The organism is Paramagnetospirillum sp. (assembly GCF_058402745.1).
Map to the genome: position 1 here is coordinate 557647 of NZ_JBZVFI010000018.1, position 109721 is coordinate 667367.

At 64.3% G+C, this 109721-nt stretch carries 108 protein-coding genes and 4 tRNA genes (2 of these 112 only partly in view); 53 read left to right on the plus strand and 59 right to left on the minus strand.

The window, feature by feature from the left end; genetic code table 11:
- Both ACV4UZ_RS18625 and typA read left to right on the plus strand, forming a co-directional pair.
- Positions 1-590, plus strand: partial view of an adenosine kinase gene (locus tag ACV4UZ_RS18625; protein WP_491602276.1) — the 3' portion only. The gene continues 427 nt to the left of window position 1, outside the view; 590 of the gene's 1017 nt are visible here — the last part of the coding sequence; its start codon lies beyond the left edge, outside the window; its stop codon occupies positions 588-590.
- Positions 591-601: 11 nt separating this feature from the next.
- The gene (gene typA / locus ACV4UZ_RS18630; protein WP_491602277.1) at positions 602-2422 is read left to right on the plus strand and encodes a translational GTPase TypA; all 1821 of its coding nucleotides are present in this window, start codon (positions 602-604) and stop codon (positions 2420-2422) included.
- A 312-nt stretch (positions 2423-2734) separates the two neighbouring features.
- On the opposite strand, the gene dnaJ is transcribed toward typA, so the two are convergent.
- From dnaJ to ACV4UZ_RS18650, 4 genes are all read right to left on the minus strand, one after another.
- Complete coding sequence (gene dnaJ / locus ACV4UZ_RS18635; protein ID WP_491602278.1) at positions 2735-3889, minus strand: molecular chaperone DnaJ; 1155 nt, start codon at positions 3887-3889, stop codon at positions 2735-2737.
- A 71-nt stretch (positions 3890-3960) separates the two neighbouring features.
- Positions 3961-5895 (minus strand): molecular chaperone DnaK, encoded by a 1935-nt coding sequence (gene dnaK, locus ACV4UZ_RS18640; protein ID WP_491602279.1) that lies wholly within the window; start codon positions 5893-5895, stop codon positions 3961-3963.
- Positions 5896-6081: 186 nt separating this feature from the next.
- Positions 6082-7005 carry an FkbM family methyltransferase gene (locus ACV4UZ_RS18645; protein ID WP_491602280.1) on the minus strand — a complete coding sequence of 308 codons (924 nt, stop codon included), beginning with the start codon at positions 7003-7005 and terminating at the stop codon, positions 6082-6084.
- Positions 6989-7822 (minus strand): uracil-DNA glycosylase, encoded by an 834-nt coding sequence (locus ACV4UZ_RS18650; protein WP_491602281.1) that lies wholly within the window; start codon positions 7820-7822, stop codon positions 6989-6991. Before ACV4UZ_RS18650 ends, ACV4UZ_RS18645 begins: the two co-directional genes overlap by 17 nt.
- A 173-nt stretch (positions 7823-7995) precedes the next feature.
- On the opposite strand from ACV4UZ_RS18650, the gene ACV4UZ_RS18655 reads away from it, so the two are divergent.
- The 5 genes from ACV4UZ_RS18655 to ACV4UZ_RS18675 all read left to right on the plus strand — a co-directional run bounded on the left by ACV4UZ_RS18655 (position 7996) and on the right by ACV4UZ_RS18675 (position 14189).
- Complete coding sequence (locus tag ACV4UZ_RS18655) at positions 7996-9618, plus strand: electron transfer flavoprotein-ubiquinone oxidoreductase (protein WP_491602282.1); 1623 nt, start codon at positions 7996-7998, stop codon at positions 9616-9618.
- 85 nt (positions 9619-9703) lie between these two features.
- A complete protein-coding gene (locus ACV4UZ_RS18660) occupies positions 9704-11383 on the plus strand; it encodes a tetratricopeptide repeat protein (RefSeq protein ID WP_491602283.1) in 1680 nt (559 codons plus the stop codon).
- A gap of 14 nt (positions 11384-11397) precedes the next feature.
- A complete protein-coding gene (locus tag ACV4UZ_RS18665; RefSeq protein ID WP_491602284.1) occupies positions 11398-12258 on the plus strand; it encodes a 4-(cytidine 5'-diphospho)-2-C-methyl-D-erythritol kinase in 861 nt (286 codons plus the stop codon).
- A gap of 40 nt (positions 12259-12298) precedes the next feature.
- A tRNA-Gln gene (locus ACV4UZ_RS18670) sits at positions 12299-12373 on the plus strand.
- Positions 12374-12473: 100 nt separating this feature from the next.
- A complete protein-coding gene (locus ACV4UZ_RS18675; RefSeq protein WP_491602285.1) occupies positions 12474-14189 on the plus strand; it encodes a DUF6538 domain-containing protein in 1716 nt (571 codons plus the stop codon).
- 17 nt (positions 14190-14206) lie between these two features.
- Here ACV4UZ_RS18675 and ACV4UZ_RS18680 read toward each other — a convergent pair whose 3' ends face one another.
- The 4 genes from ACV4UZ_RS18680 to ACV4UZ_RS18695 form a co-directional block, all read right to left on the minus strand.
- On the minus strand, positions 14207-14482 hold the full coding sequence (locus ACV4UZ_RS18680) for a hypothetical protein (protein WP_491602286.1): 276 nt from the start codon (positions 14480-14482) through the stop codon (positions 14207-14209).
- An 87-nt stretch (positions 14483-14569) separates the two neighbouring features.
- Entirely contained in the window at positions 14570-15019 is a 450-nt protein-coding gene (locus tag ACV4UZ_RS18685; RefSeq protein ID WP_491602287.1) for a helix-turn-helix domain-containing protein, read from the minus strand.
- 157 nt (positions 15020-15176) lie between these two features.
- Positions 15177-16007 (minus strand): MobA/MobL family protein, encoded by an 831-nt coding sequence (locus ACV4UZ_RS18690; protein ID WP_491602288.1) that lies wholly within the window; start codon positions 16005-16007, stop codon positions 15177-15179.
- A gap of 268 nt (positions 16008-16275) precedes the next feature.
- Positions 16276-16689: a hypothetical protein gene (locus tag ACV4UZ_RS18695; RefSeq protein WP_491602289.1), complete on the minus strand. Its 414-nt coding sequence runs from the start codon at positions 16687-16689 to the stop codon at positions 16276-16278.
- A gap of 207 nt (positions 16690-16896) precedes the next feature.
- On the opposite strand from ACV4UZ_RS18695, the gene ACV4UZ_RS18700 reads away from it, so the two are divergent.
- The 7 genes from ACV4UZ_RS18700 to ACV4UZ_RS18730 all read left to right on the plus strand — a co-directional run bounded on the left by ACV4UZ_RS18700 (position 16897) and on the right by ACV4UZ_RS18730 (position 22508).
- Positions 16897-17247 carry a hypothetical protein gene (locus ACV4UZ_RS18700; RefSeq protein ID WP_491602290.1) on the plus strand — a complete coding sequence of 117 codons (351 nt, stop codon included), beginning with the start codon at positions 16897-16899 and terminating at the stop codon, positions 17245-17247.
- Positions 17248-17885: 638 nt separating this feature from the next.
- Positions 17886-18215: a TniQ family protein gene (locus tag ACV4UZ_RS18705; RefSeq protein ID WP_491602291.1), complete on the plus strand. Its 330-nt coding sequence runs from the start codon at positions 17886-17888 to the stop codon at positions 18213-18215.
- A gap of 1202 nt (positions 18216-19417) precedes the next feature.
- Complete coding sequence (locus tag ACV4UZ_RS18710; RefSeq protein WP_491602292.1) at positions 19418-20527, plus strand: hypothetical protein; 1110 nt, start codon at positions 19418-19420, stop codon at positions 20525-20527.
- Between the two features lie 55 nt (positions 20528-20582).
- On the plus strand, positions 20583-21245 hold the full coding sequence (locus tag ACV4UZ_RS18715; protein ID WP_491602293.1) for a GIY-YIG nuclease family protein: 663 nt from the start codon (positions 20583-20585) through the stop codon (positions 21243-21245).
- A gap of 238 nt (positions 21246-21483) precedes the next feature.
- A complete protein-coding gene (locus ACV4UZ_RS18720) occupies positions 21484-21777 on the plus strand; it encodes a type II toxin-antitoxin system RelE/ParE family toxin (RefSeq protein WP_491602294.1) in 294 nt (97 codons plus the stop codon).
- A gap of 2 nt (positions 21778-21779) precedes the next feature.
- Positions 21780-22073: an addiction module antidote protein gene (locus ACV4UZ_RS18725; protein WP_491602295.1), complete on the plus strand. Its 294-nt coding sequence runs from the start codon at positions 21780-21782 to the stop codon at positions 22071-22073.
- 3 nt (positions 22074-22076) lie between these two features.
- Entirely contained in the window at positions 22077-22508 is a 432-nt protein-coding gene (locus ACV4UZ_RS18730) for a type II toxin-antitoxin system HicB family antitoxin (protein WP_491602296.1), read from the plus strand.
- On the opposite strand, the gene dcd is transcribed toward ACV4UZ_RS18730, so the two are convergent.
- The 5 genes from dcd to ACV4UZ_RS18755 all read right to left on the minus strand — a co-directional run bounded on the left by dcd (position 22509) and on the right by ACV4UZ_RS18755 (position 27103).
- Entirely contained in the window at positions 22509-23921 is a 1413-nt protein-coding gene (dcd, locus tag ACV4UZ_RS18735) for a dCTP deaminase (RefSeq protein ID WP_491602297.1), read from the minus strand.
- The gene (locus ACV4UZ_RS18740; protein WP_491602298.1) at positions 23921-24436 is read right to left on the minus strand and encodes a GNAT family N-acetyltransferase; all 516 of its coding nucleotides are present in this window, start codon (positions 24434-24436) and stop codon (positions 23921-23923) included. The genes dcd and ACV4UZ_RS18740 overlap by 1 nt, the downstream gene beginning before the upstream one ends.
- A gap of 151 nt (positions 24437-24587) precedes the next feature.
- A protein-coding gene (locus ACV4UZ_RS18745; RefSeq protein ID WP_491602299.1) for an IS630 family transposase occupies positions 24588-25648 on the minus strand; the annotation gives its coding sequence in 2 pieces (ribosomal slippage) (positions 24588-25156 and positions 25156-25648; 1062 coding nt in all).
- A gap of 255 nt (positions 25649-25903) precedes the next feature.
- Positions 25904-26905 (minus strand): tyrosine-type recombinase/integrase, encoded by a 1002-nt coding sequence (locus tag ACV4UZ_RS18750; protein ID WP_491602300.1) that lies wholly within the window; start codon positions 26903-26905, stop codon positions 25904-25906.
- Between the two features lie 121 nt (positions 26906-27026).
- A tRNA-Arg gene (locus ACV4UZ_RS18755) sits at positions 27027-27103 on the minus strand.
- 232 nt (positions 27104-27335) lie between these two features.
- On the opposite strand from ACV4UZ_RS18755, the gene trxA reads away from it, so the two are divergent.
- Both trxA and ACV4UZ_RS18765 read left to right on the plus strand, forming a co-directional pair.
- Complete coding sequence (trxA, locus tag ACV4UZ_RS18760) at positions 27336-27650, plus strand: thioredoxin TrxA (RefSeq protein WP_068429439.1); 315 nt, start codon at positions 27336-27338, stop codon at positions 27648-27650.
- Between the two features lie 77 nt (positions 27651-27727).
- On the plus strand, positions 27728-27958 hold the full coding sequence (locus ACV4UZ_RS18765; RefSeq protein WP_491602301.1) for a hypothetical protein: 231 nt from the start codon (positions 27728-27730) through the stop codon (positions 27956-27958).
- A 5-nt stretch (positions 27959-27963) separates the two neighbouring features.
- Here ACV4UZ_RS18765 and ACV4UZ_RS18770 read toward each other — a convergent pair whose 3' ends face one another.
- Positions 27964-28173 carry a dodecin gene (locus tag ACV4UZ_RS18770; RefSeq protein WP_491602302.1) on the minus strand — a complete coding sequence of 70 codons (210 nt, stop codon included), beginning with the start codon at positions 28171-28173 and terminating at the stop codon, positions 27964-27966.
- 167 nt (positions 28174-28340) lie between these two features.
- On the opposite strand from ACV4UZ_RS18770, the gene ACV4UZ_RS18775 reads away from it, so the two are divergent.
- The 3 genes from ACV4UZ_RS18775 to ACV4UZ_RS18785 all read left to right on the plus strand — a co-directional run bounded on the left by ACV4UZ_RS18775 (position 28341) and on the right by ACV4UZ_RS18785 (position 31129).
- Positions 28341-28841, plus strand: a complete 501-nt coding sequence (locus ACV4UZ_RS18775) for a ferritin-like domain-containing protein (protein ID WP_491602303.1) — start codon at positions 28341-28343, stop codon at positions 28839-28841.
- Positions 28842-29015: 174 nt separating this feature from the next.
- Positions 29016-29219, plus strand: a complete 204-nt coding sequence (locus ACV4UZ_RS18780) for a rubredoxin (protein ID WP_491602304.1) — start codon at positions 29016-29018, stop codon at positions 29217-29219.
- 14 nt (positions 29220-29233) lie between these two features.
- Positions 29234-31129 carry a PhoX family protein gene (locus ACV4UZ_RS18785; RefSeq protein ID WP_491602305.1) on the plus strand — a complete coding sequence of 632 codons (1896 nt, stop codon included), beginning with the start codon at positions 29234-29236 and terminating at the stop codon, positions 31127-31129.
- Between the two features lie 87 nt (positions 31130-31216).
- Here the strand turns inward: ACV4UZ_RS18785 and ACV4UZ_RS18790 are convergent, their stop codons facing one another.
- The 10 genes from ACV4UZ_RS18790 to ACV4UZ_RS18835 form a co-directional block, all read right to left on the minus strand.
- Positions 31217-31516 carry a hypothetical protein gene (locus ACV4UZ_RS18790; protein WP_491602306.1) on the minus strand — a complete coding sequence of 100 codons (300 nt, stop codon included), beginning with the start codon at positions 31514-31516 and terminating at the stop codon, positions 31217-31219.
- A gap of 60 nt (positions 31517-31576) precedes the next feature.
- Complete coding sequence (locus tag ACV4UZ_RS18795; RefSeq protein ID WP_491602307.1) at positions 31577-33142, minus strand: hypothetical protein; 1566 nt, start codon at positions 33140-33142, stop codon at positions 31577-31579.
- A protein-coding gene (locus tag ACV4UZ_RS18800) for an IS630 family transposase (RefSeq protein WP_491599710.1) occupies positions 33129-34086 on the minus strand; the annotation gives its coding sequence in 2 pieces (ribosomal slippage) (positions 33129-33756 and positions 33755-34086; 960 coding nt in all). The genes ACV4UZ_RS18795 and ACV4UZ_RS18800 overlap by 14 nt, the downstream gene beginning before the upstream one ends.
- Positions 34087-34268: 182 nt before the next feature.
- Positions 34269-35753 (minus strand): phage terminase large subunit, encoded by a 1485-nt coding sequence (terL, locus tag ACV4UZ_RS18805; RefSeq protein WP_491602308.1) that lies wholly within the window; start codon positions 35751-35753, stop codon positions 34269-34271.
- A gap of 209 nt (positions 35754-35962) precedes the next feature.
- A complete protein-coding gene (locus ACV4UZ_RS18810) occupies positions 35963-37456 on the minus strand; it encodes a hypothetical protein (protein WP_491602309.1) in 1494 nt (497 codons plus the stop codon).
- Between the two features lie 70 nt (positions 37457-37526).
- Complete coding sequence (locus tag ACV4UZ_RS18815) at positions 37527-37826, minus strand: hypothetical protein (protein WP_491602310.1); 300 nt, start codon at positions 37824-37826, stop codon at positions 37527-37529.
- A gap of 84 nt (positions 37827-37910) precedes the next feature.
- Entirely contained in the window at positions 37911-40073 is a 2163-nt protein-coding gene (locus ACV4UZ_RS18820) for a phage tail protein (RefSeq protein ID WP_491602311.1), read from the minus strand.
- The gene (locus ACV4UZ_RS18825; protein WP_491602312.1) at positions 40070-40639 is read right to left on the minus strand and encodes a phage connector family protein; all 570 of its coding nucleotides are present in this window, start codon (positions 40637-40639) and stop codon (positions 40070-40072) included. Before ACV4UZ_RS18825 ends, ACV4UZ_RS18820 begins: the two co-directional genes overlap by 4 nt.
- Before the next feature lie 196 nt (positions 40640-40835).
- Positions 40836-41105: a hypothetical protein gene (locus ACV4UZ_RS18830; protein WP_491602313.1), complete on the minus strand. Its 270-nt coding sequence runs from the start codon at positions 41103-41105 to the stop codon at positions 40836-40838.
- A gap of 13 nt (positions 41106-41118) precedes the next feature.
- Positions 41119-41937, minus strand: coding sequence for a phage capsid protein (locus ACV4UZ_RS18835; protein WP_491602314.1), 819 nt, complete (start codon positions 41935-41937; stop codon positions 41119-41121).
- A gap of 335 nt (positions 41938-42272) precedes the next feature.
- Here ACV4UZ_RS18835 and ACV4UZ_RS18840 point away from each other — a divergent pair, with 335 nt between their 5' ends.
- Together ACV4UZ_RS18840 and ACV4UZ_RS18845 are read left to right on the plus strand one after the other, a co-directional pair.
- Positions 42273-42707: a bacteriohemerythrin gene (locus tag ACV4UZ_RS18840; RefSeq protein WP_491602315.1), complete on the plus strand. Its 435-nt coding sequence runs from the start codon at positions 42273-42275 to the stop codon at positions 42705-42707.
- Positions 42708-43183: 476 nt separating this feature from the next.
- Positions 43184-43555 (plus strand): hypothetical protein, encoded by a 372-nt coding sequence (locus ACV4UZ_RS18845; protein WP_491602316.1) that lies wholly within the window; start codon positions 43184-43186, stop codon positions 43553-43555.
- Positions 43556-43619: 64 nt separating this feature from the next.
- On the opposite strand, the gene ACV4UZ_RS18850 is transcribed toward ACV4UZ_RS18845, so the two are convergent.
- Both ACV4UZ_RS18850 and ACV4UZ_RS18855 read right to left on the minus strand, forming a co-directional pair.
- Positions 43620-43695: transfer RNA gene (locus ACV4UZ_RS18850), tRNA-Ala, on the minus strand.
- Positions 43696-43803: 108 nt separating this feature from the next.
- On the minus strand, positions 43804-44184 hold the full coding sequence (locus ACV4UZ_RS18855) for a TIGR02300 family protein (RefSeq protein ID WP_491602317.1): 381 nt from the start codon (positions 44182-44184) through the stop codon (positions 43804-43806).
- Positions 44185-44371: 187 nt separating this feature from the next.
- On the opposite strand from ACV4UZ_RS18855, the gene aroA reads away from it, so the two are divergent.
- The 3 genes from aroA (at position 44372) to rpsA (ending at position 48341) form a co-directional block, all read left to right on the plus strand.
- A complete protein-coding gene (aroA, locus tag ACV4UZ_RS18860) occupies positions 44372-45706 on the plus strand; it encodes a 3-phosphoshikimate 1-carboxyvinyltransferase (protein ID WP_491602318.1) in 1335 nt (444 codons plus the stop codon).
- 160 nt (positions 45707-45866) lie between these two features.
- The gene (cmk, locus tag ACV4UZ_RS18865) at positions 45867-46505 is read left to right on the plus strand and encodes a (d)CMP kinase (RefSeq protein WP_491602319.1); all 639 of its coding nucleotides are present in this window, start codon (positions 45867-45869) and stop codon (positions 46503-46505) included.
- A 72-nt stretch (positions 46506-46577) separates the two neighbouring features.
- A complete protein-coding gene (gene rpsA / locus ACV4UZ_RS18870; protein ID WP_491602320.1) occupies positions 46578-48341 on the plus strand; it encodes a 30S ribosomal protein S1 in 1764 nt (587 codons plus the stop codon).
- A gap of 79 nt (positions 48342-48420) precedes the next feature.
- Here rpsA and nth read toward each other — a convergent pair whose 3' ends face one another.
- Both nth and hisN read right to left on the minus strand, forming a co-directional pair.
- Positions 48421-49056, minus strand: coding sequence for an endonuclease III (gene nth / locus ACV4UZ_RS18875; RefSeq protein WP_491602321.1), 636 nt, complete (start codon positions 49054-49056; stop codon positions 48421-48423).
- Positions 49053-49829, minus strand: a complete 777-nt coding sequence (hisN, locus tag ACV4UZ_RS18880) for a histidinol-phosphatase (protein ID WP_491602322.1) — start codon at positions 49827-49829, stop codon at positions 49053-49055. The genes nth and hisN overlap by 4 nt, the downstream gene beginning before the upstream one ends.
- 97 nt (positions 49830-49926) lie before the next feature.
- Here hisN and ACV4UZ_RS18885 point away from each other — a divergent pair, with 97 nt between their 5' ends.
- Both ACV4UZ_RS18885 and ACV4UZ_RS18890 read left to right on the plus strand, forming a co-directional pair.
- A complete protein-coding gene (locus ACV4UZ_RS18885; RefSeq protein ID WP_491602323.1) occupies positions 49927-50667 on the plus strand; it encodes a 3-deoxy-manno-octulosonate cytidylyltransferase in 741 nt (246 codons plus the stop codon).
- 8 nt (positions 50668-50675) lie between these two features.
- Positions 50676-51545: a prephenate dehydratase gene (locus tag ACV4UZ_RS18890; protein ID WP_491602324.1), complete on the plus strand. Its 870-nt coding sequence runs from the start codon at positions 50676-50678 to the stop codon at positions 51543-51545.
- 19 nt (positions 51546-51564) lie between these two features.
- Here the strand turns inward: ACV4UZ_RS18890 and ACV4UZ_RS18895 are convergent, their stop codons facing one another.
- Entirely contained in the window at positions 51565-52125 is a 561-nt protein-coding gene (locus tag ACV4UZ_RS18895; RefSeq protein WP_491602325.1) for an HNH endonuclease, read from the minus strand.
- Positions 52126-52221: 96 nt separating this feature from the next.
- Positions 52222-52896, minus strand: coding sequence for an alpha/beta hydrolase (locus ACV4UZ_RS18900; protein ID WP_491602326.1), 675 nt, complete (start codon positions 52894-52896; stop codon positions 52222-52224).
- 78 nt (positions 52897-52974) lie between these two features.
- Here ACV4UZ_RS18900 and gluQRS point away from each other — a divergent pair, with 78 nt between their 5' ends.
- The gene (gene gluQRS, locus ACV4UZ_RS18905; RefSeq protein ID WP_491602327.1) at positions 52975-53814 is read left to right on the plus strand and encodes a tRNA glutamyl-Q(34) synthetase GluQRS; all 840 of its coding nucleotides are present in this window, start codon (positions 52975-52977) and stop codon (positions 53812-53814) included.
- A 52-nt stretch (positions 53815-53866) separates the two neighbouring features.
- Here gluQRS and ACV4UZ_RS18910 read toward each other — a convergent pair whose 3' ends face one another.
- Entirely contained in the window at positions 53867-54619 is a 753-nt protein-coding gene (locus ACV4UZ_RS18910) for a J domain-containing protein (RefSeq protein ID WP_491602328.1), read from the minus strand.
- A gap of 153 nt (positions 54620-54772) precedes the next feature.
- Positions 54773-57265 (minus strand): sensor domain-containing protein, encoded by a 2493-nt coding sequence (locus ACV4UZ_RS18915; RefSeq protein WP_491602329.1) that lies wholly within the window; start codon positions 57263-57265, stop codon positions 54773-54775.
- Positions 57266-57560: 295 nt separating this feature from the next.
- Here ACV4UZ_RS18915 and ACV4UZ_RS18920 point away from each other — a divergent pair, with 295 nt between their 5' ends.
- The 5 genes from ACV4UZ_RS18920 (at position 57561) to ACV4UZ_RS18940 (ending at position 61290) form a co-directional block, all read left to right on the plus strand.
- Positions 57561-58331 (plus strand): TerC family protein, encoded by a 771-nt coding sequence (locus ACV4UZ_RS18920; RefSeq protein WP_491602330.1) that lies wholly within the window; start codon positions 57561-57563, stop codon positions 58329-58331.
- A gap of 124 nt (positions 58332-58455) precedes the next feature.
- The gene (gene fdxA, locus ACV4UZ_RS18925; protein ID WP_491602331.1) at positions 58456-58785 is read left to right on the plus strand and encodes a ferredoxin FdxA; all 330 of its coding nucleotides are present in this window, start codon (positions 58456-58458) and stop codon (positions 58783-58785) included.
- A 333-nt stretch (positions 58786-59118) separates the two neighbouring features.
- Positions 59119-59613 (plus strand): CarD family transcriptional regulator, encoded by a 495-nt coding sequence (locus ACV4UZ_RS18930; protein ID WP_068429376.1) that lies wholly within the window; start codon positions 59119-59121, stop codon positions 59611-59613.
- A 55-nt stretch (positions 59614-59668) separates the two neighbouring features.
- Entirely contained in the window at positions 59669-60502 is an 834-nt protein-coding gene (locus ACV4UZ_RS18935) for a hypothetical protein (protein WP_491602332.1), read from the plus strand.
- Between the two features lie 2 nt (positions 60503-60504).
- Entirely contained in the window at positions 60505-61290 is a 786-nt protein-coding gene (locus ACV4UZ_RS18940; RefSeq protein ID WP_491602333.1) for a DUF4197 domain-containing protein, read from the plus strand.
- A gap of 1 nt (position 61291) precedes the next feature.
- Here ACV4UZ_RS18940 and ACV4UZ_RS18945 read toward each other — a convergent pair whose 3' ends face one another.
- Complete coding sequence (locus ACV4UZ_RS18945; RefSeq protein WP_491602334.1) at positions 61292-61882, minus strand: malonic semialdehyde reductase; 591 nt, start codon at positions 61880-61882, stop codon at positions 61292-61294.
- A gap of 88 nt (positions 61883-61970) precedes the next feature.
- Here ACV4UZ_RS18945 and ACV4UZ_RS18950 point away from each other — a divergent pair, with 88 nt between their 5' ends.
- Positions 61971-62993, plus strand: coding sequence for a polysaccharide deacetylase family protein (locus ACV4UZ_RS18950; RefSeq protein WP_491602335.1), 1023 nt, complete (start codon positions 61971-61973; stop codon positions 62991-62993).
- Positions 62994-63077: 84 nt separating this feature from the next.
- On the opposite strand, the gene ACV4UZ_RS18955 is transcribed toward ACV4UZ_RS18950, so the two are convergent.
- Together ACV4UZ_RS18955 and ACV4UZ_RS18960 are read right to left on the minus strand one after the other, a co-directional pair.
- Positions 63078-64784, minus strand: a complete 1707-nt coding sequence (locus tag ACV4UZ_RS18955; protein ID WP_491602336.1) for a cytochrome D1 domain-containing protein — start codon at positions 64782-64784, stop codon at positions 63078-63080.
- Between the two features lie 278 nt (positions 64785-65062).
- On the minus strand, positions 65063-65839 hold the full coding sequence (locus ACV4UZ_RS18960; protein ID WP_491602337.1) for a helix-turn-helix domain-containing protein: 777 nt from the start codon (positions 65837-65839) through the stop codon (positions 65063-65065).
- A gap of 155 nt (positions 65840-65994) precedes the next feature.
- Between ACV4UZ_RS18960 and ACV4UZ_RS18965 the strand changes: the two genes are divergently transcribed.
- The gene (locus ACV4UZ_RS18965; RefSeq protein WP_491602338.1) at positions 65995-66879 is read left to right on the plus strand and encodes a DMT family transporter; all 885 of its coding nucleotides are present in this window, start codon (positions 65995-65997) and stop codon (positions 66877-66879) included.
- On the opposite strand, the gene ACV4UZ_RS18970 is transcribed toward ACV4UZ_RS18965, so the two are convergent.
- The 4 genes from ACV4UZ_RS18970 to ACV4UZ_RS18985 all read right to left on the minus strand — a co-directional run bounded on the left by ACV4UZ_RS18970 (position 66854) and on the right by ACV4UZ_RS18985 (position 73972).
- A complete protein-coding gene (locus tag ACV4UZ_RS18970; protein WP_491602339.1) occupies positions 66854-68536 on the minus strand; it encodes a methyl-accepting chemotaxis protein in 1683 nt (560 codons plus the stop codon). The genes ACV4UZ_RS18965 and ACV4UZ_RS18970 overlap by 26 nt on opposite strands.
- A 193-nt stretch (positions 68537-68729) precedes the next feature.
- Positions 68730-69338: a TetR/AcrR family transcriptional regulator gene (locus ACV4UZ_RS18975; RefSeq protein WP_491602340.1), complete on the minus strand. Its 609-nt coding sequence runs from the start codon at positions 69336-69338 to the stop codon at positions 68730-68732.
- Between the two features lie 62 nt (positions 69339-69400).
- Positions 69401-72868 carry a double-strand break repair helicase AddA gene (gene addA / locus ACV4UZ_RS18980; protein WP_491602341.1) on the minus strand — a complete coding sequence of 1156 codons (3468 nt, stop codon included), beginning with the start codon at positions 72866-72868 and terminating at the stop codon, positions 69401-69403.
- Between the two features lie 111 nt (positions 72869-72979).
- Positions 72980-73972, minus strand: coding sequence for an AAA family ATPase (locus tag ACV4UZ_RS18985; protein WP_491602342.1), 993 nt, complete (start codon positions 73970-73972; stop codon positions 72980-72982).
- A 43-nt stretch (positions 73973-74015) separates the two neighbouring features.
- Here ACV4UZ_RS18985 and ACV4UZ_RS18990 point away from each other — a divergent pair, with 43 nt between their 5' ends.
- The 3 genes from ACV4UZ_RS18990 (at position 74016) to ACV4UZ_RS19000 (ending at position 76634) form a co-directional block, all read left to right on the plus strand.
- Complete coding sequence (locus tag ACV4UZ_RS18990; RefSeq protein ID WP_491602343.1) at positions 74016-74561, plus strand: DUF1285 domain-containing protein; 546 nt, start codon at positions 74016-74018, stop codon at positions 74559-74561.
- The gene (locus ACV4UZ_RS18995; RefSeq protein WP_491602344.1) at positions 74510-75205 is read left to right on the plus strand and encodes an NUDIX hydrolase; all 696 of its coding nucleotides are present in this window, start codon (positions 74510-74512) and stop codon (positions 75203-75205) included. The genes ACV4UZ_RS18990 and ACV4UZ_RS18995 overlap by 52 nt, the downstream gene beginning before the upstream one ends.
- Positions 75206-75326: 121 nt before the next feature.
- Positions 75327-76634, plus strand: coding sequence for a CCA tRNA nucleotidyltransferase (locus ACV4UZ_RS19000; RefSeq protein ID WP_491602345.1), 1308 nt, complete (start codon positions 75327-75329; stop codon positions 76632-76634).
- Here the strand turns inward: ACV4UZ_RS19000 and ACV4UZ_RS19005 are convergent.
- The gene (locus tag ACV4UZ_RS19005) at positions 76629-76874 is read right to left on the minus strand and encodes a hypothetical protein (protein ID WP_491602346.1); all 246 of its coding nucleotides are present in this window, start codon (positions 76872-76874) and stop codon (positions 76629-76631) included. The genes ACV4UZ_RS19000 and ACV4UZ_RS19005 overlap by 6 nt on opposite strands.
- Before the next feature lie 188 nt (positions 76875-77062).
- Positions 77063-78496 carry a metalloprotease TldD gene (gene tldD / locus ACV4UZ_RS19010; protein WP_491602347.1) on the minus strand — a complete coding sequence of 478 codons (1434 nt, stop codon included), beginning with the start codon at positions 78494-78496 and terminating at the stop codon, positions 77063-77065.
- 76 nt (positions 78497-78572) lie between these two features.
- Between tldD and ACV4UZ_RS19015 the strand changes: the two genes are divergently transcribed.
- On the plus strand, positions 78573-79853 hold the full coding sequence (locus tag ACV4UZ_RS19015; protein WP_491602348.1) for a DUF3422 family protein: 1281 nt from the start codon (positions 78573-78575) through the stop codon (positions 79851-79853).
- Between the two features lie 128 nt (positions 79854-79981).
- Here ACV4UZ_RS19015 and ACV4UZ_RS19020 read toward each other — a convergent pair whose 3' ends face one another.
- From ACV4UZ_RS19020 to ACV4UZ_RS19030, 3 genes are read right to left on the minus strand one after another with little or no spacing between them, the layout of a single operon-like run.
- On the minus strand, positions 79982-82483 hold the full coding sequence (locus ACV4UZ_RS19020) for a sensor domain-containing protein (protein ID WP_491602349.1): 2502 nt from the start codon (positions 82481-82483) through the stop codon (positions 79982-79984).
- Entirely contained in the window at positions 82484-83104 is a 621-nt protein-coding gene (locus tag ACV4UZ_RS19025) for a chemotaxis protein CheC (protein ID WP_491602350.1), read from the minus strand.
- Positions 83101-83472: a response regulator gene (locus ACV4UZ_RS19030; RefSeq protein WP_491602351.1), complete on the minus strand. Its 372-nt coding sequence runs from the start codon at positions 83470-83472 to the stop codon at positions 83101-83103. The genes ACV4UZ_RS19025 and ACV4UZ_RS19030 overlap by 4 nt, the downstream gene beginning before the upstream one ends.
- Positions 83473-83569: 97 nt before the next feature.
- Here ACV4UZ_RS19030 and ACV4UZ_RS19035 point away from each other — a divergent pair, with 97 nt between their 5' ends.
- Together ACV4UZ_RS19035 and ACV4UZ_RS19040 are read left to right on the plus strand one after the other, a co-directional pair.
- Positions 83570-83989, plus strand: a complete 420-nt coding sequence (locus tag ACV4UZ_RS19035) for a tellurite resistance TerB family protein (RefSeq protein WP_491602352.1) — start codon at positions 83570-83572, stop codon at positions 83987-83989.
- Between the two features lie 97 nt (positions 83990-84086).
- A tRNA-Thr gene (locus ACV4UZ_RS19040) sits at positions 84087-84162 on the plus strand.
- Between the two features lie 132 nt (positions 84163-84294).
- On the opposite strand, the gene ACV4UZ_RS19045 is transcribed toward ACV4UZ_RS19040, so the two are convergent.
- Entirely contained in the window at positions 84295-84948 is a 654-nt protein-coding gene (locus ACV4UZ_RS19045) for an NYN domain-containing protein (protein ID WP_491602353.1), read from the minus strand.
- Positions 84949-85191: 243 nt separating this feature from the next.
- Here ACV4UZ_RS19045 and ACV4UZ_RS19050 point away from each other — a divergent pair, with 243 nt between their 5' ends.
- From ACV4UZ_RS19050 to ACV4UZ_RS19060, 3 genes are all read left to right on the plus strand, one after another.
- Entirely contained in the window at positions 85192-85404 is a 213-nt protein-coding gene (locus ACV4UZ_RS19050; RefSeq protein WP_491602354.1) for a BRO-N domain-containing protein, read from the plus strand.
- Between the two features lie 466 nt (positions 85405-85870).
- Positions 85871-86131 carry a hypothetical protein gene (locus tag ACV4UZ_RS19055; RefSeq protein ID WP_491602355.1) on the plus strand — a complete coding sequence of 87 codons (261 nt, stop codon included), beginning with the start codon at positions 85871-85873 and terminating at the stop codon, positions 86129-86131.
- A 105-nt stretch (positions 86132-86236) separates the two neighbouring features.
- Entirely contained in the window at positions 86237-86935 is a 699-nt protein-coding gene (locus tag ACV4UZ_RS19060) for a recombinase family protein (protein WP_491602356.1), read from the plus strand.
- Between the two features lies 1 nt (position 86936).
- Here ACV4UZ_RS19060 and ACV4UZ_RS19065 read toward each other — a convergent pair whose 3' ends face one another.
- The 7 genes from ACV4UZ_RS19065 to ACV4UZ_RS19095 all read right to left on the minus strand — a co-directional run bounded on the left by ACV4UZ_RS19065 (position 86937) and on the right by ACV4UZ_RS19095 (position 94810).
- Entirely contained in the window at positions 86937-87491 is a 555-nt protein-coding gene (locus ACV4UZ_RS19065) for a terminase small subunit (protein ID WP_491602357.1), read from the minus strand.
- A 74-nt stretch (positions 87492-87565) separates the two neighbouring features.
- Positions 87566-87766 (minus strand): hypothetical protein, encoded by a 201-nt coding sequence (locus ACV4UZ_RS19070; protein WP_491602358.1) that lies wholly within the window; start codon positions 87764-87766, stop codon positions 87566-87568.
- Positions 87757-91596, minus strand: a complete 3840-nt coding sequence (locus ACV4UZ_RS19075) for a hypothetical protein (protein ID WP_491602359.1) — start codon at positions 91594-91596, stop codon at positions 87757-87759. Before ACV4UZ_RS19075 ends, ACV4UZ_RS19070 begins: the two co-directional genes overlap by 10 nt.
- 59 nt (positions 91597-91655) lie before the next feature.
- On the minus strand, positions 91656-92093 hold the full coding sequence (locus ACV4UZ_RS19080) for a hypothetical protein (protein WP_491602360.1): 438 nt from the start codon (positions 92091-92093) through the stop codon (positions 91656-91658).
- A 123-nt stretch (positions 92094-92216) separates the two neighbouring features.
- On the minus strand, positions 92217-93041 hold the full coding sequence (locus ACV4UZ_RS19085) for a hypothetical protein (RefSeq protein WP_491602361.1): 825 nt from the start codon (positions 93039-93041) through the stop codon (positions 92217-92219).
- Positions 93041-93277, minus strand: a complete 237-nt coding sequence (locus ACV4UZ_RS19090) for a helix-turn-helix transcriptional regulator (RefSeq protein WP_491602362.1) — start codon at positions 93275-93277, stop codon at positions 93041-93043. Before ACV4UZ_RS19090 ends, ACV4UZ_RS19085 begins: the two co-directional genes overlap by 1 nt.
- Before the next feature lie 240 nt (positions 93278-93517).
- A complete protein-coding gene (locus ACV4UZ_RS19095) occupies positions 93518-94810 on the minus strand; it encodes a tyrosine-type recombinase/integrase (protein ID WP_491602363.1) in 1293 nt (430 codons plus the stop codon).
- Between the two features lie 337 nt (positions 94811-95147).
- Between ACV4UZ_RS19095 and ACV4UZ_RS19100 the strand changes: the two genes are divergently transcribed.
- The 3 genes from ACV4UZ_RS19100 (at position 95148) to ACV4UZ_RS19110 (ending at position 97357) form a co-directional block, all read left to right on the plus strand.
- Positions 95148-96464 carry a tyrosine-type recombinase/integrase gene (locus ACV4UZ_RS19100; RefSeq protein WP_491602364.1) on the plus strand — a complete coding sequence of 439 codons (1317 nt, stop codon included), beginning with the start codon at positions 95148-95150 and terminating at the stop codon, positions 96462-96464.
- Between the two features lie 95 nt (positions 96465-96559).
- Positions 96560-96769: a hypothetical protein gene (locus tag ACV4UZ_RS19105; protein ID WP_491598489.1), complete on the plus strand. Its 210-nt coding sequence runs from the start codon at positions 96560-96562 to the stop codon at positions 96767-96769.
- Positions 96770-96886: 117 nt separating this feature from the next.
- Complete coding sequence (locus ACV4UZ_RS19110) at positions 96887-97357, plus strand: bacteriohemerythrin (protein ID WP_491598490.1); 471 nt, start codon at positions 96887-96889, stop codon at positions 97355-97357.
- A 193-nt stretch (positions 97358-97550) separates the two neighbouring features.
- On the opposite strand, the gene ACV4UZ_RS19115 is transcribed toward ACV4UZ_RS19110, so the two are convergent.
- Complete coding sequence (locus ACV4UZ_RS19115) at positions 97551-97991, minus strand: DUF6641 family protein (RefSeq protein WP_491602365.1); 441 nt, start codon at positions 97989-97991, stop codon at positions 97551-97553.
- A 719-nt stretch (positions 97992-98710) separates the two neighbouring features.
- Here ACV4UZ_RS19115 and ACV4UZ_RS19120 point away from each other — a divergent pair.
- The 3 genes from ACV4UZ_RS19120 to ACV4UZ_RS19130 all read left to right on the plus strand — a co-directional run bounded on the left by ACV4UZ_RS19120 (position 98711) and on the right by ACV4UZ_RS19130 (position 100884).
- Positions 98711-99526, plus strand: coding sequence for a hypothetical protein (locus tag ACV4UZ_RS19120; RefSeq protein WP_491602366.1), 816 nt, complete (start codon positions 98711-98713; stop codon positions 99524-99526).
- Between the two features lie 77 nt (positions 99527-99603).
- On the plus strand, positions 99604-100422 hold the full coding sequence (locus tag ACV4UZ_RS19125; protein ID WP_491602367.1) for an AAA family ATPase: 819 nt from the start codon (positions 99604-99606) through the stop codon (positions 100420-100422).
- 129 nt (positions 100423-100551) lie between these two features.
- Positions 100552-100884, plus strand: coding sequence for a hypothetical protein (locus ACV4UZ_RS19130; protein ID WP_491602368.1), 333 nt, complete (start codon positions 100552-100554; stop codon positions 100882-100884).
- A 17-nt stretch (positions 100885-100901) separates the two neighbouring features.
- On the opposite strand, the gene ACV4UZ_RS19135 is transcribed toward ACV4UZ_RS19130, so the two are convergent.
- The gene (locus ACV4UZ_RS19135) at positions 100902-101105 is read right to left on the minus strand and encodes a hypothetical protein (RefSeq protein WP_491602369.1); all 204 of its coding nucleotides are present in this window, start codon (positions 101103-101105) and stop codon (positions 100902-100904) included.
- 219 nt (positions 101106-101324) lie between these two features.
- Between ACV4UZ_RS19135 and ACV4UZ_RS19140 the strand changes: the two genes are divergently transcribed.
- Entirely contained in the window at positions 101325-101588 is a 264-nt protein-coding gene (locus tag ACV4UZ_RS19140; RefSeq protein WP_491602370.1) for a hypothetical protein, read from the plus strand.
- Between the two features lie 164 nt (positions 101589-101752).
- Here the strand turns inward: ACV4UZ_RS19140 and ACV4UZ_RS19145 are convergent, their stop codons facing one another.
- The gene (locus tag ACV4UZ_RS19145) at positions 101753-102166 is read right to left on the minus strand and encodes a bacteriohemerythrin (RefSeq protein WP_491602371.1); all 414 of its coding nucleotides are present in this window, start codon (positions 102164-102166) and stop codon (positions 101753-101755) included.
- 317 nt (positions 102167-102483) lie between these two features.
- Between ACV4UZ_RS19145 and ACV4UZ_RS19150 the strand changes: the two genes are divergently transcribed.
- The 3 genes from ACV4UZ_RS19150 to ACV4UZ_RS19160 all read left to right on the plus strand — a co-directional run bounded on the left by ACV4UZ_RS19150 (position 102484) and on the right by ACV4UZ_RS19160 (position 106533).
- A complete protein-coding gene (locus ACV4UZ_RS19150; protein ID WP_491599533.1) occupies positions 102484-103728 on the plus strand; it encodes an ISL3 family transposase in 1245 nt (414 codons plus the stop codon).
- A 332-nt stretch (positions 103729-104060) separates the two neighbouring features.
- The gene (locus ACV4UZ_RS19155) at positions 104061-105455 is read left to right on the plus strand and encodes a hypothetical protein (RefSeq protein ID WP_491602372.1); all 1395 of its coding nucleotides are present in this window, start codon (positions 104061-104063) and stop codon (positions 105453-105455) included.
- A 550-nt stretch (positions 105456-106005) separates the two neighbouring features.
- Positions 106006-106533, plus strand: a complete 528-nt coding sequence (locus ACV4UZ_RS19160; RefSeq protein WP_491602373.1) for a BLUF domain-containing protein — start codon at positions 106006-106008, stop codon at positions 106531-106533.
- Between the two features lie 406 nt (positions 106534-106939).
- Here ACV4UZ_RS19160 and ACV4UZ_RS19165 read toward each other — a convergent pair whose 3' ends face one another.
- The 4 genes from ACV4UZ_RS19165 to ACV4UZ_RS19180 all read right to left on the minus strand — a co-directional run.
- The gene (locus tag ACV4UZ_RS19165; RefSeq protein WP_491602374.1) at positions 106940-107476 is read right to left on the minus strand and encodes a hypothetical protein; all 537 of its coding nucleotides are present in this window, start codon (positions 107474-107476) and stop codon (positions 106940-106942) included.
- A gap of 459 nt (positions 107477-107935) precedes the next feature.
- Positions 107936-108727, minus strand: a complete 792-nt coding sequence (locus tag ACV4UZ_RS19170) for a site-specific integrase (RefSeq protein ID WP_491602375.1) — start codon at positions 108725-108727, stop codon at positions 107936-107938.
- Positions 108724-109416, minus strand: a complete 693-nt coding sequence (locus ACV4UZ_RS19175) for a hypothetical protein (protein WP_491602376.1) — start codon at positions 109414-109416, stop codon at positions 108724-108726. Before ACV4UZ_RS19175 ends, ACV4UZ_RS19170 begins: the two co-directional genes overlap by 4 nt.
- Before the next feature lie 265 nt (positions 109417-109681).
- A protein-coding gene (locus ACV4UZ_RS19180; RefSeq protein ID WP_491602377.1) for a type II toxin-antitoxin system RatA family toxin crosses the window boundary here: on the minus strand, positions 109682-109721 show its 3' end. 401 nt of this gene lie beyond the right edge of the window; the window shows 40 of its 441 coding nt (coding positions 402-441); its start codon lies beyond the right edge, outside the window — the gene reads right to left on this strand; its stop codon occupies positions 109682-109684.

The following is a 109721-nucleotide window of genomic DNA, read 5'->3' on the forward strand; positions in this document are numbered from 1 at the left end:
ACGTGGACACCGGGCTGATCGCCGGGGCCGAGGTCACCTATCTCGAGGGCTATCTCTACGATCCGCCCGAGGCCAAGCGCGCCTTCCTCAAGGCCGCCACCACCGCCCACGGCGCCGGCCGCCTGGTGTCGCTGTCCCTGTCCGACCCCTTCTGCGTCGATCGCCACCGTGATGCCTTCCTGGATCTGGTGTCGGGCCACGTGGACATCCTGTTCGCCAACGAGGCCGAGCTGTGCTCGCTCTACCAGACCACGTCCTTCGACGACGCCGTGCGCGCCGTGCGCGGCCATTGCCGCGTCGCCGCCGTGACGCGGGGCGAGAAAGGCTCGGTGGTGGTGACCGCCGACGACGTCCACGTGGTGGCCGCCGACGACATCGACCAGCTGGTGGACACCACCGGCGCCGGCGACCTTTATGCCGCCGGCTTCCTGTTCGGCTTCACCCAGGGGCGTGACCTCGCCACCTGCGCCATGCTGGGCGGCATCGCCGCCGGCGAGATCATCTCCCATTACGGCGCAAGGCCCGAGCGTTCGCTCAAGGACCTGGCCCGCGCCAAGCTGGGTCCCCACATCTTCGAAAATCTCCGGTAAGAACGAGTCCCATGGAACTGCGCAACATCGCCATCATCGCCCACGTCGACCACGGCAAGACCACCCTGGTGGACGCCATGCTGCGGCAATCGGGAACCTTCCGCGAAAACCAGCAGGTGGCTGAGCGCGTGATGGATTCCAACGACCTGGAAAAGGAACGCGGCATCACCATCCTGGCCAAGTGCACCTCGGTCGAGTGGAAGGGCGTGCGCATCAACATCGTCGACACCCCCGGCCACGCCGATTTCGGCGGCGAGGTGGAGCGCATCCTGTCCATGGTGGACGGCGTGGTGGTGCTGGTGGACGCGGCCGAAGGCCCCATGCCCCAGACCAAGTTCGTCACCGGCAAGGCGCTGGGCCTGGGCCTGCGCCCCATCGTGGTGATCAACAAGGTGGATCGCGGCGACGCCCGCCCCCACGAGGTGCACGACGAGTGCTTCGACCTGTTCGCCGCCCTGGACGCCGACGACGACCAGCTGGACTTCCCCACCATGTTCGCGGTGGGCCGCGACGGCTGGGCCGATGATTCCCTGGAAGGCCCGCGCCAGGACCTGTCGGCGCTGTTCGACCTGATCGTCAAGCACGTGCCCGCGCCCAAGCGCGACCTGGACGCGCCGTTCTCCATGCTGGCCACCACGCTGGAAGCCGACCCCTATCTCGGCCGCGTGCTGACGGGCCGCATCTACTCCGGCACCGCCAAGCTGAACATGCAGGTGAAGGGCCTGTCCCACGACGGCAAGGTGCTCGAGCAGTTCCGCCTGACCAAGCTGCTGGCCTTCCGCGGCATCGAGCGTATTCCGGTGGACATGGCCGAGGCGGGCGACATCATCGCCATCGCCGGCATGACCAAGCCCACCGTGGCCGACACCATCTGCGCCCCCGAGGTCACCGAGCCGCTGAAGGCCAATCCCATCGACCCGCCGACGCTGGCCATGACCTTCTCGGTCAACGACAGCCCGCTGGCCGGCCAGGAAGGCGACAAGGTCACGTCCCGCATGATCGGCGCCCGTCTGGCCCGCGAGGCCGAGTCCAACGTCGCCATCCACATCAAGGAAACCGAGACCAAGGACGCCTTCGAGGTGTCCGGCCGGGGCGAGCTGCAGCTGGGCGTGCTGATCGAGCAGATGCGCCGCGAAGGCTTCGAACTGTCCATCTCGCGCCCCCGCGTGCTGTTCAAGACCGACGAGGACGGCAAGCGCCTGGAACCCATCGAGGAAGTGTTCATCGACGTGGACGAGGAATATTCCGGCGTCGTGGTCGAGAAGATGAGCCTGCGCAAGGCCGAGCTGACCGGCATGCGTCCCTCGGGTGGCGGCAAGACCCGCGTCACCTTCCTGGCCCCGGCGCGCGGCCTGATCGGCTATCACGGCGAGTTCCTCACCGACACGCGGGGCACCGGCCTGATGAACCGCATGTTCCACGGCTACGCCCCCTACAAGGGCGCCATCGAGGGCCGGCGCAACGGCGTGCTGATCTCCAACGGCCAGGGCGAGGCGGTGACCTACGCGCTGTGGAACCTGGAAGATCGCGGCGCCATGTTCATCACCGGCGGCGTCAAGATCTACGAGGGCATGATCATCGGCGAGCACAATCGCCCCAACGACCTCGAGGTCAACGCGCTGAAGGCCAAGCAGCTGACCAACATCCGCGCCGCCGGCAAGGACGAGGCGGTGAAGCTCACTCCGCCGCGCAAGATGAGCCTGGAACAGGCCATCGCCTATATCGAGGACGACGAGCTGGTGGAGGTGACCCCCAAGTCCATCCGTCTGCGCAAGCGCCTGCTCGACCCCAACGAGCGCAAGAAGGCCGAGCGCGCCGCCAAGAACGACTAGGACCGGCCGTCATTTGAAGCGACGTGTCATCCCGACGACCGCCGGGAGGACGGATCTTTCTTCCGCCGCCATGGCGTGAAAGATCCGTCGCCAGGCCTCGGGATGACATGGCGTGGCGGTTCCACGGGCGGACGGCGTGATTTGGGTTGAAGCTTCTTCGCCCGTCGTCCCGGGCCAGACCCGGGACTCAGGAGTCACTGACGACGAGGTTTGAACCCGCCCGCCCCGGCGCCCGGCTCGAGGCCAGGGTCCTGGGGGCCGGCGACGGTTCAGCCAAACTCGAACAAACTCTCGGCATGAGGAAGGAGGGCCTCAGCCCTCCTTCAAGTCTTCCCAGAGCTCCTTGACCTTGGCGAAGAAGCCCTGACTCTCGGGGGAGTTCTTGGCCTTTTCCCCTTCGCCGGCGGCGTCGAATTCCTGAAGGAGTTCCTTCTGGCGCTTGGTCAGGTTGACGGGGGTTTCCACCACGGCATGGATGAACATGTCGCCCCTGGCCGGGCTTCTCAGCACGCTCATGCCCTTGCCCTTGAGGCGGAACTGGTTGCCGGTCTGGGTGCCTTCCGGAATGGTGACCTTGGCCTTGGAGCCGTCGATGGTCGGAACCTCGATGGTTCCGCCCAGGGTGGCGGTGGTCATGGGGATGGGCACGCGGCAGAAGATGTTGGCGCCGTCCCGCTGGAAGATGCGGTGCGCCGCGATGGACAGGAAGATATAGAGGTCGCCCGAGGGCGCGCCCCGCATGCCGGCCTCGCCCTCGCCGGCCAGACGGATGCGGGTGCCGTCCTCGACACCGGCCGGGATGTTGACCGACAGGGTCTTTTCCTTGCGGGTGCGGCCCGATCCGCCGCAGGTGCGGCAGGGGTCCTTGATGATCTTGCCCATGCCCTGGCAGGTGGGGCAGGTGCGTTCGATGGTGAAGAAGCCCTGCTGCTGGCGGATCTTGCCGTGGCCGTTGCAGGCGGTGCAGGTGACCGGCTGGGCGCCATCCTTGCCGCCGGTCCCCTTGCAATCCTCGCACGGGGCGGAAGACGGCACCTTGATGGTGGCTGACTTGCCGGCGAAGGCGTCTTCCAGGCTGATGTCCATGTTGTAGCGCAGATCGGCGCCACGGCCCGAGGCCTGGCCGCGCCGGCCGCCACCCATGAACTCGCCGAACATCTCGTCGAAGATGTCGGAGAAGCCGCCGCCGCCGAAGCCGCCGAAGCCGCCGCCACCGAAGCCGCCGGGGCCGCCGCCGCCCTGTTCGAAGGCGGCATGGCCGAAGCGGTCGTAGGCGGCGCGCTTCTGCTCGTCCTTCAAGACGTCGTAGGCTTCGTTGATTTCCTTGAACTTCTGCTCGGCGTCGGCGTTGCCGGGATTGCGGTCCGGGTGGAACTGCATGGCCAGCTTGCGGTAGGCCTTCTTGATGTCGTCCCCGGAGGCGCCCTTCTCGACGCCCAGAAGTTCGTAATAGTCCTGCTTGCTCATGCGTCTAGCATCCCACACGAGGCCGGCGGCGGCTCATGCGCCGCCGGTCCCTGGATAACAAACAGGGGCTGTTACTTGCCCTTCTTGTCGCCGTCGACTTCCTCGAAGTCGGCGTCGACCACCTTGTCGTCGCCCGAGGCGGAGCCGCCCTGGGCGCCGTGACCGCCGGCGGCACCGCCCGCCTCGGCGCCACCGGCCGCTTCCTGGGCCTTGTACATGGCTTCGCCCAGCTTCATGGAGGTTTGCATCAGGGTCTCGGTCTTGGCCTTGATGGCCTCGACGTCGTCGCCTTCCATGACCGACTTCAGCGCGGCGATGTCCTTCTCGATGGCGCCGGTGAGCTCGGAACCGGCCTTGTCGCCGAATTCCTTCAGGCTCTTCTCGGTGGTGTGGATCAGGCCGTCGGCGTGATTGCGCGCCTCGATCAGTTCCTTGCGCTTCTTGTCCTCGGCGGCATGGGCCTCGGCTTCCTTGACCATCTTCTCGATGTCGGAATCCGACAGGCCGCCCGAGGCCTGGATGCGGATCTGCTGTTCCTTGCCGGTGGCCTTGTCCTTGGCCGAGACGTTGACCAGGCCGTTGGCGTCGATGTCGAAGGTCACCTCCACCTGGGGCACGCCGCGCGGCGCCGGCGGGATGCCCACCAGATCGAACTGGCCGAGGATCTTGTTGTCGGCGGCCATTTCGCGCTCGCCCTGGAAGACCCGGATGGTCACGGCGGTCTGGTTGTCCTCGGCGGTGGAGAACACCTGGGACTTGCGGGTGGGGATGGTGGTGTTGCGGTCGATCAGGCGGGTGAACACGCCGCCCAGGGTCTCGATGCCGAGCGACAGGGGCGTGACGTCGAGCAGCAGGACGTCCTTGACCTCGCCCTTCAGCACGCCGCCCTGGATGGCGGCGCCGATGGCGACCACTTCATCGGGGTTGACGCCCTTGTGGGGCTCGCGGCCGAAGAATTCCTTCACCACTTCCTGGATCTTGGGCATGCGGGTCATGCCGCCCACCAGGATGACCTCGTCGATCTCGCTGGCCTTGACGCCGGCGTCCTTCAAGGCCGCCTTGCAGGGCTCGACGGTGCGGGCCACCAGATCTTCCACCAGGGCTTCCAGCTTGGCGCGGGTCAGCTTGATGTTGAGGTGCTTGGGGCCCGAGGCGTCGGCGGTGATGAACGGCAGGTTCACCTCGGTCTGCATGGACGACGACAGCTCGATCTTGGCCTTCTCGGCGGCTTCCTTCAGGCGCTGCAGGGCCAGACGGTCCTTGCGCAGGTCGATGCCCTGCTCCTTTTTGAACTCGTCGGCGAGGTAGTCGATGATGCGGGCGTCGAAGTCCTCGCCGCCCAGGAAGGTGTCGCCGTTGGTGGACTTCACCTCGAACACGCCGTCGCCGATTTCCAGCACCGACACGTCGAAGGTGCCGCCGCCCAGGTCATACACGGCGATGGTGCCGGCGCCCTTCTTCTCCAGGCCATAGGCCAGGGCGGCCGCGGTCGGCTCGTTGATGATGCGCAGCACCTCCAGGCCGGCGATGCGGCCGGCATCCTTGGTGGCCTGGCGCTGGGCGTCGTTGAAATAGGCCGGGACGGTGATCACCGCCTGGGTAACCTTCTCGCCCAGGTAACCCTCGGCGGTTTCCTTCATCTTCTGCAGGATGAAGGCCGACACCTGGCTGGGGCTGTACTTGGCGTCGCGGGATTCCACCCAGGCGTCGCCGTTGTCGCCCGCCACGATGTGGTAGGGGACCAGGTTCATGTCCTTCTTGGTGATCGGGTCGTCGAAGCGACGGCCGATCAGGCGCTTGATGGCGAACAGGGTGTTGGTGGGATTGGTCACCGCCTGGCGCTTGGCCGGCTGTCCGACCAGACGCTCGCCCGATTCGGTGAACGCGGTCATGGACGGGGTGGTCCGCATGCCCTCGGCGTTCTCGATGACCTTGGCGGTCTTGCCTTCCATCACGGCGACGCACGAATTCGTGGTGCCCAGGTCGATGCCGATTACCTTGCTCATGACTGTCCTCTTTCCTGCTCGGCAGATCCCGGCGGCCCCAAACCTCTTCGGCAGCCGCCCCGGAATCCCCATCCGGGTTGAAATCCATCAATTGCCGGGCCGTGCTCACTCGGCCCACCGGCGTTATATAGGGCGGTATGGGAAGCGTGCAACTTCGGAAAATCATGGCGACAAGGCGACATGATGTCAGTGTCTCGGAATTTCGGCTGGACGCTGGCCCGTCATCAACTGAAGGAGGCGCCGTCCATAGGACGAGCCGGTTTGCCGCTCGTGTTCCAGGAGGAGACGGACGGTCAGATCGAACGAGCCATAGCAATCGTGAGTGATGGCGGCCAGCTTCAGCAACTGAAGAGGCGACATGCTGGACATTTTGCTGATATCCCGGAAATAGACGGCATCCGCCCAGATCACCTGATTGCCGCTGGCATAGACGTCATCGTTGAACATCAGCGGGCGGAACATGCGTCCGGCGAGTGGATGGAATTTATGCAAGGCAAATCCATTCGCGCGCATGAAACGGTCTATATCCGGGAACAGGGGCTGGTTCACATACATCGGCAGAAATTCGACTTCCGTCTGGATCGCCACGGCGCCGGCAAGCCGGTTGGTGGCGTTCGACAGCGCCATCAACTCCCCACCCTGGATATCGATCTTGATGTAATCGACGCCCTCGGTTTCAGGAACGTCGTCAAGGCGGACCGTGCTCACCTGTTCCTTGCGGATCACAGATCCCCAATCGGCAAACAAGTGGAACATTTCAAGGATTTCGAGGTTTGGCTCCAAAAGGGATGTCATGCCCGGTGCCTGACAGATGTGCAGTGTGTGTTCGCGACCATCTGCGACGGCATGAGGCAAATAGACGTCGTCCTTCCCCTTCATCGCCAGCAACTTTTCCAATGCCTGAGGGTTTGGTTCGAAACCGACAAGCCGTGCGTGGTTGGAGTTCAGCAGCGTCTTGTAAGGAGGATCTCCATCAATGGGATTGGCGCCGATGTCGACGACAAGAATCTTCTCGTTGATGCGAAGAGTTCTGAACAGAGGTGGGGCGGCAACCATAGCAAGCTCATAACCAGTTGGATGGACGATTAAGACCTCAATGCCGGGCGGCATCCATCCGGCGCTTGACCATCAGCAGGTCGCGCCAGGCGTCGCGCTTGGCTTCCGGCGTGCGCAGCAGGTAGGCCGGATGGAAGGTGGCCAGCGCCGGAACGGGGCGGGGCAGGCCGGGCGAGTTGAACTCGAACCAGCGGCCGCGCAGGCGGTTGATGCCGTCGGCCTTGGCCAGCACCGCCGAGGCCGAGGCGCCGCCCAGCAGGATCAGCACCTGGGGGTCCACCAGCTCGATGTGGCGGGTGAGGAAGGGCAGGCACACCGCCACCTCGTCGGGGGTAGGCTTGCGGTTGGCCGGCGGGCGCCAGGGCACCACGTTGGTGATGTAGCAGGTGGTGCGGTCCAGGCCGATGGAGGCCAGCATGCGGTCGAGCAGCTTGCCGCTGGCGCCGACGAAGGGCAGGCCGCGCCGGTCCTCTTCCTGGCCCGGCGCCTCGCCGATGCACATCACGGCGGCCTCGGGATTGCCGTCGCCGAACACGGTGGAACTGGCCGCCTGCTTGAGCGGCAGCCCCTCGAATCCCTCCATGGCATGGCGCAGCGCCTGCAGGTCGCGGCATTCGGCGGCCAGATGGGCGGCGGTGCCGGGCAGGGCCGGGGCGGAGGACGGGCCGGCGGGACGGGGCCGGGCGGATTCCGCCTGGGGCTGGGGGGATTGCCGCGGCTGCGGCTCGGGCGCGGCGGCGCGGCTTTCCGCCGCCCGGCGGGTGGCGGCGTAGCGGTCCACCGGCGTCTCGCCCATGGTCTCGTCCACGCCGGCCTCCAGGTACCAGCGCAGGATGTCGTAAGGGTGGAGATCGGCGGAAAATGTGGTCATGGCGGCGATTTTAGCAGCCCCGGCGCAACGCGGGGAAATATTTGAGACACATTCTTTCCTTAAATACCCCCATAAGGAATCGAATCGATCCCACTCGCTGTGCTATAGAGGCCTCAAGTCCGTGTCGAGCGTCGACCGGTGGAACGGGTGGCGCAAGGGGAGTTGTGAGCGTTATGGAACGTGAATCCATGGAATTCGACGTCGTGGTGGTGGGCGGCGGGCCTTCGGGCCTGAGTGCGGCCATCCGGCTGAAGCAGATCAATGCCGACCTCAACGTCTGCGTGCTGGAAAAGGGCTCCGAGATCGGCGCCCACATCCTGTCGGGCGCGGTGATCGAGACCCGCGCGCTGGCCGAGCTGTTCCCGGACTGGAAGGAGCGCGACGCCCCGCTGCTGACCCCGGCCACCGACGACCGCTTCATGTTCCTGACGGAGTCCAAGGCCATCCGCCTGATGACGCCGCCGCAGATGAACAATCACGGCAATTACATCGTGTCCTTGGGCAACTTCACCCGCTGGCTGGGCCAGCAGGCCGAGGCGCTGGGCGTGGAGATCTTCGCCGGCTTCGCCGCCGCCGAGGTCCTTTACAACGAGGACGGCTCGGTCAAGGGCGTCGCCACCGGCGACATGGGAATCGGCAAGGACGGCCAGCCCACCCACAACCATACGCCCGGCGTGGAGCTGTGGGCGCGCCAGACCATCTTCGCCGAGGGCTGCCGCGGCTCGCTGACCAAGACGCTGTTCGACAAGTTCGACCTGCGCAAGGAGTGCGAGGACCAGACCTACGGCATCGGCATCAAGGAGCTGTGGGAGATCGACCCGGCCAAGCACAAGGCCGGCACCATCCTCCACACCGTGGGCTGGCCGCTGGATACCCAGACCTATGGCGGCTCGTTCCTCTATCACCTGGAGAACAACCAGGTGGCGGTGGGCTTCGTGGTGGGACTGGACTACGCCAACCCGCACCTGTCGCCCTTCGACGAGTTCCAGCGCTTCAAGACCCATCCGGCCATCCGTCCCATCTTCGAGGGTGGCCGGCGGGTGTCCTATGGCGCCCGCGCCCTGTCGGAAGGCGGCTTCCAGTCCATCCCCAAGCTCAGTTTCCCCGGCGGCGTGCTGGTGGGCGATACGGCGGGCTTCCTCAACGTGCCGAAGATCAAGGGCACCCACACCGCCATGAAGTCGGCCATGGTGGCCGCCGAGGCAGTGGCCGAAGCCCTGGCCCACGAAGGCTCCTCCCACGAGGTGACGGCCTATCCCGAGCATCTGAAGAAGTCCTGGCTGTGGCAGGAATTGCACGAGGTCCGCAACATCCGTCCCAGCTTCCACTGGGGCCTGTGGGGCGGCATCGCCTATTCGGCGTTGGAAACCTATGTGTTCAAGGGCAAGATGCCCTGGACGCTGCATCACCAGCCCGACCACCTGGCGCTGAAGAAGGCGTCGGAATGCCCGAAGATCAACTATCCCAAGCCCGACGGGGTGGTCAGCTTCGACAAGCTCAGCTCGGTGTTCATCTCGTCCACCAACCACGAGGAAAACCAGCCGGCGCACCTCAAGCTACGTGATCCGGCGGTGCCCATCGCCATCAATCTCGAGCATTACGACGCCCCCGAGCAGCGCTACTGCCCGGCCGGCGTCTACGAGATCGTCCGCAACGACGACGGCTCCAACCCCCGCCTGCAGATCAACGCCCAGAACTGCCTGCACTGCAAGACCTGCGACATCAAGGACCCCACCCAGAACATCAATTGGGTGGTCCCCGAAGGTGGCGGTGGACCGAACTATCCCAACATGTAAGAGTGTCCGGGGCACCCTATGTGATGGGGTGCCCCGGTTTCCTTATTCCAAGGTGTTGGGCGTGAAGCGGTTCGGGATTGTGGTGATGGCGGCGGTGCTCGGGGCCGGTCTGGCGGCCTGTGCCCCGCGGCCCGATGCCTCCGGCAACGGCAAGGCGAGTGTCAGTGGCAACGAGACGGGTCTGGGGGCCTATCTCGCCGGACGCTACGCCCACGCGCGCGGCGACACCCGCGCCGCCGCCGAATATTACAGCGCCGCCGCCAAGCGTGACCCCGACAACATCGACATCCAGCAGCGCAGCTTCGCCCTTCTGCTGGCCGAGGGCCGCCTGGACGAGGCGGGGGCCATCGCCCAGCGTCTGCTGGTCATCGACGACGATTCCCCCCTGCCCATCCTGGTGATGGGGGTGCAGGAGGCGCGGGCCGGGCGTTTCGACCTGGCGGAAAAGCGCTTCGCCTCCCTGCCGGCCAAGGGCATCAACGGCTTTCTCGGCCCGCTGCTCACCGCCTGGAGCCGCGCCGGCCAGGGCCGGTTCGACGACGGCCTCGCCACCCTGGCGCCCCGGGCCGACACCGCCGGCTTCGCCCCCATCTGGGAATATCATGCCGGGCTGATGGGCGACCTGGCCGGGCGTCCCGAAGTGGCCGAGGCCCATTTCAAGGCGGCGCTGCTCAACCAGACCAGCGTGCGCACCGTCGAGGCGGCGGGCACCTGGTACCAGCGGGCCGGGCGCCTCGACGAGGCCAGGGCGCTGTACGAGCGCTACCACGCCGAGCATGGCGACCGCTCCCTGCTGGACGGACGCCGCCAGCTGGCGGCGGGGGCCGATCTGCCCCGGGTGGTGGAAACCGCCGCCGACGGCCTGGCCGAGGCGCTGTTCGACACCGCCTCGCTGGTGCGCCAGGGCAATGCCCAGGAACTGTCGCTGGTGTTCTCGCGCCTCGCCCTCAGCCTGCGGTCGGATTTCCCCCTGGCGCAGCTGCTGCTGGCCGATGCCATGGGCGCCCAGGGCCGGCTGGACGAGGCCAACGCCCTTTATCGCGCCATGAACCGCTCCAGCCAGCCGGGGACCTTCGCCCGGCTCAAGCTGGCGGTCAATCTGGACGAACTGAAGCAGACGGACGCCGCCATCGGCGAGTTGAAGGCCCTGGCGGCCCAGTGGCCCGAATCCTACGAGGCGCTGGTGACGCTGGGCGACATCCTGCGCCGCCACAAGCGCTATGGCGAGGCGGCGGAGGCCTATGGCGATGCCCTGGTCCGGGCCGGCGGAGCCAAGAACCCCCGCAACTGGTCGCTGTTCTACGCCCGCGGCATCGCCTATGAACGGGCCAGGCAATGGTCGAAGGCCGAGCCCGACATGCTCGAGGCGCTGCGCCTCAGTCCCGACCAGCCCGACGTGCTGAACTACCTGGGCTATACCTGGGTGGACCAGGGCATCGACGTGGAGAAGGGCCGCAAGCTGATCGAGCGCGCCGTGGAACTGCGCCCCAATGACGGCGCCATCGTCGATTCGCTGGGCTGGGCACTCTATCGCATGGGCGAGTTCCAGGCGGCGGTGAAGCACCTGGAGCGCGCCGCCGAGCTGAAGCCCGAGGACCCCACCATCAATGAGCATCTGGGCGACGCCCTGTGGCAGGTGGGCCGCGATACCGAGGCCCGCTTCCAATGGCAGCGGGCCATGGACCTCGATCCCGAGCCCGAGCAGATCGAGCCGCTGAAGGCCAAGATATCCACCGGGCGGCTGCCCGGCACTCCGAAGAAATAGACGACAGGACGACCATGACCAGCTTCTCGGTCGAGGCCCCGGCCAAGATCAACCTGACCCTTCACGTGGTCGGCAAGCGCGACGACGGCTATCATCTGCTGGATTCACTGGTGGCTTTCGCCGGGGTGGGCGACACCCTGGATTTCGCCCCCGCCGACACGCTTGGTCTCGAGGTCGCCGGCCCCACCGCCGGCCAGATTCCCGAGGGCGAGAACATCGTCATCAAGGCCGCCCGCCTGCTGGCCGGAGCCGCAGGAATCACCAAGGGCGCCGCCATCACTCTCACCAAGCGCCTGCCGGTGGCCGCCGGCATCGGCGGCGGCTCGGCCGACGCGGCGGCCGCGCTGAAAGGCCTGATGCGGCTGTGGGAGGTCTCGTTGCCGCCGGAGGCTCTGGCCAAGGTCGCGCTGTCCATCGGGGCGGACGTTCCCGTCTGCCTGGCCGGCAAGCCCATGCGCATGATGGGGGTGGGCGAGGTGCTGGAGCCGGCTCCCGCCTTGCCGCCCGCCTGGCTGCTGCTGGTCAATCCCATGGTGCCGCTGCACACGCCGCCGGTGTTCAAGGCCCGCACCGGCCCGTTCTCCGAGGCCGATCCCCTGACCACCAGCCCCGGCGACGCGAAGGAACTGGCCGAGGCTCTGGCGGCGCGCCGCAACGACCTGACGCCGCCGGCCGTCCTCATCGAGCCGGTGGTAGGCGAGGTGCTGGCCGCCATCGCCGCCACCGCCGACTGCCTGTTGCCCCGCATGTCGGGCTCCGGCGCCACCTGCTTCGGCCTCTATGCCGGAGAAGCCCAGGCCCGTGCCGCCGCCGCCCGGGTGGCCGCCGCCCATCCCGCCTGGTGGGTGGCCCCCGCCCCCTTGCTGGGGCGTTGAAAGTCATCGCGGGTCGGGCTATGGTGCCGGCCCGCGCTGGTGGGGCGTCGCCAAGCGGTAAGGCACCGGTTTTTGGTACCGGCATTCCCAGGTTCGAATCCTGGCGCCCCAGCCAACCCTCCCTCACAAGGAAATCCGCGCCTTTCGCCACCCCCGATCCGGGCGTGTGTAGCACCCTTGTGTAGCAGTCCCGTGGAGCAACCACGGAGACCCCTATGCCGGTTGTCCAGCATACCCAGCGCCGAGGCGGCATCTACCACTTGCGCTGCCGCGTTCCCTCTGATTTGGTCCCTGTCATCGGACGGGGCGAAATCCATCGCTCACTGGCGACGGCCTGTCCGAGCGAAGCCAGAAGGCGTGCTTATCGCCTCTATGGCCGCGTTCTGGATATCTTCGAGGGGCTGAGAGGGATGGCGGACACCAAGGAGGAATGGCTCGCGCAACTAGCCGCAATGAATCCCAGCGACCGCGAAGCCGCCATCGGGGATTTGCTTGACCTCGCCGCCGCTGCCGTTCGGGAAATGGAGCAGGAACAGGGAAGACGCGAGAAGGCTGAAAAGGCTGCTCGCGAGTTGGGAAAGCAATGCGGGGTTCTGCTCGGCCAACTGTCTGAGACAGTTTCCGAAGATCGGCTTGCACAAGTTGAGCGATGGCGCGACGCCCTTTCCGACCTGCACCGGCAACGAGACGATCTTCAGCGGCAAAAGGAGGAACTGGAAGGTTCGGCAGTTGTCGGACAGGGCGAACTTATTATCGCCGCTTTAGGTCGTCGCCTTGGCCTGCCCATCCAAAGCGCCAACACGCCAACAGTATCGCAGTTCCTTACCAACACCTACGTGAAGGAACGGCGATTGGCCGATGACAGCCATCGCCACATCGTGAATTTCATCTCCCTATTCGCTCGGATTACAGGCGATAAGCGGCTGGCCGATTACAAGCGGACGGATATCGTCGATTATGTCCGCATTCTGGAAAGATTGAACCGTTCGACAGGGAAATCCCCCGAAGATCGGACCGCCACCATCGAAAGGCTGCTGGAAAAGTCGGAAGGCAAGCCGACGATGAATGCAACCACCATCGGCAAACATATTCAGCACGTCAAAAGTTTCTTCAACACGGCCAGAGTTCATCTCAAATTCACGACTAGCGAAGACATCGACGAGATGTTCGATGAAATCGATTTGAGCGATTTCGTGCCCTCAGCCGAGAAGCGTAAATCGTGGCCTATCGAGAACCTCAACCGTCTGTTCGCCTCACCGATCTGGCAGGGAACCAGCAGCAAGCAGGACGATTTCACCAAGCGGCACAATGCAGGCGACCATATCCACCGCGACGCCTATTGGTGGCTTCCCGTGGCGGCTCTCTGGACCGGCGCTCGACTGGAAGAACTGGCTCAACTGCACCACGAAGATCTTATGACTGACTCCGACGGTGTAAAGTTTATCCACATTCACGACGGAGGGGACCGCCGCGTAAAAACGGCGAACAGCATTCGGGGAGTGCCTGTTCATTCGGCGCTGATCCGCTTCGGCTTTCTCCACCTATTCGACCGCGAAAAGGTGGGGCAGCGCATCTGGCCCGAATTGAAGCCAGCGGGCCGGATGAAGAAACTGGGCGACACATACAGCAGCCATTTCACCGACTATCGGCGGCACTGCGACCTGTATATACGCCTGATGGACTTTCACAGCCTGCGTCGGACCTTTATCACTGCTATGCGGACGAAGGCCAAGATAGATCCTCTGACCGTTGCCGCTCTGGCCGGGCACGATGAAGAACTCCCAATCTTTGAGCGGGCAGCACAGACAGATGGTTATACCGACTACGGTATCGGCGCCCTTGCGGCGCAGTTGGAAGCGCTGGACTACGCCGCGTATGGCCTCGATCTGGGCCTCATAGAAAAGGGCTGCGCCTTACCGGCGCAGCCCTGATTTTGCGAAGCCTCCAATCATTCGCTTCTGCCACACCTGACAGCCATCTCGTGCAGTTGGTCAATGACGCAGTGAGCAAGCCGCAGTCCGGTGTCCAATTGGCCAATCTGATTGACCACCTCGATAGCAAGTTCGGCGGGGTCAGCGGAATTCGCGATTTCCTTGGCAACCTCACGCTGGTGGCCATTTACGAACATCCGCGCAAGGCGCTCCACTTCGTCTTCGATGTCGCGAAATGCCATCCACCCTGACGACAGGCGAATAATTGTTCTGCCGCTATCTTGCTCATCCATTAGCGTTCTCCTCTGGCCAATGCTCGGACCTGATGCCCTCGCCTCCATCAGGAATTGAGGCCATTTGCCTTGCTCTGGTCGGGGCATTCAGGTCTGGTTAAGGCCACCATTGAGGGCCTTGGCGCGGTTGCGCAGCGTCTGGATGAGCAGATCGACAGGGCCGCGCCACGCCACATCGGGAACCAAGGCCCAAGTGGTGTGCCCTTGGAACGGGACGCCTTCCTCGATTATCCCCGCCTGCCGCAACTCCTTCCACGCGGGCGAAACCTGTTGGCGGCGATAGCCGAGCCGCTCGGCGCAATCCTTCTGGCTGACATACAGCGTGTTGCCGGGGTCGGCATCGGCCAACAGCAGCAGGATGAGCCGCAATGCCAGAGGCGACAGGCTGCGGTCGGCGGCAATCTCCGCCAAACGGCCCTGATCGACAGCAAGCCATCGGTCATAGGGATGGGGCCGCCGCTTCTTTCGCTTCGCGAACAACGTCAGTTCCTCGCCGGTGTCGGCGTGTGTCGCGTAGATCCTCTCCAACTGGCCCATTTCTGGCACCGCCTGCCCCCTGCGCCTTCCCATCCTGACCTCCTCCTCGGTGGATACCTCAACCATAGGGCGGGAAATCGTCTGCAAAAGGGGAATGGAGGGTCTTATTTTCCAGATAGGAGGCCTAATAAAATCAAAATGTTATGACCTCCTCTATTTATAACTCTGGACAGGACCGCCCGCGCTGGCGTTCCGCCTGAACATCGTCCTCAATCGCGATGGTGGCGAGCATCATTGCCGCTCGGCAGGCATCGGCGCACAAGGATTGGATCGGGGCGTTCGCCAGTGCGCGACGGGCGTTTTCCGCGCCAAGAAATGTGGCGATACCCCGGCGCATCAGGTGGATTGCGGCTGGTCCAAGGTGGCGCATCGGCTTCAAGGCCGGAACACCAAGCGTTTTAGCCTTGGCGCTGTGGCTGCGGTGGTCGATGGCAGAGGCGAGACCGTGGGCTTGAAGCGTCTGGTTGCACAGAGATGCCCAGTGTTGCCGCCAAGCGCCGATGTGCTCTCGACTGGCGGGCTTCTGGTCGAGTTCGCGTGTCTTGCTGCCGAGTTCCCCCGTCGCCTCGACCTGACGGGTTGTCAAAATCAGGTGGGCGTGATGCTGCCTCTCGTCGCCATCAGGCGGCGGCGGGTGAATGGACCAATCCACCGCGATGCTGTGGCGCTTGTGCAGGAAGGTGGCGAGGGAAACCACGAGGGCGTGCCGACCGGACGGCGGAAGTTCGTGGGGTAGGGCCACCACCACCGTTCGGGCCACGACGCTGTTCCGCTTTCGCTCGGCGGCCTCGGCGGTGTTCCACAGAGCCTCACGATCTCCCTTCCAGCCGACGAGACCACTGGCGACCACAGCCTTATGCCGGTAGTCGAAGACTTCTCCGGTGCGGGCATCGCAGATCCGCTGTCCCGAGCAATACGCCGCCGCTGCGGTTGCCGCCCGGCCAGCACCTCGGCGGATCACCTTCACATCGAAATGAAAGATCGCCACCGGCACCCCCTGCGATGTTCCATCGCTAAGTGTGCGCCTGTTCCTTTTTCGTCAAGGCGGGAATTCACACTTGCCGCTTGTTGTAAGGGGCATAGATCTCATCAAACGGCAGGTGAGGTGTCCTATGGGAACCACGGCGGATGCGGCACTGGCGAAGATTGAGCGGGAGATGCGCCAATTCTCCGCTCGCCTCGAACGCCACCAGATGCGGGAGGTCGCAAAGGGACAGAAGCGGGCGAACCGTCGTCGGCTTGTGGCCGGTGCTGTCCTACTCGCGCTCCTCGACCGACGCGACATTATGCGGACGGTTGCGCTTTCCCTTCTTGATCGCGGGATCGTCGATCCTGTCGAGCGGACGCTGTTCGACCTCGACGGCTGACCGTTCCATCTGAGGCAATGGGGGGGCGGCGTCCGACCAGCGATAATAGGGGTTCCAGCCCCACCCACACAGGCGGAAGATCACCGACCGTGAGAGAAATGCAGGTTCGCGCATCCTGTCGAGAACGCCGTTTCTGTCCGGGCAACGCAGATGGTGGGAGAGAGCGGCACGGAAGCGTTCATCAAGGCAGCGGACGAAGGCTTGTGCGCTGGCGAGGTGCGCCACCGGATTGGCCTCGTGGATGAGGGCACGGGCAAGCGCCATTCGGCAGGCGTATTCGACAAGCCATTTCGTCTTTGGCATTTTTTCCTCCCGGCAGCCTATCCATTCCAGATAGTGCTGCGGGAAGGGGTGTCCATTGCCTGATTTCATACTAATCAGTCAAAGGATCATTCTTCAAATTAACGCGGCAAATTCAACGTTTCAGTATCTCAAAAATTTGACTATCATTGGATTAATCAAAAAATTCATAGTCGCATTTATGGTAAATATGAGGCAAGGGAGGAAAATTTGAATAGATGGAATATACCGAGTTGGCTTGAAGAGCATGTTAAAGACCGTGATAAAAAATGTGTCTATTGTGGATCTGACTTTTCATCAGCCATAATAAATCGCGGGCATAAACCATCGTGGGAGCATATTATAAATGACGCAAAAATAATAACAGTTGATAATATTGCAATATGTTGCACTTCTTGCAATGCTAGTAAGGGGGCAAAAGATTTAATTGAATGGCTTAATTCGACTTATTGCAAGAAAAAGGGGATAGGCTATCATTCAGTTGCGGATGTAGTTAAGAGCGCTGTGGACGCGGCAACAAATAAAAGCAAAAAGGAGATCAGTAATCACACCAAAGATTAATTATTGGATCTCTTTATATAATTGCGTAGAATGGAGCCATTGACGGGACTGTGTAGCAGCCTTGTGTAGCAACGCAGACTCGGCATCGGGGCGGTAGTGCTGCTTCCTTGTGAGTTTCCGCTGTTTGGCGTGGTGCTGGCTTCGAATCCTGGCGCCCCAGCCAACTCCTTCTTCTTCAATGATTTCAAAGTGTTACTGTCGGTTTCGGCTTTAGGCCGGATTTCGTGCCTTTTGTCCGGACGGCAGCGACTATAAGGCGGACGGATTGGCTCCCCGTTGCGCTCGTAGAAAGATGACATAAAACGATATTTCCGAAGAAGCGGTCTTTGACGGGCTCTCCGTTGAAGTGGTCGATCGCCTTTCCTCTCCGCGCGGCAACTTTCCAATCGGTCCGGCTTATAAGCATCAAGCTGCGGGGGGCTTTCTGAGATATTTCTCGGCGGCCCTCATCAAGTTGAAATGTATTCTCACCAAATTAAGATCGGTACATATGTAACGCTATATGAATTTAATCGGTGCTACCGTCAAGTAATTCTCAATATAATCCATGTTCAATTTATAGACGCTGACGTAAGTACTGCAAAAATATCCAGATTTGATATAGTGGTCAGTCTCCGCCTTGGCAGGAGGCTGGGCCGATGCGTGACGATGATCGCTGGCCGGGGCATCCCAGGCTGTTGCCCGATGAGTCCTTTTCTTCATGGTTTGCGCGCACGGCGGCCGCCAATGGGCTGAGGCCCGGCGAGCTCTCCCGCTGGGGCACCCTATGCAGCACCCATAAGAGCCGCCAACGTCGCCATGGCCACCCCCTGCAGGACGGTGTCACCAAGGCGGAACTTGCCCCCTACCGCGCCATCATCCGCCAGCGCAAGGCCAACACAACCCCAACAGCCCCTTGTGGCCCAGCATCGAGGCGCGTTGGAACGCCTTGGCGGATCGCTGCCGGGGCGTTCCCCGGCGTGGTGTAATTTTGGTGTGGCGGGGGGCAAATTCTGGCCCCGATAAGGCCCCCAAGCCCACCCCAAGACGCCCCCATATTGGGCGGCATCTCATTGAATTTCATGGAGAAAAATTGGCGTCCCGGAAGGGATTCGAACCCCTGACCTACGGTTTAGGAATGCGTCATTTCTCCTGGCATTCCATTGAAAATCAATCACATAGATAGCATCACGCGCACTATCAGAGACACTGGCGAACGTCCCAAGTGTCCCCGAATTGTCCCAAAATACCGGCCTGTTTATGAATGTGCGGCAAAGTTCAGGGCATGGTAATTTATCGAATAGCTTTAATGTTACGTAACGAAAATAGTTATCTGCATCGTTATGCACCAGAATGCGCGGCGTGATCGGATATATTTAGCAACACATCAAGATCACTACATGAATTTATGTTACGTAACGGAAATTAATTCCTATATTTCTATTGACTTATAACTACTAAGTACGTAAGGCTAGCGAAAATTACCGCACACATGTTGGTGCAACATGCTCAAGCCTTTCATGGACATAGAAGAACTCTCGGAATGGATCGGCAAGACACCCGCAACCATTCGGGTCGATCTTGGTCGGCGCCCGGAAACCCTCCCGCCGGCGATCAAGGTCCCTGGCACGAGAGGATGGCTATTCAAGCGGGCGACGGTTGAGGAATGGCTGTCGTCATTCGAGCGCCCGCGTAACCAACAGCCCGCACCTGCCGTTCGCAGGCGTGGCCGCCCGCGCAAGCAGGCGTAGTCATGAGCTTGGCTTGTTGCCGGGGGCCGCCGCATCGCTGAACGGCCAGACAGCAAAACGGAAGGGCTCTGACAGGTACCAGCCGTCAGAGCCCTCCCCGGAAACGCTCAGGCCGCCATCCCGGTTAAGTCAGGCGCCTCGATACGATCCTCGCAAATCCGAATCTAGGCGTCCCGCGTACGGAGAACAAGGGCATTCCCTCGTCTCTGAGCGCCCGAACCTTGCCCGGCGGCGGCCTCACCAAGTGAGGTCCCATGCACATTTCCGCGTTCGAAGCCGCCAACGCATACACGACGGCATCAGTGCAGCCCCGATCCCCCCACCCACTAACAGGGGGGATCGGGGATACATCCGCTTGGCGTGACCTTCCTTCCATTTCGATACCAAATCCCTCGGATTGTAGTAGCCGCGCGGCACTTCTCGCGTCCGGGCTCGACACGGTGGTTGAAGCCTTCGACATCCAGATCACGGAGGCGACGTGCGAGATGTTGGAGAGCGTGCGGCTTCGGGCCGAAGCGCTCTCGGAGGATTTGAGCGGCAGGGCCGTGCTCGACCTCGGCGGCATTCAGTTCCAAATGGTCGCGGTTCGGGGCCGAGGGCTTCGGTGGCGGCTGGAAAACGACGACATCACCATCCGCATTCGGCCCGTCAAAATGGACTTCTGCGTGAGTGTCCGTTACTCGGCGGCGGGCCTATGGGAGCACGGCTATGCTGCTCTCCGCGAGCAAGTGGAACAGGTCCTTCAGCACCTCGGAACCAGGCGCCGGGAGGATTGGGAGCGGCTGAGCGAAGTCCACTGCGCCTTTGATTTTTTCACTGAGGAATTCACCTCGGAAATGTGCCCATCCCTGATCGAACAGGTGGTGGCTCATTCCGAGGTGAAGCGTTCCGGCGTCTGTGGCCGCGACCATGAGAAGGACGAGGTCTGGGGAAAGGGAGGTCGATTAGAAACCCTCACCATCGGTAAGGGAGCGCCCCTTGAGATTCAGGTCTACGACAAGGGGCGTGAGATCGACGAAGCGAGCGGCAAGACCTGGATGCTCGATCTCTGGGAAGCCTCGGGCCATTGGGCTCGAAGCGGAGACAGCCGCCAGCAGCATTGTTGGCGGTTGGAGGTGCGCTTTCGATCCGACTTCCTGCGCAATCGGTCCATCCGCACCATGGCCGAGTTCATCGACCATGCCGAGCCGCTGCTGTCCGAGGCTTTGCTGACACGCCGCCTGTGCGAGCCGACCGGCGACAGCAATCGCGGGCGATGGCCCATGCACTGGCTGTGGGCTTCGGCACTGCACAGCGTCGGCGCCGTCCAAATTGCCCTGCCTCTGGGACGGAAGGTGACCGAGGCCCGCGAGATTCTGGCCGAGCGTCTGGTGAAGGCGCTGGCCGGAACGCTCCGTGCAGCCGTGGTCTTACGTCGCGGGGAATGGGACAGGGCCGTCGCGGGCTTTCTGTTGCCCAGGCTGATCGCTGTTGCGGAGCAGGACCCAGCACACGACGACAAAGTTGCCCTCGCACGCGAGAGATACCGCTATGTCGCCGAAGCCCACTGACACATTGCGAGGGGTTCCCCTCGCGCTCTCCCGCTCGCCGCTTGGGCAGAGGGTGATGACCATGCCCTCTGCCCGCGCCCTGCGCGTGATCGCCGCCTTTGAGCAAGCCCGCGCCGATGAATTGGGCGACAAGATCGCCCACGCCGCCGCCCTTCGGGCCGCGCCCGAATTGCGCCCCCACCAAGTCGCCCAGATGCTCAGGGAACACTTGGGCGTGGAGTGGGAAAACCCATCCACCTGGGACGCCTTGGGCCACAAGACGGCAACGCGCTGCTGCTACGCCATGGCCGATCTCGACAGCCGGAAAATCTATCTCGGCGTCACCACAGCCGACAAAATCCGCAAGCGATGGTCGGAACACAAGAGCGGCGCCCGCAACGTCCTGCGAGGACGCTCCAACGGCTCTTCCGGTGCCGAATGGATCGCCTCGGTCTGGGAGGCCGGGGGCACCGTCAGCCTGCTTCTGTTGGAAGAGGCCGAGGTGTTCATCCCCAACGTCAAACGCCACCAGCACACCTTGCGGGCGCTCAACTCATTCGGCGAACCATGCATGTCGCTGGAATACGTCTGGGCCTCGGATTTCAGATTTTTCGAAGTATGCGACAGCCATGACGCAACCTCATCACCCAATTGGCGACAAGATAGCATATTTTGCGGCGACATCAATGTTGTTGTCTATATGTGGGGTGCAGCGGCCCGCGTATGGATGCTGCCGTAGCTTCCCAATGGACGCCGGCACCCGGCGACCATCGGGAGCCGCCGGCACGTAGACGCAGGCTCAAGAGGCTTCGCGGGGAACCGCGCCGCAGGCGTGGGCGGAAGCCTCTTGAACCGGCGGCAACTCCTCACCCTTTCGCGCTCTCCTGGGTGATCTGACCAGATCACCCAGGAGATGCCACCCGGCGAGGGTCGTAAATTATAATTGACACATCGGTCGTGTATTCTATAATTTACACATGATTGAAGTCTGCCAAACCGCCGTCTTTCGCGACTGGTTCGCAGACCTGAAAGACCAGCGCGCACAAAGCCGGATCGCCAGGCGCATTGCCACGGTGCAGACCGGCTTGTTGGGCGATGTAAAATTTTTCGACGGCATCGGCGAACTTCGCATCGACTACGGCCCAGGCTATCGCGTCTATTTCGTCCGCAAGGGCGCTGTGGTGGTCATCCTGCTTTGCGGGGGCGACAAGAGCACCCAGGCGCGCGACATCCGCAAGGCTAAGGCGATGGCTGCCGAGTTGGAGGAATGACCATGGCGCTTGAGACGTTTCCCTTCGATGCTGCCGAGCATCTGACCGAGCCCGAGGACCAGGCCGGCTTGCTGAACGAAGCCCTCGCCAGCGGAGATGCGGCGGCCGTCGCCACTGCCCTTGGGATCATCGCCCGAGCGCGCGGCATGACCGAAGTTGCCCGCGAGGCCGGTGTAACCCGCGTGGCGCTGTACAAGTCCCTCAGTGAGGAAGGCGATCCGCGCCTAACAACCTTGCTCGGGGTGATGCGGGCGCTGGGGGTGAAGCTCTCCGCCGAGATCAAGCCGGCGGCTTGAGCCATGGTTTCCTTCGTCGCCTACATTCGCAAGGAAGAGGGAAGCGACTACGGGGTGGAGTTCCCCGACGTTCCCGGCTGCGTGACCGCCGGACGCACCCTGGACGAGGCCCGCGCCATGGCAGCTGAGGCGCTTGCCGGGCATCTCGCCATCCTAGAGGAGGATGGCGAAGCCGTGCCGGCTCCATCCACCACGGAGGCACTGAAAGACGATCCAAACCGGGGAGACGCGGTGCTGATCCTCATCGACCTTCAGCCCGACTTTCTGAAGCCTGAACGGGTTAACGCGATGATCCCCCGTCACCTGCTGGGGCGCATCGACGCAGCCAGCGGTGGCAATCGTTTACGGTTCTTGGTGGAGGGTGCCGAACAAAAGTCGATGGGTAGATTGGCGAGCCGCCTCGCCAGCTCGTTACTGCTTCTTAGGGTCCGCTAATTATTTCCCGAGTTGTCGCTTCACCACGCGCAGCCCAATCAATAGCGACAATATTGCAATTACAAAAATAAGCATAACATCAATTGACCGTGACTTTGCGTCAAATACAACCGTTGTTATAGCCAAACCGATTGCTGCGCATTGCAGTGCAATGTCTGCGGCTGTAATAGTTGTTTCAATGTATTTCTTTACTAGGCCGGCTCGCGTCTTCTTGTTGTTTTTTGCGTCTAGGAGCTCTCTCTCGCAAAATACGCGCGATCGAATATTCATGTTGGAGCCAACATATTTGCTAGAATTTGTCTTTCCGTATGGCTGCTCGCTATTCCCGGTCATTCTAAAGAAAACTATCTGCGCAATTCTGGTATCTGGGTAAACAGTTATCGGGAATGATGCGTTATTTTTTATTTGTAATGCAATTACATCGTCGTGTCCTGGCTGGATGATATTCTGGCTTAACTCGACAGATATTCCGACCCTAGAGTATGAGCTTCTTCCGGACAGGAGGCCTAGTATATCATTTGGAAGTCTTATCTTTTCATTGCTGCTGGCAAGGATGAATTCGCCAGGAGCAAGGACTATTGGCTCACGTGATGAGCATACCTTCTCGACAAAAACAGATGAAATTAATCGGTCATCACAGTCTGCCAGATCAAGCACCCCCCCCTCCTTCATGAGGGAGGCCTTGTTCTGGTAGTAGTATCGCGCAGAGAGCGTTACATCAATGGTGCAGCCATTAACGTAATTCTTCACGTCACCTTCGTCTATGGCTGGTCCGCTAATATGAAATCCAGTTCCGGATTTAAGGAGGTATGCGATTTCTACGTCGCATAGCGGACCGGTCGCGCCTGATTTCTTATTGAGTGGAGCCCCCCCACTCTTTACCATAATGTCTGATATTTGGAGTATTATGTCATATATATTGTCGCTGCGTATAACGTGATCAAAATTAGAAGAGTGGCTTCTTTCATGTGTGGCGTGCTCAAGTCGCTGATCCTGAGCAAAGTTATTATTGCTAAATCTGTCTTCCAGCCTGGAAAAAAATGTCTCGTCTTTTTCAAAATCCAAGAAAATAGACACAATATTATTTCTATGAGTTCTCTTTATTTTTAATGCTATGTCTGAGTATGCCTGTATCACATAATTCTTTTCACTAGAGACCAGACTATCTATTTGGCTCGGGTAGCCGTACCAATGATCGCCAAACGGCTGCGCCCAATAGCCGGTTGAGAAATTTCTGGATACCTCGCGCAGTTCCGGCTCTGAACGGTAATGGTGGTGCACTCCTTCGGATTCCGACGGGCGAGGGGGTCTGCTTGTATAGGGGACGAACGTGTGGCAATCATAGTGTTGGCAGAAATAGGATACCGAAAAAGATTTTCCGACGCACGAAGGTCCAACGAGGATGTATAGCATTATTGCCTCACAACATCAGCAACGGGGGATGCGTATATAATATCATTTCTATTTTGATATATTTTTGTGCCAATCGGCTTCATGCCGATCGCTGCGTAAAAATCGTGAACCCCCGCCGTCGGCGATGACTCGGGTGTCTGGGCGATAAAGTTAACATTGCGCGTTGCTAATCTCATAAATTTCCTGCAGATACTATAGATGAGCCCGATACCGATACCTTTTCTCCAGAATGGCTTTTCAACGGCAATTCTGTGTAGGTAGAAGAATCCTTGATTTCCATAAATGGCTCTGTAGTCAAAAAACGAAATGGCAATGCCAACTATTTTGTCTTCAAATATGGCAATGGAACTTGTATCCCACTTAAGAGAAAATACCCGATCTTTGTCCGATGATGCTAGCAGGTCATCAATACTCCATAATTGAAATGGAATTGTATTATGAAGCTTCACGATGTCGTCGCCTCGCTCCGCTGCTATTTTTTTTGTCATGGTGTGAAATGAAACTTCTTCAAGCATGTTTGTGGCGCGCCTGGCATTATCCCGATAGATGCTTTTCTATAACTTCCGTCCACCTAATGGGATCATTATGCGAATTCAGGGCGTTGCGTCTATAAGTTTTCGCGGAAAAAATGTGGCCGGCAGTGTGGCTTATACCAACCTGCATTGATTAAAACCCATGGGCCCACTGGCGCCGACCGATGGAGATGATTTTCCATGGCTGGTCGATGAGCTTGTTCCAGGCATGGCAGCACAGAGCGATGATCTGATCGTAGGATTCGAAGACACGGTTGGAGAGCCAGTTCTGGCGGATGAACTGCCAGATGTTCTCAACCGGGTTGAGTTCCGGCGAGCGGGGCGGCAAAGGTAGGATGGTGATGTTGTCCGGCACGGTCAGCTTGTCGGTGGTGTGCCATCCCGCTTGATCGAGCATGAGGACGGCGTGGGCTCCCGGCCTCACCTGGGATGCGATCTCATCCAGGTGCCACTGCATGGCCAGGGTGTCGCAGCGCGGCAGGACCAGGGCGGCACCGACGCCGCGCTCGGGGCAGATGGCGCCGAAGATGTAGGCGGACTGGGTGCGCTGGTCATGGGGAGCCGAGGGGCGTGTTCCCCGCTTGGCCCACCGCCGCGTGATCTTGTTTTTCTGCCCGACCCTGGCCTCGTCCTGCCACCAGACCTCTACGTCGGTTCCGTGAGGCAGCTTGGCCCGGATCGCCGCCAGCTCGGAGGGGAAACTTTTTTAAAATCCTCGACGGCATCGCCGTTCTGGGCATGATGGCGGGGGCGGGCCGACAGCTTGCGGAAGCCCAGGGCCTTCAGCTCCCGCCCCAGCGTCGTCTCATCCAGCGAGATGCCAAAATCCTCGAGAATCCACAGGGCCAAATCCTTGAGCCGCCAGCGGACGACGCCATCCACCGCCGGGATCGGGCCGCGCTCCACTTTGTCCACCAAGGCCTGGCGTTGGGCGGTGTTCAGTTTCGACACCGGACCAGGAGCCTTGCGGTCGATCAGGCCAACCGGGCCGTGCGTGTTGAACCGAACAACCCAATCCCGGACAATTTGCAGGCCAACCCCGCCCAGCTTGGCCGCCGATCTCCTGCTGCCACCGTCGTAGATTGACGCCAGCGCCAGAAGACGACGCGTCTGGTCAGCATCCCTCGACCGACGAGCAAGAGCCCGAAGGACGGGACCATCATAATCGAGGCGAAGGGGGATCGGCGCTGCCACGGCAAATCTCCGGCTGTTTGCCAGAGTGACTCACATTCTGCCCTTCTTGGGAATCCCCTTCGTGAGTCGCGGTCAGCGCAGGCTGGTATTATACCAGATCCCAGTGACCGCAACCGATCACCGGGATCGCCCACAATCGGCGGGCGGGCGCGAGCGCCCTTGCCTCCCGCCGCATAAGCGGCGCGGCCCTTCGGGCCTATCCAAACTGCGATGAGTCGCGGTCAGCGCAGGCTGGTATTATCTTATGAATTGGAGCTACCCCAGCCTCTCAGCCAGATCCTCCGCCCGGAGGTGGGTGTAGCGCTTGAGCATCTGGAGGGTCTTGTGGCCGGTGACGGCGGCGGCCTCCATGGGGTTGAAGCCCTTCTCGAAGAGGCGTGTCGTCGCCTCGTGGCGCAGGTCGTGAAAGCGAAGATCGTCGATCCCCGTCCGTTTGCAGGCCCGCTGGAAGGCATGGACCACCGCCATGGTTCCGATGCTGAACACCTTGCCGGATCGGCCGCCTGGGAGCGCGTTCAGCGCCTTGATGGCTTCAGAGGATAGCGGCACGTCGCGTCGCTCGCCGTTCTTGGTGTCCTGAAGCCGGGCAACCTTCCGTTCAAGGTCGATGTTCCGCCAGTCCAGGGCCAGAAGCTCCCCCTGGCGCATGGCGGTCGCCAGGGCAAGGCGCACCATTGGCCCCAACCAGTGCGGGCCATCGTCGCAGGCTGCCAGAAGCCATGTTTCCTCCGATAGGCCATCACTATCCTTTTCGCGATCAAGGCGGCGATCTCGGGCGCGGGCGGCGGCGGGCATCTTGATCTTCTCGACCGGATTGCCGAGGGCCGAGAGGCCCCATTCCTTGATGGCGGTGTTGAACAGGTGGGAAATCAGCGCCAGGTCATTGCGCACGGTGGTCGAGCTGGCCCCGGACGCAATGCGCCGGTCTCGCCATGCGGCAAGATCTGACCCGCGAAGGTTCGAGAGGGCGAACTTGGCCAGCGGGTCGCGGCGCCAGGCCCGAACGCGGAGGCTTTCCTGCTTGGCGCCCTTTTTGCGGGGCGTGACTTCGCGCTCGTAACGCTCCAGGGCCATGTCGAGAGTGGTGCTGTCGGCCTCGCGCCTGTCCACGAAGGCGCCCCGGTCCATTTCCCCCTCGATCTGACGAGACCATTTCTCCGCATCGGATTTGGTGTCGAAGGTGCGGCTGATGGGCGGATAGCCCTTGCGGCGAACCTTGGCCTGCCACGTTTCGCCCCGCCTTATGATGGTCGCCATGGAAAATACCCGCCTGAACGCTGAAGGCGCTCATTGTCCCGGATTTGTCCCAAATTGGCAATATATCGGCGGCCATCGGGTGCTGCGGCCCCGGGAAAGTGGCGGAAATGCAAGGGAAAATTGGCGTCCCGGAAGGGATTCGAACCCCTGACCTACGGTTTAGGAAACCGTTGCTCTATCCTGCTGAGCTACCGGGACGCGGGCCGTTGGCGGTCGGGCGGGTTATATCATCCTGGCGGGGCGGGGCGGAAGGGTGATTCGGATTGCCTTCTGCGCGTCGTGCAACCCGCCCCAGACCCCAGCCCTGCTTGACGGTGGCGCGGGGGCTTTCTACAGTGATCCCTCCCGTGCGACGGAACATTCCGCGCGGTGACGGGCAGGTGGTCGCGCTTCCCCTGTCCGACGTTGGATTTCGACAAGGAACCTGCCTATGAAAGTTGTGACCGATTCCTCGTTCGAGGCCGAGGTGCTCAAGGCTTCCGGCCCTGTTCTGGTGGACTTCTGGGCCGAGTGGTGCGGTCCATGCCGCCAGATCGCTCCGGCGCTCGAGGAACTCTCCAAGGACAGGGCCGACAAGATCACCGTCGCCAAGATCAACATCGACGAGAATCCGGGCACCCCGGGCAAGTACGGCGTGCGCGGCATTCCCACCCTGATGATCTTCAAGGATGGCCAGGTCGCCGCCACCAAGATCGGCGCCCTGCCCAAGAGCAAGCTCTACGAGTGGGTGGATTCCAGCCTGTAGTCACGGCCGGAATCCTCCTCCGTTCCATTGATCGAGCCCCGCTTCGGCGGGGCTCGTGGTGCTTCCTGGGGTAAGTCATGGCCGTTTTCGACGAACAGAGCCGACGGCGGCTGGTGGATTATCTCCAGCAATCCTTTGACGGCGACAACGCCGCCGACCTGGAGACATTCGCCCGGAATTTTCTCCATAACGGGGCCCTGTGGGATCGGCTGGCCGATCTGTTCCCCACCGCCTCGGCCTCGGCCATGCGCGCCGTCATGACCGAGGCCTTCGCCGAGTGGCGGAAAGGCCGCGAGCGGCCGAACTGAGGGCGTCAGTCCTCGAGCGTGAAGCCCACCTTGAGAACCACCTGCCAGTGGGCCACCTGCCCCTTGTCGATGTGGCCGCGCGTCTCGGTGACCTCGAACCAGCGCAGATTGCGGATGGTCTGTGACGCCTTGGCCACCGCGTTGCGGATGGCGTCCTCGTAGCTCTTGTCCGAACTGCCCGCCAGTTCGACGATCTTGTAGACGTGCTCTCCCATGACGGTTCCCCTTGGTCCTGATGTGGATATGGACTGGATATGGTGGGCGCCCGCCGCCGCCGCCAGACCGGCGGCGGAAATCGGTATTTCAATGCCGAATTAAGCGATTGACGCCGCCATCCGCCACCGATACCCTTGCCCAGGATCTTCCCTGACGAGAGGCGACGATGGGCTATTCCCTGGCAGAATTCCTGGCACATGCCATTGCTTTGGAGACCGAGGCGGCGGAGCGTTATGCCGAGCTGGCCGACATGATGGAGGCCCACAACAATCTGGAGACCGCCGCCGTGTTCCGCGACATGGCGCGTTTTTCCACCCTGCATGGCGACGAGATCCGGCAGCGTTCGCGCGCGCTGGAACTGCCCAAGCTGATGAGCTGGCAGTATCGTTGGAAGACCCCGCCGGAGGTGGGCGATGAGAACGACATCCACTATCTGATGACGCCCTATCACGCGCTGCGCTATGCCCGCGACAACGAGATTCGCGGCATGGAGTACTACAAGGACGCGGCGGCCAACTCCACCGACCCCGAGGTGCGGCGCCTGGGCACCGACTTCGCGGCGGAAGAGGCCGAGCACGTGGTGGCGCTCGACAAGTGGATCGAGAAGACCCCGCGCCCCTCCATCACCTGGAGCGAGGATGCCGACCCCGCCCAATCGGTGGACTGATACGGATTCAGGGGGGCGCTTCGGCTTCCCTGTCCGGTGCCCGAAGTGAGCGCGGCCGGGATGCTGGAAAGGTGCAAATCTTTCCAGCCCCCGGAGTGGCGCGCCCATCCGGTAATCGAACCTTCATGACCAACGGGCCGGCGGCGCGCATACAGTACGGGCCGAGGTTCGTCCATGACCGATTCCAGACCGGCCCCTCCCGCCCGCGACCCAGACGGCAGCCTTGCCCTGTGGGTCTGCACGCGGTGCGGCTGGACCTATGATCCGGCCCGGGGCGATCCCTTCCGTCCCGTCCCTCCGGGGGTGGCGTTCGAGGGGCTGCCGGATGACTGGCGCTGTCCCAATTGCGGCGCCGACCGGGACTACTTCTTTCCCTGAAGGAGCCGCCCGGCATGTCCGACCATCCCCGCAACCCGTCCTTCGACGCCATCGCCACCGGTCGCCGCGCCGCGCTCAAGACCCTGCTGGCCGGAACCGCCGCCGCCCTGGCACCGGTCCCCGCCATGGCCATGGCCGAGCCGAAGGACCCCTCGAGCCTGACCTTCCGCAGTCCGCCCCACGTCATCGCCGATGACCACCAATTGGCACCAGGCCATCGGGCCAAGGTGCTGATCCGCTGGGGTGACGCGGTGGAGTACGATGCTCCGGCCTTTCAAGGCCAAAGCCTGAACGCCGCCGATCAGGAAAGGCAGTTCGGTTACAACAACGACTTCGTGGCCTTCATGCCGCTGCCGGTGGGATCGTTGAATTCCGATCACGGCCTGCTCTGCGTCAATCACGAATACACCAACGCCGAACTGATGTTTCCCGGCATCACCATGAAGAACAAGGCCGAAGCCTTGACCCGCGAGCAGGCGGATGTGGAGATCGCCGCCCACGGCCATTCGGTGGTCGAGGTCAAGCGGGTGGACAATGCCTGGAATGTGGTGGCCAACAGCCCCTTCAACCGCCGGATCACGGCGCTGTCCACCGAGATCGCGATCTCGGGTCCGGCCGCCGGCCATCCCCGGCTGCGCACCAAGGCCGATCCCGCCGGGCGCAAGGTGATCGGCACCCTGAACAATTGCGGCGGCGGCGTCACTCCCTGGGGCACGGTGCTGATCGCGGAAGAGAATGTCGATACCTATTTCGGCGGCTCGGCCAAGGGCACGGCGGAGGAGCGCAACCACGAACGCATGGGCATCAAGGGCAAGTCCCGTTATGCCTGGTCGCGCTTTCACCCTCGCTTCGACGTGGCCAAGGAGCCCAACGAGCCGAACCGTTTCGGCTGGGTGGTGGAACTGGACCCCTACGACCCCACCTTCGTGCCGGTCAAGCGCACGGCGCTGGGCCGCTTCAAGCACGAGGCCGCCACCTGCGTGCTGGCGCCCGATGGCCGGGTGGTGGTCTACAGCGGCGACGACGAGGTGTTCGAATACCTCTACCGCTTCGTCTCCAAGGGCAAGGTCGATCCCCGGAACCGCCGTGCCAATCTCGGCCTGCTGGACGAAGGCACCCTGTCGGTGGCCCGCTTCGACCAGGACGGCACCGTTTCCTGGATGCCGCTGGTGTGGGGACGGGGCAGGCTGACGCCGGAAAACGGCTTCACGTCCCAGGCCGACGTGATGATCGAGGCACGGCGTGCCGCCGATCTGGTGGGGGCCACCCCCATGGACCGGCCCGAGGACGTGGAGACCAACCCGGCCAACGGCCGCGTCTACGTCATGCTGACCAACAACAGCCAGCGGAAGCCGGAACAGGTGGGCGGCCCTCACCCGCGCGCCAACAACCGGCACGGCCACATCATCGAGATGAGTCCGCCGGGCGCCGGCAAGGGGCGAATGGGAGACCATGCCGCCGATCGCTACCGATGGGAGATTCTGTTGATGGCCGGCAGGGCCGAGGACGGAGCCCGCTATCATCCCCTCAATGACCGCTTCGGGGCGTGGATGTCGGCGCCCGACAATTGTGCCTTCGACAATCGCGGCCGGCTGTGGATTTCCACGGACCAGGGCTCGAACCAGAAGGCCAATGCCATTCCCGACGGCATGTATGCCTGCGACGTGGAGGGCAGGGGCCGTGCCCTGCTGAAGCTGTTCTACGCCTGTCCGCGCGACGCCGAGATGTGCGGCCCGGCCTTCACCCCCGACAACCGCACGCTGTTCGTCGCGGTCCAGCATCCGGGCGAGGACAAGGAATCCACCTTCGACAAGCCCTCTACCCGCTGGCCGGACTTCGACCCCGGGATTCCGCCCCGGCCGGCCGTCGTCGCCATCACCCGCGCCGATGACGGCCCGCTGGGACATTGAGGCAAGGGGGGCGCGTCCGCTCCCGCCTGACCACGCCCGGCCTGGCGGGGAAGGGGGCGGGAGCGGCGCGCCCTGTTTCCGGTGCCGTCAGCGCGTGGCCGACTGGACGCCGTCCAGCTTGCCCTCGATGCGGACGAGGTGTTCGGTGAGCCGCTGCTCCACGTCCTTGAGATAGCCGGTGGTGGCATAGCTCTTGGCCACCTCCAGCTTGTAGGCGGCCAGGGCCTCGCGGGCCTGGCCCATGCCCACGTCCAGGCGGTGCTCCAGCTCGTCGATGCGATGGTCGGCCTCGTGGCGGACCCGCCAGACGGTCATGGCCATGGCGCCCAGCACGGGCAGCTCGACGGCGGTGATCCACCAGCGCAGGTCGGTGAAGAAAGTGTCCATGGGGAATCTCCAGAAAGAACGACCGGGCGGCGACGGGACGGCCGCCGCCCGGTCGGGCGGCTACTTGACCAGGAGGGCGACGCCCTTGACCTGCTGAGATTTGGCGTTGAAGGTCTTCAGGCGGTATTTGACCGTGGTGCCGGAAGGCTGGCCGGAGACGTCGGCGTCGGCCCACAGGACGTTGAAGCCGGATATGGTAAAGCCGCTGTCGGTCAAGGTGCCGGCACTCCAGTTCGAGCCGTCACGGGTCGCCTCGAAGGTGACGTCGGTGTTCAGCGTCGAGGCGTCGATGGCCTTATGCAGCACCAGTGCCTTGACCTTGGCGGGCGCGCTGGCGGGGGCCGGCGACAGGGCGTTGGAGACCAGGGTCATGGCAGAGGGGGCGACGGCGTAGGTCCAGGCGATCCCACTGATCGTATTGCTCGCGTTGTACAGGCCGCCGGTCAGACGCAGGGTCGCCGTCGAGGTTGCCGACCAGGTGTAAAGCAACGTTTCTCCCTTGCTGAAGCTGAAGGTCGAATCGATACGGCGGATATCGAAAGTGTCCCCGGTCGCCACGGCGAAGGGGCCGTAAACCGCACTGCCTCCCTTATAAAGGGTCGCCACGTTATTGTTGCTGATGCAGAAGTACCAGCTGTCGGTCATCGACGGGAGGTTGGCCCTCATCGCCCCGGCCGACCAGGTCGAATCCTCCCCCGAGGCATACATGCCGAAATAGAAATCGCTGTTGCCGATTCCTGACGAGAAGTTGAGGGTGAACGTCGCGGCGACATCAGCGCTGAAGGTCATGTTGCTGCGCACCGCGGCGTCATCGTTGCTGGACTTGCCTAACTGGCCTGCCGCGGGATAGGTGATGCTGCCGCCGCCATTCCAGTCGGCTCCTCCCGGGATCAAGGACGCGGTGCCCGGATTGCCATAGAGCTTGCCGGAGACGCTGTAGGTCTGGCCGCTACTGTTCTCACCGATGGTGTCGGCGTTGTAAGCGTCACACCAGCCGTTGAACAGCGCCTCGGCCTCGATGCCGCCATGTACCGACGAGGACAGGGCCTGGCGCAGGATGTTGCGCTCGTCGATGGCGATGTCGGCGGCGACCATGGCGATCTTGCCGTCCACATAGGTCTTTACCGCCTTCTGGCTGGCGATTCTGCCGTCGGAATTGGCCGCAAGCGTACCGTCTTCATCCAGGGCCTTGTAAGCGGCCGAACCGAGGTCGCCCGGCTGGACCGCGCTGTCGGCCTTGGCCCCTTGCGCGACGGTGGCGAAGTCCGCCGGGTTGATGTCGGTGGCGATGGCGAGATGCTCGCCCGACGAATCGCTGGTCTTGGTGACCGAGATGTGGGCGCCGGCCACCACCTTGACCTCCAGGAAGCCGGGGGCGTCGGAGCCCGACACCTGCACCTTGCCGGTGCGGCGCAGGGTGATGGCGGTGCCCGCCGAGGGGACGGTGGCGAAGCGCACGGCGCCGCCCTCCGGCGAACTGGCGCCCAGCAGGGTGAAGCCGGCGGTCTGGACGGAGCCGTTGACCAGCACCTCCAGGTCGGCGGGCTCGAAGACGGGAAAGTCGAAGCCGAAGGTGGCGCAATGGCCATCGGCGGAATAGAGCGGCGTGCGTTTAATCTGAAACATACCCGGCTTCCCTGAGGTAGTTCCAGCATTCGTCTGGGGTGTAGAGATCGCAGATATTGCCGACGGCCTTCCAGAGGTCGTCGATGGTGCGCGCGCCGATCCGTCGGAGATGAGCCTTGAGTTTGGCAAAGGCCATCTCGATTGGGTTTAGGTCTGGGCTGTATGGGGGTAGGAACAGGAACCAGGCGCCTCTCTCCTTGAGGATGGCCTTGGCCTTCTCGCTTTTATGGCTGGAGAGGTTGTCGAGGATGACGACGTCGCCCGGCTGGAGCGTCGGGGCCAGTTGGGTCTCGACGTAGACCTCGAAGGTTTGTCGGTTCATGGGGCCGTTTATGATCCAGGGTGCCGTCAGACCGTCACAGCGCAAGGCGGCGATGAAGGTTTGGGTTCCCCAGTGGCCGAATGGCGCGCGGGCCTTGAACCGTTGCCCTCGCGGTGCCCGTCCCCGCAACCGGGTCATCTTGGTGGTGGTGGCGGTCTCGTCGATGAACGCCAGCCGGTGAGGCTCCTGGCACATCCGGGGCTGGCGGTGGCTCAGCCAGGTCCGGCGCTCCGCCACCACATCATCGCGACCGGCTTCGGTGGCCAGCAGCGTTTTTTTTGACGCTGAAGCCTTGCCCGATCAGAAACCGCGAGAGTGACGCCGGGTGGGCCGTGACGCCGCATTCGGCCTTCAGCTTGGCCGCCAGTTCCGGCATCGTGATGTCGCCTTGCGCCTCCACCCAGCCGGTCAGAAGAGCGGCAAAGGCCGCCAGCTTACCACCGCCCGGCGGACGGCCTTGCCGCAAGGGCTCCAACGAACCCGTCGCCGCCATCCGTTGTGCAAGACGGACGCTGGTCGCGGCGCTCACTCCAAAATGCCGAGCCGCCGCTCGCCGCGATTCGCCGTGTTCGATCTTACCGTAAACACGGACCCGAAGATCTGATGATAGCCATTTGCCCATGATCCACCTCCAATGAGGTTGAATCACTTTTTCGCCTACAAGGGAATCCCCTGCGATTCAGATTTCAGGTCCGATGCTCTAGGTGACGCTCTGCGGAGTCATGGGTCGTCCTTTCACATGAAAAACCCGCCGGTCGAAGGGACCGGCGGGCGGAGATTCCCCGAAGTCAGGAGGGGAACGGGTCAGAAGTCGAAGTCGGTGGGCGCCACGACCGCCCGGCCGCCGGGGCGCCAGTCGGGACGCCCGGCGGTGGCCGGGATCGGCCGCGACAGGCGCACCGGCTGGGACAGGAGGCAGCCGGCGACGGCGTCCAGGCCGTCGTCGCGCCCCCGGCCCCCCGGCTGCCACTCGCGCATCTCGGCGATGAACGGGGTGTCCCAGACGCTGCGGTGGACATGGAGCGCGCCGGCGGCCAGCACCGCGTCGAAGGCATCGACGATGCGCTGGTCCTTGGCCCGCTTGCTGCTGGCTTCGAGGACGGCGCAGGCGATGCCGGCCCCGCCCAGCTCGCGGCGCAGCAGGCCGGGCAGGAAACGGCCGAGACCGTTGGTTTCCAGCTGTACCGCCGGCAGGTGCAGGTCGGCGGCGAAGCGGGCCACCTGACGGCACAGCTGGGTGGCCTCGTCGGTCTCGGTGCGGGCCGGGTCGTGCTCGAGATAGCGCACCCGGTGCAGCCAGTAGAGCCCTTCCTCGTCGGTGAACAGGGCGGCCACCACCGAGGAATCGCCCTTGCCGGGCGCCCCGTAGGCCGGGTCCCACCAGCAGGCCGCCGAGACCATGCGCTTGCCCCCGATGGTCAGCAGCGGCAGGCCGTTGCCCTCGCCATAGGACAGTTCGGCCTCGTAAAGGCGCAGGCGGTCGGGGTCGAGGCGGCCATCGGCGATGTTGACGGGGCGCAGCATCATCTGGCTGTCGAACTTGTTGGGGCCCGAACGCTTGCGGATGGCGCCGACGCGTTCGAGGGGAAAGCGCTCGGGCCAGGCGGAGCGGCCCCGGCCATCGATCAGCGGCAGTTCCAGGCGGTGAAAGCCGTCGAGGAAGGGGCGGCTTTCGCCCGCCTCCAGCCGGGGGCGGTCGGCGTAGATGGTGTAATAGGAGTGCGGCGTGCCGACGTAGAGCTGGGTGCCGCCCGGCACCATCACGTACTCGATCTCGGCCAGCCGCTCGCGCAGGTCGGCCCGCTTGGGCGCCGTGTCGCAGGTGTTGGGCACCTCGACGTCGTCGCAGATCACGATCTCGGCGCGACTGCCGGTGATGTTGGCGCCGATGCCCTTGGCCACCATGGAGGGGTCGCGCAGCTCGCCCGGCCGGTTGACGGTGAACTGGTCGGCGGCCCACTGGTCGCGGCGCTTGGGCTTCAGGCCCTGGGTGAGCGGATGACGCTCGACGATGCGCTTGACGTTTCTGACCATCTTCTTGGCCAGCGCCAGATCGGCGGCCAGCACCATGATGCGCAGGTCGGGATTACAGGCCAGCACCCAGGCGCAGAACAGGCCGACGATGGTGGACTTGCCGCTGGAGCGGAACGCCATCAGCAGCAATTCCCGCTCGCGGCCATGCCAGCGCGCCGCCAGCCAGCGGGCCATGCGCAGCTGATGCCGGGGCGTGCCCAGCCCCAGGCGCTGGTTCCAGATCCAGACGAATTCAGGGAAGTTGGCGGATTTCATTGCTCCTCCTCGTCGGACGGGTTGGTGGCGTCGAGAGCGGCCAGCCGGCCGTCCGGGCCGGATAAGTCCTCGGCCATGGTTGGTCTCCTTGGCGGTTGGTGAAAATTCGCCCCCGCTGCCCGGAAAGGGGTGGCGGGGGCGCAGAGGTCTCAGGGGCGAGGACGGTGGCTTGCGCATGGAGGCCTTGAGGCCCTCCACATGCTCATTGCCTAGAAGCTGTAGGAGCTGATCTGGAGATTGCCGCCATTGGCCTGCCCGGATGGCAAGTTCTGGTAGTAAAGCGTCTGGCTCGTGCTGATCGGCATATTGGCGAAAGGGGCCGCGCCGTTGCTGGAGTAGTACCACCGGACCTGGCCCAGGCCTTCGGCATTGGCTGCCAGGAAGGTCCAGTTCCAGGCCGTCCCCGCCGAGAACAGGTCGCCACCGCAGACCGTGGCGTTCGGGGGGACGGCGGAGGCAATCGACAGCGAGATGAAGGAGCCGGCGGCCGAAAAGGTTATGGTGACCGGGTTGAAATAGACCGTTCGACCGATCTGGCGGCCGACGCGGAACATGCCTGCGGCATCCGTGCCCCATACGCCGATGAGCGCCGAATAGGCATAGCCGGGTGGCATGTTGGGGCCGGAATAGAGGCCGCCACTGCTGGTGGTGACGTTGCAGGCCAGAACCGAGGACGTCCCGTCCGCCTTGGCGATGGCGTACAGGCAGACATAGCCGCTGGCGGGCGCCGCGCCGCTGTCCATGCCACCGGCCCCCGTGACGGCGAGGTTGACCGACTGGCTGTAGCCGGCAAGGTTGATGGCTGTACCCCCCACCGCCGTCTTGACGACTACCTCGTCGGCCGAGATCACGGCCGTGGCCGAGGCCGCCGGGACGTTGACGATGATGTTGCTCGCCGATCCCGAAATGCCTGCCGCGCCGCCCGACGGCGTCGCCCAGGTGCCGTCGCCGCGCAGGAACGACGAGGAATCGGCGGTTCCGCTTCCCAGGCGCGCAGCCGGAACCGTGCCGGAAGCCAGGGCGTCGGCATTGAGGTTGACGAGCATCGAACCGTCCACCGCCGGCAGCTTTCCCGAGGCCTCCAACATCACGACCTGCCCGGCGGCGGTGCCCACGTTCTTGGTCGCGGCGCTGCCCAGACCCAGATTGATCCGCGCCTGCGCCTTGTCGGGCAGGTCGGCCAGATTCTGGCTCTTGCGCAGCATGTCCGAGGCGTCCACCTGGGTCAGGTTGACCAGGGCATCGGCCGAGCCGTTCCAGCCCAGCACCTTGCCCGACTCGGGCTCCGGCAGGGTCAGATTCACGGCGTGGGACAGGTCGGCGGTGACCGGGCGCTTCACGGTCCGCGCCACTTCCTCGGCCAGTTCCTGAATCGCCGCGACGTTCTGGTCCACCGCGTCGTTCAACTCGTGCGGGGTGGGGGCGCGTTCGTCCAGGAAGTCGCCGGTGCGGGCATAGGTCTGCCGGCGGCGGATGGTGATGCGCTGGCCGGCGGACGGAGCGGCCGCGAACACCACCGCACCACCGTCGGAACTGCCGGTGCCGCGCACGGTGAAACCGGAGGCGACCAGGGAGTCGGCGACGAAGACCTCGAGGTCGGAGGCGGTGAAGATGGGGAACGGAAACTCGAAGGTCCTGCCGGTGCCGTCGGCCACCGTCTGAACGGTGGGCGAGACATCGGGAATGCGGATATGGGTCGTCATGAAACTATCCTTTCAGGTATGAAAAAGCCCGCCGGTCATGGAAACCGGCGGGCGGCGGGGACGGGAGGGTTCAGTCCTCCCCGTCCATGTCGTCCAGGGCGTCAAGCGCCGCCCGTGCGCCTTCCAGCAGGCGCTCCATGCCGGATTCCTCGTCGGGCTCGGCTGAACCCTCGGCCCAGCGGGCCAGCTTGACCAGCAGGTCCACATGGGCCAGCGCCGCCTTGGCCGCCGCGTGCCAGGCGGCGAAGCCCTTGGAATCGGCCGGCGGCGCGGTGGCGGTGAACTCCTCGTAGCCGGCCAAAGCCGCCGCCACGTGATCGGGCAGGCTGGCGGCCAGCCGGGCGCGCAGGCCGGGCATGTCCTCGGCCATGGTTGGTCTCCTCGTGGCTGTGGAAGGGAAAAGAAAACCCCGCCGCCCGGGGGACGGGCGGCGGGGAAAAACTCCATCATCGGGTCAGAGGAGATCGGTCCAGCCGATGGCAGCGATGCTGTGCGTGATCTGGGCCGCGTAGTAGATGTTTGAACTTTCCAGCATCATCTCGACTGCCCCGGCATAATAGTTACCGGTGCTGCCGAAGTATCCGACATTGCTCGTCGATTGGTTATTGCCACCATAGCTGCCGTTGGGCGCGAGCAGGACGACACCAGCTCCCATGCAGTTCGCCGCGATCCGCACCTGAGACGCAGTCGGCGGAAAGACATCGGAAATGGATGCTGAAACATAGCTGATCTCGGTGGAGACCGAGATCACGGTGCAGGGCAGCGGCAGGTCCTGTTCGATGCGCCACAGGGGCTGCATGACGTCGCGGGTCCAGCCGATGGCGCGGACCTTGACGTCGCCGGAAAAGGCCGGCGGACGGGTGGCGAAGCGGTCCGGCCCCCGCCGCCGGAACGGAATCGGGGTGGCGCCCCGGCCGGTGTCGATGAACAGCGCCTTGGTCTCCAGCACCCGGAAGCAGGCCTGGACCAGGCGGACGGCGCGGCCGGCGGCCATGGGCTGCCCGGCGGCGGCCTGGGGCGGCAAGGGTTCGATGCGGTGGGCATAGGGCAGCCCCGCCTCGATGGTCGAAGCGGCGGCCGGCAGCGTGATGCCGCCGTCCTCCACCACCGCCTCGGCGACGGTGGTTCCGTCCATCAGCACCCGCACGTCTTGGCCGTTCAGATGGTCAAGACCGCTCCAGGTGGAAGACGGCGTCCCGCGATGGCCGGCCAGGGCGGCGTCCAGGTTGAGGGAGTCGTCGAAGCATTCGACGAAATGGCCGCCGCCGCGTTCGACCAGCACATGGGTCTCGCCGTCCACCACCGCCACCGAGCGAAAGGCGCCCAGGGTTTCGTACACCGTCCAGGCGGTGACCTTCTCGGCGCGGTAGACGGTGAGCGTGGCCATGGTGCCGTCGGCCATCACCACATGGAACAGGCGGCGGCCCGAATCGTAATCCTGGTCCACCGGCCCGGTCATGACGTGCTTGGCGACCATGGCGAGGTCGTTGGCCTGATAGGCCTGGTCCATGTCGGCGAACAGGAACTCGCGCAGCTCGCGGCCGTTGTGCGAGACGAAGTGGGTGGCCCCGTCCACGTCCCTGGGCGGCACGCTGCGGTCCACCGGCGAGCCCACCCGGGTCTGGCGGTTGAGCTGGATCTTGGTGGGCGTCACGGGCGAGCCCACCACCATCCACTCGGCGCCCGAGGTGAACACCTGCAGGTGGCGGCCCGAGAACACCGCCCGGATGGCGTCCACCTGATTGGACAGCAGGCTGAATTCGATGGCCTCGTCGTCCAGGCCGGTGCCCAGGTCGAAGTTGAACAGGTCCATGGATTTGGACAGCCACAGGCGGTTGGGCAGATCCCGCGACCCGCCGATGGCCAGCCGCCCCTGGTGGAAACAGGCCGAGACCGGCCAGCCGCGCAGGGATGAAAAGGACTGCTCCTCCCAATCCTTGGTGGCACCCGTTCCGCTCAGGGGCTGCTTGACGTCGGCGTTGGCCTGGGTGGGCGACACCACCGAGGTGATCAGCACCTGCTTGCCGCCCACCCGAAAGCGCAGCCCGGCATGGGCCGCCTGGAACACCGGAGCGGAGGCCGACAGGGTGATGGAGCCGCTGCTGCCGCTCGGCGTCAGCGTCACCGCGTCATCGGCGAATTTATGGGTGGGGACGAAAACGACGCCGTTCTCCTCGAAATAGCTCCACTCGGCAAGGGTCCAGGAATTCACCCCGGTGCGGGTGATCTTGCGCGGCGCGACCTCGGGATGAACCACCAGCAGGGTGTCGGCGCTTTGGGTCCAGTTCAGCTGGGCGATCTGGGTCGCGTTCCACGGCGTCGCCAGTTCGGCCACCTTGGTCCCCTCGGCATAGATGTCCATCCAGCCGTCCGAAAGCGCCAGCAGATAGGTCTGCTCGGTGTTGAACTCGAAGGCGATCAGCCGGCCCGGCCCCCGGGCCGTGGCCACGTGGCGCAGGCCGGGGCGGCGGCGCACTCCGCCGATGGGGGCCACCACCACGTTGCGCAGGGATCGCGCCCCGTTGGCGTAAAGGGCGAGATCGCCGCGACCGGCCAGATCCACGTCGACCTCGCCGGCGGTGAAGCTGGTCTTGGTGAAGATGGGCAGGCCGCTCATGACCGCACCTCCACCAGGGGGAAGTCGGTGATGGCCGACGGCGTGTGGCTCTGGGCGTCGATCAGCTTGGCGCGGCGGAATTCGTCCTCGGCCAGGCGGAACAGGAACTGGGCCCGGGTGGTGCTCTCGGTGAGCGGAATGCAGAACTCGGCGGTGAGCCGCGCCATCAGCATCTGGTCGAAATAGGGCGGAAAGGCGCTTTCATCCGGGCGGTAGATGTAGGTCAGCACCACCTCCTCGGCGTCGCACAACAGGCGCGAGCCGTTGATGCGGAACACCAGTCCCGCTCCCCGCCCGCTGGGTCCCGCCGACAGCACCCGCAGGAAGTCGATGGGCAGCTGGTAGGCATGGGCGAAATCGGCCAGCGGCTCGCCGGCCAGACGGGCCAGGGTGGCCTGGCCGGTGGCGAAGCTCCACGGATGGGACGACAGGGCGCCGTCGCGCAGCGGCGGATAGAGGTTGGCGGCCACTTCCGACTCGGCCGAGCCGTCGTCGAAGCCGGCGATGGGGGCGGCGCCCACGCGGATCAGGGCGCGCGAGCACAAGGCGATGGCGGACAGGGCCATGGCGGGGTCTCCTGGAATGGGACATGGGGTAACCAAAGCCCCGCCCCCGCAGCGTGAGAGGATCGCGCGGGGGCGGGGCGGCGGCCGGCGGCTGACACGGCGGGGGAAGGGGGAAACCCGCCGGAGCGCCAGGGCCGGAGCTGTGATGATGCGAATGGGGCTCCCCCGGATCGCTCCGGGGGAGGGGATAGCCGGATCAGCGGGTGTCGGCGCCGCCGATCTGGGTCAGGTCGTTGACGTCGACCACGCCGCCGGTATTGGCGGAGACCAGGAACAGGCCGGCCTTCATGGTGCCGGCGGTGTCCACGTTGGCGACGACGATGTCGCCGACCCGCAGCATGGTCGAGGCGGCGTTGAAATAGCCGCTGGTATCGACGGTATCGGCGGCATCCGCGGTGGTGTAGTGCCACAGCGTGAAGCCGTTGGCATAGGCCAGGACCGACAGGTCCTTGGACTGATAGGCCATGATGGAAGCTCCCTTAGGATTCGAGGCAGCGCAGCGAGACGACGCCGGTGGCGTCGACCAGCGCGGCGCCCTGGCTCATGAAGTTGTTGACGAACCAGGCGGCGCGATCGCCCTGGTAGGTGATCTCCGACTTGACCTCGGCGCCGCAGGCATGGCCGACCGCCGATTTGTGGTACCAGTAGCAGTAGCGCACGCCCGACGACTTGGTCAGGCCCGAATGCGGCATCCAGGTGGTGCCCAGCCACTTCTTGGCCTGGGTGCCCTTCCAGGGCAGGTCGGCGGAACCGACATAGTCGGTGCTGGCGAATTCCTCGATGCCCATCAGCTCGGACCACTGCTTCCAGCCGACGATGGCATAGCGCTCGCCGTCATCGGGGACCTCGGCATCGCCCAGCATCTCGAAGGCTTCCAGCACCTTGTCGCGGGTCAGGCCGGTGGTGCCGTCCAGGGCGTAGTTGGCCGATTTGTCCAGCTCGGTGATGATCAGCTCGTCGGTCTTGCGGCCGAGCGCGTAGGCGCCGGCATTGACCAGCACGGCGCGCTCGTCGTGCTCGACCTTCAGCTCGTCCAGCTTGTCCAGCCAGTCGCCGGCGTAATAGTCGAACAGCTGGCATTCGACGGCGGTGTGGTCGATGTTCATCACCGGCACCTTGCCGTGACGGGCCTTGGTGCTGGCGGTGCCCTTGCCGACCTTCTGGAAGACGGCGATGGCGCCCTTGACGTTGTTGCGCACGCGCACGGTGTTGCGCAGCTTGGTGCCCATGCGCTGGTAGGCGGAATGGACCTCGTGGCCGTACTGCGTCGAGTAGGCGTTGATGATGCTCGTGGACATGTTTTGTTCCTCTGCGAGGTTGCATGGCGGTGAGCCCGCCCCCTCGGTTCTGCCCGACCGCGCGCGCCAGCGGCCGGGCGCCGTCGAGGCGGACCCGGAAAATCCGTCGGGCCGGGCCGAGCGGCCCGGTTGTCCCCGGATGAAGAAGAGGAGAAATCTGGTTCCACACCCCCGCTGCGGACGCAGTTCGGGTGTTGATGGGAATTTATATACCGGCTGATAGGAACATTGTCAACAGAAATTATCGACGGCAGAATTCGTCACCACCCGCCGCTGGACCCGCCGGCCCCTCTGCGCGAAACTCTGTGCATAGGCAACAGGGATGCGAGGCCGCCATGCTGATCTGGCGCGACGCGATGGCCATCGGCCAGCCCGACATCGATCACGCCCGCAAGCACGTGATCGGACGAATCAACGATTTCGAGCGGGCGCTGGGCACCAGCGGGTCCTACATCGCCCTGGGGCTGTTCCTCACCGGGCTTTACGAGGAAACCAGCATTGCCTTCGGCCGCGAGGAGAAGATCCAGCGCGAATGCTCGTTCCCCTTCACCGAGCCGCACCACCGCGAGCATGCCGCCATCCTGGAAAAGGTCGAGGTGATGAAGGAGCAGTACGACGAGCTGGACGCCCGCAGGGACTGCACCCTGCTGGTCCGCGAGCTGGCCATGCTGGCCAAGGAATGGATCACCGTCCACATCGTCCAGAGCGACCTGAAGCTCAGACCCTACTGGCTGAACCACAACGGCATCTATCTCAGGGGGCAGAGGTAGCTATTTCCCCAAGAGCCACCTTTTCGAGGGCCGCCAAGATGCTATGATCGGAAAAAGCGAAACCCCAGGAGGGGCATCTCTGCCTGTCCTGGGGTTCTAACTTCGTCGTGAGCGCGTGCTCGCATGAGCAGAGGGGCTTCACGGCTTCTTCTGCAAGGGTGGTCGGAAAAATGCCGTTCCGTCAAGCACAATTTGAATATCAACCTGTTGTGCTCTCCGCCCTTACAAGCACCATATCAGCTGATCGATTAAGCACATACCTAATACCAGCCGGTTTCGATCAAGAACGGGCCATCCGGCTCTATGTATGGAACTCATATGTTTCGCAGTGCTTTCACTTTCCGCTTCAGACTGCCGAAATTTCGCTAAGAAACACTGTTAATGAATACCTCTGCTCTAGATTCGGGACAAGCTGGCCACAAGACAACGGATTCCTGGAATTAGTTCCTGATCGCCGAGACCGTACTGACGATGCCGTGAAGAAGGTGATCAAAAGAGTCAAGGATGACGGCTATAAAATAACAACCGGAAGGATTGTGGCGGGGCTGCCTTTCGATTTCTGGGTTGGACTCTTCACAGGGAAATATGATCGCCCACTCTGGCAAACAACCCTTCACGGGTTATTCCCCAATCTGCCCAAAGGGACCCGGCGGCGTGACTTTTACGATCTGCTCATGTCGGTAAAGAATTTAAGGAACCGCATTGCCCACTACGAGCCCATCTTTGAACGGGACTTGTCGAAGGAGCATACCGACATCATCACGGCAATCCGTTTTCGTTGCGCCCACACGGCGGATTGGGTCAGCGCCCACAGCCGCCTGCAACTGGCATTGCGGCACAAGCCCTGAGCCTTTCCAGGCGACATCCCAAAAGCAGAAGGCCCGGTCATCGCTGACCGGGCCTTCGCTATTTTGGTGGAGCTAGACGGAATCGAACCGACGACCTCTTGAATGCCATTCAAGCGCTCTCCCAACTGAGCTATAGCCCCTGAAACTCGTTACCTGCGGGCTTGGGGCCCCGCCGGTGGAGGCGGAACATATGGTTTCCCGGGGGGGCTTGCAAGCGAAAAATTCGCCTTTTTGCCCACTTCGGAAAATCAGACTTCGTCCTCGCCCACCTCGTCCATGTGCTCCATGACCTCGGCCATGTCGTCATCGTCCTCGCCCAGGTCCGAGGCGTCCTCGATCAGGCCGCTTTCGTCGTCGTCGGCGCCATCGGCCTCGGCGTCCAGGACCTCGTCCTCGTCATCCACCACCGGCAAGTCGTCGGCGTCCATATCCGCCACCACGGGAATGGCCGCCGCCACCGGCGCCGCCTTTTCCGCCGCCGCGGCGCTGCCGCGACGCACCTTGAAGGGCATGTCGGGCTCCACCGTCGACCCGCACTTCGGGCAGACGATGGGAGTGCGCGTCAGGTCATAGAAACGGCATCCGCAGCTTTGGCAGGTGCGCTTCTGTCCCCATTCCGGCTTTGCCACTCTCGTCCTCCTTCAACGTGTCACTCGAACCCGGTAAAGGGGCCATTTGCCATGTTCCCCACCCTGTGTCAAAACGAAAAAGCGTGGGCGGTGCAGCATGGAACGCGGGTCTATGACGCCGATGCCGCCTGTGCTAGAGCTTCGCCGGGCAGCTTTTGCCCCTTGTCGCTGGTTATCAGGAGTGATCATGGCCAAGCCGCTTTCATCCCGTCGGGCCGCACCTTTGGCCGGTTCGGCGCGCGTGCCGGGTGACAAGTCCATCTCGCACCGCGCCCTGATGCTGGGCGCCCTGGCGGTGGGCGAAAGCGTGGTGACCGGCCTGCTGGAAGGCGACGATGTCTTGCGCACCGCCGCCTGTATGCGGGCGCTGGGCGCCGAGGTGGAGCGCCGCGACGACGGATCGTGGCGGCTGTTCGGTCGCGGCGTCGGCGGATTGATGGAGCCGGCGGACATCCTCGACATGGGCAATTCCGGCACCGGGGCGCGGCTGCTGATGGGCCTGGTGGCCACCCATCCCTTCACCAGCTTCTTCACCGGCGACGGATCGCTTCGCTCGCGGCCCATGCGCCGGGTGACCGAGCCCCTGTCGCGCATGGGCGCCCGCTTCGTCAGCCGCGACGGCGGCCGCCTGCCCCTGGCGGTGACCGGCACGGCCCAGCCCACCCCCATCACCTACGAGCTTCCCGTCGCCTCGGCCCAGGTGAAGTCGGCGATCATGCTGGCCGGCCTCAACACCGCCGGCGAGACCACGGTGATCGAGCGCGAGGCCACCCGCGACCACACCGAGCTGATGCTCAGGAATTTCGGCGCCACCGTGCGGGTCGAGGACGCCGAGGGTGGCGGCCGCGCCATCACCGTGGTGGGCTTTCCCGAACTGACCGGCCGTCCGGTGGTGGTGCCCGCCGATCCCTCTTCGGCCGCCTTCCCGGTGGTGGCCGCCCTGCTGGTGGAGGGGTCGGAGATCCGCCTGCCCGGAATCGGCACCAATCCCTTGCGGACCGGTCTCTACCAGAGCCTGCTGGAGATGGGCGCCGACATCCGCTTCGACAATCCCCGCGATCAGGCGGGCGAGCCGGTGGCCGACCTGGTGGTCCGCGCCTCGCGTCTCAAGGGCATCGACGTGCCGGCCGAGCGGGCGCCCTCCATGATCGACGAATACCCGATTCTGGCCGTCGCCGCCGCCTTCGCCGAGGGCACCACCCGCATGCGGGGCCTGGGCGAGCTGCGGGTCAAGGAAAGCGACCGCCTGGCCGCCATGGCCCGTGGCCTCGCCGCCTGCGGCGTGGCGGTGGAGGAGGAGAAGGACTCCCTCATCGTTCACGGCACCGGGCGCGTTCCCGACGGCGACGCCACCGTCGCCACCCATTTCGACCACCGCATCGCCATGTCCTTCCTGGTGATGGGCATGGCCTCGGCCCGGCCGGTGGCGGTGGACGATTCCGAGGCCATCGACACCAGCTTCCCCAACTTCGTCCAGCTGATGAACGGGCTGGGGGCAAAAATCGATACCGTCGGCGGCTGAAGTCGCAGAGACAGGGATTTCACCACAGAGACACAGAGACACAGAGAAGGCACAGAGAGATAAATCAGTTTTCTTTTTCTCTGCGCCTTCTCTGTGTCTCTGTGTCTCTGTGGTTCACTAACCCGATGGAACAAATCCATTGCCAGGTAAGGCTGAACCAATGACAACCACCATCATCGCCATCGACGGACCGGCCGCCGCCGGCAAGGGGACCCTGGCGCGGCGTCTGGCCGCCGAGCTGGGCTTCGACTATCTCGACACCGGCCTGATCTATCGCGCCGTCGGCATGAAGCTGGCCCGCGCCGGCCAGGACCCGGCCGACGTGGCCCTGGCCGAGCGGGCGGCCCGGGACCTGTCGCCCGCCGATCTTGCCGCCGATGACCTGCGCATCGACGAAGCCGCCCTGGCGGCGTCCAAGGTGGCCTCCATTCCGGGCGTGCGCGCCGCGCTCCTTGACTTCCAGCGCCGTTTCGCCGCCACGCCCCCCGGGGGCAAGGGCGCGGTGCTGGACGGCCGCGACATCGGCACGGTGGTCTGCCCCGAGGCGGAGGTGAAGCTGTTCGTCACGGCCAGCGTGGAAAAAAGGGCCGAGCGGCGGCTGAAAGAGTTGCAGGAAAAGGGCCTGGGGGCTATATACGGCACCGTCCTGGCCGACATGCGGGAACGTGACGAGCGCGATACCAACCGCGCGGTCGCTCCGCTGGTGCCGGCCCAGGACGCCGCCGTGCTGGACACCTCCGACCTCGACGCCGACCAGGCTTTCGCCGCCGCGCTTGAGATCATCGGCTCCAAACGGTAGCGCTCGGAACATGTTGACGCCGCCCAGGCGAGTCCGGGGCGGTGGTTTTGTTTTTTGAGAAACGTCCTTTGTTTGCAAAGACCGCCGGATTCAACCGGCAGGCCGGAAAGACACGACACGAAAGGAACTTCCCTTACAATGACCAATACCGCTACTGCGCAGGCCGTCGACGATTTCGCCGCCCTGCTGGACGAGACCCTCGGTGTGGGCGGCTCGTTCGAAGGCTCCGTGATCACCGGTACCATCGTCGAGGTCGACGGTGACTTCGCCGTGATCGACGTGGGCCTCAAGTCCGAGGGCCGCGTCCCTCTCAAGGAATTCGCCACCGCCGGCCGCGTCGCCGACATCAAGGCCGGCGACCAGGTCGACGTGTTCGTCGAGCGCTATGAAGACCGCAACGGCGAGGTCGTGCTGTCGCGCGAGAAGGCCAAGCGCGAGGAAGCCTGGACCCTGCTGGAGAAGTCGTTCGAGGCGCAGCAGCGCGTCACCGGCGTGATCTTCGGCCGCGTCAAGGGCGGTTTCACCGTCGATCTGTCGGGCGCCGTGGCGTTCCTGCCGGGCAGCCAGGTCGACATCCGCCCCGTGCGCGACATCACCCCGCTGCTGGGCACCCCCCAGCCCTTCCAGATCCTCAAGATGGACCGCTCGCGCGGCAACATCGTGGTGTCGCGTCGCGCCGTTCTCGAAGAGACCCGCGCCGAGCAGCGCTCCGAGCTGATCGAGAACCTCAAGGAAGGCCAGATCCTCGAGGGCGTGGTCAAGAACATCACCGATTACGGTGCGTTCGTGGACTTGGGCGGCGTCGACGGCCTGCTGCACGTCACCGACATCGCCTGGAAGCGCATCAACCACCCGTCCGAGGCGCTGCACATCGGCCAGACCGTCAAGGTCCAGGTCATCCGCTTCAACTCGGAAACCCAGCGCATCTCGCTCGGCATCAAGCAGCTTGACGCCGATCCGTGGGAGGGCGTCGAGGCCAAGTACCCGGTCAACGCCAAGTTCTCCGGCCGCGTCACCAACATCACCGACTACGGCGCGTTCGTCGAGCTGGAGCCCGGTGTCGAGGGTCTGGTCCACGTCTCCGAGATGAGCTGGACCAAGAAGAACGTCCACCCCGGCAAGATCGTCTCCACCTCCCAGGAGGTCGAGGTCATGGTGCTGGACGTGGATCCCCAGAAGCGCCGCATCAGCCTGGGTCTCAAGCAGACCATGAACAACCCGTGGGAAGGGTTCATGGACCGCTTCCCCCAGGGCACCATCGTCGAAGGCGAGATCAAGAACATCACCGAGTTCGGCCTGTTCATCGGCCTGCCCGGCGACATCGACGGCATGGTCCACCTGTCGGATCTGGATTGGGCGACTCCCGGCGAGCAGGCCATCCAGAACTTCAAGAAGGGCGATGTGGTCAAGGCCAAGGTTCTCGACGTCGACGTCGAGAAGGAGCGCATCAGCCTCGGCATCAAGCAGCTGGGCTCGGACCCCTATCAGGACGCCGTGGCGTCCATCAAGAAGGGCGACGTGGTCACCTGCACCGTGACCCAGGTCACCGAGAACGGCCTGGAAGTCACCGTCGAGGGCATGACCGGCTTCATCCGCAAGTCCGAGCTGTCGCGCGAGCGCTCCGAGCAGCGCCCCGAGCGCTTCGCGGTCGGCGAGAAGATCGACGCCAAGATCACCGCCTTCGAGAAGGCGGCGCGCAAGATCACCCTGTCGGTGAAGGCGCGCGAGGTCGAGGAAGAGAAGCAGGCCATGGCCGAGTACGGTTCGTCCGACTCGGGCGCCTCGCTGGGCGACATCCTGGGTGCCGCCATGCGCAAGGCTCAGGAGAAGGAGTAATCCTTCGCCTGTAGGCTCGTCCGCTGAAGGGAAGGCCCGGTACCGCGAGGTGCCGGGCCTTTTCCTTTGGTACCTGCCTCTACGCCGTCTCCTTGCCCTCGAAGGCGCACACGTCCCGCACCACGCAGGCCGGACAGTCGGGCTTTCGGGCCTTGCAGACGTAACGGCCGTGCAGGATCAGCCAGTGGTGGGCGTGCTGCAGCCATCTGGCCGGCGTCGCCTTCATCAGCCCGGCTTCCACCGCCTCGACCGTCTTGCCCGGCGCCAGCCCGGTGCGGTTGGCGACGCGGAAGCAATGGGTGTCCACCGCGATGGTGGGCTCGCCGAAGGCGATGTTGAGCACGACATTGGCGGTCTTGCGGCCCACGCCGGGCAGGGCTTCCAGCGCCTCGCGGTCGTGGGGGACCTTGCCGCCGTGCTCGGCCAGCAGGCGGCGCGACAGTTCGATGACGTTTCTGGCCTTGGTCTTGTAGAGGCCGATGGTGCGGATGGCTTGGGCCAGCCCCTCCTCGCCCAGCTCCACCATGGCCTGGGGCGTGCTGACGCGGGCGAACAGCGGCCGGGTCGCCTTGTTGACGCCCGCGTCGGTGGCCTGGGCCGAAAGGACCACCGCCACCAGCAGGGTGTAGGGATCGGAATACTCCAGGTCGCTCTTGGGCTCGGGGTTGCGCTCGGCCAAAAGGGCGTAGAAGCGGTCGGCCTGGGCGGGAGTCATTGGTTGAGAACCCCCAGCGCCTCCGCGTGCAGGCGCCTGTCGCCGGCGGCGCAGACCCTGCCGTCGGAATGGATGGTGAGCGGACGGCCCGACCAGTCGGTCATGATTCCCCCCGCTCCCTCGACCACCGGCACCAGGGCGGCGAAATCGTAGGGCTTGAGCCCCGCCTCCACCACCAGATCGCAGAAGCCGGACGACAGCAGGGCATAGGCGTAGCAGTCGCAGCCGTAGCGCGGCCGCTTGCACTTGGCCGCGATGCGGTCCCAGGCGGGACGGGTCTTCTCGCAGAACAGTTCCGGCGCCGTGGTGAAGGCGTAGGCGTGGGCCAGATCGGGACAGGCGCGGATTCTGGCCGGCTGGCCGTTCAAGGTGGTGGGACGGCCGAGCGCGCCCAGCCAGCGCTCGCTGGTGAAGGCCTGGTCGATGACGCCCAGGATCGGCGTGCCGTTGCGGACGAGGCTGATCAGGGTGCCGAAGCTGGGCTTGCCGGTGATGAAGGCGGCCGTGCCGTCGATGGGGTCCAGCACCCAGACGTATTCGGCGTCGCAATTCTCGCGCCCGTGCTCCTCGCCCAGGATGCCGTGGGAGGGGACCTCGGCGGCCAGGATGGCGCGCATGGCCGCCTCCACCTCCCGGTCGGCGATGGTCACCGGGCTGGCGTCGGCCTTGTCGTCCACCGTCACCGGCGTGCGGAAGTACTTCCTGACCACCGGGCGGGCGGCGTCGGCCAGCCTTTCGGCCAGGGCGATGAATTCGGGGGCGCAGGCGGTCATGGTCAGGTCATTCCGTGCCGTTGGGTCGCGCCCAAGTGTGGCGCGAAACGCCGGTTGTGGATAGGGTGTAGGCGCAATCTTCCTCTGGGATCCCGCCATGGCCGCATTGAACCCCGTCATCGTCATCCCCGCCCGCATGCACGCCACCCGCCTGCCGGGCAAGCCGCTGGCCGACATTCACGGCGAACCGATGATCATCCACGTCTGGCGCCGGGCGGTGCAGGCGGGTCTCGGCCCGGTGGTGGTGGCCTGTTCCGAGCAGGAGGTGTTCGACGCCGTCCACGCCCATGGCGGCAACGCGGTGATGACCGATCCCGACCATCCGTCCGGTTCGGACCGGGTGTGGGAGGCGGTCCAGGGCATGGATTCCGAGGGCGAATTCGACGCCATCGTCAACGTCCAGGGCGACCTGCCGACCCTGGACCCCCGGATCATCCGCGCCGTCTTCGCGCCCCTGGCCGAACCGGGGGTCGACGTCTCCACCCTGGTGACCGAGATCACCGACGAGGAGGAGCGGACCAATCCCAACGTGGTCAAGGCGGTGGTGGGGCTGGCGCCCGGACAAAAGGTCGGCCGCGCGCTCTATTTCAGCCGCGCCACGGTGCCGGCCAACGAGGGGCCGCACTATCACCACATCGGGCTCTACGCCTATCGCCGCGACTCCTTGCGGCGCTTCGTCAGCCTGCCCCAGGGCGTTCTGGAGCGGCGCGAGAAGCTGGAGCAGCTGCGCGCCCTGGAAAACGGCATGCGCATCGATTGCGCCTTGGTTGACACCGTTCCGCTGGGTGTCGATACTCCCGCCGACCTCGAACGGGCGCGCGCCCTGCTGAAAGCCTGACTTCCGCCATGACCGACGCTCCCCACCCCGAGTCCGCCATCGCCTTCCAGGGCGAGCCCGGCGCCTATTCGCACCTGGCCTGCCGCAACGCCTATCCCGGCATGCAGCCGCTGCCCTCGGCCACCTTCGAGGACACCTTCGCCGCCGTGCGCGAGGGCCGGGCCCGCTATGCCATGATCCCCATCGACAATTCGCTGGCGGGCCGGGTCGCCGACGTCCATCACCTGATGCCCTATGCCGGCCTGCACATCATCGCCGAGCATTTCGAGCGCATCAGCCATCACCTGCTGGCCGTTCCGGGGGCCACGCTCGCCACCGTCAAGACGGTGAAGAGCCATGTCCACGCCCTGGGCCAGTGCCGCAACATGATCCGCGACCTGGGGCTCAAGGTGATCGTCGGCACCGACACCGCCGGCGCCGCCGCCGAGATCGCCCAGAAGGGCGACCCCACCATGGCGGCCATCGCCTCGGAACTGGCCGCCGAGGCCTATGGCCTGGTGTCGCTGAAGGCGGGCATCGAGGACGCCGAGCACAACACCACCCGCTTCGTGGTGCTGGCGCGCGAGGCCCTGGAGCCCAACCCCAACCTGCCCTGCGTCACCACCTTCGTGTTCCGGGTGCGCAACGTGGCCGCGGCGCTGTACAAGGCGCTGGGCGGCTTCGCCACCAACGGCATCAACATGACCCGGCTGGAAAGCTACATGGTGGGCGGCGAGTTCGCCGCCACCCAGTTCTACGCCGACGTGGAGGGCCACCCCGCCCAGCGCCCCCTGCGGCTGGCGCTGGAGGAGCTGGACTTCTTCAGCCACGAGGTCCGCATCCTGGGCGTCTATCCCCGCCATCCCTTCCGCATGAAGCAGCAGAGCAGCGCGGAATAGGCCGTCCGGCCGCGATCGGCTAGAACGGCTCCAGCTCGCTGTCCCAATAGAGGAAGTCACGCCAGCTTTCGTGCAGGTAGTTGGGGGGAAAGGCCCGGCCGTTCTCCTGCAACTGCCAGGTGGAAGGCTGGCCGGGGCGGCTGAGCAGCGCCATGCCCACCTCGAACAGCAGGCGGTCGCCCTTCATCAGGTTGCAGGGCGCGCAGGCGGTGACCACGTTGTCCCAGGTCGTCCGCCCCCCGCGCGAGCGCGGCAGCACGTGGTCGAAGGTGAGGTCGTGGGTGGGGAACCACTCGCCGCAATACTGGCAGGAGAAGCGGTCCCTCAGGAATACGTTGAAGCGGGTGAAGGCCGGCTTGCGTGCCGCCGGTATGAACTCCTTCAGCGCGATGACGCTGGGCAGCCGCAGCGAATGCCGGGGGGAGTGGACGACACGGTCGTATTCGGACACCACCGCCACGCGATCGGACACCACCGCCTTGATCGCGTCCTGCCAGGACCACAGCGACAGGGGAAAGTAGCTGAGCGGACGGAAGTCGGCGTTCAGCACCAGGGCAGGATGGCTGTCGAATGCGACCAAACCCCTCTCCCTTTCCTCGAGAGACATTCACAAAATATAGTATTCCCTATCGGTGTTCCATACCCCTCTTCGTGATGGTTTGGTGAAGCCGCCGGCCTAGCCGGTAATGCCGAACACCTGGCCCAGGAAGCCCAGGGCCATCTCGGCCCCGGGGCCGTCGATGCCGTGGCCGAGGCCAGGGCGCAGTTCGGTCAGCACCGGCACGCCCACGGCGGCCAGGGCCTGCTCGGCGGATTGCAGGCAATTGGGATTGACCACCTCGTCGTCGGCGCCGTGAATCAGCAGGGTGCGGGGCCGGGCGGTGATTTCCTTGGGCAGGGCCTCGGGATCGACCAGGGCGCCGGAAAAACCGATGACGGCCGCCGGTGCGACGCCACGGCGCAACGCCACGTGCAGCGCCATCATGGTGCCCTGGCTGAAGCCGATCAGCGCCACGTCGGCGGGCTGCACCCCCCACAGGGCGATCTGCTCGTCGATGAAGGCGTCGAGGATGGGGGCGGTTTCCCGCACGCCGGCCGAGATGGCGGGGATGGAGCGGTCCGCCAGGCTGAACCACTGGCGGCCGAAAGGCGCCATGTCGAAGGGGAAGGGCGCGTCGGGGGCCACGAAGGCGGCGTCGGGCAGGATCGAGGCGAAGAACGGCGCCAGCTCGATCAGGTCCGAGCCGTCCACGCCCACTCCGTGCAGCAGGATCACCAGCTGGGCGGCGGGACCGCCCGAGGCGGGCTCCACCGAGGGGCCGGAGAGTTTGATGGGCGCGGGGCTGGACATGACGGCTCCTGACGAAAGAAATCGCCGGCATTATGGTATGGTTCGGCCCGACTGTCCTGCTAAAGCTGGCGACAACTTGTGATCATTACCCGTTTCGCCCCCAGCCCCACCGGGGAACTGCACCTGGGCCACGCCCATTCCGCCCTGTTCGCCTTCGCCGAGGCGCGAAGGAGCGGCGGGCGCTTCCTGCTGCGCATCGAGGACATCGACCGCACCCGCTGCCGCCCGGAATTCACGCAAGGGATCTTCGAGGATCTGGCCTGGCTGGGCCTGGACTGGGGGCGGCCGGTCCGCGTCCAGTCCGGACATTTCGACGATTACCGCGCCGCCCTGGACCGGCTCGACGCCATGGGGCTGCTCTATCCCTGTTTCTGCACCAGGAAGGACATCGCCCGCGAGGTGGAGGGCGCCGGCCATGCCCCCCACGGCCCCGACGGGCCGCTCTATCCCGGCCATTGCCGCCATCTGCCGGCCGCCGAGCGGGCCGGGCGCAAGGAATCCGGCCAGCCCTTCGCCCTGCGCCTCGACGTGGCGGAGGCGGCGCGGCGGGTCGGCTCCCTGACGTGGCGCGATCGCGAGCGCGGCGAGCAGACCGCCCGGCCCGATCTGTTCGGCGACGTGGTGCTGGCCCGCAAGGACACCCCGGCCAGCTATCACCTGGCGGTGACGGTGGACGACGCGCTGCAGGGCGTCACCCTGGTGACCCGGGGGGTGGATCTGTTCGAGGCCACCCATGTCCACCGGCTGCTCCAGGCGCTGCTGGATCTGCCGACGCCCGATTACGCTCATCACCGTCTGCTCGCCGATGCGGATGGGCGGCGCTACGCCAAGCGCGACAGGTCGCTCACCCTGCGGGCGCTGCGCGAGGCGGGCCGCACCCCGGAAGAGGTGCGGAGGCTGGCGGGGGTCTCGGCCTGAATTCCGGGGTCTGCCGTGGCAATCGCCCGCCGCCGGGCGGCGGGCCGGCCCATCAATCCCGCAGAAGTTCCATGGCCTGGTTGAGCTGGCTCATGCGGTGGTGGTTGCCGTGATTGCTGTCGGGATGATGGATGGTGGCCAGCATGCGGAACTTGGCCCGCACGGTCCGGCGGTCGGGTGAGGCGCCGGGCGGGAAGCCCAGGATGTGAAGGGCGTCGGCCCGGGTCATCACCCCGCCGGGCAGCGGTTCGAAGGACAGGACGTTGATGATTGCCTTCAGCCGCTCGATTTCCTCGCCGGCGGCGGCCATGGCGGTTGCCTGCTCGCGCACGCCGCGGCGACGCTCGACCTTGGGATAGGCTTCCTCGGCGGCGGGTGATGGCGGCGGCGGGGCGGCCGGCGGCGGCGGCGGCGGGGCGGGTTCCTCGCCCGGCCGCTCGACCCTGAGGCGAATGTCGCCCTGGGCCATGGCCAGGGCCAGGCCTAAGGCGCGGCGGATGGCCTCGACGCTGTAGCCCGGCGCCATGCGCACCTGCAGGCGCGGCTTGCGGCGCCACGGGCGGCCCTCGGCCGGGCCGGACTTGAGGATGACGGTCTCGCGATCATCGGGCTCGGGCTCGCCCGGATCGGGAAAGGCGGCGATGGTCTCGGGCGGCACCACCAGCAGCACCGAGCGGGCGATGTCGCCCACGTTGACCCGGCGGCGGAGCGCCAGCTTGTCCACCGCGTCGCGGAAGGCGCTGGCGCAGGGGATGGTGTAGGAGTGCTTCACCGGGTTGGCGGCGGCGATGGTGTGATCTTTCATGGTCCGGACGCGACGGTCGAATCGGGTGCCCTCACCCACCCAAAATGATTAGGGCGAAATGGTCGAATCCGTCAACTGCTAAGGTTGGCCGCTCATGAGGAAAATGAAGATTTCACAATGATCTGATTGAAATATATCGCTTTACCCCCGGCCTCACGCATCGACGGCCAGGAGGGGGGGAGGGGCCAGATCGAGCCGGCGGCCTTCGGCCAGCAGGGCCCGCAAACCGTCGGCGGGCAGCGGACGGCTGAAGAAATAGCCCTGGATCTGGTCGCAACCCAGGTTGCGCAGGAAGTCCAGGTGCTCCTTGTGCTCGACGCCCTCGGCCACCACCTTGAGCCGGAGCGCCTTGGCCATGGCGATGATGGCATCGACGATGGCGGCGTCGTTGGGGTCGGTGGTGACGTCCAGCACGAAGGAGCGGTCGATCTTCAGCTTGCTGATGGGGAAGCGCTTCAGCACCGACAGCGAGGAATAGCCGGTGCCGAAATCGTCGATGGAGCAGGCGATGCCCATCTCCTTCAACTGGTTGACCACGGCGATGGCGTTGTCGGCGTCGCGCATGGCCGAGCTTTCGGTCAGCTCCACCTCCAGCCAGCGGCTGTCCAACTGGTTGTCCACCAGGGCGCGCTCGCAGGCGGACAGCAGCCGCCGGGCGTACTGGAACTGGCGGCCCGACACGTTGACCGCCACCGGAATGGCCGACAGGCCCTGGTCCTGCCATTCCTTGTTCTGGCGGGTGCATTCCCACAGCATGAACTCGCAGATGCCGTCGATCAGGCCGGATTCCTCAGCCACCGGGATGAAGTCGGCGGGCGAGACCATGCCCAGGTCCGGGCTGTTCCAGCGGACCAGCCCCTCCATGCCCACCACCTGGCCGGAGACCAGATCCACCTGGGGCTGGTAATGGGCGGCCAGCTCGCCATGCTCGATGGCGCGGCGCAGCCGGGTCTGCAGCGACAGGGTCTTGGCCGCCCGGGCGCTGATTTCCTTGGTGAACACCTGCAGGCTGGCCGGCCCCTGGGCCTTGGCCAGCTGCAGGGCGGCGTCGGCGTTCTTGATCAGGGTCTCGGGATCGTCGCCGTCGCGGGGAAAGAGCGCGGCCCCCATGGCGGCCGACACGTCGAAATCCTGGCCGGCGGCGGCCACGGTGGCATGGGCCGAGGCGCGCAGGCGGTCCAGCGCCTCCATGGCTTCCCGCTTGGAGCCCAGGCCGGTGATCAGCACCAGGAAGCGGTCGCCGGAGGTCCGGGCGATGACGTCGTTGACCGACAGAGCCGCCCGCAGCAGGTCGCTGGCCGCCATCAGCACCTGGTCGCCGATGCTGTGGCCCATGGTGGCGTTGATGATGCCCAGGCGGTCGAGGCCGACGCTGACCACCGCCAGCATGGTCTGGTCGCGGGCGGCGGCCTCGCGGGCGGCGGCGAAGCGCTCCAGGAAGGCGGTGCGGTTGGGCAGCCGGGTCAGCGGATCGAAATAGGCCAGGAAGGACAGGCGCTGCTCGGCCTGCTTGCGGTCGGTGACGTCGAGCATGACGCCGTCCCACACCACGTCGCCGCCGCCGCGCAGGGTGGGCCGCGACTGGCCGCGCAGCCAGCGGCGGCGACCGTCGGCGCCGGGCACCGACATTTCCTCGTCGAAGGGCTCCATGGTCCGGGCCGAACGGCCAAGGCCGGCGAAAAAGCTCTGGCGCTCGGCCTCGGGAATCAGGGCGAGGAACAGCTGGGGATTGTCCATCAGCTGTTCCGGACCCAGGCCCAGAATGGCGCGGCAGCCCTCGCTGACATAGGAAAAGGCCAGGCTGCCGTCGGAGCGCAGCACCCGCTGGAACACCATGCCGGGAACATTGGCGGCGATGGCGCGCAGCCGTTCCTCGGATTCGCGCAGCGCCGCCTCGGTCAGCTTGCGCTCGGTGATGTCGCGGCCGATGCCGATGAACAGCCGCTGCCCCTCGAGCCGCACCTCGGTGGTGGACAGTTCCAGGGGAAAGGTCGAACCGTCCTTGCGCAGGCCCATCAGCTCGCGCGCCCCGCCGCCGACGATGCCGCCGGGCGACACCTCGGCGGATTCCAGCAGGTCGTCCAGATGCATCTCGGGCGGCAGCAAGGTGATGAAGGGCTTGCCCGCCAGTTCGGCCATGCTCCAGCCGAACAGGGCCTCGGCGGCGGCGTTGACGCTGTCGATGGTGCCGTCGGATTCCACCACGATCAGGGAATCGCCGGCATGGTCCATCAGCATTTCCAGGCGCAGCTCGGCGCGGCGCCCGTCGGTGACGTCGACCATCACCCCGTCCCAGACGATGCTGCCGTCCTCCTGGCGGCGGGGTTCGGCCGCGCCCTTCAGCCAGCGGACCTCGCCATGGGCGGTGATGGCGCGGAATTCCTCGCGGCAGGTGTCGAGTTGCCGGGCCGAGCGGCGGATCTCGGCCAGATGGGCGTCGCGGTCGGCCCAATGGACGGCGTGCAGGCAGCCCTGGGAGTTGACGCCCATGGCCTCGGGCGCGAAGCCCAGCAGAGTGCGGATACTGGGGCTGAACCAGGGGTAATGGATGGAGCCGTCGGGGGCGAGGACGCGCTGAAAGGCGAAGCCGGGGAGGTTGGCGGTCAATCCGTCCAGGCGGGCTTCCGCCTCCGTCAGCCGGGGCAAGGCTTCGCCGGGGGCGCACGGGGCGCGGCCGGGCCATCCCTGGCCGGCTGCCGTGATCGTACCGCTACCGGAACCGCTGCTGCTTGTCACCCTTGGGCCCTCTCCCGGCAAGGGGCCGGGAACGATGGAAACTCCAGCCGATACCAATGGTATCGGTGGTTCGGGTCAAGGTCAAAACCCATTTGTTTCCCGGCCGGTCCGAAATGTTACCGGGATTTAAGCGACATCGGGGTGGATTCCTCGCCCGAATCACTTAAAGTCCGGCCGGACCGACGAATGAACGCCGAGGACGAGCATGATGATGGCCTGGATCACCGACCCCGAGATATGGCTCAGCCTGGCGACCCTGTCGCTGCTCGAGATCGTGCTCGGCATCGACAACCTGGTCTATCTCGCCATCATTTCCAACCGCCTGCCCGAGCCCATGCGCCCGCTGGGGCGGCGGCTGGGGCTGGCCTTCGCGGTGCTGACCCGCCTCGGCCTGCTGGCCTCGCTCAGCTGGATCGTCGGGCTGGTCGAGCCGGTCTTCGTGGTCTGGGACCATCCGGTCAGCTGGCGCGACATCATCCTGATCGGCGGCGGCGTCTTCCTGGTGGCCAAGGCCACCCACGAGATCCACGGCAGCCTGGAGGGCGAGGAAGAGCCGGAGGCCGCCGGCACGCCCGAAGGCGGTGCCGGCCAGGTCGCCTCGGCCGGGCTGGCCTCGGTGATCGTCCAGATCGCCATCCTGGACATCGTCTTCTCGCTGGATTCGGTGATCACCGCCGTGGGCATGGCCAGTGAATTGTGGGTGATGGTCGCCGCCGTCATCCTGGCCTCCGCCGTCATGGTGGTGGCCGCCAATCCGCTGTCCGCCCTGATCGCGCGCCACCCCACCATCAAGATGCTGGCGCTGTCCTTCCTGCTGCTGATCGGCGCCACCCTGGTGGCCGAGGGCACCGGCTTCCACATGCCCAAGGGCTACATCTACTTCGCCATGGCCTTCTCGCTGGGCATCGAGATCCTCAACCTGCTGGCGCGGCGCGGCAAGCGCGCGCCGGTCAAGCTGCGCAACCCCTTGCCGTGAAAACCCCTTCCCCGCCGGGGTTGAGACGGCGGGGGGGAGTGTGGTATCGCTTCCGCCGGATTTTCTTCCGGCGGATGGCGGCCTGCCCGCCGCATCACGGTTTCATGGGATATTGGAGAACGACATGGCTTACGTCGTCACCGAGAATTGCATCAAGTGCAAGTATCAGGACTGCGTCGAGGTTTGCCCGGTGGATTGCTTCTACGAGGGTGAGAACTTCCTGGTGATCAACCCCGACGAATGCATCGATTGCGGCGTCTGCGAGCCGGAATGCCCGGCCGAAGCCATCTTCCCGGATTCCGATCCCAAGGCCGCCGCCTGGACCGACACCAACCGGCAGTACGCCGGCTCGTGGCCGAACATCACCCGCAAGGGTGACGCGCCGGCCGACGCCGACGAGTGGAAGGGCAAGCCGGACAAGGCCAGGCTGCTGTCGCCCAATCCGGGCCGCTGACCCTTTCCGCAAGATGTTGTGGCCGGCGCCGCACCATGGCCCAGAGGGTCGTGGGGCGGCGTTCGCGCATGGGGATGTGGCGGAAATGCAGGGCCTTGGGGAATTTTCCTGTTCTTCACAGAAGGCGCCTGTGCTATAAGGGCAAGTCCGTCGAACTGTGCCGACGGATCGCAAATTGGCATAGCCATCGGGGCGGGAGTTCGCCCACCAAGACAAGCTGCGAGATTTCCACCAGCCCGTCAAGGGCGCGGCTGGCGAGCATCTTTCGTCGTTTGGGGTGAGCGTATCGGGCGTTTGCCGGATCCAGACCTTCTGTCGAGGGAATTGTTGAAGATGACGATCGTTTCTTTCTCCCAGGGCGACTATGTGGTCTACCCCACTCACGGCGTGGGCCAGGTGGTGGCCGTCGAGACCCAGGAAATCGGCGGCATGAAGCTGCAGCTGTTCGTCATCACCTTCGACCGCGACCGCATGACGCTGCGCGTGCCGGTGACCAAGGCCCAGAAGTCCGGCCTGCGCAAGCTGTCGTCGCGCTCGGTCATGGACACCGCGCTGTCGACTCTCAAGGGCCGCGCCAAGGTCAAGCGCACCATGTGGAGCCGCCGCGCCCAGGAATACGAGGCCAAGATCAATTCCGGCGACCCCGTCTCCATCGCCGAGGTGGTCCGCGACCTGCACCGCAACGCCAACCAGCCCGACCAGTCCTATTCCGAGCGGCAGATCTACGAGGCCGCGCTGGAGCGTCTCGCCTCCGAACTGGCGGCGGTGGAGCGTATCGACACCCAGGCGGCGACCGAGAAGCTCCAGGGCTTGCTCGAAGCGGCTTGATGTTTGGCTCGGTGGCTGCGACCATGTCGTCCGGTTGCGAAACCCGAGCGGATTGATGAACGTCGAAGCCGAACGGCCGTCCACGACACTGGCTGATTCCAACGTCTTCGCCACCCTGAGGGGCGGCGGCCGCATCTGGGCCGTCGCCGCCATCAGGGGCGAGCACGCGCGGCTGTGCGCCCTGCACGCCCGCATGGCCCAGGATCTGCGGCCGGGCGACCAGTTGGTCTATCTCGGCGATTACCTCGGCTGCGGCGCTCCGGTGCTCGAGACCATCGACGAATTGCTGACCTTCCGCCGCGCCTTCATCGCCATCCCCGGGGTGGAGGTGGACGACGTTGTCTACCTGCGCGGCACCCAGGAAGAGATGTGGCAGAAGCTGCTGCAATTGCAGTTCGCCCCCAATCCCGCCGAGGTACTGCGCTGGATGGTCGATCACGGCATCGCGCCGACCATCGCCGCCTATGGCGGCACGGTGGAGGAAGGCGGCAACGCCATCCGCGAGGGCATCCTGGCCCTGACCCGCTGGACCAGCCAGCTGCGCCAGACCATGCGCAACCATGACGGCCACACCACCCTGATGAGCGTGCTGAAGCACGCCGCCTTCACCGACGACAACGCCCTGCTGTTCACCCATGCCGGTCTCGATCCTACGCGGCCGCTCTCGGCCCAGGTGGACGCCTTCTGGTGGGGATCCAGCCTGTTCGCCGGAATGGACGAGCCCTATTCCGGCTTCAAGCTGGTGGTGCGCGGCGCCGACCGCCGCCATGGCGGCAAGGCCTTCGGCCCCTTCGCCGTCACCCTGGATTCGGGGTCCGGCCAGGGCGGCACCCTGACCGCCGCCTGCTTCGGCGCCGATGGCGCCATCCTGCAAGTCCTGGAGGCCTGATCATGACCCGTTCGCCCAAGACCGCGTGCCTGTGCGCCGCGGCCGTGCTGCTGTGCGCCTCCCCCGTCCTGGCCCAGGGCGGGCTGATGGACCTGGGCAAGGGGATGATCAAGCAGGAACTGCAACAGCGAACGGGGGCCTCGTCCTCGGGCGGCGGCTCGGCGGGCTCGTCTCTGTCCACCTCGGAGATCGGCTCCGGCCTCAAGGAGGCGCTGCGCGTTGCCGCCGACAAGGTCACCGGACGGCTGGGCCGCGCCGACGGCTTCAACGGCGATCCTTCGGTCCACATTCCGCTGCCCGACAAGCTGGCCACCGTCCGCCAGGGTCTGGCCCTGGCCGGCAAGTCCCAGATGGTGGACGACCTGGAGCTGAAGCTCAACCGCGCCGCCGAGGCCGCCACGCCCAAGGCCAGGCAGATCTTCTGGGACGCGGTGCAGAAGATGACGCTCGACGACGCGCGCGGCATCCTCAACGGCCCCCAGGACGCCGCCACCCAGTACTTCAAGCGCACCATGAGCCCCGACCTGCGCACCGCCATGCGCCCCGTGGTGGACGGCACCGTGGCCCAGTCGGGCGCGGTGCAGTCCTATTCCAGCATGGCCGGGGCCGCCCAGGGCCTGCCCATGGTGGGCGACGCGCTGAAGGCCGGTCCGTCCATGCTGACCGACCACGTGCTCGACTACGCGCTGGCGGGCATCTTCAAGTATCTCGGCCAGGAGGAAGCGGCCATCCGCACCAATCCGGCCAGCCGCTCCACCGACCTGCTGAAGAAGGTGTTCGGGGGCTGATCTACTCCACCCGGCAGGCCTCGGCGAAGTCCAGGCGCGGCCCCCGGGGATACAGCCCGGCGGGATCGCCGTAGCCGATATTGACCAGGAAGTTGGAGCGGATGGCGGTGCCGGCGAAGAAGGCCTCGTCCACCTTGGCGTTGTCGAAGCCGCTCATGGGGCCGCAATCCAGGCCCAGGGCGCGGAGCGCCAGGATCAAATAGGCGCCCTGCAGGGTGCCGTTCCTGAACGCCGTGGACTGGATCAGCGTCTCGTTGCCCACGAACCACGACCGGGCGTCGGCATGGGGGAACAGGGTGGGCAGCGTCTCGTAGAATTCCATGTCGTGGCCGATGATGGCGGTGACCGGCGCCGCCATGGTCTTGTCCACATTGCCCGGCGCCAGGGCGGGCCTCAGGCGCTGCTTGGCCTCGGCCGAGCGCACGAAGACGATGCGGGCCGGCTGGCAGTTGGCGCTGGTCGGTCCCATGCGGGCCAGATCCCAGGCCTGGCGCAGCAGGGCGTCGTCCACCGGCCTGTCGTGGAATTTCGAATGGGTGCGCGCGGCGCGGAACAGTATCTCACGGGCCGCGTCGTCGAGAATATCTGTCATGCTCGCCTCTTCTCTTGAATTTTCACCCGCGAATGGGGCAAACATCGACAATGTAGGCGCCCGGAGCGGCGCCCGACAGGGGGCTAGCGTGAAACAGTCTGTTGTCTTGGCGCTGCTGCTGGGGCTGGCGGCGGCCGGAATCCTGCCGGTGTGGGGCTCCGCCGCCCGGGCGGCCGATTCCGCCGTGGTGCTGGTCTATCACCGCTTCGACGACGACAGGGTCCCCGCCCTCAACACCACCACGGAATTGCTGGCGGCCCATGTGGCCGAGCTGAAGGGCGGCGGCTACACGGTGCTGCCCCTGGCCGAGATCGTCTCGGCGCTGCGCGGCGGCCGCCCCTTGCCCGACAAGGCGGTGGCCATCACCGTCGATGACGCCTCGACCGGCTTTTACACCCACGCCTGGCCGCTGCTGAGGAAGGCGGGCTTCCCCGTCACCCTGTTCCTGGCCACCGACGAGGTGGATCGCGGCGGCGCCGAGGTGATGACCTGGAGCCAGCTGCGCGAGCTGGCCGCCGCCGGCGTGGGAATCGGCACCCAGGGGGCGGCGCGGCTGCGGCTGCCCAAGGTGGGGGCCGAGCAGATGGCCGCCGACCTTGTCCGCGCCAATGCCCGCCTCAACAAGGAATTGGGCCGGGGCACCGAACTGTTCGCCTGGCCGTGGGGCGAGGCCAGCGCCGAGGCCGAGGACGTGCTGCGCCGTTCCGGTTTCGCCGCCGCCTTCGGCCAGCATTCGGGGGCCGTCTGGGCCAAGGGCGATCCCTTCTTCCTGCCCCGTTTCGCCCAAAGCTCGGCCTATGGCGACCAGCAGCGTTTCCGGCTGGCGGTGCGCTCGCTGCCGCTGCCGGCGGTGGACGTCACGCCGGAAGACCCGGCCATCAAGGCCAATCCCCCCGCCTTCGGCTTCACCCTGGCCGAGGAGGTGACCGGCATCGACGGGCTGTCGTGCTTCGCCTCCCATCAGGGCCAGCTCAAGGTGGAACGCCTGGGGCCGCGCGTCGAGGTGCGCATGTCCAAGCCCCTGCCCTCGGGCCGGACGCGGCTCAACTGCACCGTGCCCACCCTGGAAGGGCGCTGGCGCTGGTTCGGATGGCAATTCTCGGTGCCGTGACCGGCGGCTGAGGTTCCCCTTCCGGCACGACGAAGGGCGGCTCTGCCCGTGGAAAAGCCGCCCCCGACCCGTTTTCGAACGTGATCAGTACACGTCGTGCAGGGTGTTGGTGACGTTGAACTTGCCGGTCGGCGTGACCAGGCGCTGATCCTTGATCACCGACTTCAGCTTGCGGGTCTTGTCATCAACCACCACGATGGCCGAGACCTTGTCCTTGGCGTTCCACACCGAGAACCACACCTCGTCGCCCGCCTTGTTGTACTCGGGCTGGACGACGCGGGGCGCGCCGTCGGTGATGCCGGCCCACTTGGCCAGGGGCAGCACCTCGGCGGGCTTGTCCAGGTTGTTGATGTCGAAGACGGCGATGGAGGACGCCACGTCGGCGTCCGGATTCAAGGTGGTATCGACCCACAGGTTCCTGGACTTGGGATGGGTCTTCAGGAACAGCGAGCCGCCGCCCTGGCCGGTCAGCGAGGCCACCTTGGTCCAGGCCTGCTTGGGGTGATTCTTGGGATCGGTGCCGATCAGCGCCACGCTGTCGTCGCCCAGATGGCCGGTGGCCCAGACGGGGCCGAACTTGGGGTGGACGAAATTGGTGCCGCGGCCGGGATGGGGGGTGGCGCCCACTTCGACCATGCCCACCAGCTTGTCCTCCTTGGTATCGACCACGGCGATCTTGTTGCGCGCGTTGGCGGCCACCATGAAGTAGCGCTTGGTGGAATCGAAGCCGCCGTCATGCAGGAACCGCTCGGCCTCGATGGAGGTGATCCTGAGATTCCTGATGTCGGAATAGTCCACCAGCATGATCAGGCCGGTTTCCTTCACGTTGACCACGAATTCCGGCTTGTAGTGGGAGGCGACGATGGAGGCGACGCGCGGTTCGGGGTGGTATTCCTGCCTGTCGGCGGTCATGCCGCGGGTGGAGACGATCTTCCTCGGCTCCAGGGTGTTGCCGTCCATGATGACGAACTGGGGCGGCCAGTAGGCGCCGGCGATGGCGTACTTGTCCTCGAAGCCCTTGAACTTGGAGGTCTCGACCGAGCGGGCCTCCATGCCGATCTTTATCTCGGCCACCGTCTCGGGCTTTTCCATCCACAGGTCGATCAGGTTGATCTTGGCGTCGCGGCCGATGACGTAGAGATAGCGCCCCGACGCGGAAATGCGCGAGATGTGGACGGCATAGCCGGTCTTGATGATGCTGACGATCTTCTTGGAGGCGCCGTCGATCAGGGCGATCTCGCCCGAGTCGCGCAGCGTCACCGAGAACAGGTTGGTGAGGTCCAGGTTGTTCAGCTTCTTCTTGGGCCGCTGCTCGGGGGAGACCACCACCTTCCAGGTGGCCTTGATCTCGTCCATGCCGAATTCGGGCGGCTGGGGCGGCTCGTTCAGCAGGTACTTGGACATCAGGTCCACTTCGGCCTCGGTCAGCTGGCCCGAACTGCCCCAGTTGGGCATGCCGGCGGCCGAACCATAGGTGATGAAGGCCTTCAGCGCGTCGAAGCCCCGCTCGCGGGTGATGTCGGTGGTCAGCGGCTTGCCGGTGGCGCCCTTGCGCAGCACCCCGTGGCAGCCGGCGCAGCGCTCGAAATAGATCTGCTTGGCCTTGTCGAACTCGGCCGCGGTCAGTTGCGGTCCGGGCTGGGCGCCCGGCTGGGTCATGGGAGTGGTGCGGAGCACGTCGCCGCTGGTCTCGTAATGCTCGCCGGCGCCATGGGCGGGCTTCTCCGCCGCCACGGCCGTCCCGGCCCATGCGGCCGCCAGTGCCGCCATCATCCAAGTCGCTGCCTTCATCGGTTTCCCCTGGGCAAATCATAGTCACCGGCAATCCCGGCGGGGGAGACCTTATTCATCATGTGGGAATGAATCAAGCAAACGATAAGTATTTGATGTTCATCAAATGACAAACATCAATATTATGCCAAGTGCTGCAAAAGTAAACTTATACAATTATAGTCATTCAATATTGATTAATATCATGTCGGCTGAACTGAGAGGCCGCCATGCCGAGCCCCATCACGGCCTCCCCGAGTCCGTCCCATTTTTCCTTGATGTTTATCAGTTGATTTCGCTCAAGCCTGAACGCCATAGCGCCCGGGGGTGATCCCGAGGATACGCTTGAAGTGGCGGTTGAGGTGGCTCTGGTCGGCGAAGCCGACGGCGGCGGCGGCATCGGCGGGGCGGCTGCCGGCGGCGATCATGTCCCTGGCCCGCCACACCCGCAACTGGGTGAGATAGGCGTGGGGCGGCAGTCCATGCAGGCGCTTGAAGCCGCGGATCAGGCGGAAGGGCCGCGTTCCCGCCGCTTCGGCCAGTCGCTCCAGCGAGAGGTTGTCGGCCAGATGGTCATGCATGTAGGCGCGGGCCAGGGCCACCGCCCGGCCATTGGCGTCGATGCGTCGGGGCTCGACCCGCTCGACGGCGTGGCGGACCAGCACCCGGGCGAGCAGGGCGGCCAGCAGCGTCTGGCGGGTGAGCAGCAGCTCCCGGCCATGCTCGGCGGCGAACACCGCGTTCACCAGCCCGGCCGCCACCTCGTCGCCGATCACCGGCGGCAGGGCGAAGACGCGGTTCTCGGTGTGCTCCCGAAGCTCGGCGGCCACATCGGTGACCAGGGCGGGGGCGGGGTAGAGGCAGCGATAGGCCAGCCCCTCGGCGGTGACCTCGCCGGCATGGACCTCGTCATAGGTGACGGTGCAGACGAAGCCCCTGGGCGCCACGTGCAGGCCGCCGCGATAGGTGAATCGGTTGGCGCCGGCATGCACCACGCCGATGCCGTAGGTGTCGTGGCTGTGGCGCGGGCAGGACTGGCGGCCGAAGCTGGCTTCCAGCATCCCGAGTCCACCCATGTCCGCCGCCGCCCACAGGCGGATCCGGTCGCATTCCATGCGTAACGGTAGCGCCGTTGCCGTCCTGCTGTCTTGAACGATCTTGACGCCTCCCATGCTCCTGGCGTCCAAGACCGCCCCGGGTCGCCGCCCTAGCCTGGACCGCGGAGGAGATCATGAACTCGAAGCGGATCGGCTGGCTGTGTTGCGGCTTGGGGATGGCCAGCGCCGGCAGCGTGGTGGTGGCGTCCAAGCTGGCGGGGGCGGGGTTGCCGGTGTTCATCGCCGCCGCCCTGCGCTACGGGCTGGCCGCCCTGGTGCTGGTTCCCTGGGCCATGGCCCGGGGGGACCGGATATGGCCGGCGGGAGGCGACCGCCTGATCCTGCTCGCCCAGGCGACGGCCGGCAGCCTGGGCTTCTCGGTGCTGATGCTGGCGGGCCTCCGCCATACCGGCGGCACCGACGCGGCGGTGATCGCCGGCACCCTGCCCGCCCTGGTCGGCCTGCTGTCCCTGGCCCTGCCGGGCGGCGGCATGGACCGGCGGGGGTGGGGCGCCGTTCTGCTGGCCGGGTTGGGCACCGCCAGCCTGAGCCTGGGCGAGACCACGGCAGGCGGCGGCACCTGGTTCGGCAACCTGCTGCTGCTGGGCGCCATGGCCGGAGAGGCGGTGTTCGTCCTGCTCAACAGGGCGATGCGGACCCGGCTGTCGCCGGTGGCGCTCTCGGCCGCCATGTGCCTGCTGGGCCTGCTGATCACCCTGCCCCTGGCCCTGGCCGAGGTGCCGGGGGTGGAGTGGGGCGCGGTGCCCGCTTCCGCCTGGGCGGCCATCCTCTGGCACGCCCTGGTGCCCACCATCCTGGGCTTCGTGCTGTGGTACGCCGGGGCGGCCCGCCTGGGCGGGGCCGAGGCGGCCGTCTCCACCGCGTTGATGCCGGTGGCGGCGGCCCTGCTCTCGGCCCTGGTCCTGGGGGAGGCGCCGGGCCTCCATCACCTGTCGGGCATCGTCCTGGTGCTGGCGGCCATCGCCCTTCCCCTCATCCCTTCCGTATCCCGGCGATGAAGGCACCCACCTCGCCCATCAGGTCGTCGGTGCGACGCGCCACGCCGTCCGCCTGACCCCGCACCAGGGCGGCGGCGTCACCGGCCTGGGCGGCGGCGGCGGCGACGCGGCCGACGCTGCCCACCACCTCCTCGGTGCCGCCCACCGCGCGGCCGACGCTGTCGGCGATGCGATGGGTGGCGCTCTGCTGCTCGGCCACCGCCTGGGTGATGGATTCCACCGCCCGGCTGATCTCGCCGATGGTGCGCACGATGTCGCCGATGGCCGACACCGCCTCGTCGGTGGCGGCCTGGACCTGGGCGATCTGCGACGAGATCTCGTCGGTGGCCCTGGCCGTCTGGTTGGCGAGGTTCTTGACCTCGCCCGCCACCACGGCGAAGCCCTTGCCCGCTTCGCCCGCCCTGGCTGCCTCGATGGTGGCGTTCAGGGCCAGCAGGTTGGTCTGCTTGGCGATGGTGGTGATCAGTTCCACCACCTGCCCGATCCGTCCGGCGGCGCTGGCCAGCCCGGCGACGTTGGCCGAGGCGCGCTCGGCCTTGCCCACCGCCTCGAGGGTGGTGGTGGACGACGACGCCACCTGCCGCTCGATGGCGGCGATGGAACGGGAGAGATCGAGGGCGGCCTCTTCCACCTGCCGCACGTTGTCCGAGGCGGTGCCGGCGGCGCTTCGGGCCGAGCCGGCCTGACCCGAGGCCTCGGTCGCCACCCCCGACATGGATTGGGCGGCGCGGCTCATCTCGGCCGCCGCCTCGGACAGCCGGGTCATGACCGTGGTCACCTTTTCCTCGAATTCCGAGGCGAGGGCGAGGCGGGCATCGCGGCGTTCCGCCGAGGCGCGGGAATCGGCCTGCCGGCGCTCCTCGGCCAGTTGTCCCATCTGGCGGCCGTTCTCGGCGAAGACGTCCAGCGTGCGGGCCATGGCGCCGATCTCGTCCTTGCGCTCGCCGCCCGGCACCATGACCCCGTAATCGCCGGTGGCCATGGTGGCCATGCAGGCCCGCAACGCCTCGAGCGGCCTGGTCAGCGAACGGGTCACCCGGAAGGCCAGCCACAGGCCGAATCCCGCGCAGGCCAGGAACGAGGCCAGCAGCGAGAAGCCGGCGCTCCGCTGCTCGCTTTCGGCGCGCTCGCGGAAGCGGGCGGCATCCTCGGCGGCCAGCGCGATGGCCGAGGCCATCAGGCCCTGGATCACCTCGGCCTGCCTGGCCGCCGCGCCCTTGGTCAGATCGGCGGCCTCCACGCTGCGGCCCTGCTTCATCATCTCGACGATCTCGGAGCGGATGGGCTTCCACGCCGCCAGGGCCTTGCCCAGCTGGTCGAAGACGGCGCGGTCGGCCAGGAAGCGCTCGCGCGCCGCGTCCAGCTTCTTCATCACCCGCGCTTCCGCCGCGTCGATGGCGGCTTCGGCCTTGGCGATGTCGCTGTCCTCGAAGGCCAGCGCCAGATCCTTCATGGCCCGGTGCATGGCGATGATGCCGCCATCGGCCTCGGACAAGGCCGTCGAGACGGTGAAGGGATGGCGGTACAGCAGCTCGGTATGGCCGGAAATGGACCGCAGCTGCAGGCTCGAAAACAGGCCGAGCGCCCCGGTGACGGCGATCATCAGCCCGAACCCGGCGAACAGACGCACGCCGATTCTCACATCTGCCAGACGCATGACTCCTCCCTCGCCCGGCCGGGCGCGCCGGCGGGCCATGAAGCCTGATTCCCGTTTGTTCTCTTCGGCCGTCCCTGGTTGGTCCGGGCGGCATCGTTACATATGTTGTCACATAGAACTGTTGTTCATAACAACAATAATATGCCGCGCTATCCCTTGGAGGGATGTATCGCGTCGAAGGGAATAGGGGGTTCTACCGTTTGCCGTAGGCGCGGAGCAGGGTCCGGACGGCGGCTCCGATGGTCTCGCCGGTGGAGCGGCCCGGCGGCAGGCCCAGCAGGGCGCGGTGATAGGTCTCGGCGCGGAGCATGCCGATGAACTGGTCGGCGATCACCATGGGGTCGGCGTCGGCCGCCAGTTCGCCCTTGGCCTGGAGCTGGGCCACCGAGGCGGAGATGGCCGCCTTGCCCCGGGCCGGGCCGGTCTCGTAGAAGGCCTGGGCCAGTTCCGGGGTGCGGACCGATTCCGCCACCACCACCCGGTAGAGCGCCAAGGCGTCGGGCGTCATCAGCAGGGTGAGCAGCCGCTCGGCATAGGTGGTGAAGGTCCTGGCCGCATCGAAGCTGTCGTCGGGGGTGGCGAAGACGAACGACGCCTCGCAGCGGCGGTGCATGATGGCGGCGAACAGCTGGTCCTTGCTGTCGAAATGGGCGTAGATGGTCGCCTTGGACACGCCGGCCCGGGCGGCCACCGCGTCCATGCTGGTGGCGGCGTAGCCTTCGTCCAGGAACAGACGCTGGGCGGCGTCGAGAATGGCTTCCCGCTTGGCCGAGGGTTTGGACCGGGTCCGGGTCTTGGTCATGGTGCCTTCCATGGGCAAAAACTAAACCACCCGGTTCAGTTTTGGGAAGAAAAATCTTGGGGCTATTCCACCAGCCCCGCCAGGGAATCGTCCAGGCGGGCGGGCTCGATCTCGGTCAGGCGGGGGCCATCGGTCCACACCAGCACGCAGCGCACCCGGTGGCGGGGATAGATGCAGGCCAGGGCCAGGCGGTAGGCGGCCATCTGCCGCACATAGATTTCCGGGACCTCGTCCGGCGTGGCGGGCGGGCGGCGGTTGGTCTTGTAATCGGCGACGATCACCTCGGTTTCGCTCACCGCCAGCCGGTCGACCCGGCCGGAGACCACCCGGTTGCCGATGCGCCCGACCAGCGGCACCTCGGCCCTGGACCCGGGGCCGAACAGCACCCCCAGCCCGGGATGGTCGAGGATGTCCGAGACCTCGTTGGCGATGTCCAGCCTCTCCCTGGTCTCCAGGCCGAAGGCCGGGCGCGACAGGAAGCGGAGCATGGCCCGCGACCGCTCGGCGGGGGCGAGGTCGGGCATGGTCTGCAGCAGGCGGTGGATCAGCCGGCCCCGCTGCCAGCGCGGCCTTCCGTCCAGTTCGGTCAGGGGCGAGCGTACGGTCGGCTCCTCGCCCTCGGGCCGCGAGGGGGCCAGCGGCCGGGGCGGCACCGGCTCGGCCTCGGCCGCGACCAGCGCCCAGTCGGGCAGCGGCGAGGGCGGGCGGTCGCCCGCGTCGGCGCTCTTGCTCCGTTCGGCCGGAGCGGTCTGGGCATTGGCCAGCACCAGCACCGGCCCCTCCGCCGTCTCTCCCGCCCCGGCCAGGAACGGATCGGCGAATTCGAGGGCGGTGGGGGCCAGGGCATCGCGCACCAGAGCGTGCCAACAGGTTTCGGGTGCCGCCTTCAGGCCGCGCCAGCCGCAGACGATCAGCCGGTCCTCGGCCCGGGTCATGGCGACGTAGAGCAGGCGGCGGTATTCCCGCTCGCGCGCCAGCTTGCGTGCCTGCGCGCCCTGGCGGCAGACGGAATCCATGTCCTCGGCCCGGGGCGGCCAGGCGGGAAGCTCGTCCTCGCCGTCGCCCAGCCACAGCAGCCGGGGCGAGCGGGCGGGCACCTGCATGGTGTCGGGCAAAAAGACGATGGGAGCCTGCAGGCCTTTCGAGCCGTGCACGGTCATGATGCGCACGGCGTCGCGCCCCCCTTGCTCCAGGTCGCGCTTGATCTCCAGCGCGCCGGCCTCCAGCCAGTGGAGGAAGCCCTGCAGCGACGGCGGATGGGCGCGCTCGAAAACCAGCGAGAGCGCCATGAACTCGTCGATGGCATCCTCGGCCTCGAGGCCCAGGCGGGCCAGCAGGCGTTTGCGCCCGCCCAGCGGCCCCAGCACCCGGGCATACAGGGTGTGGGGCGAGACGCGGTCGGCCTGGGCCAGCAGGTCGGAGAGCCGCCGGAAGGCGGTTTCGAACGCGCCCGCTTCGTCGGCCACGCCCTGGCGCAGCGCCTCCCACAGCCCCACATCCTTGCCGCGATGATGGGCCAGGGTGAACAGCTGGTCCTCGGTCAGGCCCACCAGCGGCCCCTTCAGCACGGTGGCCAGCGTCAGGTCGTCCTCGGGCAGCAGCAGAAACCGGCCCAGCGCCATCAGGTCCATCACCGCCATCTGCTCGGTCAGCACCATGCGGTCGGCACCCGCCACCTCGACCTTGCGGGTCTTCAGCTCGCGCACCAGGTCCTCGACGAAGCCGCCCCGGCGGCGCACCAGCACCAGCACGTCGCCGGCCCGCACCGGGCGGCCCTTGGACTCCAGCATCTCGCCGTCGATCATGGCGCGGATGCGACCCGCCACCAGCCGGGCCAGCCGGGTGCGGGGCGAATCGCCCCGGATGCGCTCCACCGGCGGCTTCCAGGCGGGGGTCTCGTCGGCGGGGCGCGGCTCGACGGCGGGCCACACCTCCACCCGCCCGGCCTGTCCCGAACGGTGGGGCAGATGGGTGATGTCCTCGTCCCCGGCCACCCCGTCGCGGCCCGGCCTGCCGGGCGCGAACACGGCGTTGACCGCGTCGAGCACGGCGGGGGCCGAACGGAAGGACAGGTTGAGCGCCACCTCGTCCCACACGCCGCCGCTGGCGGGCACATGGGCGGCGAAGGCCTCGCGCATGCGTTCGAACTCGCGCGGGTCGGCGCGCTGGAAGGAATAGATGGACTGCTTGGCGTCGCCCACCGCGAAGACGGTACGCAGGGTGTCCCGCGCGCCGCGCCCTGCGAAGAATTCCTCGGTCAGCTTCTCCACCACTGCCCACTGGTCGGGATTGGTGTCCTGGGCCTCGTCGATCAGCACGTGGTCGATGCCGCCGTCCAGCTTGAAGAGCACCCAGGGCGCCACGCCGGGCCGGGCCAGCAGGTCGCGGGCGCTCAGGATCAGGTCGTCGTAATCCATCAGGGCGCGGACGGCCTTGGCCCGGCGGTAGGACCCGAGCAGGGCGTCGCCCAAGGTCAGCAGCGCTCCCGTCGCCTCCAGGATGCGGGCGGCCTTGAGCCTCTCGCCCAGGCGGAGCAGCCGTTCGGCCTCGGCCAGCATGGCGGCCTCCACGCCGGGGAAGCCGTCGCGCACCGCCTTGGTGGCCAGGGTCTTGCGGATGGAGCCCTCGGCCGTCAGGAACTGGGCCGACCACGCGGCGAAGCCCTCCTTTCGCCCCGCCGGATCGGCCAGCCACCGGGCCATGGCCTCTCCGCGCTTGCGATCGGAATCCGAACCGGTCAGCAAAGCGGACACGGCGGCGCGCAGGGACTCGCCGTCGAAATGGGCCTCGTCCGCCGCCCAGGCCAGCAAGGTTTCCGGAGTGTCGCCCGTCTCCAGCCCCAGCCGGGCACCGAGCGCGGCCAGCGCGCCCTCCACCCCGCCGTGGCGGTCCAGCAGCCGCTCCAGCCGGCCGCGCTCGGCGGTCAGTTCCCCCATCAGCTCGGGAAAGGCGGTTTCGTGGACGCGGCCCGTCACCAGGGCCAGGGCGCCGCCCAGTTCCCCCGTGCCCTCACGGGCAAGGGCCAGTACCTCCAGCTTGGCGGCTTCCAGCAACTCGCCCGCGTCGCGGTCGTCCATCACCTGGAAGTGCGGCGCGATGCCCGCCTCGAGGGGAAAGCGGCGGAGCAGCGACTGGCAGAAGGCGTGGATGGTCTCCATGTGCATGCCGCCCGGCGCGTCCAGCAGGGCGGCGAACAGGCGGCGCGCCCCGGTCATCTCGCCGGCCGAGGGCAGGCGGCCCAGCAGACGCTCCAGATCGCCGGCCAGATCCTCGTCCCGCGCCGTCGCCCATTTGCCCAGCCGCCCGGCGATGCGGTTGGACATCTCGGCGGCGGCGGCCTTGGTGAAGGTGAGACAGAGGATCTTGTGGGGCGGCGTGCCGGCCAGCAGCAGGGTCAGCACCCGGTCGGTCAGCACCTTGGTCTTGCCGGTGCCGGCACTGGCCGCCACCCAGACGCTGGCTGTCGCGTCGGCGGCGCGGCGCTGGCGCCGGTCGGCGTCCTGGGAAAGAAGGGAGGGGGCGTCTGTCATGGGGTTCCCCCTACCTGTCACCCTGAGCCGCAGGCGAAGGGTCCTTCAGGCAATAGCGGCTGAAAGATGCTTCGCTGACGCTCATCATGACAAACCCATGGAAGGCCTCGCTCATAGAGTGCCTTCCAGAGCCTCGATCACCTGGGCCAGGGTGATGCCGTCGGCCCGGGCGGCGAAGCCCAGCGCCATGCGGTGACGCAGGATGGGCGCGGCCAGCGCCCGGACGTCATCGACCGACGGCGACAGGCGGCCCTGCAGCAGGGCCCGTGCCCTGGTGGCCAGCATCAGCGCCTGGGCGGCGCGCGGCCCCGGCCCCCAGGCCACGGCGCGGCGGACCAGATCCAGCGAAGTGCTTTCCGGCCGCCCCTGGCGCACCAGGGTCAGGATGGACTCCACCACCCCATCGCCCACCGGAATGCGCCGCACCAGCGCCTGGGCTTCCAGCAGGTCGGCGGCGGCCATGACCCGTTCCGGCTCGGCCGATCGCGCCCCGGTGGTGTCGATCAGCATGCGGCGCTCGGACTCCCGGTCGGGATAGCCCACGTCGATCTGCATGAGGAAGCGGTCCAGCTGCGCCTCGGGCAGGGGATAGGTGCCCTCCTGCTCCAGCGGATTCTGGGTGGCCAGCACGTGGAACGGCCGGGGCAGGTCATGGCGGGCGCCGGCCACGCTGACGTGATGCTCCTGCATGGCCTGCAGCAGGGCCGACTGGGTGCGAGGGCCGGCGCGGTTGATCTCGTCGGCCATCAGGAGCTGGCAGAACACCGGCCCCGGGATGAAGCGGAAGGCGCGCGCCCCGCCGGACCCTTCCTCCAGCACCTCGGAGCCCAGGATGTCGGGGGGCATCAAATCGGGGGTGAACTGCACCCGCTTGTCGTCCAGGCCCAGCACCACCCCCAGGGTGTGCACCAGCCGGGTCTTGGCCAGGCCGGGCAGGCCGATCAACAGGGCGTGACCCCCCGCCAGCAGCGTGATAAGACTCTGGTCGATGACCTCGTCCTGACCGAAAATGACGCGGCCGATGGCGGCGCGGGCTTCGGCCAGACGGGTGTCGAGGGCGGCGATGTCGTCGGGCGGGGCGGCGGAACTGGTGTGGGGTGTCATGGGGTGGCGCCTCGCGCGGGAAGAAGACTGCAGGAGCGGCCGAGTGAACCAGCCTTTGACCGATGCCCCTCCCGACGTGGACTACCCGGGACGGCTGCCCGAATATTGCGGCGATCTCGGCATCCGCATCGACCGGCAGGGACGTTGGTTCTACCATGGCTCGCCGATCAACCGCAAAGAGATGGTCTGCCTGTTCGCCTCGGTGCTGTACCGCGCCAGGGATGGCAGTTACCTTCTGATCACGCCGGGCGAGATGGGCCGTATCCAGGTGGATGACGTCCCCTTCCTGGCGGTCGAGATGTTCACCTGCGGGTCCGGCCGCGACATGGTGGTCAGTTTCCGCACCAACATGGACGAGATGGTCACGGTGGACAGGGACCATCCGCTTCGCATCGCGGAGGCCGAGGGCTCGGGGGAGCCGTCGCCCTACGTCACGGTGCGCGAGGGAATCGAGGCGCGGCTCAGCCGCTCGGTCTATTACGAACTGGTCGCCCTGGGATGGGAGGAGGACCGGGAGGGAGAAGCAGTTTACGGCCTATGGAGCAGCGGGAGCTTTTTTCCATTGGGGAGGCTGGAGCTTCCCGACTGACGCGCGAGGTGATCGCGCGCAAACTGGCCGACGGGTTCGACCCGCGCGGACGGGGCGACTCGGCCCTGGAATCCCTGGTCCAGGGCGGTGCCATCCGCCCCGGAGCCCCCATCGACGACGACACCCTGACTCCGGCGGCGGTGCTGGTTCCCCTGGTGGAGCGCGACGGGGGGGTGACGGTGATGCTGACCAAGCGCACCAATCATCTGGCCCATCATCCCGGCCAGATCAGTTTTCCCGGCGGCCGGCTCGAGCCCGAGGACAGGGGCGACTTCGCCACCTGCGCGCTGCGCGAGACCGAGGAGGAGACGGGTCTGGACCGCCATAAGGTGCGGCTGCTGGGGCGCCTCGACGATTACGTCACCGGCACCGGCTTCGTCATCACGCCGCTGGTGGGAATCATCGACCCGCCCTTCACGCTCGCCCCCGATTCCTTCGAGGTGGCCGAGGTGTTCGAGGTGCCGCTTGCCTTCATCCTGGACCAGGCCAACCACCAGTTGCAAAGCCGCGAGGTGCGCGGCATGCAGCGGCCCTTCTGGGCGATCACCTGGCAGGACAGGCTGATCTGGGGCGCCACCGCCGGCATCCTGGTCAACCTGTTCGAAGTGCTGATGCCCCGTGACGGGGACGGGATCCCGGAATGACCATGACTGTCGTCCCGAGCGCAGCCGAGGGATCTCATCCTGGCGGGATTTTTCAGAATTGGGACCGACGTCCCAAGCGGAGATCCCTCGCCGACGCTCGGGATGACAGGCTGGGGGGCGCATGAGCAACACCCGCCTCCACCTCAATCCCGGCGATCCCATCGGTCTATTGGGGCCGCAGGAGTGGATGGACGCGCCCGAGACCCGCGCCGTGGTGGCGGCCTTGCAGGCCGATGGCGCCCGGGTGCGCTTCGTCGGCGGCTGCGTGCGCGACGCGCTCCTGAAGCGTCCCATCCGGGACATCGACATCGCCACCCCCGACCCGCCCGAGCGGGTGCTGGCGCTGCTGGACGACGTGGGAATTCACGCCATTCCCACCGGCATCGACCACGGCACGGTGACGGCGGTGATCGGCAAGGCCCATTACGAGATCACCACCCTTCGGGTCGACGTGGAGAGCTTCGGCCGCCACGCCCGCATCGAGTACACCGACGACTGGCGGGCCGACGCCTCGCGGCGCGACTTCACCATGAACGCCCTGTCCGCCGACCCGGATGGCAACGTCTACGACCCCTTCGACGGCATCGCCGACATGGCGGCAGGAAGGGTGCGCTTCGTGGGCGAGCCGGAGAAGCGCATCGAGGAGGACGCGCTGCGCCTCTTGCGCTTCTTCCGCTTTCACGCCCATTACGGCCGTGGCATCGCCATGGAGACGCGGGCGCTGAATGCCTGCCGCCGCATGGCCGGACGGCTGGAGGGGCTTTCGGGCGAGCGGGTGGCGGGGGAACTGGTCCGCCTGCTGCTGGCCGACGACCCGACGCCGTCGCTGCTGGTCATGCACAGCCACGGCATCCTGGCCCACATCCTGCCCGAGGCGGGCGAGTTCGGGCGGCTGCGCACCCTGGCCTGGCTGGAACACCGGGGGCTGGCCCGCCCCGAAATCCGCCCCGATGCCATGCGGCGTCTGGCCGCCTTGCTGGTGACGGATCGGGCCGGCGCCCTGGCGCTGGGCGAGCGGCTGAAACTGTCCGGCGTTCAGGCCAAACGGGTGGCGGCCATGGCGGAACCCCGAATCCTGGTGGATTCCTCCATGGACGCGCCCGCCATCCGTCGGGCCTTGCGCAAGGTGGGGAGCGACGAGTTCCGGGATCTGGTTATGGTGGCCTGGGCGGCGCGACGTGCCCTGGAGGCGCGGCCCGATGCCGCCGATTCCGAGCGCTGGTCCGCCCTGCTGGACGCCGCACGCGACTGGGTGCCGGTGGAATTGCCGGTGAAAGGACGCGATCTGTTGGAAATGGGGGTGCCGCACGGCCCCGAAATCGGCGGACTTCTCTCCGCCTTGGACGCTTGGTGGGAGGATCTGGATTACCGCCCGGATCGCGCCCGGTGCCTGGACAAGCTGAGGGACCTCATGGCAGGGCGGTCATAGGCCGAAAGCGCCGGCGAATTCCATATCGGCCTCCAGGCGCTCGAGCCCGAGCACCACGCCGCGACCTTTCTGACGGGCCTGCCGCAGCATCTGTTCCAGGGCCAGCTCGCTACACTTCACGCATTGATTGCAGCCGCGCCCCGAGGCGCAGTTCAACACCTGATGCAGCTCGTCCACGTCCAGCGGAAGCGAACGCTGCTCCCAACCACAAGGGCCTTCTTTGGGGCCAATTTTCACCATATTGAACAACCTCACCGGACAATAAAGGGGAGACCGCCAATGGCGCCTCCCCCCTTCAACCCAGTTAAGATTATCCCATGAAAATGATGCGGGCATTGGGGCATGCGTATATGCAAACGTCATGAACCATGGCCGTTTACAAATGGTTCTTCGACGGAAGGGTTAATGTCCGCACCTTATCTAGGTATTTATACGGCCGTCCCCCCCACCGTCAGCCCGTCCATGCGCAGGGTCGGCTGGCCCACGCCCACCGGCACGCCCTGGCCGTCCTTGCCACAGGTGCCGATGCCGGGGTCGAGCGCCAGATCGTTGCCGATCATGGTGACGCGGGTGAGCGCGTCGGGGCCGTTGCCGATCAGGGTGGCGCCCTTGACCGCCGGGCCGAGCTTGCCGTTCTCGATCAGATAGGCCTCGGAAGCCGAGAACACGAACTTGCCGTTGGTGATGTCCACCTGGCCGCCGCCGAAATTGACGGCGTAGATGCCGCGCGGCACCGAGGCGACGATCTCGGCCGGGTCCTTGTCTCCCGCCAGCATGAAGGTGTTGGTCATGCGCGGAATGGGGGCGTGGGCATAGGATTGCCGCCTTCCGTTGCCGGTGGCGGCGACACCCATCAGCCGCGCGTTCATGCGGTCCTGGAGATAGCCCACCAGGATGCCGTCCTCGATCAGCACGGTGCGGGACGTGGGGGTGCCCTCGTCGTCGATGGACAGCGAGCCGCGCCGGTCGGGAATGGTGCCGTCGTCCACCACGGTGACGCCGGGCGAGGCGACGCGGGCCCCGACCTTGCCGGTGAAGGCCGAGGTGGCCTTGCGGTTGAAATCGCCTTCCAGGCCATGGCCCACCGCCTCGTGCAGCATGACGCCGGGCCAGCCGTTGCCCAGCACCACCGGCATCTCGCCGGCCGGAGCAGGCACCGAGCCCAGATTGACCGAGGCCTGGCGCAGCGCCTCGTCGGCGCAATGGTGCCAGTCGGCCAGCCCCATCACCCCGCCATAGCCGATGCGCCCGCCCATGCCGTGGCCGCCGGTCTCCATGCGATCGCCTTCGGCCAGCACCACGTTGACGCCGAGGCGCACCATGGGGCGGATGTCGGCGGCGAGCGTGCCGTCGGCCCGCAGGATGGTCACCGCCTGCCACGACCCGGCCAGGGAGGCGGTCACCTGCCGCACCCTATTGTCCTTGGCGCGGGTATAGGAATCGATCTCCTCCAGCAGCCGCACCTTGTCCTCGAAGGGCACCTGGGACAGCGGATTGACCTCGGTGTACAGCGCCCGGGCGCCGGCCACCGGCGCTGCCGCCATGGTGCCGGAATGGCCGGAACGCACGGCGCGCACCGTGGCGGCGGCGCGGCGGATGGCCGCTTCCGACAGGTCGGAGCCGTGGGCGTAGCCGTGGGCCTCGCCCGCCACGGCGCGCAGGCCGAAGCCCTGGGTGGTGTCGAAGCTGGCGCTCTTGATCTGGCCGTCGTCCAGCACCAGGGATTCCGACTGCCGGTATTCCAGGAACAGTTCGCCGTCGTCGGCACCGGCCAGCGCCTCGGCGACGATGCGGCGCAATGCGTCCGCATCGAGGCCGGTTTGGGTGAAGAACAGGTCCTGGGCCACGGCGAGGTTGGACATAAAGGCTCCTGACGGAAGGGGACGGGTTGGTGTAAACCTGGAAATCCAAGCATCTCTTATCGGAGACATATGGGCAATGGCCGAAGGCTTGCCAATCCGGCTCAACGAACATGCCCAGCGGCGCGGCCTGGCCGGCGAAGTCCACGCCCGGCCCTACGAGATGCTGTCCGCTCCGGTGCGGGCCTCGCAACTGGCCATGGTCCACGCCGACCCCGATGCCGAGCGCGAACATCTGGCCCGCCTGCTGGCCAGCCACGGCGCCGAGCCGCCGGGCGACGGCGCGGGGTACTTCATCCGCGACCTGGGCGGCTTGCGTCTGCGCTGGGAGCGGCATTCGGAATTCTCCACCTATACGGTGATGCGCTTCGACCCGTTCGACGACGGCTTCGCCGCCACCGCGCTGGACCTCATGCCCCGCGACTGGCTGGAAGCCATCCCGGGCGAGGCCATGACCGCCGTTCACGTGCTGGTGGCCAGGGAGCTGCCCGCCGATCTGGGGCCGCTGTTCGACGGCAATTCCCTGGTGGGGTCCAAGGTGCTGTGGGGCGCCGGCGAGGCCTGGACCGATTTCCGCCTGCACGCCGACGGCTTCTCCCGGGTGGTGCTGAAGGATTGCGGCCTCAGCCGGGGCCAGACCGGACGGCTGGTCCAGCGCCTCCTCGAGATCGAGACCTACCGCATGATGGCGCTGCTGGCCTTTCCCCTGGCCCGCCAGTCGGCCCCCGAGATCGCCCGCATCGACCGTGAGCTGGCCGGCATCGTCAGCCAGCTGGCCGATCCGGCCGTGCAGCAGAACGACCGCGAGCTGCTGGAGCACCTCACCCGTCTGGCCGCCGAGGCGGAGCGGCTGGACGCCGCCACCAGCTTCCGCCTGTCGGCGGCCAAGGCCTATTACGCCATCGTCTGCCGCCGCATCGAGGAATTGCGGGAAGAGCGCATCCCCGGCCTGCAGACCTTCGCCGAATTCATCGACCGGCGCCTGGGCCCCGCCATGAAGACCTGCGACTCGGTGTCCGAGCGCCAGCAATTGCTGGCGACGAGGGTATCGCGGGCCGGCGACCTGCTGCGCACCCGGGTGGACATCGCGCTGGAGGAGAAGAACCGCGACCTGCTGAACTCCATGAACCGGCGGGCGGAATTGCAGCTGCGCCTGCAGGAGACGGTGGAGGGCCTGTCGGTGGTGGCCATCAGCTATTACCTGCTGGGCCTGATCGGCTATCTCGCCAAGGGGCTGAAATCGGTGGGGCTGCCGGTGGATTACGACCTGGCCGGGCTGATCGGCCTGCCGGTGGTGGCGGGCGCCGTGTGGCTGGGGGTGCGGCGATTGCGGAAGGCGCTGAACCACAAGGGCGAGTGACCTGCCTTGTCATCCTGACGCCCAAAGGGCGGAAGGATCTTTCAGCCGCGAGCGGAACCACTTGTACCTGAAAGATGCTTCGGCTTCGCCTCAGCATGACAGGTCAGTTCATGGGCCGGCTGGTATGATTACAGCGGCCAGGGGCTCTTGGTGCGGACCAGTTCGGCGAAAAGGTCGGCGGGAACCGCCTTGCTGAAGAAGAAGCCCTGGGCCTCGTCCACCTTGTGGGATTGAAGGAAGTCCAACTGCTCCTGGGTCTCGATGCCTTCCACGTTGACCCGGGTTCCCAGCGAGTGGCCGAGATTGACGATGGCTTCCACCACGGCGGCGTTGTCGGGGTGCAGGCCGATGTCCACCACGAAGGAGCGGTCGATCTTCAGCTTGTCCACCGGGAAGCGCTTCAGGTAGTTGAGCGACGAATAGCCGGTGCCGAAATCGTCGATGGAGATCACCACCCCCATGGCGCGCAGGCCCTGCAGCACCTCGATGGTGGCATCCACGTTCTGCATGGCGATGCCCTCGGTGATCTCCAGCTGCAGCTGATCGGCGGCCAGCCCGGTCTGGGCCAGGATGTCGGCCACCATGGTGATGACGCTCTGGGTCTGCTTGAACTGGGCGGGCGACAGGTTGACGGCGATCTTCAGGGGCTCCAGCCCTTCCCGGAGCCACTCGCGGCCCTGCAGGCAGGCGCGGTGCAGAATCCAGCGGCCCAGCGGGCCGATCAGGTCGGAACGCTCGATGATCGGGATGAACTCGCCCGGCGGAATCCAGCCCCGCGTCGGGTGGCGCCAGCGCAAGAGCGCCTCGCAGCCGACGATGCGCCGGGTACTCATCTCGATCAGCGGCTGGTAGTGCAGCTCCAGCTGGTCGGTGCCCAGCGCCTGGCGCAGGTCGTGCTCGATGATCTTGCGGGCGCGGACCTCGGCATCCATCTGCGCCACGTAGAAATGGTAGTTGTTCCGCCCCTCGGCCTTGGAGCGGAACATGGCGAGGTCGGCGTTCTTCAGCAGCTGGTCGGCGTCGGAGGCGTCGTCGGGAAAGAGGGTGATGCCGATGGAGGTGCTGGTGCGCACCTCGTGCTCGTCCAGGCCGAAGGGGTCGGCGATGCCGGCAATGATGCTTTCCGCCACCCGCGACGCGCCTTCCATGTCGTCGAGATTGGTGAGGATCACCGCGAATTCGTCGCCGCCCAGCCGCGCCACCGTATCGGTCTCGCGCACGCAGCGGGTCAGGCGCTTGGCCACGGCGCGCAGCAGAAGATCGCCCACGTGGTGGCCCAGCGTGTCGTTGATGTCCTTGAACTTGTCGAGGTCGAGGAACATCAGGGCCAGCTTCCAGCCCGACCGCTTGGCCTGGGCCAGATTCTGCCGCAGGCGCTCCTGGAACAGCACCCGGTTGGGCAGGTCGGTGAGCGAATCGTGGTGGGCCAGGTGCTGGATGCGGGCGGCGGCCAGCTTGCGCTCGGTGACGTCGCGGCCGACCAGGACCAGGCCGCGGCGGCTGCCATCGGGGTTGAACAGCGGAATCTTCAGCATGTCGAAGACCTTGGTGCCCCGGGTGGGGGTCTCCATGGCCTTCTCGTAGGTCAGCGGCTTGCCGTCCTTCCAGGCGCGCTCGTCGGTCTCCTTGGCGGTGGTGAGGAATTCCTGGAAATTGTGCGACAGCCGGGCCAGCTCCTGGCCGGTGCGCCCGACGTAATCCACCCCCGCGAGCCCCACCAGATCCAGGTAGAACTGGTTGGCCACCAGCCAGCGTCCCTTGCCGTCCTTGAAGCAGATCAGGTCGGGCATGGCATTGATCAGGGTGGTCAGCCATTCCTTCTGATTGCGCAGCTCCGCCTCGTTGGCCTTGCGCAGCGTGATGTCGTGGCCGATGGCGACGAACAGGCGCTGGCCGCCCAGTTCCATGGCCGCCAGCGACAGCTCCAGGGGGAAGCGGGCGCGGATCTTGCGCACCCCCGTCACCTCGGTGCGATGGTCGAGGAAGGTATCGGGTTCGGTCAGCTCGGGGATCAGCAGGGTCACCGGCTTGCCGACGATCTCGGGGGGCGCATATCCGAAGATGCGCTCGGCGGACGGGTTGTAGGTGCCGATGGCCCCGTCGTCGCCGAAGGTGACGATGGCGTCGGCGGTGTTGTCGACGATGGCCCGGTTGTGCAACTCGGACAGGCGGTAGTTCTCGGCCAGCGCCTCCATGGTGCGGGCCTGCTGGCGCAGCAGCGCCTCGCGCGAGGCCATGGATGTGACGTCGAAGATCTGGATCAGCCCGGCCCGCCGCCCGCCGGCATCCAGCGGCTTGATCACCACGATCTGGTGCATGGCCTCGCGCCGGTCGGGGCGGGCGCCCTTGCGCTCCAGGGGAAACAGCGTGCGGTTGAGCGACGACGACAGCATGGCGGCCAGCCCGCTGTTCAGCGCCTGGTCGATGGCCTCGGCGATGCGGCTTTCGGCCAGGGCAGGAAAGATTTCCGGAATGGTGCGGCCCAGCGCCTCGGCCGCCGGAATGCCCGACGCTTCCACCACCCAGGCGTTCCACAGGACGGTGCGGCCCTCGCCGTCCAGCAGGATGAAGCCCATCTCCGTGGCGTCGGTCAGGGTCCGCAGGAAGGTGTCGGAGACCTGCGTGCCCATCTAGCCCCCGATGACCCTGGAGACATAGGCCGAGACCGCGTCGGCGAAGTGCCGGGCCGAGACGATGTCCATGACGAAGGCGAGGTAGCCCTGGACGCCCCGGGCCGCCAGCGAGAAATCCACCTGCAGGAACATCACCAGCTCGGTGTCCGGGTGCTTGGCCTCCAGGATGCCGGCGCCGCGCCCGCGCAGGTAGATGGGCAGCGAGCTTTCGATGACCAGGCCCAGCTGGTTGGCCAGGCTGCCGAGGCAGGCATTGAGAATGACGTTGCCCACCTCCAGCAGGGCCTCCTGCTCCAGTTCGGTGAGTGAATTCATGGGGACCGTGTCGCCCAGCATGGACCGCACCAGATCCAGGCTGCGCCGTTCGGGGAAGATCAGCAGGATGTCGCCGGAAAAGCTGCTGGAGAAGTGCTGGCGCACCGCCACCGACTCGGCGCCGGCGGTGGCGCCGTCCAGCCGCTCCGCCGCCACCGACGGGGACAGGAACTCGATGAACGGCACCGACAGGGCGATCTGGTCGCGGACCATGCGCGACAGGGAGGCCGCCGCCTGTCCGATGGCGACGTTCAGGATTTCCTCGACGGCATCGCGTTCCAGCGCGCCGATGATCTCCGTCATGGCGCCCCGCCTCCGCCGGTCAGGAAGCGGACCAGCAACTCGTCGCGAAGCGGCTTGGCGATGTAACCGATGCCCAGACGCGTCGCCTCTTCGCGGACGGAATCCTGGATGTTGGCGGTCAGCAGCGACAACGCCGCCGAGGGGATGCGCTGGCGGAACAGACGGGCGGTTTCCAGCCCGCCCATGCCGGGCATGTTGACGTCCATCAGGACGAAGTCGGGGGGCGAGGCAAGGGCCATGTCCAGCGCCTCCTCGCCGGAGGTGGCTTCCTGGATGGTCCAGCCCGGGCAGAACTTCTCCACCACCGAACGGGTCATCATGCGGGCGACCCGGCTGTCATCGACCAGTAGCACGGTGCGGCTCGTCATGATTTCACTCCGGCAAGAGACCATACAAATCTATGCTTGACGCCTTGCCGCGCCGCAAGGGTAAAGTCCTGGTCGAGGCTTGGCGCGGGAGAATGAAATGATGGTCAGCCACCACGCGGCCCTTATCTACGTCATGGTCATGGTATCGGCCGCCGACGGCGACATGACCGACCCCGAATTGCGCATGATCGGCGAGATCGTCAACTTCCTGCCCATCTTCCGCGACTACGATCCGGATCTGCTGACCCGGACCACCGCCGCCTGTGCCGAGATTCTCGATTCCGACGACGGGCTGAACCGGATTCTCGACGTGATCAAGGTGTCGCTGCCCCCGAAGCTGCGCGAGACCGCCTACGCCCTGGCCTGCGACGTGGCCGCCGCCGACCGGGACCCCCACAAGGAGGTCATGCGGCTGCTGGAATTGTTCCGTCACCGTCTGGACATCGACCGCCTGGCGGCCGCCGCCATCGAGCGCGGCGCCATGGCCCGCTTCGCCATCCTGCCGGTTCACGCCTGACGGTGGGACCGGAGTGGCGACAGGGTCTTGCAAATCCCCCGGAGCGGCGCTACTTTCCGCCCCTCGGCCAGCCCGCTCGGGCCGGCCGCCGCCGTGTGCCGGCGTAGCTCAGTTGGTAGAGCAGCGCATTCGTAATGCGCGGGTCGGGAGTTCGAGTCTCTTCGCCGGCACCATTCTTTTCAAGGGGTTAGCGGTAATTCGCTGGCCCCTTGACCATTTCTGGGGCGTTTTGGGTAACGGATTGGGTAACATTCGACGGGGGCGTTACCCCAGGGGTGTTACCCTATGTACGTGCCGTCGCCTGGTCACTGTCGGTGGGGGACTTCACGCTCATGCTCGACGACAAGGTCAGCGTGGGCACGAAGGTCACGGCGCACGTTCTGGTCCATGGGGTCGAGGATAACCTTCACACCCTCTCTTCGCACGAACTTGAACGCCGGGATGAAATCGCTATCCCCCGTAACCACAATGACGGCCCGGACCATATCACGGAGCGCTAGGCGGGCAAGGTCGAGCCCAACCCTCATGTCAACGCCCTTCTGGCTCACGTTGAGGTCAAAGTCCTCGTCAGCCAACTCTCTCGGCACTTTCACAAGGTCATTGGCGACCCGCTCTTTGATCCGCCACTTGGTAGGGGGGAGCACCGTCTCCCCCATGCGGAGGGCAAAATGCGGCTTCAATTCTAGCTGGTCGTGGAGGCTCTGCGCCGCACGATAGCGTTCCGTCGATGCCAGGTTATAAGGCTTCCGGGACACCGGCCTAGCAACCTGCTCTGAGGATGGGGGCGCATCATAGTAATAGACGCGAAGCAGCTCATAATCCGCAACTTCCGGCAGCGCCTGAAGCCGGCCACATTCAGTCACGATGTCGTCAGCGTTTGCGGTTCGCTTGAGCTTGGCGTGCAGCTTTTTAGTGATGAAACCACCATCAATTAGGATGGCGTAGAGCGGGCGGAGCATCCGATTTCCTCTGTGGCGCGCTCTTGAAAGACTTGGAGCCGGCCCACTCCCTAGCTTTCGCCCCCGCATCGCGGGTTGTCGGAATGGGCCGGCTCTCTCGTCTATTTCGTCGGGCAGTTCCCGCCCTGTAAGGAGAAATATGGGCAAGCCCGCCCGCGACAGTCAAGCCGAAACCATAACACCCGGATATCTCATGGCATCTCATGGCGTCTCGTCCCGCCATGAAGCAGCCATTGCCGTGGGGTGCAAAAGCTGCACCCCATCGCCGATGCGCTTGGCAGGACGCAGGAAGTCCGCATCCTCGACGATGACGAAAAGGATTTCATCGACATTGTCGATGGAACGCCGGGCACCCCTCGCCGCGCCATCATCAACGAGAGCGGCCTCTATTCGCTGGTCCTAACCAGCCGCAAGCCCGAGGCCAAGCGGTTCAAAAAGTGGTGCCCGAGTTTCTGAAACCCGCCGAATTTTCGGAAGCCGTCCGGCATCGGAAAATGCGCGAAATTCGGGCCTAGCCCAGGGGGCGGGGGCGACATGAGCATGGTGCCCTGGGTGGGGGTGGAAGGCGGTGGGCAGCGGGCCGTCGGTCCAGGTCGGCGCCGTGCTCCGGACGCCGCCGGGCCTCGGGGTCGGACCGGGCCGGACGGTGCCCCCAGGGTGGCGGTGTTTGCCATCTGATTGCCCGAATGACAAACAGGCCATCCGATCCGCGTCGGACTTTTCGGACCCATGGCGGACGAAACCGGACGGGGCGGCCAAAGTCGCCGGGCTCCAAGTCGGCGGCGGCATTGGGTGCTCCGGGGTTGCGTCTCCGTCCGGTTTGAGCGCCACGAAACCGGCGGAAAATCGCGGAAAATCAAGCCTTCACGGACGGTCGAATTCGTGCTGGTCATGGTGTCCTCACAATACGGAGGACCACGCCATGTTTGCCAACGACAACACCGCCCCGACCGCCGCCATGTTCAACGCCGAGATGGAGGGCGCCGGGCTGCCCTACGCGCTTGAAACCTATGGCTTCGGCGGCTGGTGGGCGATGGTCAGCACCATCAGCGAGGACGCCGTTGAGATGATCCAGGCCCTAGACGAGGCGTCCGCCGTCCGGAAAGCGCGGGCGTGGTTGGGTCGGGCCATCCGGCAGCCGGTCGCGGTGGTCGTGCATCTAGAGGGGTGGAGGGGCGAATAACGCCTCCCTGACGCCCACCAGCTTGACCGCGAGAGGGGCATGGCTGTATCTTATTCCTGAGAAATAGATACGTGAAACACGGCCAACATAAGGCAGGAGGCCAGTATGAGCGCGATAGAAACCACGAAGGCACTGGCCTATTTCCGCACTTCCAGCGCCGCAAACGTGGGCGGGGATAGCGATGCCCGCCAGCGTCTTGCCGTCCAGCGTTATGCCGCCAGTGTTGGGCTGGAAATCACCAGGGAGTTCTACGACGCCGCCGTGTCCGGTGCTGATCCACTGGACGAACGCCCAGGGTTCGCTGAGCTGCTGGCCTTCGCCAAGGAGCACGGGATCGGGACCATCATCGTTGAGACGGCCAACCGCTTCGCTCGTCACCTGATGGTGCAAGAGCTGGGATTGCAGATGCTCAAGCGCGAGGGGCTGCAACTCATTGCCGCTGACAGCCCCGCCGCCTTCACCGACAGCGACGACCCAATGGTGGAAGCCGTGCGGCAGATATTGGGCGTGATGGCCCAGCTTGAGAAGGCGATGACAGTCGCCAAGCTGAGGGCGGCGCGGGATCGCCGCGCCAGCGCCGCAGGAAAGCGCACAGAGGGGCGGAAGGGCTATGACGACACAAACCCCGCCCTGGTGCGGGAGGCCAAGCGGTTGGCCCGGAAATCGCCCAGGACTGGCCAGGCGCGGTCGCTGCGTCAGATCGCGGCGGAGCTGGCGGCGGCAGGGTTCACCACCGCCAAGGGCACAGCGTTCTCAGCGGGGCAGGTTAAGCGCCTGTTGGACTACGAGACGCCGACCAAGTAGCTCAATCCCACGGGTCGGGATCGACAGCCTGGTCGTCCTCCAGATCGGCGGCGGCCTGGTGCTCAATCTGCGCCTGGCCAGGCTCAATGGTGATGGTGGCCGCCTGTGCCGCGCATTCCCGCTGTAAGTCCTCGACGGCACGAAGGGCTGATGTCACGCGGTCCCGCTGTTCGGTGGCGACGCGCTCAAGTTCGGCCAGGTTCATTTCGGACAGGGGCTTTTCGCTGCCATCGTTGGTGGCCTGGCCCCGCGCATTCAGAAATTCGGCGGCCTGCAACACCAGCTGGACGCCACGGACCCGGACACCGGGAGGCGTAGCTTCGTCCGCGATGATCGTATCGAGAACCCGGAGCGACCGGGGGACCATCTCCGAAATCATAGCCCGCTGGCGCTCACGGATGGCGTTGAGAACGTTCGGCGTCCTCATAAGGCGGTATCCGATGTGCCGGGCCTGGTCTTGCGGTTGGAACCCGGCCTGTCGGGCGGCGGCGGTCGGGGTCTGGCCAGAAATCACGGCGTCGATAAAGGCTGATTGTTTGGTCGTCAGAGTGGACATTCAAAACCTCGGCTTCTCGGGTCAGAGGGGTGAAAAAGTGCCCGTCTGGGGTTGGGCTGTGTACGGGTGGACAATCAATGCAGCGTCCGCAACCAGGCCAGCGGGTCCGCATCGCCGCGTCGGCACAGTGTCAACACGCCGATCAGGTCGATGCGCTGTTCATCGAGGGCCAGTATCAGATCATCGCGCCCGGCCTCCACCGCCTCGCCCAATTCGAGAAGCATGGCCTCGGCCTCGTCCAGATACGCCACGACGGCCTGGTCGTTCATGCCCATGGTGCAGCTCCTCCAGTGAGATGGATCACGGCGTCTTGGAACGCGGCGGGGAACGCCTGCCGCAGCAGCTTGGCGCTTGCAAGCTCACGGTCCTTCCCGGTCAGCCCGTCCAACGTGCGCTTCGTTGTCGGGCGGCGCAGGAAGTCCCGTGCCTGCCGACCGATGGCGCGCTCCAATGCTTTCATGGTGATGGTTTCAGGCTCACCGCTCATGGGCGCCTCCTCGATTTCGATTGGGGTTGGGGGCTCGGCCAGGTGCGACGCCTCGACCTGTTCCGGCGTCTCGCTGGGGATCGACGCGGCCACGGGCTCCCAGCGGTCCAACTGGCCAAGCCACTGCTCGGCAGCGGCGCGGGGGTCGGGGTGACGGCGTGCGTTGACCAGCACAACGCCGCCTTGCCGCGTCCCCTCGCGCCTATACTGGAAGGGCAGAAAGCCTAAAGCTGACTTTGTGGAAAACGCTAATAGAGAGCTACTATTAGGGAATTCCACAAACTCGCCAGCGCACCACCGGTCAAGGTCTGCGCTTGCTTGGGCGTGGTTTTTGGTCCAGTCGCGCCACGCCTGATACTCCCAACCCACCACCAACGCCTGCCCCTTGCGGTCCACAGGCACAACGCCCCGCGCAATCATCAGCTCGACGGGGCCAGCCGTGCGCATCAGCTCGTCGAACTCCACCAGGTCATCGACCGGTTCGCGGATCACCAGATCGGTCAGGACGAACACCGCCAGCGGGTTTTCGGCACCACGCCGGACGCCGCGCCCCCGCCCGACAGCTTGCGACACCTCGGCGTTGGCGATGGCCGCGCGGACGGCTTCGACTTTTGGGTCCGGATGGTGATGGACTTCCGCCAGGCGCTCGGCCCCGTCCGCCATCCGCCGCCGGGCCATCGTCTTGGGGTAAAAGCCTGCAATCCGTTTGACCGGGACGCCGTAGATGATTTCCGCCAGGTCTTCGGCGTCATCGGGGGCCGCCTCGGGCCGTCCGATCACCACCAGGGCCGCGACGCCCTTATAACGGTCCACACCACGGACGACGCCGAAATGCAGCGTTTCGACATTGGTGGGGATCAACCCCGACGCCGCCATCTGGTGCTCGGCGCCCTTGGGCATGATCGCCAGAACGTCCGGGCGGCTCCCGTCCGGCAGCAAGGCTCCCTTGCCGTTGAAGCGTGCGGCCAGGACTTCCAGGAAGCGCCCAAGCTCGGCCTGGGCGTTGCGCTGGGTCGTCTGCTTCTCCGGGGCGGCCTCGGGGTTCACGACTACGGCGGACTTCCCCAACGTCCGGTCCGTGACCTGCACCACCTTCATGTGAGGGGCGGCGGCCAATGCCTCGGCCTTGACCATTAGGCCGGGCAACCAGGCGCGCGCCACGGCCTCGTCGCCGTCAGCGTCCAGATAGGCCACATCGGCCCGAAGCCATTGCTCATGGACGGGCTCGCGCCACTTAAGCTCCACCGCCACGGCACCGGATTTTGTACGGCGCCTTATCGCCGCCGGGCCTGTCCGGCCATCCACCAGGTCCGCCGCCACCAGCAGCAGCCGGGCGACCTTGTGGACCTTCGCGTTGATCGTACTGGCGGTGGCTGTGGCTGAAACCACTTCGTCCGGGCTCATGTCGGGGTCAACCAACTTCCCAACGTCCTGGTGACACCGCCAGGCGTAGACCCAAGCCTTCCGCAGCACATCGGCTCCGCCAGTGGCCTCATGGATTGCCAGAGGGTCAACCGGGCCGTCCGCCGCGTCTTCGATAACTTTTCGCAGCCCCTCCAGGACGGAACGCAGCTCGGAAGTGGCCTTGTCGTCGGGCTCACCCCGGCGGGCTGGCACCTCCCAATCCTCGGGCGCCAGGTCAACTAGGCGCACTCGGTATGGGGACGCGCCGAAGCCGCCCACCAGTCCCTTCCAGGGCGCCTCGTCGATCACCACCAGGTCGAAATGCCGGGGTTGGATTTGGACTTCCTCGCCGTCGCGCTCGATCACCAGGGGTGGGCGCCGCGTCGCCTTCGGGGGTGCCGCCGACAGCATGGCGCCGGGCATGATCCAGAGCCGTGCGCGTGCCCGAAGCTGGACCTGGTAGGCGCAAGCGCCCTCACCGGCGACGGCGGGATGCCGTGAGCAGTGACCGCGCTTTGGCGACCCGCACAGGTGCTCGCGTCGCCCGCCTGCCTTCTCCAACGCCTCGACACTCTGATGCATCGGGCACATGGCTTCACCCTGGCCATTCGGGGCAGGCTGGGAGATGCCGCGCCAAGTGGTCGCCACGATCTCTCCCGCAGCCTGGTTTAACCTCTCCTCAACACCGGCGGCTAACCCGTGCTCAGGCACGAAGTAGGCGACGCGGGCGTCCGGGTCCATCCGCAGCAGCTCAACGATGCGGCGGACCATTGCCTCGGTCTTGCCGATGCCGGTGCCGACGATTATTGCGGACTGGTCCGTTTCCGGACGGGTCGGGCGTTCATCGTCGTCGTCCCACACCGCGTGGTCGTCGCGGCCATTGATGCAATAGGCGTCCCATGCGGCGCGCTTGGCGGCGGTATCCGCGCCGAAGTCCGCGAGGGCCGCCACCACCAGGTCCGACGCCTCCTCGACCGTCGCAGTCGGCAGGGCCGGGGCAGTGGCCGCCCTCACCAGCTTGCGGCGCTCTGCCTCGATCAGGTCGCGGATCATCCCGTCCAGGTTCCCGCCGGTCACATAGGCGCGGGCGTCTTCGCGGGTCCGGGTTCCATCACCAGCGTCTAGGAAGGGCGAACGCTCGACCCAATGCCGCACGGCCTGGCGCAATGGCTCCGGGTCCATATGAACGCCGTGAGAAGCGACCCATGCGCCGACCCCGGCCAGCATCTGGCGGCGGATGTTGCCATTGATGCCAATGCCCCGAAGGAAGCCCTCCCAGCCTCTCCCGACCCGGACAGCGTCAGGGGTCACTTGGACCTCACCGGCGCCGACGCCCGCACGCTTTGCGATGGTCCGCACCGCCTTGCCGCGCTCGGAGGCCATGAGCGCCAAGTCTTCCTCGGACGGCAGGCGCAGCGTTACGGCCTGGTGCTCCCCCGCCAGCATGAAGGTACGCCGACCTGCGAACGGGTCCGCCAATCCGTCCAGCAGCACGGGGCGCGCGGCAAAGTGGGGCTGCACCGGGGTGAAAACCGCCGGATCGACAAGCTTGAACCCCCCGGTTCGGTGATTGACCCAACCAGCCCACCTACGGGCTTCCGGGCTGCCGACGGGCTCACGCAGCCACACCCACATGTGCGCCCTGAACAATCCCGGCGGCGCGGACAGGCCAGCGGACGCCGAGAGCTGCACCACCATGGCGGCGGCGTGGAACTCTTCGGGGAGCAGGCTCCGGGCGTAGCGGGCCGCGCCCTCGGGGTCCGCCGCCAGGTCATCAAGCCACGGCGGAAGCCCCAAGCCGTCGATGTCCAGGCAGAGCCACCGGCGGGGAGTGTCCTCAATGTCGCCCGCGTCGCCGTGCTTCTCGGTGGTCCGGCGGTTCACACGGCGCCCCGTGCGTCCGGAGCCCTTGAGGCGTGCCAGTTCGCCGTGACCTTCGGCAATCTGCCCCCGGACGATGAACCCGTCGCCGTCCGTCTCCAGGGCGCGCAGTAGATTGAACAGGCCGCTGATGCCAATGACCTGGTGGCGCTGTGCCAAGAAGACCGCACCCAGATCGTAATCCCTGGCCTTGACGGCAAGGCGGTTCCCAGATGGATCGGGGGCGAAGCTCTTGGACGCGGCATGACCCGGCAGAACCCGCAGCACTGTTACAGTGTCGGCGGCGTCAAGCTGGCCTGGGACCTCGATTTCTGGTAGGGTTCGGTCGCTCATGAAGCACACCCGTTCGGACGCGGGGGAAGAGGGGGCCGCCTGCCAGGGCGGCCCTTTCGCTATTCGGTCTTGGGCAAGCCCTGGACCCACGCGCGCAGCTCGTTTTGCAGCTCGGCCACCACAGCGGCGAACTCGGTCGGGTGTTCGTGCGACGTGAACAGATGTTCCTCATCCACGATGCCCACGACCCAATGCGGCGTGCAGAACTCCACCAGGCCCGTGGCGTTACGCCGCAGGATTGGGTTGTAACCGCGTGTCGCCAGGACGGTGCCCCCGTCCTCCAGGTTCCACCGGACGAACGGCAGGATGCAGCGGAACCGGCTGTACTCGGCGTTGGTCAGCCGCTCATCGCTGGGGAGCACCAGAAACGCCTCGATCAATGCCAGTTTGGTTTCGGGCGGCAGCACCATGGCATCGCCCGCGCGCCCGTAGAGCTTACTGTCGGCAAGGGCGGGGTAGGCCGGATGGCGAAACCACCGGGCCAAGGGAGTGCGCAAGATTTCCTTCGCAGAAGGGGGGCGCTCGTCAGGGTACATTTCCACCTCGCGTCATGTGTCCAAGCCGAGCCTGGCGCAACACCGCCCCGGCCATCAATCTATGGTTAAATCGGCATTCAACCGTCAGGCCGTGCCATCCAGCAGCGCCTTCCATGGGAAGCCCGGCTGGTCGATCCCGAGGCGCCGGGCGTTGTAGAGCCAACGCGCCCCATTCCCCGTGGGCTCTCGGCCTTCATGGATGGCTGCGCCAGCTTCTCGCGCCGCCTCCAGGGCCGCCGGGTGGGCCAAGTTCCGAGCCCATTCGGCGCGGGTCGTCCGGGCAACCCCACTGGCCGCCAGCACTTTGTGCCCGGCCTGGATCGCCTTCATTGGCGCCGCCACCCTGTTGCCGTGGAACTCGACGGCCTCGCAGAACATCGCCCGAGCAATCGGGCCGATCAGCGGGACCAGAATTTGTCCGCCGCGCTTGGAAGTCACTGGCGGCGCGAGGGCTCCAACTCCCCAGCCCGTGGCCGCAAAGACCAAGCTGGAAAAGGCTATCAGGTCCGATGTTCCCGGCTGGAATAAGGCTGGCAGCTTCACGGCCAAGTGGGCTTGCTGGATCAGGAGCCCGGCCCGGATGTCGTCGCTATGGGCGTCGCCGGGTTCCAGCCAAGCCGAGCCAGCCTCGCCATAGGCCGGGTCGTCCAGGTCCGCCGCGACACTCAGGGCAGAGCCTCTGTGATGCGCCAGCCACCAGCCGACCGGAGCCGAGAGAATACCGTTGAAGATGTGGGCGCACTGGTCGGCGGCGGCGTCGCGCCCGGTGTGGTCATTGAGCCCTGGGTCGGCGTACCGCTCGGCCAGGTCCAGCGCACCGCACAAGGCCAGGATTGCGCCTCGGGCCTGGTCCGGGATGGCGACGCCGACCAGGGCATCCCGGACGGCGTCCGAAATCGTCGAGGGCATCACTCACCTGCCGGCGCAGAGGTGGTGCTCGGCGTCGGGCCTTTGCGGGCGGCGCCCACGGGCTGGTCGTCGATCCAGGCATCCACCAGGCCGCGCCGCCAGTAGTTCCGGCCATTGATTACCGTCGGGGCCGGAAAGTCGTTCTCCTTGCGCCAGCGCCAAAGGGTCATGTGACTGACGCCCAAGACGGCGAGGACTTTCGGCTGAGAGAGAAGAGCGTTGTCTGCGTCGATCATGCTGCCTCCATCACGTGACGATGGAGGGCGGCGGGACACGCGCACTCGACCATCGCCGCGTTGTTCGCGGTTGGGATGATCGAGCGCCGCTTTGGCTGCTTGCCAGGACCGGGCGCCACCCGGCTCTTAAAAGCGTTGAAGTCGTCTCGCCCTAATTAGGACGCGGGCTCTGGCTGGCTGGGATGCTAACACATCATATCGCGGCGTCAAGAGCCAGAACCCGCCAAATGTGGTGATGGGCTACCCTGTCATGGAAACGACGTTGCTCGGGCGTTTCTCCCCCAGCAGCTTCGCCACGAAACCAGCCCAAGCGATCAATGCCGCCTGGCGTTCCCGCAGGTACTTGGCCTTGTTATAGACGCCAGCGACGCCCGCCTTCGAGGCGCCAGAGACATGGTTCACCACCGCCTCGACCACATGCGGCGAAATTTCTAAGTCCTCATTCATGACCGTGACCATGGTCCGGCGCAGATCATGAAGGGTCCATTCGGGCATCGGGGGGAGTCCGGCCTTGTCGCGGCCCTCGGCTATCCTGGCGTCAACCAAGCCCTTGGCGCGGCTAAATCCAGAGGCGGCACTGCCCCCGTACCGTGAGAATAGATAGCCCTCGTCCCCGATCTCGGGGCGGCCTTTAATGATTTCGACGGCAGACGGAGCCAGGGGGACCACATGGGGGCGTCCATTCTTGGTCCGGGCGCCCGGTATCTCCCAGGTCGGGGCGTCACCGTCCAGCCCGGATAACTCGGCCCAGCGCATCCCAGCAACCTCGGCGCGGCGTTGGCCGGTCAGCAGCAGCAACCTGAACAGGTCGGAGAAGATGCTGCCCCCTGCCTCGAAGGCGGGCCAGACTTCGGCAATTTCGGCATGGGTAAGTGTCCGCTCTCCGACGTTCTTCTTCCCTGGTGGGGCAATCCGCGCCGTTGGCGGAACGTCGATCACGTCTTTCTCGGCGCACCAGTTGAAGAACTTGCCAAGATGGGTGAGAAGGTTATTCGCAGCACCGCCTCTCCCCGCCCGCATCTTGGCGTCAATAACGGCCCGAACGTCCGCGCGGGTGATGGACGCCACCGGCAGTTTCGCCCATGCCGCCGTGTCGGGTCCGAACAGTGCCCGCCTATACTCGCGGGCAGTGCTGGGGGAAAGCCCCTTGGGCTCCACGTACTGTTCCATGAACCGCTGGCCCACGACAGCAAAGGTGTTGCCAGCTTTCTCCGCGTTGTCCTGGCGCTCCCTGGCCTTTACCTGGCGAGGGTCAATGCCGCTATGGGCCATCTCGGCAAGTTCGCCCGCCTTTAGCCGCGCCTCAGCCAGAGTGTAGCCGGGCTCGCTCTCACGGGTCTTGGCCCTGCCGATGGTCAAGCGGGTCAGTTGGCCGTTTATGCGGATCATCAGGAAGAACTGCCGGGCTCCGGTATGCGAAACCCGGAGGCCGAACGCCGGAAGGATGGTGTCGAAATAGTCAATCCGGCCAGCGTCTGGGGGCGCAAGCCTGGCAACAGCGGCGGCGGTGAGCTTCATCTTGGGCATGGCCATGACCATTTTTGTGGGTAACGACGGGGTAACACATTTGACCAGTTATGGGCCGTTCCGGCATGTTACGCTATGATGTGCAATTGCCGCAATAAGCCTTGGTTTTCCTGGCGTTGTGGCCATTCTCGCGTTCTGTTTTGTTATGGCGATTTATATCAAATACGACTATTCGTAATGCGCGGGCCGGGGGTTCGAGTCCTCTCGCCGGCACCATTTTCCTCAATAAAATCAATGATGCAGGGTCGCTGAAAAGCGGCCTTTTGCATTTCACACTCTTTTCACATAAGCTTAGGGCGAGTGCGGATGAAATTGCTGCAATTATTAGTTGTTTTGGTGCGAAATGCCCCGCGAAAAGAAGACAGAATATTTCTACTATGATGACAAGGCGATAGCGCTCTACCAGCGGCCCAATAGCACCTTGTGGCAGACGCGGATCGTCAAGGAAGACGGCAAGGCATTTGTCCGCAGCACAGGCGAGCGCAATTTTGACAAGGCTTTGGCTTGGGCACGCAAGGAGAAGATGCGGGCCGAGGTGCTGACGGAGCAAGGGCTTGATCCCAACACCAAGTCCTTCAAATCGGTGGCCGAGCTATGGCTTGCTGCGATTGGCCGCGATCCGTCCAACAAGCCTCGCAAGATCAGCGACTACACGAAGATCGTGAAGCGCTACCACATCCCATATTTCGGCAAGCACAAGATCACGCAGATCACACAAAAGACCTTGGGCGAATACGAGATTTGGCGAGCGGCATTTTGGCAGACTGGCCCTGGCGCTGAGCAGCGCGAAGAGACAATCCGCAAGCGCGACGGCACATCATACACGCGGGAAAAGACTGTCACGAGCAAGGGCAAGGGCGACGCGGAAGACACCGTGCTGCGGCAAATCTTCAAATTTGCCGTCGCCAACGATTACCTTGATGGTTCGCGAATGCCGATCATCGGGCAAAAGACGACACGGGGCGAGAGAGGCACATTGAACCGACGCCCAGCGTTCACGAAGGAGCAGGCCAAGGCCATCTTGGATTACTGCAACAGCTTCCCCGACGATCCCTCGGAAAAGCTGACCAACGAGCGGATGGTGTTCAGCGCGTTCATTCACCTCGTTCTCGGCACGGGGCTTCGACCAGGGAAAGAGCATCAACCGATCAAGTGGAAGCACTTTTCCGTCAAGGTCGTTGAGGGCGTGGAACACGCCTATTTGACCATCGTGAAAAATACGAAAACGGGATCGAGGCCAGTGCGCTGCGACAGCTTTGTGTGGCCGATGCTGTCGGGCTTTCGCTATGTCAGCAAGTTCAATGGCGAAGAGGATTTCGTATTGGCAAATCAGGAAACGGGCGAGGCGGTTGCGTCGTTCAAGCGGCAGTTCAACACCATGTTGAAGGCGCTGGGCATGGAAACTGACGTGCATGGCGACCACTTCACGCCGTACAGCTTGCGCCATACCTATGCAACGCTAAAGCTGAACGAGGGCGTTCCAGAGCGGTTGGTCGGTATCAACATGGGCACCAGCCCCGACATGATCCACCTTTATTACGGGCACGACACGTCGGTGAGCAGGGCCAACGAATTCAACACGGACATTGACTGGCTGACGCTGGATGGGGAGAAATTGAAGAAGGTCAAGCGACAGCGCGCTCCGAAAAAGAAGCCCTGACCTGTCGTGTTACACGACGCGCGCACCTTCAGCGCAGTATGTTAAGCTGATCGGCAGCAAGGATGGGATGGGCAGGATACCATCGGAGCGCATAATTGACGAAGGTCCGATTTATCGTTCTGGCACTGTCGGTGATGTTCGCCACAAGTTGGCTATTCGACGAGTATCTGGAGCAGCGCTTCAAAGCGCTCTACATGCTGATCCCACTCATTGCCTTGTTTGTTTTTCATCACGCCCTATTCCCGCATAAATCGAGGAAAGGGAAAGGCAATGACGTAAACGGAGGGGGTGGACAGAAGGAATGACTGTCGTGTTACACGACAGGTTGAACGCTGGCCTATTGGTCAAAGGCAGGGCATGACATATATTTGAATTATCAAAAATTGGTTCTCTTCCACGCATGCAACGCAGGAGCATCGCCAATGGCTCTGATCAATTGGGAAAGTGCTCTGGAAGTTGGTGTGCCGTCAATCGATGACGACCACAGGAATATCGTTGCGTGGATCAATGATATTCACGCTATGGGCGCGTACAAATTTCCGCATAAAACCCTGATATACGTGATCGATTCCCTGTGTGATTACGTTGAGCATCATTTTCGCCGTGAAGAACGCGCCATGGCCGCATGTGCATATAATGGAATGGAGGCTCATAAGCGCGCCCATGACGGCTTTGAAGCTCATGTCCATAAATTGCGCGAGCAAATCGTCTCAGATCAAAACGCTGTCATTGGTGAAGATGTGATAAAGGGTGTCGTAACCTGGCTTGCTGACCATATTACAGGATTTGATGCTTTGATGGCGGTTGCTATCCGAGGAAATGCTGCCGCTTTAGCGGCGGCCGAGGCCGTTCCTCCGAGCAAAGGGCTAATACTGGTTCCAACTTCTGCTTGAGTTCTACCGCCCGCACCTTGGTTTGCCGCGAGCCTGAGCCGTGCCGAGTGAGTGTCGTGTTACACGACAGGCGCACCTTATATATAGGCCGCCGTCGCTTTGGCCCTTTGCGCGCCGTACACGCCGCCGATTTGAACGCCCAGCAGTGCGGCACTCATGGAAACAGCCCCGCTTGTACGGGGCTGTTTGGCGTTTAAGCGAGCTTCTTGCCGAAGCGTCCCTTCATCGCGGACAACTGCTTGTCCAGTTCGCCCGCGACCACAGCATCGCGCACCAGCGTCAGCGTGGGCACCAGTTCCGCCACGTCGCCGATCTCAATGGCCGTCTTCTTCGGCTTGATCTCCACGATCTTGTTGCCGTAGCGCACTTCCAGCATGAACGCCCCATTGGCCTCCTGCCAATACCAGGGGCGAAATTTCACCAGTCGGTCTTGCAAGGTCTTGTTGCCCTCGCCGTCCTTCGTCCAGCGCTTGCGCCGAATTTCAAAGCCCTCGCCCTTCTGCATCGCTTCCGCAGCAGCGATCTGCTGATTGATGGCCTCCACCAGCTTGTGCCGCAAGCGCCCTTCAGGCGTTGCCGCAACGGCGCGTCGGGTCTTTTCGCTCAGCTTCAGCTTGTCCAATGCACTCATCATCACATCCTCCAACAGGAACACATAACGAACATGCTATGGCCTGCTGGCCGAGGAGGACAACCGAAAGGCAGGTGTAGGTTTAACCTACAGAAGGCCGTGTCGTGTTACACGACAGAGGGGCGAATTGGGCGATATTGAACCTCTGGCATTAACTTTTCAGCAAGGAATTTGCGGGCTGGAAAATTATATTCAGCGGAATCAATACGTTGGAGGAGTAAAAATGGCTGCCATAAAAATATATGTGTCGTCAATGCTATTTCTTCGATTCCTCCTTGACAAATTTTGGCGGTCTGGTACTCTCCCAACCAGTCAAGCGCAACCACTTACAAAACACACTGACCACCCAATCATAAAGTGGTCAGTATTTTTTTCGCCAACTCCCGCGGCCTTCAGGCCAAAGTTAAATCTTCCATAAAATACAGACACAATAGCACGGTCACGATATTTAATATCATGGCACACTACATTTGCGCCTAATTCATCGTTGTTAACTTTACATCGCAGAGCCACTCCATTGTGGAGTTTAACTGCCAATGCGCAGAGGAGGATAACTATGCCTATCGACACCACCTGAAGATGCTCATCTGCACACATATTTGGCTATTACGGGTACGTGGCGTTCGCGCTTCCCGTAAAGCCAATATCAATAAGAACACCGTCACGGCTGAATTTTGACCGACGAGATCGGCACCCAGCCTGACCCATATAGGAGAAAAATTATGTCTCACGATATCTTCACCCTGACTTCCGCTTGCAACACCCTGATCGCTTCCCGCAAGAGCTGGGAGGGCGTGGAACTCGCGGCCAGTAACAAGCGTCTCTATGGCATTCTGGCCGAATGCTACGACCTGTATACGACCGTCACCCTCACGGAATCTGGCCGCAAGCTGCTCACTCAGGTTGCCGAAGAGCTTGGCATTTCCGTTGAACGCTCCACTCCCGCCGCAATCAAGATGATCAAGATCGTCTTTGGCGCAGAACCTCGCTGGCGTGCCAGCAATTACGGCCAGGTTCTCCGTATCGCTGAAGCCGAGAAGGTCAAGACCACTGAATTTGTCGGCTGGCTGGAAAAGAACGGCGGCGTGGAAAATGTGCGGCGTGGCAAGACGTCTGTCTCTCAGGCGACGATGGACAAGCAGTTCGCGGATGGCTTGGCCAAGCTGAACGGCCAGGGGGAATACGCCACGCTTGAGCCTACTCGCACCATCGCCAGCGGCAGCGGCCTGTATCTGATGCTGTGCACCGTTGAGGCGAACGGCTCCATCAAGGTCCACCGCCCTGTCGGAAATCCCAACAGCGATCAGATCAAGTCCATCGTTCGCGCCATCGGCAAGGAGAACGATAACGCCAAGAGCTTGACGGACCCCGACGGCATTTTCCCGAACCAGTTCTCCTGCATGGGTGAAGGTGCGGTTGATCGCAAGGAGCGCTTCTTCAAAAGCGAAGAAGGGGAAATGAGCTACGAAGATGCGGTGAACAACCTGATCGGTGGTGGCGCTGCTGCCGACGACGCCGCGAGCCGCGAAGCTGCGTAGGCCAATCCGCGAGGCCAGGGGAGTGCGTAGCGCTCCCCGCGCCTTCGCAATTCAATCCAATTTATAGGAGAAAAATCATGTCTCAGTTCGAACTCGATAACGCAATTACCGACCTGTCCGACCTCCCCATGCCGAACGCAGGCATTGCGGCCATGTGTGAAGCATTTGTCGGCGGATGGAAGTTTGGCCACACCATCATGTATGGCCCGAAGGGCACGGGAAAGACAACGATGGCAGGCCTTCTGCCGAAGGCCATTGCCCCCGACGTCAATCCCTGGGAGGTCAGGCTCGCCAATCCTGCGCAATACGATGCGCACAACCTTAAGCGGATGTCCTCGTCGTTTATGAGGACGATTGGCCTGAACTCGAAGAAAAAGGTTTTCATCATTTTTGATGAATTCGGGGCTATTACCAAAGCGTCTGTCAGTATTTTGAATAAAGCTCTGACCGACTGCCGCGTGAATTGCATGGCAATTTTCATCACCAACAACATCGACGATGTTGCTCCGTCCATCGCAAGTCGGTGCTACAAGGCCGATTTCACCCAAGTCAATTATATGAATTACGTCCCTTATGCCGAGAGCGTCCTCAAGAAGTACGGCGTCACCAACGTCAATCGGACGGCCCTTGAGCGCGTGGTGAAGGCCAATTGCTTTGATCTGCGTGAGCTCATGCGCGAGCTTGAAGATATTGTTCTGAAGGCACAGCAAAGTGGGACTATCCCTGCACCTGTGCAGCCTCAGTCTCCGATCATTGTTGCACCGTCTATTGCGGCAGCTCCCATTGCTGGCGCACCGTCCGCAACTCCTTCGGCACATTCGGCTTCCGCAATTTCGCCTGTCGCTGCTGCGCAAGCGGTCACCGCCACGAACCAATCGTCGGCTGCAACGCCATAAATGCTCCGTAGGTTTTCCCGACAGACACACGCCCTCAGGCTCCCGCCTGGGGGCGTTTTCTTTGGGCTTGGCGGTGTGTAGGTTAAACCTACAGCGAACCGATGCTATGCTGCCGCGATGGAAACCAGTATGGCCACCATCAGCGTCCTTCAGGTCATTCCCATACATGCTGGCCGCGTGTTGGCACTGGCCGACGTGGAATTGATCCTCGATGGCGTGTCCTTGGTCATCCACGGCGTTCAGGTTCGCGCCGATGCCAGCAAGACCGAAATCACCCTTCCCAATTACCGAGCGCCTGACGGTTCATGGAAGGCCGCCGTGACGTTGGCCTGTTTCATCGCTTTACCTAATGAAAAGTTATCGCAACAGGTAAAACATTATATGATCAAAAGCGCAGCAGGACCGACCGCTATTATCTGCGTTGATAATCAAGCGGTTAACGGCAAACATAATGAAATGTAACTTTTTTTATGTTTTGCTCAGGCGGCGGCGATCTTGCTCAATTCGCCCTGCTTCTTCGTCAAGGATGCTCTGGCGCTGGTAACTTGTTCGCGCTTCTTCTGCACGGAAGCGGCTTGCTTGAGCTTTTTGGCCTGATCGGCCTTCGCGTCGGCCTGTCGCTTCAGATTGTCCGCGAAGCTGTTGGCCGCTGCCTCCTCGCTGATGAATTCCCACGCTCGCATCGCCGTCTCCCTGTTGTCGGTTTTCCCGACACTATTTATGGGCATGGGCAAGTTGTCGGGTTTCCCGACAGGAAGCTGGCGTAGGGAAAACCGACAGATGAGCGACATCGTCGAAAAGGGACGCCGAAAATTGGGGCATAGTCCCATTTGGGAGTTGAATACATAAGTCCACAGAATGAATATAGCTTTGGTATCGTGTTCATCAGACGCGAGCAGGAAATGGACGACACGGAGATTGTTTCCGTTGAGAGGCTCACCGAAGGTGCCAGCACTCTCCTGAACCAGTTGGCCTCCGCAAGGCGCAACATAATTTTGCTTCGTCATCGCCTTCAAGCTGATGGGCGGCTAACGCCATCTGCCATTGCCGATCTGGATCGGGCAGATGAACAATTCCGCGTTTCAATCGAAAGAGTGAGAGCAATCTGTGATCTTCAGGTGGATACCGTCACGAAGCTCAAATCACTTGAGGTTGGTGAGGAATAGTCATGCTGTCCGCAACTTGTCGGGTTTCCCGACAAGTTGGCGATGTGGGCGCAGGCCATGCGTAGGTTAAACCTACGACCATGAGTGTCTTGTAACACGACAAGTCAGAGGACTATGCTTGCCAGAAAGTTGCCAAGCGAGCAGAAAGCCGCCTATGCTAACCCCTACTGTTCTTTGTCGGCCGATCTAAAAAATTCAAAGAAACACTCTTTATATTGAAAGTCAGACTTCATAATATGCTGCACAAGCCAAGCTTCAATGCTGTCTACAATTGCGCTCGGATTAACAAAGTGAACATTTTGTCGCGATAAAAATGAGAAGCATTTTATTAGCTCTTTGAAATTGTCATGCGCCATTTTGTGTAGCTTGTAATTGCTGTATTCTCCAGCAATCATAATCGCCTCTTCTCTGGCGAAGTGATATTCCGTATAAGCCTCCAGCTCCTCAATTCTATCGACTATGCCAACAATATCATTATTATTATCAGATTCCTTTATTTCGGAAAATAGCTCAAATAGGCGCATATGATCGTTGTCAATGCAATTGACCCCGACCTTGTATTTGCTTTCAAACTTCATTGGCCACCATATCCATGCTTTATTAGCGCTAAAATTGAGGCAATCATACTGTGCATTGCCAAAATTTGCCTCTTCGACGTTGGAAGTGGAATTGCGCCGGTTCCGGCGTGAGCGCCCTGCCTACCTGTAGCTGAATATCCCCTTGTTCGATTAATCCGCTGACCATCCCCTCGTCCCGACCTGCCGTCTGGCAGGCCATCGAGCGGAGCGGTGGTCAGGGATGGCCGCAGGCCACCGCGTCAGCGGCGTGGGACGCGTCCTTGACCGGCGTGAGCACGATGGCACTCTGCGGTGGTCTGGGAGGAGAGGAGATCGACGTGGACGCCAATACGATCATGGCTTTGGGGCTGGGCGTTTCCCCGCCGTGGAAACTGGTCGAGCAGCGACTGGACACGACGGTTCATCCGCACGTGCTGCACCTGGAGATTGCGGTCGATCGCGGCACCATGTTTGCCTGTCCCCAGTGTGGCCGAGCCTGCAAGGCGCACGACTTCGCGGAGTTCACCTGGCGGCACCTCAACTTCTTCCAGCACCATTGCCACATCACCGCCAAGGTGCCGCGCACCGACTGTCCGGAGCATGGTGTGCTTCGGATCGGCGTGCCGTGGGCGAGAGAAGGCAGTCAGTTCACTCTGCTGTTCGAGCAGGTGGCGCTGGTTCTGGTCCGCGAGATGCCGGTGCTGGCGGCGGCTCGCATCATCGAGGTCACTGACAACCGTCTATGGCGGATCGTTCATCATTATGTCCGCAAGGCGGTGGAGCGCCTCGACCTGTCCAAGCTCGCCGCCGTCGGCCTTGATGAAACCGCCGCCAAGCGCGGCCATACCTATGTCACCGTGTTCATCGATCTCGACCGCAAGGACAAGCCGGTGGTCTTCGTCACCCCCGGCCGGGGCAAGGAGACCGTCACCCGGTTCAAGGCGTTCATGATGGACCATGGCGGCCAGCCGGGCCGCGTCGTCGAGGTGGTCTGCGACATGAGCCCCGCCTTCATCGCCGCCATCGGGGAAACCTTCCCCAACGCCGCCGTCACCGTGGACTGGTTCCATGTGGTCCAGTTGTTCACCAAGGCCCTCGACGAGGTCCGACGCGCCGAAGCCAGGAGCAACAAGCTGCCCAAGGCGCTGCGCTGGGCCATCCTGAAGAAGGCCGACGGCAAGATGACCGAGGCACAGGCAGAGGCTCTGGCCGAACTGGAAGCCTCCGACCTGTTGACCGCCATCGCATGGCGGCTCAAGGAGAAACTCCGCTGGGTGCGCAAGGCCGACACCGTCCAGGCTGCCCGCTGGCGGATCACCAACTTTCTGCGCCATGCACTCGAGGTGATCGGCGACAACACCATCCTCGATCCCGTCCGCAAGGCGTTGGGAACCGTCGAGCACCACCGCCAACGCATCCTCGAACGCTGGACATCAACCCACAGCAACGCCCGACTGGAGGGCTTCAACGGCCTCTTCCAGGCGGCACGCGCTCGCGCCAGGGGCTACCGCAATACCACAACCTTCGCGACCATGATCTACCTGATCGCCGCCCCACTCGGGGATCTCTTCAAATCCATTTGAGGCGTCGAAGAACCCAAAATTTCAACTCCATTGCTTGCGCCATCGCGCATCAAAATTCCATTTCGGCTTCTGTGTCGTGTAACACGACAACGCGATAATCCTCTGAATTTCGTCAATATAGTCAATGGCTTGCAAATGACGCGATTGCTGCCGTGCAGCAATATGGCTTGGCGTGACAAGCCGACAAAAATTATTTCCAAATTCGCATTCGCAGCGCCGCAGATCGGAATAAATACAATGCTGGGGCTTAACTGCATCCGACGGGAACAGTGACAGCCTCTTTCATTGCGTTTTCCAGGCCGCCCCAGCATTTTAACTGAAAACGCTTTTGGATGAAAACGCAAATGGCACAAATTCAATGGAATAGACACATCAACAAGCTATGCGAGCACCAAGGTGGTCCGCGATATGTCGACGTGCTGATCGGCTGCATCGCGGCCTTCAACACGAAGGGGCGCACGTCCCAGAAACAGGGCGATTGGCTGGTCAGGCAGTTGGACATGCATTACGGCATTCAGGTGGCGCATCAGGGTGCAATACAGCTGACCAGGGAACAGCGTCGGCCAATCAAACAGGCAGTGGATTGGGCAAACTGCAATGCATCAAGTGGCCGCATGGCCTATCTGCATGGGCGTTTTCCACACGCTTTCCACGCCGTTTCCACACATCTCCCACACAGTTTCCACACCAAAGGGGCCAATTCATCTGTTCCTTCAACGACTTATCCAGTCGCTATTGCTAAACTATTGCTAAAACTAATCGATACCCCGTTGGCTGTTTCGCGGCCTTCGGCCACGCCCAATGGCCTTTCAGCCGATTTCGCCGATGGTGGCTCGCTTGTGGCTCGCCACTCGGAAGAAGGAAAGGCGATCTGCCCAATTGGAATGAATGACAATGTGATCGACGATGCGGCTGCGCCACTTCGTGGACTGGCCGCCCAATCGGACGAGCCATTGGGGGGGAAGAAAGAGCCACTTGGAGGTGCTGTGGATTTCGCCACGTGGGCGGCGAAGGCCAATCGGTCAACAGGTCAGGTGAAGGCCAATTCCAACAAGGCCATTATATCGCTTTGGGTCGATGGCAGTTCGCGCAGCTATGTGCGCGGCCAATTGGAAATAGGGAAGGAGAAATACCGCCTGAATTTTCGCAGTCCACGCCGCGTGGAGGAATTGATCTATGTGGAGCGCGGACAGGACGCGGAAGCGCGGCAGTGGTACGAGGCCATCAGCAGCCAGGTCATTCCCCATTGGCTGGCCAAAGCGGACGCGGCCAGCGGCAGATTGCCCAGCAAGCACGTCGCCAGTGCCATCCACGAATTCCGTGACAGCAAATGCGAGGGGAATGGCATTGGCGGCGGCATTGCATTCATCAGTTATGGCGGCGACAGACCATCACGGTGCGTCGTGCAGATCAGTGGGGTGGACTGGCATTTCACCCTCCAGGCTACCCACAGCGCGAACGCAAGAGCGCCGCAGTTCAAGGCAACCGCCGAGCGGTCATTGCTGGTGCTGATGCGGTTGTCAAACCGCCTTGCATCCATCTCGGCCAAATATGCCGCCGTGGCAACTACCGAGATGGAGAGGTCGAATCGCAAGCGCTTGGTTATTTTGTGCCATGAAATTAATAGCGCTATGACTAATTGCGGTCCTCGTGCCTACAGTCAGAGCACTCATTGTTATTCACATAGTGAAATATTGGCCAATCAAGCTCTCTATCGTGCTTCTTAAGTGATGATTTAACTTCGTCAAGCGCGGCTATAAGCTTCTGCCTATCGCCTGATACGCAGGCCCTTGCAGTCTCTATTTTGGAAAGAATTAATTGGTGATCTGAATGCATAAGAACATTCAGTTCTGCATCTAAAAACTCAAGCGCACGCTCTTCAATATCAAAATGCAGCTTAAGTCGCTCTGAAATTATTGAAATACCATCATTTATGACGCGTTCATTAGCGCTGGCCGTGATAACAGCGGCCAGTGACCCAATCATTTCATAAAGGCGTGCATGCTCTTGAGCTATATCGCTCAGCACGTTTCTTGCTCCACGACTACATCGACATTGCAGGGCATACTTATGACACGTTGCGCTGCTCGCGTCTCAAATCGACTGTAAACAGCAGATAAACATACTGCGATGCTTATATGCCTGAGGCGACGCGCTTATGTTGTCGGGTTTCCCGACAAGTTGCCCGCATCGCCGTCGTGTTACACGACAGCCGACCGCCGCGCTGAAAAGGTTTTGAAGCAAAGCGGGGCAGAGGTTCATGCGATCAATTGACTGATGATATTGCGCAACGCAGGCGGCTTAAATAAAATAATCACCCGAGGCAACTTCATTGTGCAAAATATGAGAGGGCAACCAACCTTGGGTGGCGAGCTGTATTGCCTAATTTATACCAGCAGCGCTTGGAGCGATATGAAGGCAGAAGACATTCGCCTGCTCGCAAGTCAATCTTCTGCCAATAATAAGGCAAAAAATATTAGTGGCGTATTGTTGTATCATGACCGGACTTTTTTCCAAATCCTGGAAGGCCCCGAGAGTGAGGTTCTTGCTCTTTACGACTTAATTCAAAGGGATAGGCGGCATTATGGAGCGTTTGCGCTGTATGACGGAGTGATACAGCGCAGGAACTTTTCAAATTGGGGAATGGCCGTGACAGACCTCAGCGCCTTTGCACAAGACGACGCCGATCTATTCCGCTCACTCGTTAATGCAGGGCCGCAGCTTGGAACGCAATCGGCAATGACCTCTCGGATTGATCGCCTTATTTCCTCTTTCCGAAAGGCAGTCGGCGCGGAAGACGATTAGATTGGCCGTCGTGTTACGCGACAGCCGACCGCCGCGTTCGGTGGTCAGACTTCCCATTATAGCATACGATAACGAGCAAAATCGGACAAAAACAAACAAGGAACTTACTGCGGATCGAGCTGCGCATTTTTGCTGCGCTGAATGCACCCGATGACACTATATATTGGCGCTTACAGCGCCATTATGCGCTACATTTTGTTATATTCTTATCCTAATGTTTTCCGCAAATCATTTCACATTCTTTTCACAGTTAGGCATTGGCGTATTTCAATGTTTAATTTCAATGCGCTATTTTTCAGCTATCCATTCGTAATGCGCGGGTCGGGAGTTCGAGTCTCTTCGCCGGCACCATTTCTTGCAGATTGCGACAGGAAGCACCGCTACATTTAGCGGCGCTTCCTCGCGCCTACGAAATCCGAATTTTTCTGCGAGGAACTTGCGAGGCTCCATCCTTGCCCGATGACGGGCCAGATTCCGTGATGATGTCGCCGCGCCGGTCCCAGTTGCAGGCCCATCCGTGGAAATCACCCGCCACGGCCACGCATCCGGCGGCTCCGGCTTGACGCAGCGCGTCTTCGGCAACGGTGTCGAGGTCTTCTGTCTCGGTGATGTAGTGGCGGCTGATGGTCGGGCGCTTCAATCCGATGGCCGCCCGGTAGCGATGGGCACCATCAAGATCGGCGGCGGCCTGCTTCGTCAGGTATTTCGACAGGTAGGAGGCCAGCCGGGCCGGATTGGTGTCGCTCCGGTATTCCAGTTGAACCGAACCGTCATTGGGCGCGAAGCCATCGTCGCGGGCAAGGCTTGGACGGCATTTGAGCGGGGGCTTTCCGCCTATGCCGCCGACCTCCGGCAGTATGGATCGTGGCAGGCGGCGATGGAACACCGTGCGCGGCGGCACTTCACCTTCCTGTTCGAGCGCGGCGCCCGAACACTCGGCCACGCCTCGGACCTGCGAAAGCCCGCACCGGCGGTGGTTGAGGGAATCCGGGCGTGGCTCCGGCTGGACGGCGGCGAAGCCCTGCGGGAGGCCCACGGCCAAGTGGTCAGTTGGCTGCGCGACTGGCTGGCGTCATCCAGGGACAGGGCGCGGGAACGGGCGGAGCGAGGCCGGGAACGGTGATTTACCGCCGCCTTCTGAGAAAGTCGCCCCAATACTTTAAGAGGATGACGGCCAAGCTTGCTGCCATAAGCGGGATGCCAAGCCGCGCATATCCGAGTTCCTTAAGGAGCACCCCAATAAACACCAGAGCAAGAACGAAAAGCATCTGCTTTTTCGTGAAATTCTTACTGAACACCCCGACCTCCGTTGCCCATCGATCAACTTGGATGGTGCCCCAAGACAGAAGGAGATGCCACAACCAAATGGCGTCCGCCTGACCTGCTCGTGCAGCCTGGGTGATTAAGGGCGGCGCTTCCTCGGCAACTTCGCGCCGCCCGCCAGACGATCGAAGTTCTCCTGCACCCAGAGATGAGTGTAGTAGCGCTCAATCATCTGGACCGAGGTCAGGGTGTTCTCGGCCACCAGGGCCTGCGGCACCCCTTCCAGCAGTTTCTGGGTGATGTAGGTGTGCCGCAGGTCGTAAAGACTGCGTGGCCGGTCGTTGGGGCCGATTTCCAGGCCGCAGGCTTTCAGGACTTTCTTGAAGGCGGTGTTGATGGCGTGGGGATGGATGTCGATGAGAGGGAGGTCGGGGTTGTGCTGACGCGCATCGTTCAGCCGCTGGATGGCCTTCCATGCCATCGTGTCGGGGATAATCGTCCGCATCCTGGCCCGTTCGGCGCCGCGACGCGCTCCCTTGTGGGTGAAGCCGACGAGGGCGTTGGCGTGGTCGGCCACCGACAGATATTCGGCATAGAAGGGGCCGCCTTCGTCGTGCTCGCGGCGCAGAACCATTCGCATCTTGATTTCGGCGAGAGTCGAGGGACGCATTCCGGTGCCCGCCAGGATGTCGATAGCGCACATCAGGACGAATCGCCCCCAAGCCACCCGATCCGCCTTCCACTCCTCCGACAGCAAGTCGTCAAGGAACGCCTGCTCGGGGGTGGAAGCGGGATGGCGTTCACGGTAGCGCATCATCACTTCGTGCTGAGTCGTTTCGAATCGCTGCTTCGCCGTCCTGCGGATGAGGGCGAGTTCGATTGAGGTGAAGCCCATCCGCGCGATTCCATCCTCCACGGCCAGGGTTTTCACCCGAGGCAAATCACCGTGGCGGACAGTGCCGCGCGCCACCGCGAAGTCCAGAATCTTGCGCAGGATGGACAGTTCCTTGTTGATGGCGGCGGTCGAGACCTGCGGTCGGATGTAGCCGAGGCTGTCCTTTGGCAGGTAGTCGTCCAGCGAGCTGCGGCCTCCCGACGGCGACGGTCAATCAGGTCTCGGCGTTCGACGACCCAGTCGGCGCGCTGGCGCCGCCGCCAGTTCTGATACTCGGTCATGTGGGGTTCGCTGAGTTCGTCAATGGACCGCCGCCCGATGTGCTGGCCGAAATAGGGGATGAGGTAGTCGCGGACCTGCTTGCGGATGCCCTGCTTGGCTTTGACCTCTTCCGGCGGCAGTCTCTGCGCCGTCCAATCGCGCTCGTCGCCGATGGTCTCGGCCAGCCACAGCTCGGCGATGTCGGTGAAATACTGCGGTCGGGCGGCCATTCCCCGCCGCTTGCGGTTCCTAGCGTCGGCCAGCATTTCGCGCCCGATTGTCCTGGCCCGCTCCAAATCGGCGGTGCCGGTCGATTGCTTGATCTCGTCGCCATCGAGATAGGCGTAGAGTTGCCAGCGGCCCTTCTTGGCTCCGGCTCGGAGGTAAAGGTAGGCTCCTTCGTCGAGGTCGAAGCGGGTCGGCATCTCGGCGGGCTTGGACGGCTTGCGGGCGGCGACGGTCATCTGCACAATCTTCCGAGCCGCGCCCTCTGGAACCTGCGAGGAAAAGTGCGAGGTGCGAGGCATTCGAGAGGAAGAGTTGCAGAAATGCTGGATTTCGTCAATGTTTGGCCGCCGGATTCCGCCGATCAGTCCAGCCTGAAAGCCGCAGAAAACCTAAATGTCAGGTCTTTCGTAATGCGCGGGTCGGGAGTTCGAGTCTCTTCGCCGGCACCATTGAAAGCCCAGCAGGACCAGGTGGTCGGCTGGGCTTTCATGCTTTTCGCCCCTATCGCCCGTAAACCTGGCGGATGCGGTCCTTGAAGTTC

Coding starts and splice junctions, on each gene's coding strand:
- typA (WP_491602277.1), top strand. CDS start 602: ATGGAACTGCGCAACATCGCCATCATCGCCCACGTCGACCACGGCAAG.
- dnaJ (WP_491602278.1), bottom strand. CDS start 3,889: ATGAGCAAGCAGGACTATTACGAACTTCTGGGCGTCGAGAAGGGCGCC.
- dnaK (WP_491602279.1), bottom strand. CDS start 5,895: ATGAGCAAGGTAATCGGCATCGACCTGGGCACCACGAATTCGTGCGTC.
- ACV4UZ_RS18645 (WP_491602280.1), bottom strand. CDS start 7,005: ATGCCGCCCGGCATTGAGGTCTTAATCGTCCATCCAACTGGTTATGAG.
- ACV4UZ_RS18650 (WP_491602281.1), bottom strand. CDS start 7,822: ATGACCACATTTTCCGCCGATCTCCACCCTTACGACATCCTGCGCTGG.
- ACV4UZ_RS18655 (WP_491602282.1), top strand. CDS start 7,996: ATGGAACGTGAATCCATGGAATTCGACGTCGTGGTGGTGGGCGGCGGG.
- ACV4UZ_RS18660 (WP_491602283.1), top strand. CDS start 9,704: ATGGCGGCGGTGCTCGGGGCCGGTCTGGCGGCCTGTGCCCCGCGGCCC.
- ACV4UZ_RS18665 (WP_491602284.1), top strand. CDS start 11,398: ATGACCAGCTTCTCGGTCGAGGCCCCGGCCAAGATCAACCTGACCCTT.
- ACV4UZ_RS18675 (WP_491602285.1), top strand. CDS start 12,474: ATGCCGGTTGTCCAGCATACCCAGCGCCGAGGCGGCATCTACCACTTG.
- ACV4UZ_RS18680 (WP_491602286.1), bottom strand. CDS start 14,482: ATGGATGAGCAAGATAGCGGCAGAACAATTATTCGCCTGTCGTCAGGG.
- ACV4UZ_RS18685 (WP_491602287.1), bottom strand. CDS start 15,019: ATGGGCCAGTTGGAGAGGATCTACGCGACACACGCCGACACCGGCGAG.
- ACV4UZ_RS18695 (WP_491602289.1), bottom strand. CDS start 16,689: ATGCCAAAGACGAAATGGCTTGTCGAATACGCCTGCCGAATGGCGCTT.
- ACV4UZ_RS18705 (WP_491602291.1), top strand. CDS start 17,886: ATGCGTGACGATGATCGCTGGCCGGGGCATCCCAGGCTGTTGCCCGAT.
- ACV4UZ_RS18715 (WP_491602293.1), top strand. CDS start 20,583: ATGACCATGCCCTCTGCCCGCGCCCTGCGCGTGATCGCCGCCTTTGAG.
- ACV4UZ_RS18720 (WP_491602294.1), top strand. CDS start 21,484: ATGATTGAAGTCTGCCAAACCGCCGTCTTTCGCGACTGGTTCGCAGAC.
- ACV4UZ_RS18725 (WP_491602295.1), top strand. CDS start 21,780: ATGGCGCTTGAGACGTTTCCCTTCGATGCTGCCGAGCATCTGACCGAG.
- ACV4UZ_RS18730 (WP_491602296.1), top strand. CDS start 22,077: ATGGTTTCCTTCGTCGCCTACATTCGCAAGGAAGAGGGAAGCGACTAC.
- dcd (WP_491602297.1), bottom strand. CDS start 23,921: ATGCTATACATCCTCGTTGGACCTTCGTGCGTCGGAAAATCTTTTTCG.
- ACV4UZ_RS18740 (WP_491602298.1), bottom strand. CDS start 24,436: ATGCTTGAAGAAGTTTCATTTCACACCATGACAAAAAAAATAGCAGCG.
- ACV4UZ_RS18750 (WP_491602300.1), bottom strand. CDS start 26,905: ATGGCGACCATCATAAGGCGGGGCGAAACGTGGCAGGCCAAGGTTCGC.
- trxA (WP_068429439.1), top strand. CDS start 27,336: ATGAAAGTTGTGACCGATTCCTCGTTCGAGGCCGAGGTGCTCAAGGCT.
- ACV4UZ_RS18765 (WP_491602301.1), top strand. CDS start 27,728: ATGGCCGTTTTCGACGAACAGAGCCGACGGCGGCTGGTGGATTATCTC.
- ACV4UZ_RS18770 (WP_491602302.1), bottom strand. CDS start 28,173: ATGGGAGAGCACGTCTACAAGATCGTCGAACTGGCGGGCAGTTCGGAC.
- ACV4UZ_RS18775 (WP_491602303.1), top strand. CDS start 28,341: ATGGGCTATTCCCTGGCAGAATTCCTGGCACATGCCATTGCTTTGGAG.
- ACV4UZ_RS18780 (WP_491602304.1), top strand. CDS start 29,016: ATGACCGATTCCAGACCGGCCCCTCCCGCCCGCGACCCAGACGGCAGC.
- ACV4UZ_RS18785 (WP_491602305.1), top strand. CDS start 29,234: ATGTCCGACCATCCCCGCAACCCGTCCTTCGACGCCATCGCCACCGGT.
- ACV4UZ_RS18790 (WP_491602306.1), bottom strand. CDS start 31,516: ATGGACACTTTCTTCACCGACCTGCGCTGGTGGATCACCGCCGTCGAG.
- ACV4UZ_RS18795 (WP_491602307.1), bottom strand. CDS start 33,142: ATGTTTCAGATTAAACGCACGCCGCTCTATTCCGCCGATGGCCATTGC.
- terL (WP_491602308.1), bottom strand. CDS start 35,753: ATGAAATCCGCCAACTTCCCTGAATTCGTCTGGATCTGGAACCAGCGC.
- ACV4UZ_RS18810 (WP_491602309.1), bottom strand. CDS start 37,456: ATGACGACCCATATCCGCATTCCCGATGTCTCGCCCACCGTTCAGACG.
- ACV4UZ_RS18815 (WP_491602310.1), bottom strand. CDS start 37,826: ATGGCCGAGGACATGCCCGGCCTGCGCGCCCGGCTGGCCGCCAGCCTG.
- ACV4UZ_RS18820 (WP_491602311.1), bottom strand. CDS start 40,073: ATGAGCGGCCTGCCCATCTTCACCAAGACCAGCTTCACCGCCGGCGAG.
- ACV4UZ_RS18825 (WP_491602312.1), bottom strand. CDS start 40,639: ATGGCCCTGTCCGCCATCGCCTTGTGCTCGCGCGCCCTGATCCGCGTG.
- ACV4UZ_RS18830 (WP_491602313.1), bottom strand. CDS start 41,105: ATGGCCTATCAGTCCAAGGACCTGTCGGTCCTGGCCTATGCCAACGGC.
- ACV4UZ_RS18835 (WP_491602314.1), bottom strand. CDS start 41,937: ATGTCCACGAGCATCATCAACGCCTACTCGACGCAGTACGGCCACGAG.
- ACV4UZ_RS18840 (WP_491602315.1), top strand. CDS start 42,273: ATGCTGATCTGGCGCGACGCGATGGCCATCGGCCAGCCCGACATCGAT.
- aroA (WP_491602318.1), top strand. CDS start 44,372: ATGGCCAAGCCGCTTTCATCCCGTCGGGCCGCACCTTTGGCCGGTTCG.
- cmk (WP_491602319.1), top strand. CDS start 45,867: ATGACAACCACCATCATCGCCATCGACGGACCGGCCGCCGCCGGCAAG.
- nth (WP_491602321.1), bottom strand. CDS start 49,056: ATGACTCCCGCCCAGGCCGACCGCTTCTACGCCCTTTTGGCCGAGCGC.
- hisN (WP_491602322.1), bottom strand. CDS start 49,829: ATGACCGCCTGCGCCCCCGAATTCATCGCCCTGGCCGAAAGGCTGGCC.
- ACV4UZ_RS18885 (WP_491602323.1), top strand. CDS start 49,927: ATGGCCGCATTGAACCCCGTCATCGTCATCCCCGCCCGCATGCACGCC.
- ACV4UZ_RS18890 (WP_491602324.1), top strand. CDS start 50,676: ATGACCGACGCTCCCCACCCCGAGTCCGCCATCGCCTTCCAGGGCGAG.
- ACV4UZ_RS18900 (WP_491602326.1), bottom strand. CDS start 52,896: ATGTCCAGCCCCGCGCCCATCAAACTCTCCGGCCCCTCGGTGGAGCCC.
- ACV4UZ_RS18910 (WP_491602328.1), bottom strand. CDS start 54,619: ATGAAAGATCACACCATCGCCGCCGCCAACCCGGTGAAGCACTCCTAC.
- ACV4UZ_RS18920 (WP_491602330.1), top strand. CDS start 57,561: ATGATGATGGCCTGGATCACCGACCCCGAGATATGGCTCAGCCTGGCG.
- fdxA (WP_491602331.1), top strand. CDS start 58,456: ATGGCTTACGTCGTCACCGAGAATTGCATCAAGTGCAAGTATCAGGAC.
- ACV4UZ_RS18930 (WP_068429376.1), top strand. CDS start 59,119: ATGACGATCGTTTCTTTCTCCCAGGGCGACTATGTGGTCTACCCCACT.
- ACV4UZ_RS18935 (WP_491602332.1), top strand. CDS start 59,669: ATGAACGTCGAAGCCGAACGGCCGTCCACGACACTGGCTGATTCCAAC.
- ACV4UZ_RS18940 (WP_491602333.1), top strand. CDS start 60,505: ATGACCCGTTCGCCCAAGACCGCGTGCCTGTGCGCCGCGGCCGTGCTG.
- ACV4UZ_RS18945 (WP_491602334.1), bottom strand. CDS start 61,882: ATGACAGATATTCTCGACGACGCGGCCCGTGAGATACTGTTCCGCGCC.
- ACV4UZ_RS18955 (WP_491602336.1), bottom strand. CDS start 64,784: ATGAAGGCAGCGACTTGGATGATGGCGGCACTGGCGGCCGCATGGGCC.
- ACV4UZ_RS18960 (WP_491602337.1), bottom strand. CDS start 65,839: ATGGGTGGACTCGGGATGCTGGAAGCCAGCTTCGGCCGCCAGTCCTGC.
- ACV4UZ_RS18965 (WP_491602338.1), top strand. CDS start 65,995: ATGAACTCGAAGCGGATCGGCTGGCTGTGTTGCGGCTTGGGGATGGCC.
- ACV4UZ_RS18970 (WP_491602339.1), bottom strand. CDS start 68,536: ATGCGTCTGGCAGATGTGAGAATCGGCGTGCGTCTGTTCGCCGGGTTC.
- ACV4UZ_RS18975 (WP_491602340.1), bottom strand. CDS start 69,338: ATGACCAAGACCCGGACCCGGTCCAAACCCTCGGCCAAGCGGGAAGCC.
- addA (WP_491602341.1), bottom strand. CDS start 72,868: ATGACAGACGCCCCCTCCCTTCTTTCCCAGGACGCCGACCGGCGCCAG.
- ACV4UZ_RS18985 (WP_491602342.1), bottom strand. CDS start 73,972: ATGACACCCCACACCAGTTCCGCCGCCCCGCCCGACGACATCGCCGCC.
- ACV4UZ_RS18995 (WP_491602344.1), top strand. CDS start 74,510: ATGGAGCAGCGGGAGCTTTTTTCCATTGGGGAGGCTGGAGCTTCCCGA.
- ACV4UZ_RS19000 (WP_491602345.1), top strand. CDS start 75,327: ATGAGCAACACCCGCCTCCACCTCAATCCCGGCGATCCCATCGGTCTA.
- ACV4UZ_RS19005 (WP_491602346.1), bottom strand. CDS start 76,874: ATGGTGAAAATTGGCCCCAAAGAAGGCCCTTGTGGTTGGGAGCAGCGT.
- tldD (WP_491602347.1), bottom strand. CDS start 78,496: ATGTCCAACCTCGCCGTGGCCCAGGACCTGTTCTTCACCCAAACCGGC.
- ACV4UZ_RS19015 (WP_491602348.1), top strand. CDS start 78,573: ATGGCCGAAGGCTTGCCAATCCGGCTCAACGAACATGCCCAGCGGCGC.
- ACV4UZ_RS19020 (WP_491602349.1), bottom strand. CDS start 82,483: ATGGGCACGCAGGTCTCCGACACCTTCCTGCGGACCCTGACCGACGCC.
- ACV4UZ_RS19025 (WP_491602350.1), bottom strand. CDS start 83,104: ATGACGGAGATCATCGGCGCGCTGGAACGCGATGCCGTCGAGGAAATC.
- ACV4UZ_RS19030 (WP_491602351.1), bottom strand. CDS start 83,472: ATGACGAGCCGCACCGTGCTACTGGTCGATGACAGCCGGGTCGCCCGC.
- ACV4UZ_RS19035 (WP_491602352.1), top strand. CDS start 83,570: ATGATGGTCAGCCACCACGCGGCCCTTATCTACGTCATGGTCATGGTA.
- ACV4UZ_RS19045 (WP_491602353.1), bottom strand. CDS start 84,948: ATGCTCCGCCCGCTCTACGCCATCCTAATTGATGGTGGTTTCATCACT.
- ACV4UZ_RS19055 (WP_491602355.1), top strand. CDS start 85,871: ATGTTTGCCAACGACAACACCGCCCCGACCGCCGCCATGTTCAACGCC.
- ACV4UZ_RS19060 (WP_491602356.1), top strand. CDS start 86,237: ATGAGCGCGATAGAAACCACGAAGGCACTGGCCTATTTCCGCACTTCC.
- ACV4UZ_RS19065 (WP_491602357.1), bottom strand. CDS start 87,491: ATGTCCACTCTGACGACCAAACAATCAGCCTTTATCGACGCCGTGATT.
- ACV4UZ_RS19070 (WP_491602358.1), bottom strand. CDS start 87,766: ATGGGCATGAACGACCAGGCCGTCGTGGCGTATCTGGACGAGGCCGAG.
- ACV4UZ_RS19075 (WP_491602359.1), bottom strand. CDS start 91,596: ATGAGCGACCGAACCCTACCAGAAATCGAGGTCCCAGGCCAGCTTGAC.
- ACV4UZ_RS19085 (WP_491602361.1), bottom strand. CDS start 93,041: ATGCCCTCGACGATTTCGGACGCCGTCCGGGATGCCCTGGTCGGCGTC.
- ACV4UZ_RS19090 (WP_491602362.1), bottom strand. CDS start 93,277: ATGATCGACGCAGACAACGCTCTTCTCTCTCAGCCGAAAGTCCTCGCC.
- ACV4UZ_RS19095 (WP_491602363.1), bottom strand. CDS start 94,810: ATGGCCATGCCCAAGATGAAGCTCACCGCCGCCGCTGTTGCCAGGCTT.
- ACV4UZ_RS19100 (WP_491602364.1), top strand. CDS start 95,148: ATGCCCCGCGAAAAGAAGACAGAATATTTCTACTATGATGACAAGGCG.
- ACV4UZ_RS19110 (WP_491598490.1), top strand. CDS start 96,887: ATGGCTCTGATCAATTGGGAAAGTGCTCTGGAAGTTGGTGTGCCGTCA.
- ACV4UZ_RS19115 (WP_491602365.1), bottom strand. CDS start 97,991: ATGATGAGTGCATTGGACAAGCTGAAGCTGAGCGAAAAGACCCGACGC.
- ACV4UZ_RS19120 (WP_491602366.1), top strand. CDS start 98,711: ATGTCTCACGATATCTTCACCCTGACTTCCGCTTGCAACACCCTGATC.
- ACV4UZ_RS19125 (WP_491602367.1), top strand. CDS start 99,604: ATGTCTCAGTTCGAACTCGATAACGCAATTACCGACCTGTCCGACCTC.
- ACV4UZ_RS19130 (WP_491602368.1), top strand. CDS start 100,552: ATGGCCACCATCAGCGTCCTTCAGGTCATTCCCATACATGCTGGCCGC.
- ACV4UZ_RS19135 (WP_491602369.1), bottom strand. CDS start 101,105: ATGCGAGCGTGGGAATTCATCAGCGAGGAGGCAGCGGCCAACAGCTTC.
- ACV4UZ_RS19140 (WP_491602370.1), top strand. CDS start 101,325: ATGGACGACACGGAGATTGTTTCCGTTGAGAGGCTCACCGAAGGTGCC.
- ACV4UZ_RS19145 (WP_491602371.1), bottom strand. CDS start 102,166: ATGAAGTTTGAAAGCAAATACAAGGTCGGGGTCAATTGCATTGACAAC.
- ACV4UZ_RS19155 (WP_491602372.1), top strand. CDS start 104,061: ATGAAAACGCAAATGGCACAAATTCAATGGAATAGACACATCAACAAG.
- ACV4UZ_RS19160 (WP_491602373.1), top strand. CDS start 106,006: ATGATATTGCGCAACGCAGGCGGCTTAAATAAAATAATCACCCGAGGC.
- ACV4UZ_RS19175 (WP_491602376.1), bottom strand. CDS start 109,416: ATGACCGTCGCCGCCCGCAAGCCGTCCAAGCCCGCCGAGATGCCGACC.